100 protein-coding genes and 2 tRNA genes are annotated in these 106294 nt (G+C 56.1%); 63 read left to right on the top strand and 39 right to left on the bottom strand.

Annotated features, from left to right (window positions below; genetic code table 11):
• Window positions 1-171: 171 nt before the first annotated feature.
• The 7 genes from RBH33_RS16485 to RBH33_RS16455 all read left to right on the top strand — a co-directional run bounded on the left by RBH33_RS16485 (window position 172) and on the right by RBH33_RS16455 (window position 4889).
• Window positions 172-247: transfer RNA gene (locus tag RBH33_RS16485), tRNA-Lys, on the top strand.
• Between the two features lie 44 nt (window positions 248-291).
• Window positions 292-367: transfer RNA gene (locus tag RBH33_RS16480), tRNA-Lys, on the top strand.
• Window positions 368-493: 126 nt separating this feature from the next.
• Window positions 494-1552 (top strand): quinolinate synthase NadA, encoded by a 1059-nt coding sequence (nadA, locus tag RBH33_RS16475; protein WP_306733313.1) that lies wholly within the window; start codon window positions 494-496, stop codon window positions 1550-1552.
• A gap of 121 nt (window positions 1553-1673) precedes the next feature.
• A complete protein-coding gene (gene dapA / locus RBH33_RS16470) occupies window positions 1674-2549 on the top strand; it encodes a 4-hydroxy-tetrahydrodipicolinate synthase (RefSeq protein ID WP_306733312.1) in 876 nt (291 codons plus the stop codon).
• Between the two features lie 9 nt (window positions 2550-2558).
• On the top strand, window positions 2559-3743 hold the full coding sequence (bamC, locus tag RBH33_RS16465) for an outer membrane protein assembly factor BamC (protein ID WP_306733311.1): 1185 nt from the start codon (window positions 2559-2561) through the stop codon (window positions 3741-3743).
• A 42-nt stretch (window positions 3744-3785) separates the two neighbouring features.
• Window positions 3786-4544 (top strand): MBL fold metallo-hydrolase, encoded by a 759-nt coding sequence (locus tag RBH33_RS16460; protein ID WP_306733310.1) that lies wholly within the window; start codon window positions 3786-3788, stop codon window positions 4542-4544.
• Window positions 4545-4625: 81 nt separating this feature from the next.
• Window positions 4626-4889, top strand: coding sequence for a PilZ domain-containing protein (locus tag RBH33_RS16455; RefSeq protein ID WP_306733309.1), 264 nt, complete (start codon window positions 4626-4628; stop codon window positions 4887-4889).
• Window positions 4890-4896: 7 nt separating this feature from the next.
• Here the strand turns inward: RBH33_RS16455 and RBH33_RS16450 are convergent, their stop codons facing one another.
• Complete coding sequence (locus RBH33_RS16450) at window positions 4897-5409, bottom strand: leucine-rich repeat domain-containing protein (RefSeq protein WP_306733308.1); 513 nt, start codon at window positions 5407-5409, stop codon at window positions 4897-4899.
• A gap of 136 nt (window positions 5410-5545) precedes the next feature.
• Here RBH33_RS16450 and RBH33_RS16445 point away from each other — a divergent pair, with 136 nt between their 5' ends.
• Together RBH33_RS16445 and RBH33_RS16440 are read left to right on the top strand one after the other, a co-directional pair.
• Window positions 5546-6196 (top strand): YiaD family glycine zipper/OmpA-like lipoprotein, encoded by a 651-nt coding sequence (locus RBH33_RS16445; protein ID WP_306733307.1) that lies wholly within the window; start codon window positions 5546-5548, stop codon window positions 6194-6196.
• A gap of 78 nt (window positions 6197-6274) precedes the next feature.
• Window positions 6275-7111, top strand: a complete 837-nt coding sequence (locus tag RBH33_RS16440; RefSeq protein ID WP_306733306.1) for a class I SAM-dependent methyltransferase — start codon at window positions 6275-6277, stop codon at window positions 7109-7111.
• Between the two features lie 12 nt (window positions 7112-7123).
• Here RBH33_RS16440 and nadC read toward each other — a convergent pair whose 3' ends face one another.
• Both nadC and RBH33_RS16430 read right to left on the bottom strand, forming a co-directional pair.
• Window positions 7124-7975: a carboxylating nicotinate-nucleotide diphosphorylase gene (nadC, locus tag RBH33_RS16435; protein WP_306733305.1), complete on the bottom strand. Its 852-nt coding sequence runs from the start codon at window positions 7973-7975 to the stop codon at window positions 7124-7126.
• 22 nt (window positions 7976-7997) lie between these two features.
• Entirely contained in the window at window positions 7998-8525 is a 528-nt protein-coding gene (locus RBH33_RS16430) for a retropepsin-like aspartic protease family protein (RefSeq protein WP_306733304.1), read from the bottom strand.
• 199 nt (window positions 8526-8724) lie between these two features.
• Here RBH33_RS16430 and RBH33_RS16425 point away from each other — a divergent pair, with 199 nt between their 5' ends.
• The 11 genes from RBH33_RS16425 to RBH33_RS16375 all read left to right on the top strand — a co-directional run bounded on the left by RBH33_RS16425 (window position 8725) and on the right by RBH33_RS16375 (window position 20530).
• On the top strand, window positions 8725-11121 hold the full coding sequence (locus RBH33_RS16425; RefSeq protein ID WP_306733303.1) for a DUF1631 domain-containing protein: 2397 nt from the start codon (window positions 8725-8727) through the stop codon (window positions 11119-11121).
• A gap of 100 nt (window positions 11122-11221) precedes the next feature.
• Window positions 11222-11806 carry a 1,6-anhydro-N-acetylmuramyl-L-alanine amidase AmpD gene (gene ampD / locus RBH33_RS16420; RefSeq protein WP_306733302.1) on the top strand — a complete coding sequence of 195 codons (585 nt, stop codon included), beginning with the start codon at window positions 11222-11224 and terminating at the stop codon, window positions 11804-11806.
• Window positions 11803-12714 carry a regulatory signaling modulator protein AmpE gene (gene ampE / locus RBH33_RS16415; protein ID WP_306733301.1) on the top strand — a complete coding sequence of 304 codons (912 nt, stop codon included), beginning with the start codon at window positions 11803-11805 and terminating at the stop codon, window positions 12712-12714. The genes ampD and ampE overlap by 4 nt, the downstream gene beginning before the upstream one ends.
• Before the next feature lie 31 nt (window positions 12715-12745).
• Window positions 12746-13231, top strand: coding sequence for a YajQ family cyclic di-GMP-binding protein (locus tag RBH33_RS16410; protein WP_306733300.1), 486 nt, complete (start codon window positions 12746-12748; stop codon window positions 13229-13231).
• A gap of 72 nt (window positions 13232-13303) precedes the next feature.
• Entirely contained in the window at window positions 13304-14701 is a 1398-nt protein-coding gene (locus RBH33_RS16405) for an AmpG family muropeptide MFS transporter (protein ID WP_306733299.1), read from the top strand.
• Between the two features lie 291 nt (window positions 14702-14992).
• A complete protein-coding gene (locus RBH33_RS16400) occupies window positions 14993-16021 on the top strand; it encodes a DUF481 domain-containing protein (RefSeq protein ID WP_306733298.1) in 1029 nt (342 codons plus the stop codon).
• A 34-nt stretch (window positions 16022-16055) separates the two neighbouring features.
• Window positions 16056-16517 carry an FxsA family protein gene (locus RBH33_RS16395; protein ID WP_306733297.1) on the top strand — a complete coding sequence of 154 codons (462 nt, stop codon included), beginning with the start codon at window positions 16056-16058 and terminating at the stop codon, window positions 16515-16517.
• 208 nt (window positions 16518-16725) lie between these two features.
• Complete coding sequence (gene groES, locus RBH33_RS16390) at window positions 16726-17016, top strand: co-chaperone GroES (protein ID WP_306733296.1); 291 nt, start codon at window positions 16726-16728, stop codon at window positions 17014-17016.
• A gap of 60 nt (window positions 17017-17076) precedes the next feature.
• A complete protein-coding gene (gene groL, locus RBH33_RS16385; RefSeq protein WP_306733295.1) occupies window positions 17077-18723 on the top strand; it encodes a chaperonin GroEL in 1647 nt (548 codons plus the stop codon).
• A 219-nt stretch (window positions 18724-18942) separates the two neighbouring features.
• A complete protein-coding gene (sodB, locus tag RBH33_RS16380) occupies window positions 18943-19527 on the top strand; it encodes a superoxide dismutase [Fe] (protein ID WP_306733294.1) in 585 nt (194 codons plus the stop codon).
• A gap of 241 nt (window positions 19528-19768) precedes the next feature.
• Window positions 19769-20530, top strand: a complete 762-nt coding sequence (locus RBH33_RS16375; RefSeq protein WP_306733293.1) for a hypothetical protein — start codon at window positions 19769-19771, stop codon at window positions 20528-20530.
• Window positions 20531-20945: 415 nt separating this feature from the next.
• Here RBH33_RS16375 and RBH33_RS17780 read toward each other — a convergent pair whose 3' ends face one another.
• Window positions 20946-21188 carry a Lar family restriction alleviation protein gene (locus RBH33_RS17780; RefSeq protein WP_373568283.1) on the bottom strand — a complete coding sequence of 81 codons (243 nt, stop codon included), beginning with the start codon at window positions 21186-21188 and terminating at the stop codon, window positions 20946-20948.
• A gap of 308 nt (window positions 21189-21496) precedes the next feature.
• Between RBH33_RS17780 and RBH33_RS16370 the strand changes: the two genes are divergently transcribed.
• The gene (locus RBH33_RS16370; RefSeq protein WP_306733292.1) at window positions 21497-23017 is read left to right on the top strand and encodes a fumarate hydratase; all 1521 of its coding nucleotides are present in this window, start codon (window positions 21497-21499) and stop codon (window positions 23015-23017) included.
• A gap of 107 nt (window positions 23018-23124) precedes the next feature.
• Here the strand turns inward: RBH33_RS16370 and RBH33_RS16365 are convergent, their stop codons facing one another.
• Genes RBH33_RS16365 through RBH33_RS16355 form a run of 3 tightly spaced genes read right to left on the bottom strand, consistent with a single transcriptional unit; the run spans window position 23125 to window position 26362 of the window.
• Window positions 23125-24219, bottom strand: a complete 1095-nt coding sequence (locus RBH33_RS16365) for an ABC transporter ATP-binding protein (RefSeq protein ID WP_306733291.1) — start codon at window positions 24217-24219, stop codon at window positions 23125-23127.
• A gap of 1 nt (window position 24220) precedes the next feature.
• Window positions 24221-25144, bottom strand: a complete 924-nt coding sequence (argF, locus tag RBH33_RS16360; RefSeq protein ID WP_306733290.1) for an ornithine carbamoyltransferase — start codon at window positions 25142-25144, stop codon at window positions 24221-24223.
• A 48-nt stretch (window positions 25145-25192) separates the two neighbouring features.
• Window positions 25193-26362: an aspartate aminotransferase family protein gene (locus RBH33_RS16355; protein ID WP_306733289.1), complete on the bottom strand. Its 1170-nt coding sequence runs from the start codon at window positions 26360-26362 to the stop codon at window positions 25193-25195.
• Window positions 26363-26647: 285 nt separating this feature from the next.
• Here RBH33_RS16355 and RBH33_RS16350 point away from each other — a divergent pair, with 285 nt between their 5' ends.
• The 3 genes from RBH33_RS16350 (at window position 26648) to grxD (ending at window position 31541) form a co-directional block, all read left to right on the top strand.
• On the top strand, window positions 26648-28684 hold the full coding sequence (locus tag RBH33_RS16350) for a TonB-dependent receptor family protein (protein ID WP_306733288.1): 2037 nt from the start codon (window positions 26648-26650) through the stop codon (window positions 28682-28684).
• Window positions 28685-28690: 6 nt separating this feature from the next.
• On the top strand, window positions 28691-31084 hold the full coding sequence (gene hrpB / locus RBH33_RS16345; RefSeq protein ID WP_306733287.1) for an ATP-dependent helicase HrpB: 2394 nt from the start codon (window positions 28691-28693) through the stop codon (window positions 31082-31084).
• 136 nt (window positions 31085-31220) lie between these two features.
• Complete coding sequence (gene grxD, locus RBH33_RS16340) at window positions 31221-31541, top strand: Grx4 family monothiol glutaredoxin (RefSeq protein ID WP_306733286.1); 321 nt, start codon at window positions 31221-31223, stop codon at window positions 31539-31541.
• 22 nt (window positions 31542-31563) lie between these two features.
• On the opposite strand, the gene RBH33_RS16335 is transcribed toward grxD, so the two are convergent.
• Window positions 31564-31884: a hypothetical protein gene (locus RBH33_RS16335; protein WP_306733285.1), complete on the bottom strand. Its 321-nt coding sequence runs from the start codon at window positions 31882-31884 to the stop codon at window positions 31564-31566.
• Between the two features lie 73 nt (window positions 31885-31957).
• On the opposite strand from RBH33_RS16335, the gene RBH33_RS16330 reads away from it, so the two are divergent.
• Complete coding sequence (locus tag RBH33_RS16330; RefSeq protein WP_306733284.1) at window positions 31958-32605, top strand: HAD family hydrolase; 648 nt, start codon at window positions 31958-31960, stop codon at window positions 32603-32605.
• A gap of 1 nt (window position 32606) precedes the next feature.
• On the opposite strand, the gene yjgA is transcribed toward RBH33_RS16330, so the two are convergent.
• From yjgA to RBH33_RS16265, 13 genes are all read right to left on the bottom strand, one after another.
• Complete coding sequence (gene yjgA, locus RBH33_RS16325) at window positions 32607-33116, bottom strand: ribosome biogenesis factor YjgA (protein WP_306733283.1); 510 nt, start codon at window positions 33114-33116, stop codon at window positions 32607-32609.
• Between the two features lie 22 nt (window positions 33117-33138).
• Window positions 33139-34461: a hypothetical protein gene (locus RBH33_RS16320; protein ID WP_306733282.1), complete on the bottom strand. Its 1323-nt coding sequence runs from the start codon at window positions 34459-34461 to the stop codon at window positions 33139-33141.
• Between the two features lie 46 nt (window positions 34462-34507).
• A complete protein-coding gene (locus RBH33_RS16315) occupies window positions 34508-34783 on the bottom strand; it encodes an HPr family phosphocarrier protein (protein ID WP_306733281.1) in 276 nt (91 codons plus the stop codon).
• Window positions 34784-34787: 4 nt separating this feature from the next.
• Window positions 34788-35660 (bottom strand): RNase adapter RapZ, encoded by an 873-nt coding sequence (rapZ, locus tag RBH33_RS16310; protein ID WP_306733280.1) that lies wholly within the window; start codon window positions 35658-35660, stop codon window positions 34788-34790.
• Window positions 35661-35699: 39 nt separating this feature from the next.
• The gene (ptsN, locus tag RBH33_RS16305; RefSeq protein ID WP_306733279.1) at window positions 35700-36167 is read right to left on the bottom strand and encodes a PTS IIA-like nitrogen regulatory protein PtsN; all 468 of its coding nucleotides are present in this window, start codon (window positions 36165-36167) and stop codon (window positions 35700-35702) included.
• A gap of 3 nt (window positions 36168-36170) precedes the next feature.
• On the bottom strand, window positions 36171-36461 hold the full coding sequence (gene hpf, locus RBH33_RS16300) for a ribosome hibernation-promoting factor, HPF/YfiA family (RefSeq protein WP_306733278.1): 291 nt from the start codon (window positions 36459-36461) through the stop codon (window positions 36171-36173).
• A 142-nt stretch (window positions 36462-36603) separates the two neighbouring features.
• Window positions 36604-38079, bottom strand: a complete 1476-nt coding sequence (locus tag RBH33_RS16295; protein WP_306733277.1) for an RNA polymerase factor sigma-54 — start codon at window positions 38077-38079, stop codon at window positions 36604-36606.
• Window positions 38080-38224: 145 nt separating this feature from the next.
• A complete protein-coding gene (gene lptB / locus RBH33_RS16290; protein WP_306733276.1) occupies window positions 38225-38950 on the bottom strand; it encodes an LPS export ABC transporter ATP-binding protein in 726 nt (241 codons plus the stop codon).
• Window positions 38951-38959: 9 nt separating this feature from the next.
• A complete protein-coding gene (gene lptA / locus RBH33_RS16285; protein WP_306733275.1) occupies window positions 38960-39502 on the bottom strand; it encodes a lipopolysaccharide transport periplasmic protein LptA in 543 nt (180 codons plus the stop codon).
• Entirely contained in the window at window positions 39495-40085 is a 591-nt protein-coding gene (gene lptC / locus RBH33_RS16280; RefSeq protein WP_306733274.1) for an LPS export ABC transporter periplasmic protein LptC, read from the bottom strand. Before lptC ends, lptA begins: the two co-directional genes overlap by 8 nt.
• A gap of 50 nt (window positions 40086-40135) precedes the next feature.
• Window positions 40136-40666 carry a KdsC family phosphatase gene (locus RBH33_RS16275; RefSeq protein ID WP_306733273.1) on the bottom strand — a complete coding sequence of 177 codons (531 nt, stop codon included), beginning with the start codon at window positions 40664-40666 and terminating at the stop codon, window positions 40136-40138.
• Window positions 40667-40743: 77 nt separating this feature from the next.
• Window positions 40744-41715, bottom strand: coding sequence for a KpsF/GutQ family sugar-phosphate isomerase (locus RBH33_RS16270; RefSeq protein WP_306733272.1), 972 nt, complete (start codon window positions 41713-41715; stop codon window positions 40744-40746).
• A 72-nt stretch (window positions 41716-41787) separates the two neighbouring features.
• The gene (locus tag RBH33_RS16265; protein WP_306733271.1) at window positions 41788-42765 is read right to left on the bottom strand and encodes a calcium/sodium antiporter; all 978 of its coding nucleotides are present in this window, start codon (window positions 42763-42765) and stop codon (window positions 41788-41790) included.
• Window positions 42766-42990: 225 nt separating this feature from the next.
• Here RBH33_RS16265 and RBH33_RS16260 point away from each other — a divergent pair, with 225 nt between their 5' ends.
• From RBH33_RS16260 to hisD, 5 genes are all read left to right on the top strand, one after another.
• On the top strand, window positions 42991-43638 hold the full coding sequence (locus RBH33_RS16260) for an MlaC/ttg2D family ABC transporter substrate-binding protein (RefSeq protein WP_306733270.1): 648 nt from the start codon (window positions 42991-42993) through the stop codon (window positions 43636-43638).
• 111 nt (window positions 43639-43749) lie between these two features.
• Window positions 43750-43989: a BolA family protein gene (locus RBH33_RS16255; protein WP_306733269.1), complete on the top strand. Its 240-nt coding sequence runs from the start codon at window positions 43750-43752 to the stop codon at window positions 43987-43989.
• Window positions 43990-44035: 46 nt separating this feature from the next.
• A complete protein-coding gene (murA, locus tag RBH33_RS16250) occupies window positions 44036-45298 on the top strand; it encodes a UDP-N-acetylglucosamine 1-carboxyvinyltransferase (RefSeq protein ID WP_306733268.1) in 1263 nt (420 codons plus the stop codon).
• A gap of 11 nt (window positions 45299-45309) precedes the next feature.
• Window positions 45310-45963, top strand: coding sequence for an ATP phosphoribosyltransferase (gene hisG / locus RBH33_RS16245; RefSeq protein ID WP_473752983.1), 654 nt, complete (start codon window positions 45310-45312; stop codon window positions 45961-45963).
• 51 nt (window positions 45964-46014) lie between these two features.
• On the top strand, window positions 46015-47343 hold the full coding sequence (gene hisD, locus RBH33_RS16240) for a histidinol dehydrogenase (protein WP_306733267.1): 1329 nt from the start codon (window positions 46015-46017) through the stop codon (window positions 47341-47343).
• Here the strand turns inward: hisD and RBH33_RS16235 are convergent.
• Window positions 47340-48506: a S1C family serine protease gene (locus RBH33_RS16235; protein ID WP_306733266.1), complete on the bottom strand. Its 1167-nt coding sequence runs from the start codon at window positions 48504-48506 to the stop codon at window positions 47340-47342. The genes hisD and RBH33_RS16235 overlap by 4 nt on opposite strands.
• Before the next feature lie 52 nt (window positions 48507-48558).
• Entirely contained in the window at window positions 48559-49062 is a 504-nt protein-coding gene (locus tag RBH33_RS16230) for a Z-ring associated ZapG family protein (RefSeq protein ID WP_306733265.1), read from the bottom strand.
• A 167-nt stretch (window positions 49063-49229) separates the two neighbouring features.
• Here RBH33_RS16230 and RBH33_RS16225 point away from each other — a divergent pair, with 167 nt between their 5' ends.
• From RBH33_RS16225 to phoU, 15 genes are all read left to right on the top strand, one after another.
• Complete coding sequence (locus RBH33_RS16225) at window positions 49230-49904, top strand: alpha/beta hydrolase (protein ID WP_306733264.1); 675 nt, start codon at window positions 49230-49232, stop codon at window positions 49902-49904.
• Between the two features lie 40 nt (window positions 49905-49944).
• On the top strand, window positions 49945-51060 hold the full coding sequence (gene zapE, locus RBH33_RS16220) for a cell division protein ZapE (protein WP_306733263.1): 1116 nt from the start codon (window positions 49945-49947) through the stop codon (window positions 51058-51060).
• Window positions 51061-51174: 114 nt separating this feature from the next.
• On the top strand, window positions 51175-51603 hold the full coding sequence (gene rplM / locus RBH33_RS16215; protein WP_306733262.1) for a 50S ribosomal protein L13: 429 nt from the start codon (window positions 51175-51177) through the stop codon (window positions 51601-51603).
• A 14-nt stretch (window positions 51604-51617) separates the two neighbouring features.
• Window positions 51618-52010 (top strand): 30S ribosomal protein S9, encoded by a 393-nt coding sequence (gene rpsI / locus RBH33_RS16210; RefSeq protein WP_306733261.1) that lies wholly within the window; start codon window positions 51618-51620, stop codon window positions 52008-52010.
• A 276-nt stretch (window positions 52011-52286) separates the two neighbouring features.
• On the top strand, window positions 52287-52886 hold the full coding sequence (petA, locus tag RBH33_RS16205; RefSeq protein ID WP_306733260.1) for a ubiquinol-cytochrome c reductase iron-sulfur subunit: 600 nt from the start codon (window positions 52287-52289) through the stop codon (window positions 52884-52886).
• On the top strand, window positions 52883-55099 hold the full coding sequence (locus RBH33_RS16200; RefSeq protein WP_306733259.1) for a ubiquinol-cytochrome c reductase: 2217 nt from the start codon (window positions 52883-52885) through the stop codon (window positions 55097-55099). Before petA ends, RBH33_RS16200 begins: the two co-directional genes overlap by 4 nt.
• Before the next feature lie 68 nt (window positions 55100-55167).
• Window positions 55168-55803: a glutathione S-transferase N-terminal domain-containing protein gene (locus RBH33_RS16195; RefSeq protein WP_306733258.1), complete on the top strand. Its 636-nt coding sequence runs from the start codon at window positions 55168-55170 to the stop codon at window positions 55801-55803.
• Between the two features lie 96 nt (window positions 55804-55899).
• Entirely contained in the window at window positions 55900-56289 is a 390-nt protein-coding gene (locus RBH33_RS16190) for a ClpXP protease specificity-enhancing factor (RefSeq protein ID WP_306733257.1), read from the top strand.
• 200 nt (window positions 56290-56489) lie between these two features.
• Window positions 56490-57107 (top strand): Yip1 family protein, encoded by a 618-nt coding sequence (locus RBH33_RS16185; RefSeq protein ID WP_306733256.1) that lies wholly within the window; start codon window positions 56490-56492, stop codon window positions 57105-57107.
• 201 nt (window positions 57108-57308) lie between these two features.
• Window positions 57309-58316: a porin gene (locus tag RBH33_RS16180; RefSeq protein WP_306733255.1), complete on the top strand. Its 1008-nt coding sequence runs from the start codon at window positions 57309-57311 to the stop codon at window positions 58314-58316.
• Window positions 58317-58784: 468 nt separating this feature from the next.
• On the top strand, window positions 58785-59759 hold the full coding sequence (locus tag RBH33_RS16175) for a PstS family phosphate ABC transporter substrate-binding protein (protein ID WP_306733254.1): 975 nt from the start codon (window positions 58785-58787) through the stop codon (window positions 59757-59759).
• A gap of 260 nt (window positions 59760-60019) precedes the next feature.
• Window positions 60020-62335, top strand: coding sequence for an ABC transporter permease subunit (locus tag RBH33_RS16170; protein WP_306733253.1), 2316 nt, complete (start codon window positions 60020-60022; stop codon window positions 62333-62335).
• A 27-nt stretch (window positions 62336-62362) separates the two neighbouring features.
• On the top strand, window positions 62363-64030 hold the full coding sequence (pstA, locus tag RBH33_RS16165) for a phosphate ABC transporter permease PstA (RefSeq protein WP_306733252.1): 1668 nt from the start codon (window positions 62363-62365) through the stop codon (window positions 64028-64030).
• Between the two features lie 136 nt (window positions 64031-64166).
• Window positions 64167-64931, top strand: coding sequence for a phosphate ABC transporter ATP-binding protein PstB (gene pstB / locus RBH33_RS16160; RefSeq protein ID WP_306733316.1), 765 nt, complete (start codon window positions 64167-64169; stop codon window positions 64929-64931).
• Window positions 64932-64942: 11 nt separating this feature from the next.
• Window positions 64943-65671, top strand: coding sequence for a phosphate signaling complex protein PhoU (phoU, locus tag RBH33_RS16155; RefSeq protein WP_306733251.1), 729 nt, complete (start codon window positions 64943-64945; stop codon window positions 65669-65671).
• Window positions 65672-65709: 38 nt separating this feature from the next.
• Here the strand turns inward: phoU and uxaC are convergent, their stop codons facing one another.
• On the bottom strand, window positions 65710-67125 hold the full coding sequence (gene uxaC / locus RBH33_RS16150; protein WP_306733315.1) for a glucuronate isomerase: 1416 nt from the start codon (window positions 67123-67125) through the stop codon (window positions 65710-65712).
• Window positions 67126-67336: 211 nt separating this feature from the next.
• Between uxaC and RBH33_RS16145 the strand changes: the two genes are divergently transcribed.
• From RBH33_RS16145 to RBH33_RS16135, 3 genes are all read left to right on the top strand, one after another.
• Window positions 67337-68533, top strand: coding sequence for a YcjF family protein (locus RBH33_RS16145; RefSeq protein ID WP_306733250.1), 1197 nt, complete (start codon window positions 67337-67339; stop codon window positions 68531-68533).
• A complete protein-coding gene (locus RBH33_RS16140) occupies window positions 68530-70029 on the top strand; it encodes a GTPase (RefSeq protein ID WP_306733249.1) in 1500 nt (499 codons plus the stop codon). The genes RBH33_RS16145 and RBH33_RS16140 overlap by 4 nt, the downstream gene beginning before the upstream one ends.
• Window positions 70030-70151: 122 nt before the next feature.
• Window positions 70152-70724 carry a thioredoxin family protein gene (locus RBH33_RS16135; RefSeq protein ID WP_306733248.1) on the top strand — a complete coding sequence of 191 codons (573 nt, stop codon included), beginning with the start codon at window positions 70152-70154 and terminating at the stop codon, window positions 70722-70724.
• Window positions 70725-70801: 77 nt separating this feature from the next.
• Here RBH33_RS16135 and purD read toward each other — a convergent pair whose 3' ends face one another.
• Window positions 70802-72100, bottom strand: a complete 1299-nt coding sequence (purD, locus tag RBH33_RS16130) for a phosphoribosylamine--glycine ligase (protein ID WP_306733247.1) — start codon at window positions 72098-72100, stop codon at window positions 70802-70804.
• Window positions 72101-72555: 455 nt separating this feature from the next.
• Between purD and RBH33_RS16125 the strand changes: the two genes are divergently transcribed.
• Entirely contained in the window at window positions 72556-72831 is a 276-nt protein-coding gene (locus RBH33_RS16125; RefSeq protein WP_306733246.1) for a hypothetical protein, read from the top strand.
• Here RBH33_RS16125 and purH read toward each other — a convergent pair whose 3' ends face one another.
• From purH to RBH33_RS16080, 9 genes are all read right to left on the bottom strand, one after another.
• On the bottom strand, window positions 72832-74412 hold the full coding sequence (gene purH, locus RBH33_RS16120; RefSeq protein WP_306733245.1) for a bifunctional phosphoribosylaminoimidazolecarboxamide formyltransferase/IMP cyclohydrolase: 1581 nt from the start codon (window positions 74410-74412) through the stop codon (window positions 72832-72834).
• A 99-nt stretch (window positions 74413-74511) separates the two neighbouring features.
• Window positions 74512-74814 carry a DNA-binding transcriptional regulator Fis gene (gene fis, locus RBH33_RS16115; RefSeq protein WP_306733244.1) on the bottom strand — a complete coding sequence of 101 codons (303 nt, stop codon included), beginning with the start codon at window positions 74812-74814 and terminating at the stop codon, window positions 74512-74514.
• Entirely contained in the window at window positions 74811-75800 is a 990-nt protein-coding gene (gene dusB / locus RBH33_RS16110; RefSeq protein WP_306733243.1) for a tRNA dihydrouridine synthase DusB, read from the bottom strand. Before dusB ends, fis begins: the two co-directional genes overlap by 4 nt.
• 158 nt (window positions 75801-75958) lie before the next feature.
• Window positions 75959-77227 carry a DUF3426 domain-containing protein gene (locus RBH33_RS16105; RefSeq protein WP_306733242.1) on the bottom strand — a complete coding sequence of 423 codons (1269 nt, stop codon included), beginning with the start codon at window positions 77225-77227 and terminating at the stop codon, window positions 75959-75961.
• A gap of 32 nt (window positions 77228-77259) precedes the next feature.
• Window positions 77260-78138: a 50S ribosomal protein L11 methyltransferase gene (gene prmA, locus RBH33_RS16100; RefSeq protein ID WP_306733241.1), complete on the bottom strand. Its 879-nt coding sequence runs from the start codon at window positions 78136-78138 to the stop codon at window positions 77260-77262.
• A gap of 66 nt (window positions 78139-78204) precedes the next feature.
• Window positions 78205-79548: an acetyl-CoA carboxylase biotin carboxylase subunit gene (gene accC / locus RBH33_RS16095; RefSeq protein ID WP_306733240.1), complete on the bottom strand. Its 1344-nt coding sequence runs from the start codon at window positions 79546-79548 to the stop codon at window positions 78205-78207.
• A gap of 16 nt (window positions 79549-79564) precedes the next feature.
• Entirely contained in the window at window positions 79565-80035 is a 471-nt protein-coding gene (accB, locus tag RBH33_RS16090; protein ID WP_306733239.1) for an acetyl-CoA carboxylase biotin carboxyl carrier protein, read from the bottom strand.
• 25 nt (window positions 80036-80060) lie between these two features.
• On the bottom strand, window positions 80061-80516 hold the full coding sequence (gene aroQ / locus RBH33_RS16085) for a type II 3-dehydroquinate dehydratase (protein ID WP_306733238.1): 456 nt from the start codon (window positions 80514-80516) through the stop codon (window positions 80061-80063).
• Window positions 80517-80767: 251 nt separating this feature from the next.
• Window positions 80768-82549 carry a protein-disulfide reductase DsbD family protein gene (locus RBH33_RS16080; RefSeq protein ID WP_306733237.1) on the bottom strand — a complete coding sequence of 594 codons (1782 nt, stop codon included), beginning with the start codon at window positions 82547-82549 and terminating at the stop codon, window positions 80768-80770.
• 214 nt (window positions 82550-82763) lie between these two features.
• On the opposite strand from RBH33_RS16080, the gene RBH33_RS16075 reads away from it, so the two are divergent.
• The 3 genes from RBH33_RS16075 to RBH33_RS16065 all read left to right on the top strand — a co-directional run bounded on the left by RBH33_RS16075 (window position 82764) and on the right by RBH33_RS16065 (window position 85142).
• A complete protein-coding gene (locus RBH33_RS16075) occupies window positions 82764-83486 on the top strand; it encodes a hypothetical protein (protein WP_306733236.1) in 723 nt (240 codons plus the stop codon).
• Window positions 83487-83514: 28 nt separating this feature from the next.
• Window positions 83515-83988, top strand: a complete 474-nt coding sequence (locus RBH33_RS16070) for a copper chaperone PCu(A)C (protein ID WP_306733235.1) — start codon at window positions 83515-83517, stop codon at window positions 83986-83988.
• Window positions 83989-84776: 788 nt separating this feature from the next.
• Window positions 84777-85142 (top strand): SpoIIAA family protein, encoded by a 366-nt coding sequence (locus tag RBH33_RS16065; protein ID WP_306733234.1) that lies wholly within the window; start codon window positions 84777-84779, stop codon window positions 85140-85142.
• Window positions 85143-85157: 15 nt separating this feature from the next.
• On the opposite strand, the gene RBH33_RS16060 is transcribed toward RBH33_RS16065, so the two are convergent.
• A complete protein-coding gene (locus RBH33_RS16060) occupies window positions 85158-87185 on the bottom strand; it encodes a protein-L-isoaspartate(D-aspartate) O-methyltransferase (RefSeq protein WP_306733233.1) in 2028 nt (675 codons plus the stop codon).
• A gap of 198 nt (window positions 87186-87383) precedes the next feature.
• On the opposite strand from RBH33_RS16060, the gene egtB reads away from it, so the two are divergent.
• From egtB to RBH33_RS16040, 4 genes are all read left to right on the top strand, one after another.
• Complete coding sequence (gene egtB / locus RBH33_RS16055) at window positions 87384-88649, top strand: ergothioneine biosynthesis protein EgtB (protein ID WP_306733232.1); 1266 nt, start codon at window positions 87384-87386, stop codon at window positions 88647-88649.
• Window positions 88650-88746: 97 nt separating this feature from the next.
• On the top strand, window positions 88747-89727 hold the full coding sequence (egtD, locus tag RBH33_RS16050; RefSeq protein WP_306733231.1) for an L-histidine N(alpha)-methyltransferase: 981 nt from the start codon (window positions 88747-88749) through the stop codon (window positions 89725-89727).
• Window positions 89720-90499, top strand: a complete 780-nt coding sequence (locus RBH33_RS16045) for a PhzF family phenazine biosynthesis protein (protein ID WP_306733314.1) — start codon at window positions 89720-89722, stop codon at window positions 90497-90499. The genes egtD and RBH33_RS16045 overlap by 8 nt, the downstream gene beginning before the upstream one ends.
• Before the next feature lie 282 nt (window positions 90500-90781).
• Complete coding sequence (locus tag RBH33_RS16040; RefSeq protein WP_306733230.1) at window positions 90782-94267, top strand: HEAT repeat domain-containing protein; 3486 nt, start codon at window positions 90782-90784, stop codon at window positions 94265-94267.
• A 171-nt stretch (window positions 94268-94438) separates the two neighbouring features.
• Here RBH33_RS16040 and RBH33_RS16035 read toward each other — a convergent pair whose 3' ends face one another.
• The gene (locus RBH33_RS16035) at window positions 94439-95263 is read right to left on the bottom strand and encodes a 3-keto-disaccharide hydrolase (protein ID WP_306733229.1); all 825 of its coding nucleotides are present in this window, start codon (window positions 95261-95263) and stop codon (window positions 94439-94441) included.
• Window positions 95264-95420: 157 nt separating this feature from the next.
• Between RBH33_RS16035 and RBH33_RS16030 the strand changes: the two genes are divergently transcribed.
• Entirely contained in the window at window positions 95421-95822 is a 402-nt protein-coding gene (locus tag RBH33_RS16030) for an SMI1/KNR4 family protein (protein ID WP_306733228.1), read from the top strand.
• Between the two features lie 6 nt (window positions 95823-95828).
• Here the strand turns inward: RBH33_RS16030 and RBH33_RS16025 are convergent, their stop codons facing one another.
• Window positions 95829-96737: a hypothetical protein gene (locus RBH33_RS16025; protein WP_306733227.1), complete on the bottom strand. Its 909-nt coding sequence runs from the start codon at window positions 96735-96737 to the stop codon at window positions 95829-95831.
• A 125-nt stretch (window positions 96738-96862) separates the two neighbouring features.
• Window positions 96863-97936 carry a DUF21 domain-containing protein gene (locus RBH33_RS16020; protein ID WP_306733226.1) on the bottom strand — a complete coding sequence of 358 codons (1074 nt, stop codon included), beginning with the start codon at window positions 97934-97936 and terminating at the stop codon, window positions 96863-96865.
• 253 nt (window positions 97937-98189) lie between these two features.
• Here RBH33_RS16020 and RBH33_RS16015 point away from each other — a divergent pair, with 253 nt between their 5' ends.
• The 5 genes from RBH33_RS16015 to RBH33_RS15995 all read left to right on the top strand — a co-directional run bounded on the left by RBH33_RS16015 (window position 98190) and on the right by RBH33_RS15995 (window position 102199).
• Window positions 98190-99017, top strand: a complete 828-nt coding sequence (locus tag RBH33_RS16015) for an SAM-dependent methyltransferase (protein WP_306733225.1) — start codon at window positions 98190-98192, stop codon at window positions 99015-99017.
• Complete coding sequence (locus RBH33_RS16010; RefSeq protein ID WP_306733224.1) at window positions 99001-100380, top strand: APC family permease; 1380 nt, start codon at window positions 99001-99003, stop codon at window positions 100378-100380. Before RBH33_RS16015 ends, RBH33_RS16010 begins: the two co-directional genes overlap by 17 nt.
• Window positions 100381-100552: 172 nt before the next feature.
• On the top strand, window positions 100553-100957 hold the full coding sequence (locus tag RBH33_RS16005; RefSeq protein ID WP_306733223.1) for a DUF3859 domain-containing protein: 405 nt from the start codon (window positions 100553-100555) through the stop codon (window positions 100955-100957).
• A gap of 177 nt (window positions 100958-101134) precedes the next feature.
• Window positions 101135-101518, top strand: a complete 384-nt coding sequence (locus RBH33_RS16000; protein WP_306733222.1) for a RidA family protein — start codon at window positions 101135-101137, stop codon at window positions 101516-101518.
• Between the two features lie 75 nt (window positions 101519-101593).
• On the top strand, window positions 101594-102199 hold the full coding sequence (locus RBH33_RS15995) for a flavin reductase family protein (protein WP_306733221.1): 606 nt from the start codon (window positions 101594-101596) through the stop codon (window positions 102197-102199).
• Between the two features lie 107 nt (window positions 102200-102306).
• On the opposite strand, the gene RBH33_RS15990 is transcribed toward RBH33_RS15995, so the two are convergent.
• Complete coding sequence (locus tag RBH33_RS15990; protein ID WP_306733220.1) at window positions 102307-103947, bottom strand: hypothetical protein; 1641 nt, start codon at window positions 103945-103947, stop codon at window positions 102307-102309.
• Window positions 103948-104365: 418 nt separating this feature from the next.
• Between RBH33_RS15990 and RBH33_RS15985 the strand changes: the two genes are divergently transcribed.
• Window positions 104366-105673 carry a DUF2254 domain-containing protein gene (locus tag RBH33_RS15985; protein WP_306733219.1) on the top strand — a complete coding sequence of 436 codons (1308 nt, stop codon included), beginning with the start codon at window positions 104366-104368 and terminating at the stop codon, window positions 105671-105673.
• Window positions 105674-106294: the final 621 nt, after the last annotated feature.

Raw genomic sequence — 106294 nt, 5'->3', positions numbered from 1 at the left:
GAGGCTTGCTGAACACTCACCCTGCGCGGCCTTGGACTTGCTTACGAAGCTATCCAGCTATGTATCCTTTCCTGGATTCCGGAGTAATCACACAAAGCCGCTTTTTTCTGTCCTCAAAACCAGAAAGCGCTTGTTTTTTTTGACTAAATCTTTATCATACGCGCCTCTTTTGGGTCGTTAGCTCAGTTGGTAGAGCAGTTGGCTTTTAACCAATTGGTCGCTGGTTCGAATCCAGCACGACCCACCACCTTTGTTCTGCTGTGCTCCGGCGCGGCGCTCGCAAGCCAGTTTGGGTCGTTAGCTCAGTTGGTAGAGCAGTTGGCTTTTAACCAATTGGTCGCTGGTTCGAATCCAGCACGACCCACCATTTCCCTGCAGTCCCCCAATTTACTAACGCACGCCCCAGGATGGGATTTTGAGGCCAGAGCCGCGGTCTATGGTAAAATTGCCAGCTACGTTCTTGCCAGTTACGTTCTTGAGAGGTGCCCCGTCCATGACTGCCGACAAACTGATTTCCGAGCCGGCGTCTTCAGCTGCTAACGCGCTGGTGCGCGAGCATTTGGATCGGGCCTGGAGCGCGCCCCAATATACCCCGGAACAAGAGCGGCATTACCGCCAGCGCATCACTGAACAATTACAGCGTAATAACGCTGTATTGGTGGCTCACTACTACACTGACCCACTGATACAGGCTCTCGCGGAAGAAACGGGTGGCTGTGTGGCCGATTCTCTGGAAATGGCCCGCTTCGGCAAAGAGCACAGCGCCGATACGTTAGTGGTGGCGGGGGTGAAGTTCATGGGCGAAACCGCCAAGATCCTCACGCCTCACAAGCGCGTGCTTATGCCCACTCTGGAGGCCACCTGCTCTCTGGACCTCGGTTGTCCCGCCGACGAATTCTCTGACTTTTGTGACCAACACTCTGATCGCACCGTGGTCGTGTACGCCAATACCTCGGCCGCCGTGAAAGCCCGGGCTGACTGGGTGGTTACTTCCAGTATTGCCCTGGATGTGGTGGATTATCTGGACCGCCGCGGTGAGAAAATCCTCTGGGCTCCAGATAAACACCTGGGCCACTACGTTCAAAAACAAACCGGAGCCGACATACTGCTGTGGGACGGGGCGTGCATTGTGCATGAGGAGTTTAAGGCTCGCGGCCTGGAGGATCTAAAGGCACTGCACCCCGAGGCTGCGGTGTTGGTTCACCCCGAATCGCCCGACGCAGTGGTGGCCCTGGCGGATGTGGCCGGTTCTACCTCACAGCTGATTCGGGCGGCGCAAACGCTGCCCAACAAAGAATTTATTGTGGCCACGGACCAGGGCATTTTGTACAAGATGCAACAGCTGTGTCCGGACAAAACGTTTTACGTCGCGCCCACCGCTGGCAGTGGTGCCACTTGCCGCAGCTGTGCCAGTTGCCCCTGGATGGCTATGAATGCGCTGGAAAATCTCGCCAACGTGTTTGACCGCACTGACAATGAGATCCATGTGGACCCTGACCTCGGGCGCCGGGCAATGATTCCTCTGCAGCGAATGCTGGATTTCAAAAAATAACACACATGCATTTGGCTGTGGGTGGCGCCGAACTTGTACCGGGTCGCGCCTCTCAGTACCATTGCGCCTTTGTTTACGTTAGGGCTTGCGAGTCCAACGATTTGGTCGGAGCACTCTTTTAATGATTCAAGGCAGTATGGTCGCGCTGGTGACCCCAATGGCTCCTGATAACTCTCTGGACTGGGCCAGCCTGCGTAATTTGGTGGACTGGCATCTGGAACAGGGCACCCACGGCATTGTTGCTGTGGGGACCACGGGGGAGTCGGCCACGCTAAGCGTGGAAGAACACCTGGCGGTCATCAATGCCGTTGTGGAGCAGGTCGGGGGCCGCATCCCCGTCGTGGCTGGCACTGGGGCTAACTCGGTAGCCGAGGCCATGGAGCTGACCGAAGGCGCTCGTCAAGCGGGTGCCGACGCCTGTCTGTTGGTAACTCCTTACTACAACCGGCCTACCCAGGAAGGTTTGTACCAGTTTCACAAGTACATTGCGGAACAGGTGCCGATTCCTCAGCTGCTTTATAACGTACCCGCTCGTACCGGCGTCGATATGCTCCCCGAAACCGTACTTCGCCTAGCTGAGGTGGACAATATCATCGGTATCAAAGAGGCCACCGGAGACATGGTCCGGGCCAAAACGCTTATCGAGCAATCGGCCGAAGACTTCATTGTGATCTCTGGTGACGATGCCACGGCGGTGGAATTGATGCTTTTGGGTGGGCAAGGGGATATTTCCGTCACCGCGAATGTCGTACCCAGCACGATGGCTCGTATGTGTGAGTTAGCCATCGCCAAGAACGCCGAGGCGGCACGGGCCCTGAATGAGGAGTTAATGCCTCTGCATCGGGCCATGTTTCTGGAGGCCAACCCCATTCCCGTGAAATGGGCTCTGGCACAAATGGGACTGATTCCGGCAGGTATTCGCCTGCCCATGACGCCTTTGGCGGAACAGTATCACGCTCAGGTTGACACCGCTCTGCGAAACGCCGGGCTGCTATAGAGATTTTTCATGACAATAATGACAGTTAAACAAACGCGATTTTTTTATGGGGTCTTGGCGGCGTTCAGTCTGACCCTCACCGGCTGTGGTGTATTTTTTGGCGATGATGGCTATTTCCGTAATCGCGAAGATGACTATCTCAAGGCCGATAGTTTAGCGCCTCTGAAAGTCCCTCCGCACTTGAACAGCGAGGCGCCTGGTGAGTTGTATGTGGTACCGCCACTGACGGACGACGATCTCAGCTTTGTCGAAGATACCGATCGGTTTAGGGCCCCACGCCCTCGAGCCTTGGCGTTTAATGCCATGGAAGAGCGGGTAAGAATACAGCGCCTGGGCGATGATCAATGGATTTTGGTCAATGTGCAGCCAGGTCAAGTTTGGCCGCAGGTGAGCAATTTCCTGTCTTCGAATCAATTGCGGGTCGCCCGCACGGATATCAATCAAGGCATACTGGAAACCGGCTGGATCTCTTTCAATGAAGATCCCGATGAGGTTCACCGCTTCCAACTCCGTATTGACCGGGGTGTACAGCCGGACTCGAGCGAAATTCACGTGGTGCATATGGGTATGTCTCGCGAAGAGGCTGCAGAAGCAACCGGCTGGCCGAGCCGCTCTATCAGTCGAGAGCGGGAACACTGGCTGGTCGAAGAGCTGGCCCAGAATTTGGCTTCCGAGCAAATTGCCGCCGTGGGTGGCACCTCGCTGGTGGCGCAGGCCATTGGTGGCAGTGCCAAATCTGATCTGAGTATGAGAGATGGTGAGCCAGTTCTGACGTTGCTGTTGAATCGCGAACGGGCGCTCGCCAATTTATCTCATGCCACCCAGCAACAGGGCTTTACCACCCTCGACAGTAAAGTTAGCGCCGGCGTGATTTACGTGGCGTATCAAAAACCAGAAACTCGTGAGCGAGGCCGGTTTGCCCGTTTGTTTGGGCTCAATAAACCCAAGCCTACGCCCACCTCGCCTTACCGGTTGGAGCAACTTCTGGAGCGTCTACCTGAACCCTACGATTCCGTGCCCGAAGCCCGGGCCAGTGAAGCGGAGCGCGCCCGTCCAGACGCCCCTGGTTACTTGTTGGTGCTCAGCTTTACCGATAATGGTGTGGAAGCTCGTATGCGCGACCCTTACGGGCGCAAAATAGCGCCACGTCGCGCCCGGGAATTGTTGACTATCGTGCGGCAAAATTTGATCTAAGGCTGATACTCAATAATCTGACAATCTAGGGATCGACCAGCTATGCGTTTTGCTTCCCTCGGCAGTGGCAGTCGCGGTAACGCCACCCTGGTGGCTTGGGACTCCGGCGCCCTGCTGGTGGATTGCGGATTCAGCATCCGTGAAACGGTGGCGCGCCTGGCGCGCCTAGCCATGACCCCCGACCAGTTGACAGCCATTCTCGTCACTCATGAGCACAGCGACCATATAAAAGGCGTAGCACCCTTGGCGCGCCGCTATCAGCTGCCCGTGTATATGACACCGGGAACCTATCATGCGCGAGACCTGGGTGAGCTGCCGGATTTGCGCCTGATTCACGGTTACACATCGTTCGCCCTTGAAGGTTTACGCGTGACCCCGGTGGCCGTGCCACACGACGCCCGGGAGCCCGCACAGTTTGTGTTTGACTACCAAGAGCGGCGTTTGGGCCTTCTGACGGATTTGGGTAGTATCACCCCACACGTTGAGGCCTGCTATCAAGATTGCGATGCCATGATTTTGGAATCTAACCACGACCCGGTCATGCTGGCCTCCGGTGAATATCCGCCAGCGCTTAAGCGCCGTGTCGGCGGTCCCTGGGGGCATTTGAGCAACCAGCAGGCGGCGGGGTTTTTGGAGCGAATGGATTGTGCTCGATTGCGTCACCTTGTGATGGCGCACATCAGTGAGAAAAACAACAGTGTGGAATTGGCCAGGTCCGTCCTCGGCCCAGTCACTGCCCAAGTGCAAAAGGTGACTTACGCATGCCAAGAGCGTGGCTTTGGTTGGCTTAGTGTACTCTGAGTGCTGGCCGTTTCTATCGATGGTATTTGGAGTAGGGCTTGGCTATCCTGCGCAGTGCGGGCACCGAAAAAGGAGATCTCTGTGATCGAACGCCGTCAGTTTGAACGTACATCCACATCAATTCGGGTTGAGATTGCCAACCCCAGCTTTGGCACCATCATCGGTTTCGCCAAAGATATTTCCGATGGTGGAGCCTTGGTGCAGATTGAACGTCAACCTAACCCACCTGTGGGCACAGAAGTTATGGTCCGGTTCAGAAAAGCCGTAGGACCCATAAATGTTGAGCCTGTGCCGATGAAGGTCGTGCACCAGTTTCGCAACACCATCGGCTTGATGTTCGTCTAATCCAATCTTATCGGCACTGTTCGGGAAGCACGACAGTACCTTCCGCTTGGTTGGCCAACTGGCGTGCATCCCCGCAGGGCAAATCCGGATTGTCACTTAAATCAGCCCGCGCAAGGTGAACCAGGCTCAACAGCGGCGCCGCCGATTGCAACTGGTTTTCTCTGAGTATAAGCACTTCCAACCGGGACAAACGGCGCAGCTGCTCCACGTCGGTCAATTGATTGTTGGCTAGGTTGAGCTCACTGATGTGCCTGAAGCGCTCCAGCCCTTCCAGCGATTCAATTCCGGCGCTGCTGCAGTTGAGGCGGTTAAGCTGCTCGGCAGCGGTAATACTATTGTCCTTAATGGTTTGTTCAACACACCTGTGCAGGGCGCGATCGGCGAGCTTGTAGTCCTTGAATAAGGGTGGGGGGGTATAAACAGTCCGTTCGTTTATATGGAACGAATAGTCGGCACATGCGGTCAGCATAAGGCTGCATAATAGCGCCCCCATGCTGGCAAAAAAGTAGTTCTTCTGCATAAAGCGGCCTATCTTTTGGAGTCACATTTGTACTATTCTGGTGTCCATCTTGGCAGGCTCAAAATTAAATTGCCAGCGGTAGCAAACACCAAGTTTTAACAAAAAAGAGATCTTAAGTTCATATAGAGGATTGACAATGAAATACCTAGTTGTGCTTTGTGCGATTGTATTTTTAACGGCCTGTGCGACCACCGATCCTTACACGGGTGAAGACAAGGCCAGCCGTACCGCCACGGGGGCCGGTATAGGCGCAGTGGCCGGTGCAGTGATCGGCGCGGCCAGCGCCAGCCGATCTGACCGGGCTCGTGGAGCTTTGACGGGCGCGGTGGCTGGTGGTGCTATCGGTGGTGGCGTGGGTTACTACATGGACCGTCAGGAGGCCAAACTGCGCGAAGAGCTTCAGGGCACAGGGGTGCAGGTGCGTCGTGAAGGCGACAAGCTTTACTTGGTAATGCCCGGAAACATTACCTTCGCCACCGGTCGCCACGAGATCCGCTCCGAGTTTTACCCGGTCTTGAACTCAGTCGCCAAAGTGGTAAATGAGTTTAACCAAACCATCGTAGTGGTCAGTGGCCATACGGACTCCACGGGTAGCGCTCAGCTCAATCAGACTCTGAGTGAAAATCGGGCCCAAAGCGTTGCCGATTATCTGGCTGCGCGCGATGTGAGCCGTATGCGCATGGAAACTTATGGCTTCGGTCCGCGCTACCCCGTGGCCACCAACGCAACCGCAGAAGGACGGCAAGAGAACCGCCGGGTAGAGTTGGAGCTGGTCCCCGTCGAGTAACATTGTGGTGACCCCGAAACCGCCCGAGGTAACTCGGGCGGTTTTTTTATACCCATTACGATTAGGATATCGAGCCCCATGACGTCTTCATTTCCTGGTGTAGCGGTGGTTTGCAACGATACCGGAAGCCGCGATCAAGCGGCGCAAGTGGCGCGACGTCTAGAGTGCCCGCTGTTAATGGGGGTGGAACCCAAAGATGTACACGATCTGGACTTCACTCTCGTGTGTGACGCTCAGGGTTTATCGGTACAGCAGACCGGCGCCAAAGCGCCGGGCCCGGTACGTGCCGAATTTGCCAGTGGCAGTGTTGATCATCGGCGCAAATTCGGGGGCGGCAAAGGGCAAATGATCGCCAAGGCCGTGGGCATCAAAGCCGGTATTTATCCGCACATCGTGGATCTAACGGCCGGCCTGGGGCGCGATGCCTTTGTACTGGCAAGCCTGGGCTCTCGATTAACAATGGTTGAACGTTCGCCGCTGGTCCATCTGTTGCTGGAGGACGGTTTACGGCGTGGATGTATGGCGGCGCACGACCCGGAACTGCGAGCGATTCTGAGCCGGATGGAGCTTGTGCATATGGATGGTGCTGACTATGTGCAGCAACTTACCGAAGCGCCTGATGTTATTTACCTGGATCCTATGTTTCCCGAGCGCCAGAAGAGTGCTGAGGTGAAAAAGGAAATGCGCGCTTTCCATCAGTTGGTGGGTAAAGACGAGGACGCCGATACGTTGTTGGTGGCAGCGCTGGACAAGGCCCGCTACCGGGTGGTGGTAAAGCGTTCCCGCAAAGCGCCATTTCTGGCCGGGCGGGAGCCCTCCTATCAACTTGCCGGAAAAACCAGCCGGTTTGATGTTTATGCCCTGTGCAAATTTCCCGAATCCCTCGGCAGCACAGAGCCTTCGGCGGATAGCTAATGGCGGCTATTCTTAACTCAGCACTTCAAGACGCATGGATAGATCTATAGCGCGGCAGTGTTTGGTCAGTGCACCGATGGAAATGTAATCCACACCCGTTGCCGCCAGCTCAGGCAGCGTCTCCTCAGTCACATTGCCCGATGCTTCAAGCTTGGCTCGACCCTCGTTCAGTGCCACAGCCGCGCGCAGATCAGTCAAGGTAAAATTGTCCAACATCACGATGTCTGCCTTGGCACTCAGCGCAAGCTGTAATTCCTCCAGGGATTCCACCTCCACTTCCACCGGCTTGCCGGGGGCGAGCTCCCGCGCGGCCGCCACGGCCAGATCAATACCGCCACAAGCGGCGATGTGATTTTCCTTGATCAAAAATGCATCAAACAGGCCCACACGATGGTTGTGGCAGCCACCGCAAGTGACAGCGTATTTTTGCGCTAAGCGCAGCCCCGGTAGAGTTTTGCGCGTGTCCAACAATTGCACCTCGGTGCTGGCGATTAAACCAGCGTAATGGGCGCTGATGGTGGCCGTGCCAGACAGCGTTTGCACAAAATTCAGTGCCGTTCGCTCGCCGGTGAGCAGGCTTCGGGCTGGGCCCTGTAAGGTGAATAGCACCGTGTTGGCGGCCACCTTATCACCGTCAGCCACCTGCCAGTGAATTTGCACCGCTTCGTCCAACTGACGGAACACCTCCTCTACCCAAAGCCGGCCACAGAAGCAGCACGCTTCGCGTGTAATGACGGTGGCTTTGGCACTGTGTGAGGCTGGGATCAGCTGTGCGGTAATATCACCGCTGCCAATGTCCTCGTCCAGGGCCTGGGAGACGCCATGGCGTATGGCGTCCATCAAGTCTGCAGAGACTAGGGGCATGGGGTTGGCTCCAAAGGCAAAATCAATCGGTGTGGTAGTAGCGCAGGGTCAGTTGATTGCCCCGCTGGGTGAATTCTACCTGCTGCAGTGCGCTCATACCTAAAAGTACTTGGTTTCCACTCATGGCGGGGTTAATACTGGCACTAACGTCGCGCAGGGTGATTTTGCCCAATTCAAGGCTATCGAGACGCGTAGACCGCACTTGAATGCGTCCGTTGGCAGTTTGTGCGTAATGGCGGGCCCCAGCTCTGAGGCCTATGCGCTCAGCCAAATCCTGGCTAACCACCACGTCTGTGGCCCCAGTGTCCAACAGAAAAACAGTCGCTTCGCCGTTGATTGTTCCACTGGCTACGTAGTGGCCAGCGCGGTTGCGCTCCAGTACCACTTCAGTCACGTCAAGGTCCGAAAAACCCCCAGGCTGACGGTTGGGGTTGAGTTGTTTCTGCTCCCGCGCGTTGAAGTAGAGGGTGAGTAAACCCAGCGCAGCCAACCAGGCCAGTACCAGCATTATTCGACCGATCTTGTGGCCGGGAGGGGAGGGCAGAGTCATATATTTGCGTCGATGTCTTATACCGTTAATGGCCGGTTATTTTATTTTTCGAGAAAAAAAACTCTAAGAAAAATAACAAGTTAATCGAAATTGTGATGGGCATCTCGATATTACCATTTGCTTCTGGGATGTGTCTTGGCCTTGGCTATAATTCCTGGCAGACAGCCATTTCGCCGGTCATAGACCACGGTACATCGCCATGAGTGAAAGCAATCCGTCCGGACAAGAAAACGTCGTACCCCTCAAACCCAAGCCCGATCGCATGGCCGCCGTGGCGCTTACCCGCCTGCCTGCCGCCATGCACTCTCTGCGCGATAAAGCTCGGCAACAGCTACAGATGCGTTTACGTGAGCTTTTCGACAAAGCCGACGACGCACTCTTTGAACTCGCCGATCAATCCACAAACAATCAGGAACAAAACCTCTACTTCGACTCCATGCGCGAAGTGCGGTTGCGTCGCCGGACCATGGAGGCGACCTTTTTTCGCCGTATCGATATAGCCTTCGCCCAGCTCCTGGATCCCCAGGCGCACAAAGAGGAGTATTCCACGGGCGATGATATATCGGTGGACGAGCTGTCTCTGGTGCAGAACGACGAGCTGGAGGAGTTGGTAGCGACCGAAGGGATGGTCAATAAGGCCAACGATGAGTTTGCTGAGCCAATTCAGCACTTGATCATGCGCATTGACCACCTGGTACCGGTTAAGGTTTATCAAAAAAATAACCCTCTAGGCGCCAATGTTATTTGCCACGCGTTTACCGAGGCTGCCAAGACCTCGCGCATAGACGTCAAGGCCAAGCTGGTTCTGTTCAAATTGTTCGACAAGCAGGTAATGACGCAACTGGGGAGCCTGTACCAGGGGCTGAATCAACTTCTGATCGAAGCCAATATATTGCCTTCATTGACCCGCGCCCCGCGTATCAAGAAAGGCCCCTCTGGTACTGCCTATGGTGCCGGTGCCAGCGTTAATAACGCTCAGTCTGGTGGAGAGGTTCGGCAGGACGCCCACACTAACGAAGTGTTGCTTACCTTACGCGATCTGCTTGGTGGAGCTGAGCAGGGTCAGGCTCACGGCGTTGGCGGCAGCGGCGGCGGAGAGGTGCTGCAAACAGACGATTTGGTCAGGCTCTTGTCTCAAGCTCAACAACAAGCACCTGCACCGGTAGCCAGCGGCGCGCAAACCGTGAATGTACGTGCCTTACTAAACGGTCTGCTGGGTGGGCAAAGAGATCAACACATCAATCAGGTTGACGAGGACGTCATCAACCTGGTCAGTATGATGTTTGAATTTATTCTCGATGACCGGAACCTGGCTGCCCCCATGAAAGCGCTTTTGGGGCGGTTACAGATACCCATGGTAAAGGTGGCTATCGCGGACAAGTCCTTTTTCAGTAAAGGTGGGCATCCCGCCCGGCGTCTACTGAACGAAATGGCCAATGCGGCTCTAGGTTGGCAGGAGCGGCCCGAGGACTCTGGCCAAAGAACCGACAACCTCTATAAGAAAATGGAGTCGGTAGTCCAAACCGTGTTGTCGGACTTTGAAACCGACATGGGGATTTTTGAACGGCTGCTGCAAGATTTCCGGGCATTTTTGGAGAAAGACAAGCGGCGTGCGCAAATCCTGGAGCAGCGTACTTTGGACGCGGAGGACGGCAAGGCCCGTTCAGAGCGTGCGCGTGCTGAAGTCAATGTGGCACTGGCCAGAATCACCGAAGGTGTTCAGGTCCCTGTCGAGGCCGAGCAGCTGCTGCGCGAAGCCTGGGCCAACGTCATGTTTATTACCTGCCTCAAACAGGGCGCGGATGGCGAAGCTTGGCAGCAAGTCTGCGAAATCGCTGAACAGTTGGTGTGGAGCGTCAGTGCGCCCATGGATAAAAACAATCGGAAGGAGTTGCTCCGGGTGGTTCCTCGCCTGCTGCCCAAACTGCGTGCCGGGTTGGAAGGCATCTCCTTTAACCCTTACAGCATGACTCAATTGTTCAAACAGCTGGAAACGCTGCACCTGTCGCGCTTGCGCGCCCAGGTAGCACCGGCACAGACGGAACCGGCGAACGTAGAGCCGGCGGCTGCCACAGTTGTTGCACCAGCCCCAGTAGCGACAGAAGTGACTGTGCCCGTGACGGAGGCTGACGCGCCCGCTCCCGAGGCCGTTTCTAAAGCTCCTGTGGTGGCGGCTGTCGAAGCCGAAGCAACGCCAGTTGAATCAACTCCCGAGCCTGCCGCGGTCGCCCCTGAAGAGGCAGCGCCATCCGTTGCCGCTCAATCGAGCCAAGAACCGGTTGAGTCCGCTCAAGAGATCACTTTGGTTGAAGGCGATCAACACTTGGCTTTGGTTGGTAATATTACCCAGGGAAGCTGGTTTGAAATGCTGGATGAGAGCGGGCAGGGGTATCGCTGTCGACTCGCCGCCATCATCAAAGCCACGGGCAAATACATTTTCGTGAACCGTTCAGGCATGAAAGTGGCCGAAGAGACCCGCGAGGGGCTGGCCCTGGCCCTGAAGAAGGGGCGCCTGCGGATACTGGATGACAGCATGTTGTTCGATCGGGCCCTGGAGGCTGTGATCGGCAACTTACGTCAGGCCAGAGTCAAATAATTTGGTGAGTGTTGGCAGAGAAGCGGCAACAGTCCGCCAGGGCAGTTGGCGCTTCTTTAATCTGCCTGTATTATCCCCCTTATCATCATAAGGGGTTTTCGTGAACGAGCAGATTCGCAACGGCTGGCTGGCGTCGGCTCAAGCTTGTCCTTCTCCCAACTTCAATCCGCGTCCTGCGGGTTCGGTGGTTAGCCTGTTGGTGATTCATAATATCAGCTTGCCTCCTGGGCAATTTGGCACCGGCTGTGTACAACAGTTTTTTTGCAATCAGCTCGACAGTCAGCAAGACCCCTATTTCGCGACCATCGCCGATTTGCGTGTGTCCTCACATTTGTTTATTGAGCGCGATGGGGGGCTGACCCAGTTTGTTTCCCTGAGCGATCGCGCCTGGCATGCGGGAGCATCAAGCTTTGAGTCCGTGACTAACTGCAACGACTACAGTATTGGTATTGAGCTGGAGGGTTGCGATGATATTGCTTACACTGAGGCGCAGTATCAGCGTTTAGCGGGGGTAACCGCTTTGCTGTTATCCCGTTTTCCAGCGCTTTCGGAGCAGCGAGTGGTCGGCCACCAGGACATAGCCCCAGGGCGGAAAACCGACCCGGGAGAAGCTTTTGACTGGCTGTATTTCCGGTCACTGCTAAAGCAGCATTTATCAACAAACCATAAAATAGAGCCCATATGACTTTTCTCAGTTTGATTGTTGCGTTGGCACTGGTTCAGTGGTGGGGGTCGGGTGCGCCCTTGCAGCGCGACGGCTGGTTTTTTGCCTGGATGGATCGTCTGCAGGGTGTGGAGGCGCTCAACAAAGTGCCCGGTGCCTACAGTCTTACAGCCATACTCGTGCCTTGCTTGACTCTTTGGCTGCTGACATGGGGTCTGGTTGCGTGGCTGTCCCCCATATGGGTGTTTTTTATTGCCGTTCCCGTGTTGCTCTATAGCTTCGGGCGAGGCGATTTCTCGGCTGCGGTCAAAGCCTATTTAGTGGCTTGCAAGCGGGAGGACTCGGTGGCGGCGAGCCAGTTGCTGGAAGAGCTGCGCGGTGGCGTGACCCATGGAACCGATGCCGATGCGGAAGACTGGCAAACGCTTAACCAGCAGGCGCTGGCGGTGATCAGCTACCGTGGGTTCGAACGCATGTTTGCGGTATTGTTTTGGTTCGTAATTTTAGGGCCGATGGGTGCCCTGCTGTACCGGTTGAGCCTCCTGTATCGGGAGCGTTCCCCGGACCGTTTTGTTGAGCGCTGGGTGTGGCTTCTGGAGTGGCCGGTTGTTCGCCTAATGGGGTTAACCTGGGCTATGGCGGGGAATTTTGATACGTGTGTTTCGCACTGGAAGCAAACGGCGCTGAATTTCACGCTCCCCTCTATACAGGTCCTCAGAGGCCAATTGCTGGGAGCCCTGGGAGAGCCGGCGGTTTTGGGCGAAGTCGATGCCGCAGGAACCAACGTGGGATTGGAAGAGCCATTACTGGAAATACCCCTGGAAGATCCCGACCACAGCCGTCGGTTGATTCACGCCAGTTTGCCCCTGTTGTCTCGTTCTCTGCTACTCTGGGTATGTGCGCTGGCACTGGTCACCCTGTTAGTGTGACAACGAAAAAGTTTCAATAGCGAGGTTTCCAATGCCGTCCTTTGATGTGGTTTCTGAAGTCGACAAGCACGCGTTGACCAACGCTGTGGATCAGGCCAGCCGCCTGATAGGTAACCGGTACGATTTTAAAGGGGTTGATGCCAGTATTGAGCGCAACGACTACCAGGTGATTCTCACGGCTGAGGCTGACTTCCAGGTGCAGCAGCTGCTAGATGTGCTTCAAGGTGCACTGTTAAAAAACGGCATTGATATCGTTTGTCTGGATATTCGCGAGCCCAAAGCATCCGGCAAACAGGTCAAACAAGAAGTGTTCGTACGTACGGGCCTGGAGTCCGACCTGTGCAAGAAAATTGTCAAAATGATCAAGGACAGCAAGCTAAAAGTTCAGGCCCAGATTCAGGGTGAACAGGTGCGTGTTACTGGCAAAAAGCGTGATGACCTGCAGGCGGTTATGGCAACTTTGCGTGAAGCAGAGGGAATCGATATGCCTTTGCAGTTTTCCAATTTTCGCGATTAATCGTACCGAACAACGCATGGCACCATCCATGCTGGCGCCCACTGGGTGAACTGATAAGTAACTGAGATTTGCATGTCCGAGATTCCTTCCGTGCCCCGTCGCTCATGGGGGCAGGCCCTACGTATTTATTTTCACCCGCGCGTGGCCTCCATGCTGTTTTTGGGGTTTTCCGCGGGTTTGCCTTATATGCTGGTTTTTACCACGCTCACCGCGTGGTTGACGGAGGCCGGCGTAGCCCGCGCCAGCATCGGCTTTTTCAGTTGGATCGGGATTACCTATTCCATCAAGGTGCTCTGGGCGCCGGTGGTGGATCGGGTGCAGCTGCCGCTGCTGGGCCGCTTGCTGGGCAAGCGCCGCAGCTGGATGCTTCTCGCCCAATTGTTGATTGCGGGTGGATTGGTGGGCATGGCCATGACCGACCCGGTGCAGGACCTAGCTTGGATCGCGATCTTTGCGCTGCTGGTGGCCTTCGGGTCAGCCACTCAGGACGTGGCGATTGATGCCTGGCGCATCGAGGCGACCTCGACGGAGCGTCAGGCCGCCATGTCCGCCGTTTACGTATTCAGTTACCGGATGGCTCTCCTGGTGGCCGGGGCTGGGGCCCTGCATATGGTGGGCTGGGTGAATTGGCCGGGGGTTTATCTGGTCATGGCAGCACTCATGGGTGTGGGTATGTTGACCGTCCTCTTGTCGGCCGAGCCCAAGGTCGCTCGCCAGTCCGATGCGGTTTTCCTGGAAGAGCGAGTTCAGAATTATTTGGCGCGCAGCGAGCATGTGCCTCCCACCGTCAGGTCCACAGTCGCCTGGCTGATTGGCGCGGTAGTGTGTCCGTTTGTGGATTTCTTTACGCGCTATGGCCGTCAAGCCGTGGTGCTACTGTTGGTGGTGGGTACCTACCGGATCTCTGATATCAGCATGGGTGCCATGGCCATGCCCTTTTATCTGGATACCGGCTTTTCGAGAGCCGCCATTGCCAATATCACCGGTATTTACGGTGTTGCCATGACGGTTTTGGGGGGCGTAATTGGAGGCCTGCTAGTACCTCGTTATGGACTCATGCCGGTCTTACTGGCGGGAGCGATGCTGTCGGCGGCCACCAACTTGCTGTTTTCACTGATGGCAATAGTCGGGCCAGAGACTTGGATGTTGATCATTACCATCAGTGGCGACAACTTTTGCGGTGGTTTGGCCATGGCGGTGCTGATTGCCTGGATGTCCAGCTTGGTCAACAGCGCCTATACGGCCACGCAATACGCACTTTTTAGTTCGCTGATGACTTTACCTGGAAAATTTATTGGTGGATTCAGTGGTGTTGTCGTGGAAAGCCACGATTACTTTCTGTTTTTCATTTACGTAGCACTCATTGGTGTCCCCGCGATTCTATTGGTGGCGTATCTGATGTGGAAACCCTCCCTGCCGCTATCCTCAACGCCTAAAGAAGTTGACGTGTTGTCACGAAAAGTCTCGTAAAAGGTTGATTTTACAGACCTACTTGATTTGGCCATCTATCGCGGCTATGTTAAAATGCGTCAGCGATCGGGCCAGCTGAACAATTTCGTCCGTCAGGCAAGAACCGATAACACGGCCAGAGATCCCGGCTGAGGGCAAGGAATACCGCTTCTCTACCCAGTTGAACGCGCTAGCTGAGCGGGCGCAGACATTATTCCTGATTAACCAGTGGACTAGAATCCGGTCTTGGCCGAATGCCGGAGCGGATGAGCCTCTACGGCACATCGTTAATACGCCCTCAAAGGTACGTGTGTGACGCGACAGAGCTTGTATTTATTATTGCTCTTGCTGATGGTCGGCCCCAGTTGGGCGAGCACTCTGGAGTTGCGCAACGGTGATCGCCTCTCCGGTGAGTTTATGCGAGCCGACGAGACGCACATCTACTGGGCGTCGTCAAAGTTCGGCACTCTCAGGGTGGACAAGGCCGATGTGGCCGACATCGCCACCACTAAGCCTCTAAAAATTCATGGCGTCAGAACCCCGTGCCTAATCGAGGGTATGGACGATGAGCACCTGCTCTACATCTGCGGTGGTGATGCAGAACCGCGGCGGGTACCATTGGTTTCAATAGCCGTTATCGCCCCCTACAAGAATTTTATTCAAGGTGTATACAGCTACAAAGGTCGAATCAACTTGTCCGGTATTTACGCCCGGGGCAATGACGTTCGGGATGACTGGGTGTTGACCTCCAATGTGGAGTACCGCCGTCATGATTGGCGGCACACGGCGCGCGTGGAATACGCCAGCTATTCGAGGCAGCGCCGATCCTCCGACGTTAAATGGGGCGGTCGTTACGGTTTGGACTGGTTCTTTCGAGAGCGCTGGTTCTTGAACAATGAAATTCGTTACGGTGCTGACGAATTGCGTGCCTTGGATCGTTACTACAACTTTTCCAGCGGTGCCGGTTTCCAGTTCTGGGAGAATCCCACAACGGCATTGTCACTCACGGGTGGTTTGGCCTACGTGGGGGAAGTTTATCGAGAGCCGGATCAGCCCCCAGAGGATTTCAATCGCCGCGAAGAACGTACCGCCTGGCGCGTAGGGTCGGACTTTCGCTACAGACTACCCATGAACGTGTCTCTTTTTCACAAAAGTGAAATGGTGTTGGCCACCGAGTCTGGCGGAGACTGGCAACTCACCTCGTCCACTGGGGTCAGTACCATGATTGCGGCACGCCTGTACTCGGAAGTTAAAATCGACTACAACGTCGACAATCGTCCCCAGCAAAACACCAGGCGGGAAGATACACGCCTGCAGATCGGGCTCAATTACGAGTGGTAGTCTGCACAATGAGCTGTAACGGAGAAGGGATCCTATGCGCTTGCTAGTACTGTTTCTGGTCATTCCTTTGCTGGAGATTTGGCTGCTCATTCATGTGGGCGGGTATGTCGGTGCCGCGCCCACCGTGGCGCTGGTGGTACTCACCGCTGTGGTGGGTGTTACCGTGATTCGCCTGCAGGGATTGAGCGCCCTCACGCGCGCCAATGCACGCATGAGGGCAGGAGAAGTCCCTGCTCAGGAAATGGGCGAAGGCCTGATTTTGGCGCTCGCCGGTGTATTACTGCTCACCCCCGGTTTTGCGACCGATGCCGTTGGTTTTGCCTGCCTGATTCCTCCTTTGCGTCGTCGCCTGTTGGCTCCCTGGTTGCGTAAACTAGGCCGGAGCCAGCAATGGCCACCGCATTCTGGCCCATCCGAGTCGGGTCGAACCCTGGAAGGCGAGTATCGCCGCGACGACGATGAGCGTTTAGACCGCGACCCCGACTCACGCAAATAGAGCACATATTTTTTCCATCAGCTGTTGAAATACCCTCCCGCTGTCCCCAATAACCTACCCACTGCTGGTTCTAGCCTGACGCCCAAAGGTATCTGGGCGGGGCGGAGCGGCGGGCCTTGAATCCTATGGGTTCGCCGCCATATAGGCATCATTCCGGGTCACCCCGGCTAATTCAGTGTTTAACACGCTAGTTTGGAGAAGAAAATCCATGAAAATTCGTCCTTTACACGATCGCGTTGTGGTTCGCCGCAAGGAAGAAGAGCAAAAAACCTCTGGTGGCATTGTGTTGCCGGGTTCCGCTAAAGAGAAGCCTAACCAAGGTGAAGTGCTGGCGGTGGGCAGTGGCCGAGTGTTGGATAACGGCGAAACCCGTCCCCTGGATGTAAAAGTGGGCGACGTGGTGGTTTTTGGTAAGTTCGCTGGTAGCGACACCATCGAAGTTGACGGCGAAGAGCTGGTTATTCTGAGCGAAAACGACATCAAGGCCGTGCTGCTCTGATCCGCCTCAACCATCGTCTAAACCAAACATCTCAAACAGTTTACTGGAAGGAAAAGTAATATGTCAGCGAAACAAGTGAAATTTGGCGATAGCGCCCGTCAGGGTATGCTCAAAGGAGTTAACCTCCTGGCCGACGCGGTAAAAGCGACACTCGGTCCCAAAGGCCGCAACGTAGTGATTGAGAAATCCTTTGGCGCTCCCACCATCACCAAAGATGGTGTTTCCGTAGCCAAGGAAATCACTCTGAAAGACAAATTTGAAAACATGGGTGCACAGATGGTGAAGGAGGTTGCTTCACGCGCCTCTGATGACGCTGGCGACGGCACCACCACCGCTACCGTTCTCGCGCAAGCCATTGTCACTGAAGGCCTGAAAGCCGTGGCCGCGGGCATGAACCCCATGGATATCAAGCGCGGCATCGACAAAGCCATCACGGCGGCCGTTGCGGAAGTAAAAAGCTTGGCCAAACCTTGTGCCGACAGCAAATCCATTTCTCAGGTCGGTACCATTTCCGCCAACTCGGATGCTGACGTGGGCGCCCTGATTGCCAGTGCCATGGAAAAAGTGGGCAAAGAAGGTGTGATCACTGTGGAAGAGGGCTCCAGCCTGGAGAACGAGCTGGACGTCGTGGAAGGTATGCAGTTTGATCGCGGTTACCTCTCTCCCTACTTCATCACCAACCAGGACAACATGTCCGTTGAGCAGGACGACCCTTACATCCTGCTGGTGGACAAGAAAATCTCCAATATTCGCGAGCTCCTGCCGACTCTGGAAGCGGTTGCCAAGGCCAACAAGCCACTGGTAATTGTGGCTGAAGACGTAGAAGGCGAAGCGCTGGCCACTCTGGTGGTTAACAACATGCGCGGTATCGTGAAAGTTGCGGCCTGTAAGGCACCTGGCTTCGGTGATCGTCGCAAAGCCATGTTGCAGGATATCGCCATCTTGACCGGCGCTACCGTGATTTCAGAAGAAGTTGGTCTGGACCTGGAAAACACCACTTTGGAGCACCTGGGTCGCGCCAAGCGTGTCACCATGTCCAAAGAGAACACCGTTATTGTTGATGGCGCTGGCAACAACGCCGACATCCAGGCGCGTGTTCAGCAGATTCGCACCCAGATGGAAGACACCAGCTCCGACTACGATCGCGAGAAGCTACAAGAGCGTGTTGCCAAACTGGCGGGCGGTGTGGCTGTGATCAAAGTAGGTGCAGCCACCGAAATGGAAATGAAAGAGAAAAAAGCCCGTGTTGAAGATGCTCTGCATGCAACACGCGCCGCGGTGGAAGAGGGTGTTGTACCTGGTGGTGGTACCGCGCTGCTGCGTGCCGTTGCAGCCCTTGCCGGCCTGACGGGTGACAACGAAGAGCAAACCGCTGGTATCTCTATCGCACGTCGCGCTATGGAAGCACCACTGCGCCAGATCGTGGCCAACGCCGGTGCCGAGCCGTCTGTAGTGGCTGATCAAGTGAAGAAAGGCGAAGGCGCCTACGGCTACAACGCGGCCACTGGCGAATTCGGCGACATGCTGGAGATGGGTATTCTCGACCCGGCCAAAGTAACTCGTACTGCTCTGCAGGCGGCGGGTTCTATTGCCGGCTTGATGATCACTACCGAAGCGATGATTGCCGACGAGCCGGACGATGACAAAGGTGGCGCTCCAGATATGGGCGGCATGGGTGGTATGGGCGGCATGGGCGGCATGATGTAATTTGCCGTTCGCCTTCTGCCAAAGCACTGGACAAGCTCCAGTGCTTTGGTGCTTTAAGTGAGCTATACTGCCTCATCCCAAATTTGCAATTCCTACAGTCACCAGGCTCCCTGAACGCTTGGAGCTGATAGCCTCCAACGCAGCTGTGCGAACGTTGGACGCAAAATCTCTGCGGCTTGGCCGCTTCACACTCATAACCGTATCCAGGAGAGAATCGTTATGGCCTTCGAACTACCCGCATTGCCTTACGCAAAAGACGCTCTGGCACCTCACATCTCTGAGGAAACCCTTGAGTATCACTACGGCAAACATCACCAAACCTACGTCGACAAGCTTAACGCGGCCGTTCCCGGCACCGAGTTTGAAGGCAAAAGCCTTGAAGAAGTGGTTAAGACCTCCAGTGGCGGCGTATTCAATAATGCCGCTCAGGTGTGGAACCACACCTTTTACTGGAACTGCCTGAACCCCAACGGCGGCGGTGAGGCCAAAGGCGCCGTCGCGGAAGCGATCAACAGCGCATTCGGTTCTTTTGCTAAATTCAAAGAAGAGTTCACCAACTCGGCGGTCGGCAACTTCGGTTCCGGTTGGACCTGGCTGGTGAAAAAGTCTGACGGTAGTGTGGCCATCGTCAACACCAGCAACGCGGAAACACCGTTGACGGACGACAGCGTCACCACTTTGCTGACCGCTGATGTCTGGGAACACGCCTATTACATTGACTACCGCAATGCCCGTCCTAAGTACATGGAGGCCTTCTGGGCTCTGGTAAACTGGGACTTCGTCAACGAGAACTTCGCTAAGTAAGATGCCGCTCGGCTGACAGAAACCAGGCTCCGGCGTCGTCGGTGCCTGGTTTTTTTTGTCTCTGAACTAAAGGGCACTTACGCCGGTCTTACAGGTCAACCTGGGCCAATGGACCTGTCGCTTATGGAGTAAAGCCGTCTGGTTCCTTAAGACGGCTTGTGGTGTGAACCTTCAATTTTGCTCCTATAGCTGCTATAAATCGCACCGTTGGGCTTTTCCCGCTTTTAGAGTCAGCACAATTATGGAACGTAAAGAACCTACCCTCTCCGGAATCGCGCCGGATAAAGATGAAATCGAAGCGCGCCAGGAACCGAAGCCCAGTGGCCCCGAGCGGCCCAAGAGCGCTCGGCCTACCGGAACCCGCCCCCCATCACCTCCGCCACCAGCGTCTTCTGGCTCAAGCGCCCTGGTATTTGTAGCCTTGTTTTTGGCTCTGGCTGGCGTGGCCGGCAGCGGCTATCTCGGTTGGCAGTTTTATGAGGCTGAGCAGGAGTTGGCGCAGTCAGAAGCACGTATTGCTGATCTGGAGCGCCGGCTGGATGTGACTTACGATGAGTCGGTGGATTCCATCGAGGCGGTGCAGGCTAAACTTCAGTGGGCGGACTCCGAAATTCGCAAGCTATGGGGCGTGTCTCACGATACCAATCGCCGCAACATCAACAACAACCGTGAGCAAATTGAGGCTTTAAAGACCGAGCTGGGCACAGTGCGTGGAAATGCTAATTCTGCTCGCAGTGCAATCACCGGGCTCAATGAGTCACTGACTGAAGTGAAAGCGGCGGTAACCAGTCTGGAAGGTGGGCTTGGTTCTATTGATGAGCAGCGCCGGCGACTGCAAAACTTGGAGGAGCAGCTGGATCAGTTTGGCGATCGGATCGCCCAGTTGAGTGCTTTGGCCAGCCGCGTTGAAACCAATGAGGAAGCCATTGCGGCTATCGACTCCTACCGCCGTAGCATCAACCGCGACCTTATGGCGCTCAAAGATCAATTGGCGCAGCAGTAAAGCTTTCGAATCTATATTCCTCAGTGCTAAACCGGAAAAGCTTCGTAAGCAAGCCTTCGGGCCGCGCAGGGTGAGTGTTCAGCAAACGTCGTGAACCCAGTCCCCACGCGCTCTCAGTGTTTCGGGACACTTCCCACTTCACTGTGGTCGTCCATGGGGACTCGAAAGCTTAGGCAAGTGATGTACTCTGTAAGGTTATTTGCGGGCAATTCGCAGGAGGCTTTTCGAAAACGCCGTGGACCCAGCCCCTGCGTGCTCCCGGCGCTTCGGGGCACTCCTCGCATCCCTGCGCGAACCAAGAGCTTGCTTACGAAGCAGCTAGTTCGATTGCGCGGAAGGCTGCGCTAATCGCTGTCGTGACGGTTAGCGCAGCGAGTCTCAAAACGCCCTATAACCTTTCCGGGCTTTATATTATTCAGTGATGTCCAGTTCGCAATGAGGGTGACCTCAGGTCGGGCTGGTTATTTATGGCTCCAGCCGAAAGACTTATTACTTTTCGCGAGGTCAGGTTCCACTGATCAATGGCATTTTCCAACTCGTTGCGATGCGGCCCCTTGGACTTGCAGCTCTGACAAACAATGCAGAAGCTGGGTCCGTTTTGCGTAATGTGCAAGTGCCCGCTCAAGCAGAACGGGCAGGGTTCAATTGCGCTCGCCATAGGCTAACACTCCAAACGGTAGGTGCGGAAAGTGTGTTTTCGAGGGGGGAAGCTTGCCTGCACTGAAAGAGGACTTCAGCGGATAGATTGGAAATGTACAGTACCCGAGAACCACCGGGGGTTTAGTCACGGTTGCAGTTACTCCTTGCGACTGTGGCCCCAATTTTAGTGGCTTTGACGGCGAATGCAAGTTTCCTGCAAAGCTATGCGCCGCTCTTAGCACGAATGGCTGAAAAGCAGGACAAGAAAAGCGTCAGTAAGGTAAAATTCCGCCTCCATTCACGCTGCCAGTTGCCGGGAAACCACTTATGACTACTGTGATTCGTCAAGCCGATTTAATCGATAGTGTCGCTGACGCACTTCAGTTTATCTCCTACTACCATCCAGTGGATTTTATCCAGGCTCTGCACCAAGCGTATGAGCGTGAGGCTAACCCTGCCGCCAAAGACGCCATGGCGCAAATACTGATCAACTCCCGTATGTGCGCCACTGGCCACCGACCCATTTGCCAAGATACTGGCATTGTGACGGTGTTTGTGACCGTGGGTATGGAGGTTCAGTGGGAAGCCGATATGAGTTTAACGGACATGGTGAACGAAGGCGTCCGTCGTGCTTACAACCATCCGGACAACGTGCTGCGCGCGTCCATACTGGAAGATCCCGACGGTGCCCGTAAAAACACCGGCGACAACACCCCCGCCGTAATTCATTACAACATCGTGCCCGGCAACACGGTGGACGTGCATGTGGCAGCGAAGGGCGGTGGTAGTGAAGCCAAGACTAAATTTGCCATGCTGAATCCGTCCGACTCAGTGGTTGACTGGGTGTTGGAGATGGTGCCCAAAATGGGCGCTGGTTGGTGTCCGCCGGGCATGTTGGGTATCGGTATTGGTGGAACCGCCGAAAAAGCCATGTTGCTCGCCAAAGAGGCGCTCCTGGAGCCGGTAGACATTCAGGAGCTGCAGGACAGAGGCGCCGCGAATCGCGCTGAAGCCTTGCGCCTGGAGCTGTTCGACAAGGTCAACCGATTGGGCATAGGTGCCCAGGGACTCGGTGGTTTGACCACGGTGTTGGATATCAAAGTCAAAGATTATCCCACCCATGCGGCCAACAAAGCGGTGGCGATCATTCCCAACTGCGCCGCGACTCGGCACGCACACTTTACCTTGACCGGCGAGGGCCCGGCTCTGCAAACACCGCCTTCGTTGGATGATTGGCCGGAGGTTGCCTGGGAAGCCGGCGACTCGGTGCGCCGTGTCAATTTGGACACCGTGACCCGTGAAGACGTCGCCAGCTGGCAGCCGGGAGACACCTTGTTGTTGTCTGGAAAGATGCTGACCGGTCGCGACGCTGCCCACAAAAAAATGGTGGATATGCTGGCCAGTGGAGAAACCTTGCCGGTGGATATGACCGGGCGGTTTATTTACTACGTGGGTCCGGTAGACCCGGTGCGCGATGAAGTGGTTGGCCCAGCTGGACCCACCACCGCGACGCGCATGGATAAATTTACTCGCACCATGTTGGAGCAAACCGGTTTACTCGGCATGATCGGTAAAGCGGAGCGGGGGCCCGCTGCCATTGAGGCGATCCGGGATAATGAGTCGGTGTATCTTATGGCCGTTGGGGGTGCCGCTTATCTGGTGGCGCAAGCCATCAAATCAGCCAAAGTATTGGGTTTTCCCGAGCTGGGTATGGAAGCGATTTACGAATTTGAGGTCAAGGACATGCCTGTGACCGTTGCCGTGGACAGTCGCGGCGAATCGGTGCATCAGACCGGGCCACAAATTTGGAAAGCCAAAATCGAAGAGGGTGTGCTCACGGTCAGCTAAATACACTTCAGCAGGGACGCTGAATAGAAACCTAGCCGACACCGAACTCGTTTGAAAAAGTTGGCAAGGAGAAAGCGGGAGCCCCGAGGTGGTTTTTCAACGCCCTGTTAGGAAGAGAGTGCCTCCAACCCGTAGCCACTGCCCGCGATCGCTTGCTCTTCGCGCCGAAATACGATCAGGTGGTCGGCCGCAATGCGGATGCCGACCTGGTCACCCACTTGGTAATCATGATGGCTGGGAAACGCGGACTGGATTACGCTGCCCGTCGGTAGTTGTAAGGTGTAGAGCGTAGCTGTTCCTGCAAATACCTTGGCCACGACTTCGGCTTTTTTATCGCTACTGTCATCGTGAATCACATCGTCGGGACGCAAGAGCAGCTCCACCGGCGTATTGTCCACCCAGTCGTAACAACGGTTGCCGGTAATTTCCCCCAGCTCGGTGAGTACGCTACTGCGCCCCTTTATGTATCCGGTGAGAAACACACCTTGACCAATAAAATTGGCCACGAAGCGGGTGGCCGGTTCATGGTAAAGATTAAACGGCGTGTCCCACTGTTGGATGTGTCCCTCGTTCACCACGCCAATTCGGTCAGCGACTGCAAAAGCCTCTTCCTGATCGTGAGTCACGAGTATCGCGGTCATGCCCCGTGCCTTGAGGATGCGGCGTACTTCTAGAGCCAGAGAGCGGCGCAACTCCACATCGAGGCTGGAAAAGGGCTCGTCCATTAACAGCAGCGATGGTTCTGGAGCCAGAGCGCGCGCCAGTGCGATACGCTGCTGCTGTCCACCGGACAGTTCGTGGGGAAAACGGTGCCCCAAACCCTGCAACTTGACCAGTGCTAAAAGTTCTTCGCACACCCGCTCCTTTTCCCGGGGACTCTTGCCCCTGAGGCCAAAGGTAAGGTTATCGCACACGTTCAAGTGCGGAAACAGAGCATAATCTTGAAATACCATGCCCACGCGGCGCTTTTCCGGTGGTAAGGAAAAACCAGCTGAGGCAATGGTTTGCGAGCGCAGGGCTATGGCGCCAGCGGTGGGTTGCACGAAACCGGCGATCGCTCTCAGTACGGTCGTTTTTCCACAACCACTGGGCCCCAACAAGCAGGCAATATCGCCTTCATTGAGCACAAAGGAGAAGTCTTCAACGACATTTTCTCCCTCGTAGCCGCAAGTAATGGCGTTCACGTCCAACAAGGTGTTCATATTAAGCCTGGTGATGCGTGAACAAAAATTCGATCAGCGCTTTTTGGGCGTGCAGTCGGTTTTCCGCTTCTTCCCAGATTACCGCGTTGGGTGCATCCATCAGCTCGGTACTGACTTCTTTGCCCCGATAAGCCGGCAGGCAATGCATAAACAGCGCATCGCTACGGGCGTGGCTCATCAATTCGGCGTTCACCTGATAACCTGCGAATGCCTGCTCACGCAGTTTTTTCTCATCTTCTTGCCCCATAGATGCCCAGGTATCGGTAACCACCAAGTCACTGTCCTGCACGGCTTCTTTGGGTGTTTTGCACAGCTTGATTCTGTCCCGATTGCGTTCGAGCAAATCGGCTCGTGGCTCAAAGCCGGGTGGACAGACAATGCGCAGCTCGAAATTCCACTGGCGCGCGGCGTTAATATAGGACTGACACATGTTGTTACCGTCACCCACCCACGCCACGGCTTTGCCGTCAATGCTGCCACGATGCTCGGTAAAGGTTTGTATATCCGCCAGAAGCTGGCATGGATGATACTCATCCGTCAGCGCGTTTATAACGGGCACTTTGGAATAGGCCGCAAAGCGCTCCACGGTTTCGTGGGCGAAGGTGCGGATCATGACCATATCCACCATGCGCGACAGTACCCGCGCAGAATCTTCGATGGGTTCCCCTCGACCCAGTTGGGTGTCGCGGGGGGACAAAAACAAGGCGTGTCCGCCCATTTGCGCCATGCCAGCTTCAAAGGAAACGCGTGTGCGGGTTGAGGACTTCTCAAAAATCATGCCCAGCACTTTGTTTTCGAACAACGCGGGGTTTTTTCCCTGGGCCTGAAGCGTCTTCAGCTCGGTCGCACGCGTGATCAGCGCCTGCAGCTCGGCAGGGGACAGGTCCAGCAAGGTTAAAAAGTGTCTCGGTTTGTTCTGTGCCATAGCGGCGTCTCTTTGGTTTGGGCCAGAGGTTTTCCAGTGGCCGGAGATTTACAGTTCCCGTATCAGTTCCACCACGCGGGTCACTAGCTCCCGCGCTTCATCATCAGTCAGAATAAATGTTGGCAGCAGGCGGATAGTATTGCCCGCTGTGACATTGATCAGTAAGCCCTTGGAGCGTGCGCGCTCCACCAGTTCCGGGCAGGGCCGATCCAGCTCGATGCCCAGCAGCAGGCCCTTGCCGCGCACGTCAATCACTTTTTCTTCGTCCGCCAGAGCGGATTTGAATTCGTTGAGCAGGCGCTCGCCCAGCACACCAGCGCGCTCGATCAGATTGTCAGCGTGCAGTGTTTCCATTACCGCAATGCCGGCGCTGCAGGCCAGGGGGTTACCGCCGAAGGTGGAACCGTGATTGCCCGGTTGCAAAACACCCGCAGCTAATCCGCGCGCCAGACAGGCGCCGATGGGTACACCATTGCCCAAGCCTTTGGCCGTGGTTACCACGTCGGGCAACACGTCTGCGTGTTGGTACGCAAAAAAGCGTCCGGTGCGGCCGTTGCCTGTTTGTATTTCGTCCAGCATCAGTAACCATTGGTGTTGATCACACAAACCGCGAAGCGTTTGAAGATAATCGGCGTCGGGTATCCGAATACCGCCTTCGCCCTGCACAGGTTCAACCAGCACGGCGACGATGTTGTCGTGCTTCTCTGCCGCGGCGACAATGGCGTCGGTATCGTTAAAGGGGACGCGTATAAAACCTTCTACCAGAGGCTCAAACCCCAGCTGGACTTTTTTATTACCGGTGGCGCTGAGCGTGGCCAGCGTACGGCCGTGAAAACTGTTTTCCATGACCAAGACGGTGGGCTTTTGAGTGCCTTTATCGTTGCCGTATTTGCGGGCAATTTTTAGCGCGGCCTCATTGGCCTCAGCGCCGGAATTGGAGAAAAACACCTGTTCCATGCCGGAGGCCTCGCACAGTAAATCGGCGAGCCGTTGCTGCTGCGGAATGTTGTACAGATTGGAAGTGTGTAGCAACTGCTGGGCTTGAGTGCAGAGCGCTTGGGTCACGGCGGGGTGGGCATGCCCCAAGCCGCATACGGCAATACCACTAATGGCGTCCAAGTAGCTGTTGCCCTGGTCGTCCCACACTCGGCTGGCCTCGCCCCTGGTCAGGGTCAAGGTCCGGTTACCGTAAGTGTTCATCAGTCGGGTCATGCTCATGCTCCATTGGAAAAACCGCCTATGGCCCGTTGTGGCAACAGGCTGGTAATCAGTAAACAACGCGGGGATAAAACCAGGGAATCCGAAACAAAAACAGGCGGCCTTGGCCGCCCGTAAAATCGTAAAGACCAATAGTATAAGCAAACGCGATGCAAGGCAAATGGCGCCGGTTAGCTGCCGTTACTTATGACAAGCGACGCCGGGGTCAGTAGACTGTTGCGTTTTGAAACACGCAGCGGCACATCGCTGCTCATTTTAGGTAACGATTTAAGGGGTTGGGTTTTTATGCGAACGGCCACATTGTTTTTATGCGCCGCAATTACGGCCCTTGGCGCCCGCGCAGAGGTGTTGGAGACCTTGATTGTCACAGGCGACAGAAACGACGCAGCGCCGCCGGTGGGGCATACGCGAGTCAGTATGGATGATCAGCAGCCCGGGATGCGTATTGATAGTGCGGAGCTTTTGCAGGGCCTACCCGGCGTGCAAGCCGACAGTCGTTCCAACTACGCCCAGGATACCCGGCTGACGCTGCGCGGCTTTGGCGCTCGCTCGGCTTTCGGGGTCCGGGGCATCGACCTGCTGGTGGATGGCATCCCCCTGGGTACACCCGATGGGCAAGGGCAGCTGTCCAGTGTGATGCTGGATGAAGTGCATTCGGTACGCGTGCTGCGCGGCCCGTTAGCGGCTTTGTATGGCAATGGCGCCGGGGGCGTGATTAATCTGGAGACTCTTGCCCCCCAGGAAACACGGGTGATGGCGCGGGCGCTGGTGGGCGAGGGCGATCGCCAGCGTCAGGCCCTGACGGGGGAATGGCGTCAAGACAGTCTGGCCGCCCGAGTACAGGGTTCGCGTTTTACCAGTGAGGGCGAGCGCCCTCACGCCGAAGCGGAGCGGCGCCATCTGGGCGGCCAGCTTTACTACACCAGCCCCACCGGCGTGGAAACGACCGTGCGCGTAGACACCAGCCAGGATCCTCTTCTCCAAGACCCTTTAGGGCTCACGCCGGAGCAGTGGCGCGAAGATCCCAATGCGGGTAATCCGGGTGCCGAGACATTCAACACGCGCAAGCAACTGCGTCACCGCCAAGCCTCGGCCCGAGTGCGTCAGGCTGAAGGGACGCATCGCTGGGAGCTGGCGCTCTGGCGGGGTCAAAGGGAGGTGGATCAATGGCTGGCATTCCCCGGAAGTGCCATTACCAGCTCCGGCGCGGTGATTGACCTTACCCGCGATTTCACGGGCGCACGGGGCAATTACGGCAGTGACTTTCACCTGTGGGGTACGCCAGCTCAGTTCAGTGTGGGCGTAACTCTGTCGGAGATGGAAGACCGGCGTCGCGGCTTCGTCAATAATTTTGGCGAAACCGGCGAACTACGCCGGGATGAACTGGGCCGGGTACGCAGTCGCGATGTGCACAGTTTACTGGAGTGGCAACCGGCACCCGCCTGGGACATTACCAGCGGGGTGCGCTACAGTCGTCTGGATTTTAACGTGGACGACTTTTTTATCGTGCCTCCCACCGAGGACTCCCCTGGCAATCCGGATGACAGCGGCTCAACCGACTACGATTATTGGTCCGGCGCCATCGGCGTCAGCCGTCAGCTGGGTGACGATTGGGAGCTGTACGGCGGGACCGGCCGAGGCTTTGAAACGCCCACTCTGACCGAGATGGCCTACCGCAGCGAGGGCACCGGCCTAAATACCGACTTGAGGGCGGCGCGCAACGAGCAGCACGAAGTGGGGCTGCGCTACGGTGAGCCGGGCGTCCTCTCTGTGGATTTAAGTCTGTTCTGGATCGACAGCCGAGACGAACTGGTGGTGGATCAATCCGAAGGGGGCCGAACCACCTTCCGCAATGCCGCTGCCACCGAGCGCCGGGGCGTGGAGCTGAGTGGGGATTGGTTATTGGCTCCTGGGCTGTGGGCCCGTTACAGCGCCAGTTACCTGGACGCCGAGTACAGCCGCGGTGAGTGGGCCGGTAACCGCCTGCCGGGCATTGCCGATACCAACCTGTACACCCAATTACGCTGGGAGCCCTGGCTGGATCCGCGCCTTAGCCTCGCCTTAGTGGGCCGCTATCGCGGTGAAGTGGCCACGGGGGATGACAATGAGGTTTTCGCCCCTTCATCCACGGTGTGGGACTTTACCCTGCGTAGCCAACACTCTTGGAGCCATTGGGGCCTGGACGTTTGGACGAAAGTCGCTAATCTGACGGACGCGACTTATGTCGGCTCGGTCATCGTCAATCAGGGCCATGGCCGTTCGTTTGAGCCAGCGCCAGGGCGCAATCTCAGCGCTGGCCTGACACTGGACTACCGTTGGTAATTATCCGTGCAGCCTGAATTTCCCGATCTTCCTCTCAGCGAATACCGAGAAGACTTCATCGCCGCTCTAGGGAAGGGGCCGCTGTTGCTGGAGGCAGAGCCCGGCGCTGGCAAGTCCACGCTAGCGCCGCTCTGGGCCCTGGAGGAAGCACCCCAAGGGGAGGTTGTTTGGTTGATCCAGCCCCGAGTGCTGCCCACGCGCGCCCTGGCGCGGCGACTGGCGGAGTTGTTGGGCGAGGCCCCAGGCCGAACGGTGGGTTACCAGGTCCCCTACGAGCGCCGAGCCGGCGATTCTACTCGCCTGCTGGTGATGACTCCGGGGATTCTCCTCCAGCAGCTTCTGCACAATCCGACGCTGGATGGCGTCAGTACCGTAATTTTGGATGAGGTGCATGAGCGCAGCGTCAATCAGGACACCGCTTGGGCCTGGCTGCAAGAAGTATACTCCGTCCGTGAAGACCTGCGCCTAGTGTTAATGTCCGCAACCCCGGATCCCGCCTTGCGGCAGCAGGTGAGCCAGCGTTTATTGGCGCCTGGCCGCTGTTTTCCTGTCAGCGTAGAGTACTGGGCCCCCAAGGTTGTTCAGGGCCGCACACCCCCCCTGGAGCAGCAAGTGCTTGAGGCTGTGCGAACGGTGCCCGATTGGCAAGCGCGCACGGTGCTGGTTTTTTTGCCCGGTTGGCGGGCCATTGAGGATAGCGCTCGAGCGCTACGCCATGCCAATCCAGAGCATCCGCTTTACCGGCTGCACAGTCGAGTGGATGACCGGGAGCAAGCCCTGGCGTTGGATCCTGAAAGTGGCGCCCGAGTGATTTTGGCGACCAATATCGCCGAGACGTCCTTGACCATTGCCGATGTGACCCTGGTGGTGGATTCCGGGCTGGCGCGCCGACCGGACTATGAGCAGCGTACGGGCATCAGCCGATTGAGTGATCGGCGCATCAGCCGCGCCAGCGCGGATCAACGCGCCGGTCGGGCCGGCCGGGTTCAGCCCGGCCAGTGCTTACGCCTTTGGTCGCAAGATTTGCCCTTGGCCGCCGCTGATCTGCCGGAAATTCGAGCCACTGATTTTCTGCCGCTGGCGCTGCGTTTAGCCCACTGGGGCACCCCGGCCGGGCAATTATCCTGGTTGGAGGCGCCAAACCCCATCGCCTTGGCGGGCGCTCAGGAGCAGCTGGCCTATTGGAAGTTGCTGGATCAAGAAGGGCGGGTGACGAAGGCGGGCCGACAGGTGGCCGCATTGGGGACCCATCCCCGTTTGGCGGCATTGTTGCAATCGCAGGGAAGTCGTCTCGCCACGCCTTTGCTCAATCTGGCGCTCGCCCTGCACTTTGAATGGCTGCCGGATGATGTGGACAACTGGTTGTTGTCCTCGGCGGCCGAGGCACAGCGTAACCCACAGTGGCGCCAGCAGCGGCGCCGTTGGTTGCAAGTGCTGGCAGCCGAAGAGGTGGAGGCGGGGGCGCTGGACCCCCAGGCTTTGGCCTGGGCCTTTCGCGATCGCATTGGGCGTCGGGTGGAATCCGGCCGCTATCGGCTCAACACCGGCATCAGCGTGAGCCCAGCCGGTCCTCTGGACGAAGACTGGGCTGTGTTTCCGCACATCGCTGCCCAAGGCCGACACCACAGAGGGGCGGGTTTTCCCCTGAGTTTGGATCAGGCCGCGCAGCGCCGATTGAGCCAACCCACGCAGGAGTTGGTTCACACCCGCGGCCAGTGGTGTCGCCAGACCCAGTGGTGGATGGGCGGCGTTCGGATCGCAGAGCAAAGCGACGTGCTACCGCCGGCCGAGGTGCCCGAGGCGCTGTGCGCGCATATCGCCTCCCGTGACCTCCTCTCCTGGCCCTGGCAGCCGGAGGCTCGCCAGTTACTGCTGCGCGCCCGGCTGGCGGCGCAATACCAACTGGCGGAGTTTCCCGACGTATCCGAGGAGCAGCTTCGGGCGAGCCTATCGCAGTGGCTGGAGCCGTTTCTGGATGCCGCTACACGTTTGGAGGCGCTGCCCTGGCGCGCGGGTTTGGAATATTACCTGGGCCATGAACGGGTACAGCGCCTTGAGGACTGGCTGCCCACTCATCTCAGTCTACCCAGCGGCCGACGTGCGCCTATTGATTACCCTGATGAAGGATTGCCCGAGATTAGTGCAAAGCTGCAGGAATTTTTTGGTTGCGAATCACTGGCGCTGGCGCAGGGGCGAGTGCCGCTGCGTATCCACTTGGCCTCACCCAATGGCAGCCCGCTGGCGATTACGGCCGATCTGGCTTCGTTCTGGAAGCAGGCCTATCCAGAGGTGCGCAAGCAGATGCGCGGCCGCTACCCGAAGCATCCCTGGCCGGAAGATCCGCTCACGCACACCGCCACACATTTGACCAAGAAACGTCTTCAGGAAGGCGGTGTCTGACTCCGGTTTCCGGGGCCTGCTAACTGGCCTCAATGACCTCACTGGGGTAGAATAGTAATACTTGAGTGGGGCGCTTGGTTACTCTGGGCAACCCGCGTTATCCTTCGGTCGACTTCAATGAGGTAGCAGCAGTTCTATGGATATCATGGACACCATCAAGCAACAAATTTCCGAAAATCCCGTGATTCTTTACATGAAGGGCTCACCCAATGCGCCCCAGTGCGGTTTTTCCCAACGCACGGCTCAGGCGGTTATGTCCTGTGGCCAGCGTTTCGCCTACGTGGATGTACTTGCCAACCCGGATATCCGCGCCAACTTGCCCAAGTACGGTAACTGGCCCACCTTTCCCCAGCTTTGGGTCAACGGCGAGCTGATTGGCGGCTGCGACATTATTATGGAAATGCACGAAAAGGGTGAGCTGAAAACCCTGATGGACGAGTCCGCGGTTAAGGAATAAGTGCGTTAGCCTCGAAAGCGCCTTAAAGCAGCCAGAAGTAGGCCGCAATAAGGCCGGCCAGAGCAAAACCACTGAATACCATCAATGCCAATCCCAAGCTGCGATAGCGAGTGTCCCGACTGTTAGGGTCGGTTTGTTGTCGTAGTTGGTGCACCTTCCAGGCTAAAGAACGGGACTTCAAAAGCCGGGCCCGGGTATCCAGGAGAGTGGCAATATCATCGTCAATCACACTTTGTGCTGCGGCATCATCGACCTGCTGACGTGCTTCGCGCAGGTTGGCCAATTGTTGGTCAAGCCGCGACAGCTTGTCGTCGAGTTGCTCGGATAAGTTGTCGATCTGCATAGTGTCTCCTGGGGTCAATGGCCAGAGTATCTGTTCTGCGTCTTTTCCCGCAACCCGTTAATGAGGGCTGATTGTGTTTGCAGCGGTATTATTTGATTGTGATGGAGTCCTGGTGGACTCCGAAGTGCTCGCAACCCGGGCGTTGCACCGATCCGTCCAGCAGCTGGGCATGAGCTTGACGCTGCAGGAGGTAGATGAAGTCTTTACTGGCCACAGCTGGCCTGATTGTCTGGCCATGGTAGAAGCTCGACTGGGTCGGCCGATCCCGGATCTGGAAGGCTTTAAAGCGGATAACCGCCAGTACGCGCAACAGTTGATGCGCGCGGAGTTGGCGGCTATGCCGGGAATTAAAGCGGTACTGGAAAAGCTGACACTGCCCTATGCATTGGTCACCAACTCCCAGGTAGCCGAACTGGACGTTAAGCTGAGTGTGACCGGCCTGGATCAGTTCTTTCCGCCAGCACGACGCTTCGATGCTGAAACCCTGGCCGTAGCCAAACCCAACCCCGCTATTTACCAGCGCGCAGCCCAAAGTCTAGGGTTGGATATTCACAAGTGCCTGGTGGTGGAAGACAGTCTGCCGGGTATCACGGCGGCGACCAACGCTGGGGCGACCGTATGGGCTTACCGGCCGCACGTGAGCGCTGAGCAATTGCTGCAATTGGGGGTGCAGCACAGCTTTCACCACTGGGCTGATTTCTCCCCGAGCCACGGCAACTGACTTAGGTCAGTGTATCTCGTACAAAGCGAAACAACTTGCGCGCAGCGGCCGGCGGTTTTTCCTGGGCTTTTTCTTTGCGCGCTTGTCGTATCAGCTGGTTGAGTTGCTGAATATCGTCCGGCTGGTAGGCATCGACGAACTCCGCCAGCGCCTCTTTCTCTTCCGACAGTAAACGGTCGCGCCACTGTTCTACCAGATGTTGCTGCTGTACCTGTTGCAGGCCTTCCTTTTGGAGCCCATCCAGGGCTTGCTGAATCGCGTCGTGATCTGCACTGCGCATCAGTTTGCCGATGAATTGTAGATGCCGCCGACGCCCCTCCCTGTGATGAATGCGCTCCAGTTCGGTGATGGCCTCACGCAGGTCATCCGCCAGTGGAATTTTGGTCAGCTGTTGCGGTTTTAATTCCGTGAGTGTCTTACCCAGCTTCTGCAATGCCAGCGATTCACGCTTGCGCTGGGATTTACTGACGGGCTCTTCTCCTTCAAATTCGTCTGGCTGTTCGTGAATCATGGGCACGCGGTCTCGCTGATCATTAGTGATGGGGGTGGCCGGGAGTGTGACGATGCTCCTGCTCCTGCTCCTGCTCGGGCAGGGGCGGGTTTACCGGTTGCGCTTTCAATAGCGCGGGGCTGAATGCGGGTTGGCTCAGGGTTTCGCACCAGCCACGACCTTCGGCCAGGTGAGTGGGTGCGTCCAGCGCATCCAGGTATTCGCTCACGTCGTTGCGATCCAAAAACAGCGGCAGTATCAGTGCTACTCTTTCCCGGACGTCCGGGTCACCTACCCGTCCGCGGCTTCCCCAGCGCACCACGTAATCATTGCACAGAGCCTGGCGGCTGTCAGGCGCATCGGTAAAGGCAAGATCGCGCTCGATGCCAAAGTGGTAGCGCATCATGGCTTCTTCGAACAGCATGGCGGTGTCTTCGGCGCTGGTGCTGTAGGAGTAAGTGTCGCTGGCAATGTCGTCGGCGAACTCCAATCCCACCTGTTCGGCGGATAGAGCGCGTTGGGCGGCCGTAGCCGAGTCTCCCAAATACATGACATCCGCTAAGCCGAACAACATTTCTGACCGCAAAGGCATGGCGTTGCGCAATTGCGCGGAAATGTTGTTGCTCTCCAGGGCGATAGCCGCCTGCAGAACCGTACGCCGCCGGTCTATGTGGGGTATTTCCGTAGGAGGAATATAGTCGTTGGCGTGGGCCAGCTCATGGAACAGCAAAGAAGCCATGGGATAAACAATATGGCTGAGTGGGCGTTGAGTTTCCGGCCCGCTCAAAGAATAGTGACGCCAGGCGTTGGTGTCGTCTTTGACATAGCGCCACAAAACCGTGAAGTCGAGTTCCTGCCCAAATTCGGAGCGGAAATCCGGCGCTCGGGAAATGGTGTTCTTTTCCGCTTCTGTTAACCACAAGCGGGATGGATCCAAATAGATGGCGCCCGTGGCGGTCCAGTAGTAGGAGGGCCGAATGTCCGCGCCGATGACCACCGCGGTGACCGCTTGAAACAATTGCAGCAGGTCGTCCGGTAGCTCTTCCAGCAACTGCTCAAAGCGAACGCCCATCCAGTCGTGACTGATTACCGTGCGTGACATGATGTGCTCGACCTCAATGGTCTCATGGTCCTGACCCAGTAACGGCAAACGATTCATGGTGCAGGCACGGTTAGCGTTGTTGTTGCCACCGCGCACAAACACGAACGCGCACTCCGGCAAGACATTCGCATAAGGGCTATCAGGCTGCGCGGCGTAGAGCCCAGTGCTGCCCTGAGGCGTGCGCGGGTGGGAGGGGCGCTCGCTCCCACTCCCGCAGCCCCACAGCATTAAAGCGGACAGTACAATTGGTAACAGTTTGTGCATAGCTAGCAATTCTCAGGGTGGGGCAGGGAGACCATTTGCAGAGGGGTTATTCACCTTCTTCAAAATAGTCATCAATCAAGTCGCATAGGGCTTTTATGGCGGCATCGCCATCCTGTCCTTCGGCGCAGATCTCCAGCTGTGTACCTTGAGCGGCCGCCAGTAACATTAGTGACATAACACTCTTGCCGTCCACCCATTGGGCAGAACCGGCTGTTCGCGCCTGAATGTCACACTCGAACTCGGAGGCCAGTGTGGCAAACTTGGCCGCTGCCCGGGCGTGCAATCCGCGCTTGTTAATAATTGTTGCAGTGAGGGATGGCATGACGTCACGCGGAACGGTGGTTGTTAATGTCGCGGTGGCGCACCTGCACATTGTCAAACTGTGTGACAAAGTGCGCGTACAGACGTTCACTCAAGTAAACCGAACGGTGCTGGCCGCCCGTGCAGCCAATGGCGATGGTAATGTAACTTCGGTTGTTGGCTTTGTAGCGTGGTAGCCATCTGGACAGATAGTTCTCGATGTCCTGGTACATTTCTTCCACGCTAGGTTCGCGCTGTAAAAAGTCCACCACGCCCTGGTCTTTGCCGGTCAATGGGCGAAGCTTCGCCTGCCAGTGAGGGTTAGGCAGGCAGCGGCTGTCAAACACCAGGTCGGCATTGATTGGCACTCCGTGCTTGAAACCAAAGGATTCAAATAAAATGGCCATGGTAGTTTCGTGGGGGCCAACCACGCGCTCTTTAACGAGGTCGCGGAGTTCATGCAGGTTCAGATTGCTGGTATCCAGCACCTGATCGGCAGCGTCACGGATAGGTTCCAGCAGCGCGCGCTCGGCGCATATGGCTTCTTCCAAATTTGTGTCTCGATCGCTTAACGGGTGCTTACGGCGGGTTTCACTGTAACGCTGCATCAGCACCGGTAGGCGGGTGTCCAGGAACAAAACATGGAACGGTACGTTGGCGTCTTTCAGGGTGCCAATCATATCCGGGAAAATCGTCAGATCTTGCCAGGCGTTGCGCACATCGATGCCGATGGCGAATTTCTGATCTTCACTGTCGTGGTGAATCTGAATTTGCGCCACCAACGCGGGCAGCAGGCTAACCGGTAAGTTATCAATACAGTTGAAACCCACATCTTCCAACACATGCAGTGCGGTACTTTTACCGGAACCGGAGAGTCCGCTGACAATGATCAAACGCATGCCTGAGTATTCCTGTGTTTATAGGTATAGGTTGGAAAACTAGCTGGGGCTGGCCATCTGATGAGCGATGGCGGCCTGGTAGAGCTCCGCATCGCTGGTCGCTGTGCGAAGGCTCTCCCGGTATTCGCTATCGTTCAGTGAGCTGGCCAGGGCTGCTAGGGTCTGCAGGTGTTCATCGCCGGCATATTCGGGTACTAACATGGCAAAAAGCACGTCCACCGGCTCTGAATCGATGGCGTCAAAATCGATCGGCGCTTTTAGTGTGATAAGTGCGCCGACCGTTCCATCACAATTGTCCACTCGACAGTGGGGAATGGCGATGCCCTTTCCTATGCCGGTGGAGCCCAAACGCTCACGTGCGATCAGGCGCCGAAACAAGTCGTCCGCATCGATGCTGGGCACATCGGCGGAGATCGTATTGGCCAGAATCTCCAGGGCGCGCTTTTTGCTGATACCCTCAATGCCGCACAAGGTGCGGCTGGGGGAGATAATTGATTGAATATCCATAGGTTATCGGTGGCTGCGTAATTTTTCTTTGTGTTTGATCAGCTGTCGGTCGAGCTTGTCGACCAGTTGATCAATGGCGGCGTACATATCTAAGTCTTTGGCGTCCGCGAAGACGTCTTTACCGTTGACGTGGATGACGGCTTCGGCGGTTTGATCCAATTTAACAACGGTCAAGGTGACTTGAACGGTGGTAATAAAATCGCTGTGATTTGCTAGGCGTTCGAGTTTGGAGTGGACGTAGTCTTTGAGGGGTTCGGTCAGGTCCAGGTGGTGGCCGCTGATATTGATTTGCATAAAACCTTCCTCTCAGTCGCGTTGATGGCTAGCATGCCGTGTTGGCGTTTTTGATTCGGTGGAGAAAGACCCGTCAACAGCGCCTATAGCATAACAGTCGTCTTCCACATTTTCAGCCCTTACTTGGGCGGCGTGGAATACCCTATATTCCCAATGTCTTGCGCTCATTGGATGGGGGTATTCCCAAAGACTCTCGATATTTGGCGATGGTGCGCCGAGCCACCTTAATGCCCTGTTCTGCCAGCAAGGCGGTAATCTTGCTGTCACTGAGTGGCTTTTGAGGGGTTTCGGCGGCCACCAGTTTTTTGATGATCGCACGAATGGCGGTGGAAGAGCACTCGCCTCCAGAGTCTGTGCTCACATGACTGGAGAAGAAGTACTTCAGCTCGAAGATTCCCTGGGGGGTGTGCATGTACTTTTGGGTGGTGACCCTGGAAATGGTGGATTCGTGCATTTCCACCAGCTCGGCAATGTCGTGCAGCACCAAGGGCTTCATCGCTTCGGCGCCGTAATCCAAAAAGCCACGCTGCTTTTCCACGATGCACGTGGCGACCTTCAACAGTGTCTCGTTGCGACTTTGCAGGCTTTTCAGAAACCAGCGGGCTTCTTGAAGGTTATCTTTAAGGAAGGTGTTGTCGGTGCTGGAGTCGGCACGCTTAACCATGGAGGCGTAGTCGGCATTGATTCTCAGGCGCGGTGCTATGTCAGGGTTGAGCTCCACCGTCCAGCGGCCTTCGCGCTTTTCCACAAATACGTCGGGTACGACGTACTCGACTTCGCCACTGGCGATTTGATCGCCCGGGCGGGGATTTAGCGTCTGGATCAAGGCGATGGCTTCGCGCAGCTCCGGTTCTTTGAGTTTGGCTCGGCGCATCAGCTGACGGTAATCGCGGCTGCCGAGCAGTGCCAGATACTGCTTAACGATGAGTTTGGCTGCCTCTAGGAAAGGCGTAGCGGGATCGAATTGTTGCAGTTGTACCAGAAGGCATTCGGACAGATCCTGGCTGGCAACCCCACAGGGATCGAATTGTTGTAGGCGATGCTGTACCGCCTGCAGCTCATCCAGTTCCAGATCTTCTACTTGGCTTTGCAAGTCGTTGTACAGCTCATCTAGGCGCACCGACAGCATCCCGCTCGGTTCTACTGCATCAATCAGGGCCATGGCCAGGATTCGGTCCCGGTCAGACATGGGGGTGAGATTGAGTTGCCAGGTGAGGTGATCGTACAGGGATTCGGTGGTGCCGCGGCGACTGTCATAGTCGCTGTCTTCGCCGTCGTACGTAGAACTGCCGCTACTGGGAGCAGACTGGTAGACATCATCCCAACTGGTGTCCACGGGAAGGTCGTTGGGAATTGATTCGTTCCACTCGGCGCTGTCTTCGCCGTCACTGGCTTTGGCTGTGGTTTCCTGTTCCTGTTGGGTGTATTTGTCGCCGTCGCTGTTGGCGGGGGTGTTTTCCTGAGGCTCTTCCATCTCCAACATGGGGTTGGAGTCCAAAGCCTCCTGGATTTCCTGTTGCAGGTCCAGCGTCGAGAGTTGCAGCAGGCGAATGGCCTGTTGCAACTGAGGGGTCATGGTGAGGTGCTGACCCATTTTTAACTGCAGAGACTGCTTCATGCTCAGACAAATAAACCTATGAATGAAACGGAGATAGGTAGAGTTTAGTCAGCCTGAGGCTCACAGGCAACACGCGTAAGCAAGCTTTGTGCCTGATTCGAAGAATAAGGAATTTGTCAAGGGGCGGCCGGGTCCTCCAGTCAAATTAGAGGCGGAAATTTTGCCCCAAGTAAACCTCGCGAACTTGCTCGTTGCTGAGTACCGTCGCCGAGTCGCCCTCGGCGATGATGTGCCCTTCGCTGACAATGTAGGCCTTTTCGCAAATATCCAAGGTCTCGCGCACGTTGTGGTCGGTGATGAGTACGCCGATGCCTCGGTCTTTAAGGTGCCGGACGATCTGTTTGATGTCGCTGACCGAAATGGGATCAACCCCAGCGAAGGGTTCATCCAGCAGAATAAATTGCGGTTCCGTCGCCAGGGCGCGAGCGATCTCGACGCGTCGCCGCTCGCCACCAGAGAGAGACATGCCGAGGCTATCGCGGATGTGGGTGATGTGAAATTCCCGTAGCAGAGCTTCAAGCTTTTCTTGGCGTTGCTCGGGCTTAAGGTTCTTACGGGTTTCCAGGATCGCCATGACGTTGTTTGCCACAGTGAGCTTCCTGAAGACGGACGCTTCCTGAGGGAGATAACCAATACCGGCGCGCGCGCGCCCGTGAATGGGAAGGTGGGTGATCTCCATTTCATCTATGAGCACCCGTCCGTGGTCGGCACCAATAAGCCCGGCGATCATGTAGAAGCAGGTGGTCTTGCCCGCGCCGTTGGGGCCCAGCAAGCCGACAATTTGGCCACTGGTGACGGACAGTGAAACGTCGATGACGACGCGCCGTTTCTTGTAACTTTTAGCCAGATTCAGAGCGTAGAGCGTGGGCATATAAAGAACTCAGTTCCGGTTTTCGCGGCTTTGGGGAGGAATCACCATTTCAATGCGCGGGCGGTCGGTGCCGGTTTCGCCCTCGGCTTTGACGATCTCTTGTTCCATGTCGTAGTCGATGCGGTTGCCGCTCATGGTGGCGCCGTCTTGTTCCAGCCAGGCGTTGCGCAGCAGGCGTACCTGACCGGGGCCCGCGGTGTAGCGCACCGATTCGGCGCGGGCGGTGACCAATTCTTCGTCGGCTCGGGGCCGCTGTTCAAAGTGCGCTGGGGAACCTACCGCTTCCACCCACTCCACCTGATTGTTGCCATCGGTTTGTACTGTGATTCTGTCCGCCACAATGCGCAGGCTGCCCTGGGTGAGCTGCACGGAGCCTTCGTAAATGGTCAGGCCCTTGCGTTGATCGTGCGTGGCGCGATCGGACTCAATATGAATGGGCTGATCCCGGTCCTCCGGTAACGCAAGGGCTGTGCCTGCGGTCAGTGCCAAACATAAAGCGGTAACGAATGAGGCCAGCCACTGGCGCGTGTCGCCCCGTTTGGAATTAATCACGGTTGCTCTCCTGGGGGCGGTAGAGGCTTTGCACTTCGGACAATAACTCAATGCGTTCTTCTCCCAGTAGGGCGCGCATGCCTACGGCGTCGGTGGTACCTTGTTCGGCGCGCATATTAACAGCTTTATCGGTATGGGCGTATTCCTGCGGAACCTCCACCCACAATTCACTGGTTACCAGTTCAGTCAGTCCGTGCTCCCCGTCCTGCCAGGCGCGGACGCCATCGTACAGGAATACCGTCTCGCCGCGCGCATCGCTGCGGCCCATGAGAGCCTGCAAGTGCCAAGGCGCGGCCGTCTCGGGGTACATGGTGAGGTCGGGTCGCTCCACCAGACTGAAATCGTCGTCTCCGGGGCCCGCAGGATCCACCTGAAAGTGGTCGGCCCTTAGCGCTGTGAGGCGATAGTGCAGACGGCCTTGTGGGTCAAATACGCGGGTTTCCATGCCTTCAATGTAAGCATTGGGAAACTGGATCTCGTCATCGGGAGTCGGCTGCAGGCGTTGGGTGGGAGACCGGTCCCAGAACACCAGCACGATGATGACCAGTGCCAGGCCGATCCAGGACATGGGGTGACGAAACATGCAGTTCTCCGTGGTAGCTGGCCGTTATAGCTCGATGCAAAGGGTGCCAATTAATCTGCCAGGTAAGACGTCAACAAATGATCAAAGTGCCCTTGCGCTTTTAGCAACATATCGCACGCTTCCCGCACGGCCCCTTCGCCGCCTTTGAAAGTGCTCTGCCAGTGCGCCCGCTCGGCAACGCTCGGGTGGGCATTGGCTACGGTTAAGGCCAGACCCACCCGGGTCATGATGGTTAAGTCGGGCCAGTCATCGCCCATAAAGGCGATGTTGTCCAATGCCACGGGATTGGTGTGGAGGATTTCTTCCAGGGCCTGCCATTTGTCTTCCCGCCCCTGAACCAGAAGCTCCACACCCAGTTCCCGGGCACGCCGGGCTACCAGTTGGCTTTGCCGGCCGGTAATGATGCCCACTTTGACGCCTGCCGACTGCAGCAGCTTGATACCGTGACCGTCCAGGGTCGAGAAAGCCTTAAATTCTTCACCGCTGTTGTTGTAGTACAGGCGTCCATCGGTCAGCACTCCGTCCACATCCAGCAGTAGGAGGTGGACCTGTTGGGCTCTGGCTTGAAGTTGTGCATCCATGAGTTGATTCGATCTCTTCGAGTGGGTGAGTCGTGTCGGGTGCAACGGCGTTGCTTCAGTTGGACAGCGGTACCGCCTTAAATGATGCCGGCTCGGAGTATGTCGTGCATATGAAGAATTCCCTGCGGCTGATTGTGATCATCGACCACCACCAGCGCGGTAATTTTCAGATCCTCCATGATTTTTAAGCCTTCGGCCGCCAGAGTATTGTCCCTTATTGTCTTGGGGTTGCGCGTCATCAAATCGCCGACAGCGGTGCCAGTCAAATGAATGCCCTGGCCCACACTTCGGCGCAAATCGCCGTCGGTATAAACGCCTTCCAGGGTGTTGTTCTCATCCACCACTGTGGTCATGCCGAAACCTTTTTCGGTCATTTCCAGGAGTGCTTGCGCCAGGGGGGCGTCTCGGCTTACGCGGGGAATTGCCGCGCCGGTGTGCATAATGTCCGTGACGCGCAAAAGCAATTTGCGCCCCAAGGTACCGCCGGGGTGTGAAAACGCGAAGTCTTCCGCCGTAAAGCCCCGGGCTTCGAGCAGCGCGATGGCCAGCGCATCCCCCATCACCAACGAGGCGGTAGTGCTGGCAGTGGGGGCCAGGGCCAGGGGGCAGGCTTCGTTGGCCACGCTGATGTCCAGATTGGCATCGGCCATTTCCGCCAAAGGGGAGCGGGCTTTGCCGGTCAGGCTAACGATGGGAATGCCCAGTCGCTTGAGCAGAGGGAGTAGGGTGACAATCTCATCTGAATTGCCGGAATAGGAAATGGCCAAAACCACATCCTCGCGAGTCACCATGCCCAAGTCGCCGTGACTCGCCTCGCCCGGATGCACAAAAAATGCTGGCGTTCCGGTGCTGGCCAAAGTGGCGGCTATTTTCTTACCGATGTGACCGGACTTGCCCATGCCGGTCACAATGATCCGACCGCGACAGTTGAGAAGGTAAGTGCAGCCGCGGGCAAAGGGCTCCCCGACTCGCTCGCGCAAAGCAGCTACAGCTTCAGCTTCTATCTCAATGGTGCGCAGGCCGGAGTTGATAAAGTCGAATTGGGTCATGCGGGGTCCGGATCGGTTTGTGGGCGCGAAGCCGTGGCGTCGGCATAAATCTGAGCGCGCATTATAGCGTGATTAGCCGAGCATCAGCCATGCGTAATAGCCAATGTAGCCGAGCAGTAACAGTACGCCAATGGACCGGCCCAAGCAGGCTTGGCGAACACGCCCTTGGCGCCTTCTTAGGGCGTAGTCTAGGACGAGAGCAGCGGCAAGAATCGCCGTCATAATTCCCATGGCGGCAAAGTCCCGCCAAAAAACGGCGCTTTCCATGGGAGCTTGAGGGATCAGGGCGGGAATTGCCATCACGGCCAACAGGTTGAAGACATTAGAGCCCACGATATTGCCGATAGCCATATCCTGGTGACCCTTGAGCGCGCTGGTCACGGACGCAGCCAGTTCCGGAAGGCTAGTGCCTACAGCGATCACGGTCAGCCCCACCACCAGTGGCGTCACGCCCAGAGACAGGGCTAATTCACTGGCTCCCCATACGAGTGCTTCGGAGGCGGCGATCAGAACGGCTAGCCCCACCAAGAACCAAACTCCGGCGGCTACATTCCCGAGTCCAGGGATGTCGGGTGTCTGTTCGGTGCGGTCTTGGCGCCGGTTCCAAGTCAAAAATCCCAGCGCCAGGGGCAGAGCCAGCAGTAGGATTAGGCCTTCCCAAAAAACCAAACGAGCGTCGTAAAGCAGTACCCCTGCCAGGGCTGTCACCAGCAGTAGTACGGGGATTTCATTGCGAAGCAGGTGGCGATGAATAGCCAGAGGCGCAATCAGCGCAGTCACGGCCAGCACAAGGCCCATGTTGGCCAAGTTGGAGCCCAATGCGTTGCCGACAGCCAATTCGCCCGCCTGAGCGAAAGAGGCGCTGAAGGAGACGACGATCTCGGGCGCTGAGGTTCCGAAAGAAACAATGGTCAGACCAATCACCAGCTTGGACACGCCCAGGTTGTAGGCCAGGGCTGCGCTGCCCGCCACAAATCGGTCGGCGCTCCACAGCAGGCCCACGAAGCCCCCGGCGATGGCGATCAGTGGTAACCAGAGATCAAGCAGCATAAAGTGTGGCCTTGCGTAAAGTGAACGCCTGTAGGGATCGGGCGGGACCAGTAACGGTCTGAGTGACGCGGCTAACCGGGCTGGTTCCTGAAAGCTGCCAAATGGTATAGTGTACCGAGACGATTGTCAGTAGAGCCATCGCATGTTTACCGGGCCCGAAATCGAGCCGGGCACGCGCCAAATCCGGCGCTACGATGACTGCCCCTTATTCAAAGGATGTTACTTATGTTAGTGACTCAGATACGCCGTTTCATCTCCGTTCGTACTTTATGGCTAATGGCAGCAGCATTGCTCGCCAGTTTGGCGTTTACGGTTCAGGCAGGAAACCCTCAGGACAAGGCGGACACGCCGCACGAAATTGTAAAATTGGTTACGGATGACTTGTTGCAGGTCGTGCGCAAATACGACGGTGGCGAAAAGGACCGGGAAGCTTATTTCGCCGAGTTCGAGGAAACGCTGGAGCCGGTGGTCGACTTTGCCTATATCGCCCGAGTGGTGATGGGGCCGCAGGGTGATGATGCCACTGATGAGCAGATTCGCGAGTTCGCCCAAGTGTTCCGCCGGGGTCTGGTACGCACTTATTCCAGAGGCATTGCCAGCTACGTGGACAGCGACATACGAGTGGTGCCTCCCGAGCAGGATATCTCTGACGAGCGTCGCGTCACCGTGCGCCAAGAGGTGCGCCACCGTGGTAGCAACCATCGCTTGTCTTACACCATGGCCAAAAACCGCGCCGGTGAGTGGAAGCTGATCAATCTGGTGTTGGATGGGGTTAACCTTGGCCGCTCGTTCCGCAGTCAATTTGCGGAATCCGCCAGAAAGTACGATGGCGATATTGATAAGGTGATAAAAAACTGGCTGGACGACGTTTGATAGCCACCCATTCCTCTGGGCGCACGTCTCTTTAGGGGTGCGCCCAAAGGCGTGTTCAGGTAAGATCCGGTCCCAAATTCGATCATCTGTACAAAAGCGAGAGCCGGATCTATGCAACCCGAGCAAATTAAAGCCCAGGTCGAAAGCCAGTTGCCCGATAGCCAAGTTCAAGTGGGCATCGACGGCAGTCATGTCAGCCTGGTCGTGGTCAGCCCCGCCTTCGAGGGTCTCTCGGCCGTTAAAAAGCAGCAAATGGTGTATGCCACCCTGTCGGACAGTATTGCCAGTGGCAGTATTCATGCGGTCCACATGAAGACCTTCACTCCCCAAGAATGGCAGCAGCAACAATAACCTTCAGTGGCGACCTCTGGGGTCGCGCCCCAATACCGAGTGTGTAATGGATAAATTAATGATAAAGGGCGGCGGGCCGCTCAACGGGGAGATCCGGATATCCGGTTCGAAAAACTCTGCTTTGCCCATATTGGCCGCCACTTTGTTGGCCGACGGCCCCGTACGTGTAGGCAATATGCCGCACCTGAACGACATCACCACCATGCTGGCACTGTTACGCTGCATGGGTGTGGGTGTCACCATCGACGAAAGAATGTGCGTCGAGATAGACCCTACCAGCATCAATGATTTCACCGCCCCGTATGAGCTGGTGAAAACCATGCGCGCGTCCATTTTGGTGCTGGGCCCCATGCTGGCCCGCTACGGCGTGGCGAATGTGTCCTTCCCCGGCGGTTGTGCCATCGGCAGCCGCCCGGTCGATATACACCTGCGCGGCCTGGAAGCCATGGGCGCATCCATTGATGTGGACGAAGGCTACATTCGAGCCCGTACCGACGGTCGGCTTAAAGGCGCCCACATTTTAATGGACACGGTGACTGTGGGTGGCACTGAGAACTTGCTGATGGCGGCGGTGCTGGCCGAGGGCACCACGATTCTGGAAAACGCCGCCCGTGAGCCTGAAGTGGTCGATTTGGCGCAGTGTTTGGTGGCCATGGGAGCGGACATTCAAGGCATAGGTACAGCCACCTTGACCATCAAGGGCGTCGAGCGCCTGAATTCCTGCTATTACAATGTCATGCCGGACCGGATCGAGACTGGAACCTACTTGGTCGCCGCCGCAGCGACTCGGGGCCGCGTTAAACTGAAAGACACCCGCGAAGATATTCTCGAAGGTGTTCTGCTCAAGTTGCAGGAGGCTGGGGGTCAGATCAGCACCGGGCCGGATTGGATTGAGCTGGACATGAAGGGCAATCGACCGCGCGCCGTCAATTTACGCACGGCTCCTTACCCGGCCTTTCCCACCGACATGCAGGCGCAGTTCACGGCTATGAACGCCGTCGCCGAAGGCAGCAGCTCGGTCACGGAAACCATCTTTGAAAACCGTCTGATCCAGGTTCATGAATTGAACCGTATGGGCGCCAAGATCACCCTGGAAGGCAACACCGCCATGATCACAGGCGTGGAAAGGCTTAAGGGTGCCCCGGTCATGGCGACGGATTTACGCGCCTCGGCAAGTTTGGTGATTGCGGGTATGGTCGCGGACGGCACGACCTTGGTGGATCGTATCTATCACATTGATCGCGGTTACGAGTGTATCGAGGAAAAACTGCAAATGCTGGGTGCGAACATCCGGCGGGTTCCGAATTAAGACTTCACATTATGAGCCAAATACTGACCATTGCTTTGACCAAGGGCCGAATTCTGGAAGAGACGCTGCCACTGTTAGCGGCGGCGGGTATTGTGCCTGCCGAGGACATCGATAAAAGCCGCAAGCTGGTGTTTGAAACCAATCGCCCCGATGTTCAATTGCTGGTGCTGCGCGGCGCCGACGTACCCACATATGTTCAGTTTGGGGCGGCGGATATGGGCGTGTCCGGCAAGGATACCCTGATGGAAAACGGTGCCGAAGGCCTTTACGAGCCTCTGGATCTGAATATCGCGCGCTGCAAACTGATGACGGCTGCCATTGCCGGGGCGCCAGTGCGGCAAGGGCGCATTAAAGTGGCAACCAAGTACGTGAATATTGCCAAGCAGTATTACGCCACGTGTGGCCGACAGATCGACGTGATCAAACTGTACGGTGCCATGGAACTGGCTCCGATTATGAACCTGGCGGACGAAATTGTGGACATTGTCGATACCGGCAATACACTGCGCGCCAATGGTCTTGAATCCCGGGAGTTCATCGCCGATATTAGCTCGCGGCTGATCGTCAACAAGGCCTCCATGAAAATGAAGCACGTGCAGATTGAGGCCATAATCGACGCCATCGCTCAAGCGATTGGTGCCGAGCATTCGGTCACCAGCGCTTAGTAATTCATCCCACTGCCTCGAATTTTTTGCTTTTCACAGGAAGGCTACGCCATGGCTGATGCCAACGATTTTTCCATTGCCCGTTTAAACGCCACGCAAGCGGATTTTGACGCTCGCCTGGATGCACTGCTGGCCTGGGACTCTGTGTCCGACGCGGGTGTGACTCAGGTGGTCGCAGAGATTCTACAGGCGGTAAAAAGCCGCGGTGACGACGCCGTCGTGGAATACACCAACCGCTTGGATCGCCGCCAGGCTAGCAGCATGGCGGAGCTGACTCTGGCGCCGGAGCTGCTTCAGCAAGCGCTTGAAGATATTTCCCCAGAGCAGCGCCAGGCCCTGGAAGTGGCGGCAGAACGTGTGCGTCGTTATCACGAGCGCCAGCATCAAGCTTCCTGGCGCTACACAGAGGCAGACGGCACCGTGCTCGGCCAACAGATCACCGCCATGGAGCGGGTCGGCCTGTACGTGCCTGGCGGCAAGGCTTCCTATCCCTCTTCTGTATTGATGAATGCCATTCCCGCAAAAGTAGCGGGTGTGGATGAGCTGATCATGGTGGTGCCGGCGCCGGACGGTGAACTGAGCTCCATGGTTTTGGCGGCGGCCGCTATCGCTGGCGTCGATCGCGTGGTTACGATCGGCGGCGCCCAAGCCGTGGCCGCCCTGGCCTTTGGCACAGAATCGATTCCCAAAGTCGATAAGATAGTCGGCCCCGGCAATATCTATGTGGCTACGGCTAAGCGCGCCGTATACGGGCAGGTGGATATCGACATGATCGCTGGCCCGTCCGAGATTCTGGTGATTTGCGACGGCCAGACGGACCCAGAATGGATCGCCATGGATTTGTTCAGCCAAGCCGAGCACGACGAGCAAGCTCAGTCGATCTTGGTGAGCCCTGACGCTGACTTTCTGGTTCAAGTGGAGCAAGCCATGGCGCGCTTGCTGCCGGATTTGCAGCGCAGCAAAATTGCCCGAGAGTCATTGGCTAAGAGGGGGGCTTTGATTAAAGTCGTGGATATGGATCAGGCTCTGGTGGTGAGTAATCGCATTGCGCCCGAGCACCTGGAGTTGTCGGTAGCGGATCCAGAATCCCTACTGCCGAAGGTGCGTCACGCCGGTGCGATCTTTATGGGTCGTTACACGCCCGAGGCGTTGGGTGATTACTGTGCGGGTCCGAACCATGTTCTACCCACGTCAGGTACGGCGCGCTTTTCCTCGCCACTGGGGGTGTACGACTTCCAGAAGCGCAGTTCTATTATTATGTGCTCGCCGCAAGGAGCTGATGTCCTGGCGCGCACCGCCTCGGTTTTGGCGCGCAGTGAAGACTTGGAAGCGCATGCACGGTCGGCAGAGTTACGTATGCTGGAGAGCAAGCAGGATTAACTGGATTCCGTCGGTCGTTCGCTGATGACGGCTTCAAGCCGTAGGCGTCGACCATCGCGAACCACCTGTAAAGTGACTTCGCTGCCGGGCTCGGTGGCCGCTATCTGGTTCATACCCCGGCGCCCGTCTTCGCCTACAGATTGATCGTCGATGTGGGTAAGTATGTCGCCGGGGTTGAGCCCGGCCACATGCGCCGGGCTGTCGGCGTAAATCGCCGTTACCAGCACACCTTCAATACCGGGTTCTACCGAAAACTCTCGTGCCAATTGAGGAGTGAGTGGTTGGGCTTCCAGGCCCAGCCAACCGCGTACCACGCGTCCGTGCTCAATGATTTCACGCAGTGAGTTCATCGCCGTATCGGCGGGAATGGCAAAGCTGACCCCCACCGAAAATTCACTTTGGCCCAAGAACTCGCTTTCTCGCAAAATGGCGGTGTTGATACCCAAAAGTCTGCCTTGGGTGTCCACCAGGGCGCCGCCGGAGTTGCCCACGTTAATGGCCGCGTCCGTTTGCAGAAAGTTTTCATACTCGCTGATATTCAGATTCCATCGTCCGGTAGCACTAATAATGCCCTGAGTCACCGTCTGGCCTACCCCGAAAGGGTTGCCGATGGCCAGGACAATATCGCCCACTCTGGCATGGGTGGGCTCTCCCACTTCGATGGCGGTGAGCTGGTTTAGCTCAATTTTCAGTACCGCCAAGTCGCTGTCTGGGTCCGTGCCCACCAACTGAGCGCGAGTTTCGCGGCCATCGTGCAGGAGTACCAAAATGTCTTCCGCGCCTCGGATTACGTGTTCATTGGTGAGCAGGTATCCGCGCGTATCCACAATCACGCCCGAGCCCAGAGCCAGCTGTCGGCGTTGTTGTTGAGGCTGGTCCGGATTGCGCTGTAGATGTCGGTAGAGGGGGTGGCCCTCTAGCGGGTGACGATTGAGCTCGAGGGTTTTGCGGGTGTAAATGTTGACCACCGCTGGTGCCGCCCGGTCGACGGCGTCAGCATAGGAGTGTAGTGTCTGGGGCTGACTGGCTGAAGAATTGCGGGGGCTGGCGTCCAGCAAGGGAGCCGGGCGCAGTTCTGGGAACACCAACAAAGTCAGCAGAGCGATAAGGAGCCCGGCCGCAACCGGCCACCCCAGGGATTGAAACAGGCGTAATGCCGCCATAGAAAGCTCCGCTCTTGCTGCCTTGCCGGTCGATAGCGCTCCTGCTGGACGTTTAGGAGCGCTCGGTGGTGGTTTGGTGGGTTTCGGGGTCTTCTAGCTGAAGCTCCGACGTATCCGTTTCCGGCTCGTCTTCCTCGTGTAGCCCGTAATCTTCGCTCAAGGTACCCGGGCCCCGCTTGGGTGCCCAGTCCCGGGGGGCTTCGTAGCTTTCCTCGCTGATGTACGTGGTTTCGTCGCCCAGCAACTGACTGTTGGCCGATTCCAAAATCTGGCGACTCATGGCCGGCGTGGTCAGTTTGAGAGCGCTATTGGCCAAGTGCTCGTACACTTCCCGATAGCTGTGGGTCAGGTTGTTGACCAGCTCGGACGTGCGGGAAAAATGCTGAGTTACATCTTGTTGGTATTTTTTTAACTCGTTTTCAGCTCGGTACAAGCGCTCTTCCAGCTCGCGAGTCCGGTTTGGCGGACCCCACAGGTTTAACAAGGAGGCGCCCAAGGCCGCTCCGCCCAGCAGACAAAGCAGGCCGGTAATAACGAGGGTGCTGATTGAAACCACAAAATTCTCCTAAGGTGTACTGATAATTACTGCGGGCGTTTGAGGGCATCCATGCAAAGAGCCCGGTGCTCAAGGTATTATACGACTTTTTTCGGTCCGGCAGTCGGGTCTTCGTACATTTTTTATACATTCCCGATGCGGGTTCGTTTTTTTAAAGAGGTAGCGCCATGAGCGAGTCATTTTCTCAGACCGAGACAGCAATTGCTATCGATGGCCCGGTGGGTCAGCTGGAGGCGCGCACGCAAGCCGGCCAGTCAGAGGGCCCCCTGGCTGGTCGCGGCCTGGTGGCAGTAGTCTGCCATCCGCATCCGCTGCACGGCGGTACTATGAACAATAAAGTGGTGACAACGCTGATGCGCGTCTACCGGGACTTGGGGGTCGATTCGGTGCGCTTTAATTTTCGTGGTGTGGGCGAGAGCGGCGGCGAATTCGATAACGCCCGGGGCGAAGTGGATGACTTGCTGGCTGTGGTGTCTTGGGTGAAATCCCAGGGTATTCACTCGAACCTTTTGCTGGCCGGGTTCTCATTCGGATCTTCGGTGGCGGCGCAAGCCACTTATCGCAGTGATTGGGCGGTTCAACATCTGACCCTTGTCGCTCCACCGGTAGCGCGCTACCCCTATGACCAAGAAGGGCGCTTTCCGTGCCCGGTGTGCTTAATTCAGGGAGATCAGGATGATGTGGTGGAGCCCGATTCCGTCTATCAGTGGCGTGAGCGAATTGAGTCGCCATTGCAATTGCTGCGCTACCCCGACGCGGGGCATTTTTTCCACGGTGGCCTGGTGACGCTAAAGAAAGACCTCCTGGACACCTTGCCGGCGCAACTGGAGGGAAGAGTTTGATGGGGCAGCGCACTGGATTCAATGTGGGGGGCGAGGGAGCGTGAGCGCCACACAGGATGATCCACGCGGGCGCTATGAGCGCGACCTGATGCGGCCGGGCTTCCGGGCTGACTCCGCCCAAGCGCGGGCGGTGGAGGCGCTGCAGAGGCTTTATGAGGCGCTCACGGCTGCTCCGGAGCCGCCAGCGGGTTTACGCGCACGCTTGCTTCGCCTTCTGGGGCGAATGCCCGAGCCGGTGCAGGGACTGTATATGTGGGGTGGCGTTGGCCGGGGCAAAACCTACTTAATGGACAATTTTTATGAGAGTTTGCCCTTTGAGCGCAAGCAGCGGGTGCATTTCCACCGGTTTATGCGGCGAGTCCACGAAGAGTTGAAACGCCTTGCGGGGCACAAGAACCCGTTGGAAGGTGTGGCCGACGCTTTGGCCAAAGAGGCGCGGGTCATCTGTTTCGATGAGTTTTTCGTCACCGATATTACCGATGCGATGATCCTGGCAACCCTGTTGGAAGCCCTGTTTGCACGTGGAGTCACGCTAGTAGCCACCTCCAATATTCCCCCTCAACAGCTCTATCGTGACGGTTTGCAGCGGGCCAGATTCTTGCCGGCCATTGACCTGATTCAGCGTCATACCCTGACCATTGAAATAAATGGCGACAGTGATCACCGTCTGCGTGCGTTACGCCAAGCGGAGCTGTACCATTCGCCATTGGACGACGCAGCCGACAAAAGTTTACTGGCCAGTTTCCATTCTTTGGTGCCGGCGCGCGGAGAAATTCGCCCCAATCAGGCACTGGAGGTTGAGGGTCGGACCATTGAGGCTCGCTATGTGGGAGAGGATGTGGCCTGGTTCGATTTTGTAAACCTATGCGACGGCCCGAGGTCTCAGAACGACTACATTGAGTTGGCACGGGAATACCACGCCGTAGTGGTCAGCAACGTGCCCGCTCTGGGGTGGAGTAACGATGACCAGGCTCGGCGCTTTATCAATATGGTGGATGAATTCTACGATCGCCGGGTCAAATTGGTGATCTCGGCCGCTAAGCCTCTGACAACTCTCTACGAGGAAGGGCGACTGACATTTGAATTTCAGCGTACCGTCAGTCGGCTGCTGGAAATGCAGAGTGTCGACTACCTGGCTTTGGCCCACAAACCCTGAGCCCGTCGTCGTTGACCGACAGTGAAAAATCCGCGAAAAGCCCTTGAAAACCCACGGGGGCTTATGTAGTATTCGCGCTCTTTTATGGGAAGCACCTCCTGAGGCAGGAATAACATGAAGACATATAGTGCTAAAGCGGAATCAGTCTCCCATGACTGGTTCGTCATCGATGCAGCGGGCAAGACTCTGGGCCGTATGGCCACCGAGATCGCAACTCGTCTGCGCGGAAAGCACAAGCCTGAGTACACTCCCCATGTGGACACCGGTGATTACATCGTGGTGATAAACGCCGAGCAAGTACGCGTTACCGGCAAAAAGGCAAAGGACAAGATCTACTATCACCATACCGGCCATATCGGCGGCATTAAATCTATCAGCTTCGAGAAATTGATAGAAAAAGCCCCCGAGCGCACCATCCAGAAAGCGGTTAAAGGCATGATGCCCAAAGGCCCACTGGGGCGCGCCATGTTGTCCAAACTGAAAGTGTACGCAGGTAGTGAGCATCCGCACACTGCTCAGCAACCTCAAGAATTGAAAATCTAACCGGGACGCTGATTATGGCAGTTACTCAATATTACGGCACCGGCCGCCGCAAGACCTCCACAGCGAGAGTTTTTATTGCTTCCGGCACCGGTAACATCGTGGTTAACGACCGTCCGTTGGACCAGTATTTCGGTCGTGAGGTGTCGCGAATGATTGTTCGCCAGCCTCTGGAAAACGTTGACATGGTGGACAAGTTTGACATCAACGTGACCGTTCGCGGCGGAGGCAGCTTTGGCCAAGCCGGCGCTATTCGTCACGGCTTGACTCGCGCTCTGATGGAATACGATGAAAGCTTGCGTGGAACCTTGCGTGAAGCGGGCTACGTAACACGCGACTCGCGTGCAGTGGAGCGTAAGAAAGTGGGCTTGCGCAAAGCGCGTAAGAGACCACAGTACTCCAAGCGTTAAGAGCCCCCCCGATCCGGAGGCCCGGCCGCTGGTTGGGCAAATGGGTACGGAGAACGCCCAGGTCGGTACTGGCCCGGGCGTTTTTTTATGCGTGTACTGTATTCGTTTCTTCTAGAGACCTGGCGCCGGAACCTTAGTCCGCGCGGGGTTATTCTTGTAAGCGGCACATAATTTCTTTAAGATTGGCCAATTTTTTGGGTTCCTTGACCCCATCCTAAATCGTTGAATCTTAGTGATTTACTGGCCGTCAGAAGCTGTTAGGGGAGAAGTTCGTCAATGACAAATGACGTTGTGAATAAAACGCGTCGCCGGGTGCTCACGGCTGCCACTTCCGTGGTAGGTGCCGTGGGTGCAGTCGGTGTCGCTGTACCGTTTGTGGGTTCCTGGAACCCCAGTGCCAAGGCTCGAGCCGCTGGCGCGCCAGTCAGGCAAAACATCGGCAAGATCGAGCCCGGACAAATGATCACAGTGGAGTGGCGGGGCCGACCGGTATACATCGTACGCCGCACTCCTGAAGCGATTGCCGGTCTGGCCAAAGTGGAAGGTCAACTGCGCGATCCCAACTCCGAAGAACCCCAACAGCCGCCTTACGCTCAAAACCCCACCCGCTCTATCCGAGAAGAGTACCTTGTGTTGCTGGGTCTGTGCACTCACCTGGGCTGCGCTCCCGCGTTCCGTCCGGACGTAGGCGCACAGGATCTGGGTGGTGAAAGCTGGCAAGGCGGTTTCTTTTGCGCGTGTCATGGCTCTCGATTTGATATGGCTGGACGTGTTTACCGGGGCGTTCCCGCTCCGACCAATCTGGAAGTACCGCCGCACCGTTATGAGGGCGATAACGTTTTGGTCATTGGCGAGGATCCGGAGGAAGTGGTATGAGTCAGTCGACAGGGCTGTGGCAATGGATTAACGACCGATTGCCAGTACAACGGGCGTGGGATACCCATGCGGGTAAATACTACGCGCCCAAGAACTTTAATTTTTGGTACATCTTCGGGGTTCTATCCCTGTTGGTTTTGGTCAACCAGCTGGTCACCGGCATTTGGTTGACCATGAACTACGTTCCCTCCGCCGAAGGCGCTTTTGCGTCCGTGGAATACATTATGCGGGACGTGGAATACGGTTGGTTGCTGCGCTACATGCACTCCACCGGTGCTTCTGCCTTCTTTGTGGTTGTCTACCTGCACATGTTCCGTGGTCTGATGTACGGCTCGTACAAAGCGCCGCGCGAGCTGGTGTGGATCTTCGGCATGACCATCTACCTGGTACTTATGGCCGAGGCTTTCCTGGGTTACGTGCTGCCTTGGGGGCAAATGTCCTATTGGGGCGCGCAGGTGATTGTGTCGCTGTTCGGTGCCATTCCAGTGATCGGTGACGACCTGGTGCAGTGGATCCGTGGTGACTATCTGATTTCCGGCATTACTCTGAATCGCTTCTTTGCTCTGCACGTGGTGGCTTTGCCTATCGTTCTGCTGGGTTTGGTAGTGCTGCATATTCTGGCTCTGCACGAAGTCGGCTCCAACAACCCCGACGGCGTAGACATTAAAAAGCATAAAGATGAAAACGGCATTCCCAAAGACGGTGTGCGTTTCCACCCCTACTACACCGTGCATGACTTGGTCGGTGTTGCTGTATTCCTGTTTGTATTCTGTATCGTACTGTTCTTTATGCCAGAGATGGGCGGCTTCTTCCTGGAATACGCCAACTTCGAAGAGGCCAATAGGCTCAAGACTCCTGAGCACATTGCGCCTGTGTGGTACTTCACACCCTTCTACGCCATCCTGCGTGCAGTGACCATTGATATTGGTCCTCTGGACTCCAAGTTTTTGGGCTTGGTGGCAATGGGTGCGGCTATTGCCATCCTGTTCGTGCTACCCTGGCTGGATCGTGCGCGTGTAAATTCCATGCGCTACAAAGGCAACATCGCTCGTGTGGGGCTGATGGTCTTTGCTGCCATGTTCGTTGTGCTGGGTTATCTGGGTGTTCAGGCACCCACTGAAGGCCGTACGCTTCTGGCCCAGGTGGCGACCGTGTTCTATTTCGCCTACTTCATCACCATGCCGATCTGGACCAGTACGCACATTAAGCGCACGTCCATTATCAGCTGGATTATCTGCGGCGTGTTTGGGTTGTTCTTCCTGATCATGACCTTCCAGAACTTGGGTGGTGATGTTCCGTTTTTGATTCGCCTGTTGAGCTTTGTACTGGCTGTGGCCTTCTTTGCTCTGCCCTGGTTGACCAGCCGAGATGAAACTCGCCCCGAGCCGGATCGTGTTCAGATGAAAGGCTTGCCCTTGAAGCTGGTTTTGGGTGGTCTTGCTCTGTTCGCCGCGTTGGTGGTGATTCCCATCTCCGCTGTGGCAGCCGGTGGTGGTGGCTGTGGGGATATACCCTGCGATCAGATGAAACCAGACTTGAGAGATAATGCCTCCCTCCAGCGTGGTGCCAAGTTCTTTGCTAACTATTGCATGGGCTGTCACTCTGCGAAGTTCTCCCGCTATGAACGAGTCGCTACTGACTTGGGCATTCCGGAAGAAATCATGATGGAGCAGTTGGTATTTAGCGATCAGTCGATTGGCGATCTTATGGAAATTTCCATGCGCCCGCAGGACGCCACCCGGTTCTTCGGCGTTATGCCCCCGGATCTAACCCTGGTGGCACGCGCTCGGAACCCAGATTGGTTGTATACTTTCCTGCGTAACTTTTACCGGGATGACACGCGCCCTTATGGTGTGAACAACCGAGTATTTGAAAATGTCGGCATGCCTCATGTGATGCTCGATCTACAGGGGCTGCCGGAATGTGCTCCTGCACCAATGCTCAACGCTGATGGCTCAACTCAGCGTGATGAGATTGGCAACCCGGTGATGAATGAGGAGTGCGGCCAATTGGTGGAGGGGAGTCTGCAAGGGTCACTGACACCGGAAGAGTTTGATGGCGTCATATACGACCTGGTGAACTTCCTGACCTATGTCGCAGAACCCATTGCACTGACTCGTCAGCGTATTGGGGTGTATGTACTGCTGTTTTTGTCCGTGTTCTTTATATTTGCCTACCTGCTGAGTCGGGAATATTGGAAAGACGTCCATTGACGTAAGCAAGCTCATGCGGGTGGCATTGCCGCCCGTGTTCGTAGGACTGAGTAATCGAGGTGAAGCTAATGGGTGTTGTGACTAAACGCTCATCCATGACATTGTTTTCCGACGGCCGTGATCATTACAGCCATCGTGTACGCATTGTGCTGGCCGAGAAGGGCGTTTCCGTGGATGTGGTTGATGTCGACCCCAAAAACAAGCCTGAAGAACTGGCCGACTTAAATCCCTACAACAACTTGCCAACGCTGGTTGACAGGGATTTGGCTCTGTACGAGTCGAAGGTCATTATGGAGTACCTGGACGAGCGCTTCCCGCATCCGCCCCTGTTGCCTGTGTACCCTGTGGCGCGTGCGCAAAGTCGTTTATGGATGTATCGCCTGGAGCGCGACTGGGCGCCCATGGTTGACACCATATTGTACGGCCGGAACAAGGAGCAAATCGTCAAGGCGCGCAAAGACCTCAAAGACAGCCTGTTGACGATCGCCCCTATTTTTTCCGAAATGCCGTTCTTCATGAGCGAGGAGTTCACCATTGTGGACTGCTGTTTGGCCCCGATTCTTTGGCGGTTAAAGCTTATGGAAGTCGACTTGGGTAAAACCAAGCAGGCTCAGCCTCTGCACAGCTATATGGAGCGGTTATTCGCCCGGGAGCCCTTCCGGGAGAGTTTGACGGAATTTGAAAAAGAGATGAATGTCGGCTGATTAATGCCGGCGTCACCCGAGCCCGGCTTGTTACCGGGCCTGGGTGGAGCGGAGCCTTTGGCTCGCTCACCGCGTCTATTCGGAGACCACGCGTTTATGCCCATGACCTCCAGCAGACCCTACATGCTTCGCGCACTCTACGAGTGGATTGTCGACAATGAATGTACACCCTATATTCTTGTGGACGCCCGGGGGCCGGGAGTGGAAGTTCCCCTGGAGCATGTGAATAAAGATGGCCAGATAGTCCTTAACTTGAAGCCTTCGGCCGTGAAAGACCTGACGATCCAAGACTACGTCAGTTTCAGTGCCCGCTTCAGCGGCATTCCCACCCAACTTTTTATCCCCTGTGGTTCTGTACTGGGCATATACGCCCGGGAAAATGGCCAGGGCATGGTATTTGAGCCCGAGCACAACCCGGAACCACCCAAGCCCGACCCAGAACCCTCTGACAGTGGCAAGCGTCCTAGTTTGCGCGTGGTTAAATAGCGACCGATTTCAATGCCTGGGGCACTCTTTGGTGTCTAACCCTCTTGTTCAGCGATGTTTAGGACAGGAGGGCGAAGTGGGGCGTCTTTAAATAGCGCGCTAAGCACCCTATTTTTTCTGCCAGCCATCTGGCTCCCCGCGTATATTGGATGCATAATGGCATTATCTACCATAATAAAAGCAGTCGGGAGCTTCCATCCATGGCCATGTTTCAGCACACCATAGGTATCTTTTTAAACCCTGATCGCGAATGGGAACGCATTCGCGGTGAAAAGCAATCCTTTCTCAGGGTGTATGCCCTACATGTCCCCCTCCTGGCACTGATCCCGGTGATCTGTGGATATATTGGCGTGACACAGGTGGGCTGGAGTATTGCCGGTGGATCCGTGATTCGCCTGACGGCCGAGAGTGCGTTGATCTTGGTTGCCGCTACCTATTTAGCGCAGCTGGTGGCGGTCTACGCCTTGGGTGAATACATCAACTGGATGTCGCACAATTTCGGCGTTACCGGTGACGCCAGTGAAAGACACTATGAAGGTACAGCCCTGGCAGTCTATTCGGCCGTGCCGATGATGCTGGCTGGCGTGGTGCTCCTGTACCCCCAGCTGTGGCTGGTGGCAACGGTGTTTTTGATTGCTGGCTGCTATTCGGTTTACCTTATCTATGAAGGTATCCCGATTTTGATGAACATCCCCAAAGAGCAAGGCTTTATCTACGCCAGTTCCGTCATCACTGTGGGACTCGTCCTGGCGGTCGTAGTCATGGTGGCCACCGTGATCGTTTGGAGCGCGGGTATGGGACCGGTATTCATACGCTGATAGCCAAGCCGTAGTCCCGAAGGCAGCCAATAGGCTGCCTTTTTTATGGCTATTGATCTACGGGAAAGTGCACAAAACCGGTTTTGTGGTTTCTTGTCATCAGTTTGCAATATTCAAACCGCATGATACGCGCCATAACACAGCCTCTTTGGCTGGGTTTGAGTACCACAAATCAACGATCTTTATTTTAGGGGAAATTTCATGAAGAAAGCACTGCTGCCGATGGCGCTTGCCGCTGCGCTGCCTTTGACTGCCATGGCCGATGTTAGCGTATACGGCCGCGCTGATGTGTCACTAGACCTGTTGGATGATGGCGCTGACTACTCCGAACTTAACTTGTCCAGTAACTCATCCCGCCTGGGTTTTAAGGCTAAGAAAGAGTTTGATGGTCTGACTGCATTGATACAGATTGAGCAACAGGTTGATTATGACTCAGGTGGCGCATTCACCAGTGCTCGGGATACTTTCGTAGGCCTAAGTGGCCCCTTTGGTCTGGTGCGCGCCGGCCAATTTGACTCGCCCTTTAAGCGTGCCCGCGGGCCGGCTAATCTTTTCGGCGATCAGGTGGGTGACATGCGTAACCTGACTCGCGTTGGAGACGCCCGCTTTGACGAGCGAAACCCCAATACCATTCATTACCAAACCCCTAAAATGGGCAGTGTCCAGCTTAACGTTGCTTACTCAGTAAATCAGGGGCAAACCGCAGCCGATGGCGCCAGTGATGATGCTCTAAGCCTTTCGGTCACCTTTGCCACAGGTCCGATCGACTTTGCCGCCGCCTACGAAACCTATGGTGAAGACCACAGCCGTGGCGAGCGGGACGGCGTGCGTCTGGCGCTGGGGTATGATGTTACGTCCAATATCAAACTGGTGGGCTTCTTCCAATCGGTGGATCATGAGCTTAGCGACGCATTGACCAGTGATGTTTTCGGCTTGGGTGGTGAGTTTAAATTGGGCTCTAAAACCCGTCTGCGCGGCCACTATATGCACCGCAGCGCGGATATCGATGATGGGGACTCGGCGATGGTCGCTGTGGGTATCGAGCACCGACTGGATAGCGCAGTACGTGTCTACGCCAACTATGCCGCCGTTAACAACGATGACAGCGTAGCTCTGAACCCCTATACCCAAGCGCGTACTACCAGCGTTCCGGGCGTTGCTGGAGAAACCGCCAGCGGTCTCTCTCTCGGTTTCCGTTACGACTTCTAAGTCGGAATATTGTTCGGAAAGCCCCCAAAGGTCACTTTGGGGGCTTTTTTGTGGGTAGTACGAAAAAAAGCAGTTTCCGAAGTGAAAAAATCTGCGGTTTTTGGCATTCGGCAGCAGCCCGCGTGGTGGCAAACTGGAAGGTAGTCTCGCCTGAAACGGAGACAAATACTTTACGCACGGAAGGAAAGGATACCCTGCGGCTTGAGACCCTCGGAGGCAGGAAGCCGACGCGGAGCGTACAGGGACGTATTTAAAGCGTGTCTCAAGTCGCAGGGTATCCTTTCCAGAAGGCCATAAAGCGTGCCTGACTCAGATCGAAATAAATCCACAATGGCGAGAAAGTACAAACACTACCAACCCTTCATACAACTGTCACATTCCATCATTAAAGTACTCGCCAAGGATGAGAAGGGCTCATCTTTATCATCGCGGTACAATGATCTTAGTCAAAGCTAACGGAGCGCTCTAATGAACGCACAGAAACTTCTTAAAGGTCTGGCCCTGGCCGGCTCCATGATTTGCAGCACGGTTGTCCTGGCGCAGCAAGTTGATCCCAACCTTCCGGAGTACAAGGCCGTATCGGGCATTTCGGGCAACCTGACCAGTATTGGCTCAGATACTTTGAACAACCTGATGACCCTGTGGGCAGAAGACTTCAACGGCTTCTACCCTAACGTCAACATACAGATTCAAGGTGCCGGTACGTCCACTGCTCCTCCAGCACTGGCAGAGGGTACGGCCAACTTTGGCCCCATGAGTCGCATCATGCGTGATAGCGAAGTGGCCCAGTTTGAACAAGCCCACGGCTACCCACCCACACTGGTGCGTGTCGGTATCGATACCATCGCCGTGTTCGTCAACCGCGATAACCCCATCGAAGGTTTGACGTTGGAAGAGGTCGATGCCATTTTCTCCAGCACCCGCCGCTGTGGTGGCGCGTCCGATATCACCCGCTGGGGCCAAGTAGGTTTGACCGGTGCCTGGGCCAATCGCGATATCACTCTTTACAGCCGCAATGCCGTATCCGGTACTTACGGTTACTTCCGGCAACACGCCCTGTGTGACGGTGACTTCAAAAACAATATGAACGAGCAGCCGGGTTCTGCTTCAGTGGTGCAGGGCATTACTGAGTCGATCAATGGCATAGGTTACTCCGGCATCGGCTATAACACCGCTGGCGTTCGGGCCATAAAACTGGGCCGCGAAAAAGGCAAACTGTTCGAGCCCAACTCTGAGAACGCGGCCTCTGGAGACTATCCCCTGGCCCGCTTCCTGTACGTTTATGTGAACAAGCACCCAGTGGACGGTCTTGAGCCGCACACTCGGGAATTCTTGAAAATGGTGCTTTCCCGTCAAGGTCAGGAAGTGAACGTGCGTGATGGCTTTATCCCTCTGCCAGCCTCGGTGGCCAAGCGGGAAATGGAGCGCCTGGGGATCAAATAACCACCTCGGAAAGAACGTCTTGTGCTTAGGGGCCCGCGGAGGCAGGGAGTTGGCGATGAGCATACAGGGACGTATCGACAGAGTGTCTCATTACGCAAGTGTTGTTATTAGGCTCCAGGGAATGGAGCCTTTTTTTTGCATCCCCAAAAACAGGCGGCGTTTTATGCCGCCTGTCATATAACTGTCACAAACCTTCCCTAAGATGTCGCTCGTGATAACCCGATACCGGTTCTTTCCGGGAAGGCTAGCCGAGGACAGCTATGAACCAATCTACGCCGCCACTTTTATCCCCCAGGCCGGGTCTGGAAAAGGTCCTACCTGACGGGGGCGCCCGTAAGCGTCTGCGGCGCTGGCGCGCAGCGAAAGATTATCTTGCCAAGTACTGTGTCGGCACGTTTGGGGTGGGCGTGATCATCGCCCTGGCTCTGATTTTTGTTTACTTGTTCAGCGAAGTTTTGCCCATGCTGCGCCCAGCCGCCATGAGCGTTCAAGCCAGCTACGAGGCCCCCGGGGGTCGCAATGCAGACACATTGCACATTGCGATGGATCGCCACGGGAAAGTGGGTGTGCGTTACACCAGCAACAGGCAGGCGGTTTTCTTCAATGTCTTGGATGGCAGCGAAAGCCACAGGGTTGAATTACCCTTGCCGGTAGGCGCCACGGTGAGCGCGTTTGGTTTGGCGGAGCCACGCACCCGTCTGGCCATTTTTGGCATGGACAACGGCCAAGCGTTGTTGGTCCGGCATGAATTCAATGAGCGCTTTTCCCGAGAGGGCCGCTTGTACGATCCTTCTCTAGAGTTTCCGCTTGGTGAAGGGGATGAAGCACTTCTCGATGTGGTAGAGGATGGCACGGCCATTAGAGCCATTTCCGTTCAACGCGGTGCTGGCGGGATCAGTGTAGCGGCGTCACTCGAAGATGGGCGGATACGCTTGGTTCAGTTCGAAGAGACTACGAACTTTATGACCGGAGAGGTTAGTGTCCGGCGCAACGTCTACGATTTGCCCTCGCTTCCCGAAGGCGCCGAGCCGCGCAGAATTCTGTTGGATATCACCATGCGCAATATGCTGGTGGGGGATGACCTTGGACGCTTGCACTACTACGATGTCAGCCGTCCTGCGCAGGCTCGTCTGCTGGATTCAAAGCGAGTCATTCGTAGGCACGACGCTCAAGTTGAGTCCCTGGAATACTTGCTTGGAACTGTGTCAGTCATTGTCGGGGGATCCGATGGCAGCGTCAGCCAGTTCATGTTGGTTCGGGATGAAGAGAACGTTAATCGCATTACCCGCATTAGAGAGTTTGACGGTCACGAGGCCGCAGTGGTCGGAATTGCGCCGGAGTATATCCGTAAGGGCTTCGCTACATTCGATGATCGGGGAAGTATAAAGCTTCACTATTCGACATCCTCGCGAACTCTGGCAGCTCTAGATGTTGGCGACAGGCCCTTGTCGCGGGTTCAGCTGGGGCCGAGAGCGAACGCGCTGTTTGCTGTCGATAACGCTGAACAGGTGCACCTGGTCAACGTGCGTAATCCACACCCAGAAGTCTCGGTGCGCGCCCTTTGGGATAGAGTTTGGTACGAAGGCCGTTCTCAGCCGGAATACGTGTGGCAATCCTCGTCAGCCACTGACGAGTTTGAGCCAAAATTTTCACTGGTGCCGCTGACCTTGGGTACGCTTAAAGCCGCCTTTTATGCCATGTTGTTCGCAACGCCTCTAGCCATTCTTGGGGCTGTTTACAGCGCCTATTTTATGTCGCCCAAGTTGCGCCAAGCGGTGAAGCCGTCCATCGAAATCATGGAAGCCTTGCCCACGGTGATTCTCGGGTTTTTGGCAGGCCTTTGGTTCGCACCTTTCGTAGAGAGCCACTTACCAGCCGTGTTTTCCATTTTGTTTTTAATGCCGGTCGCATTGATTCTGGCGGGCTTTGTGTGGATGAGACTGCTCCCGAAAGCAATCAGTAATCGAGTGTGCAACGGTTGGGAGGCGGCCATTCTGATCCCGGTCGTCATTCTGGTGGGATGGGTATCGGTGGGTATGAGCCCACATTTGGAGAACTGGTTCTTCGCCGGTGATATGCGTCAATGGCTAACGGATGTGGGTTACACCTATGACCAGCGCAACGCCCTGGTGGTAGGGGTTGCCATGGGGTTCGCCGTGATTCCGACCATTTACTCCATTTCCGAAGATGCCGTATTCAATGTCCCTAAACACCTGACCCAAGGGTCGCTGGCCCTCGGCGCCACTCCGTGGCAAACCGTGACTCGAGTGGTGTTGTTAACGGCCAGCCCAGGCATCTTTTCCGCGGTGATGATCGGCTTTGGCCGCGCGGTAGGGGAAACCATGATTGTGCTTATGGCTACCGGTAACAGCCCGATCATGAATTTCAATATCTTTGAGGGCATGCGTACGCTCTCAGCCAACATCGCCGTGGAAATGCCGGAGGCCGCCGTTGGCGGTACTCACTACCGGATCCTGTTCCTGGCGGCGTTGGTGCTCTTTGTCTTGACCTTCTTTCTCAACACATTGGGTGAGTTGGTCCGTCAGCGGTTGCGCAAGCGCTACGGCTCTCTGTAATCCAGAAGAGATACTTGAGGATAGGTTATGAAAGATTGGTTTAAGAAAGGTTCTCCTTGGATTTGGCTCAGCGGCGGCGCGGTCACCATCAGTATGGTCATGGTATTGGGCTTGGTATTAATGATTGCCTACAACGGCCTTTCTCACTTTTGGCCCAAGCCGGTACTTGAGTTTGAGTATCAGTTGGAGGGGCAGGCTAGCGCTGAACGTGTCATCGGAGAAATAAGTCGCTCCGAAACCATGACCGCAGCGGCCATGCGCGAAGCGGGCTTCCATGTGCCGGAAGATCAGGCTGTAGTCGTACGCCATCTGATCAAGCGAGGCAACCGCGACGTGACAGGCCAGGATTTTGTCTGGTACCTGGAAGACTTCATGAGCAACAAGCGTTTTCCTGAAGACATATTGGTACTGGAACGGCTTCAGTGGGGCGACTTCTATGGCTTTCTAAGAGAGTTTGTCATTGATGGCGAGGTCGTTACCATTGGCGACGACGCGCGTAGAGCGTTCGAGAACACTTTGCAGGAAACTTCACAGCTTGTGCGTGAAATTAACGTTATCGAGCGGGTAAATATTGGTGATGTAAATTTCCGAATGGAGCAATTGCGCCGACAGCTGCGCGGTCTTCAGCTCAATGAAACCATTTCCGACGAGCAGCGCGCAGTCTTAGAGGCGGAAGTGGCTGAAAGCCGGGCCGACCTCGATGCGCAGTATGCTGAACTGGAGCAAAGGCGCAACGAGCTGCGTCGAGAAGTCTCGCGCTATGCGATTACCATGGAAACCATGGGCGGACAAATGCGCAGGATTCCGCTGAACAATATTGTGCACGCATGGCGCCCTAATGAAATGAGCTTCTTTCAAAAAGTAGGCCATTACGGTCGCTCTTTCTGGGACTTTGTAAGCGGTTACCCCCGCGAAGCGAATACCGAGGGAGGCATATTGCCGGCGATATACGGCACGGTCCTGATGGTGTTGATCATGTCAGTTGTGGTAACGCCCTTTGGTGTTCTGGCGGCGATCTATCTGCGGGAGTACGCCAAGCAAGGACCACTCACTCAACTGATTCGAATTTCGGTGAACAACTTGGCCGGTGTCCCTTCTATTGTCTTTGGCGTGTTCGGCCTTGGATTCTTTGTCTATTTTCTCGGGGGCAACATTGATCAGATGTTCTATAGCGAAACGCTGCCATCGCCGACGTTTGGCAGTCCGGCACTGATCTGGGCCTCTTTGACGCTGGCTCTGCTGACCTTGCCGGTGGTGATTGTCTCAACAGAAGAGGGATTGTCACGAATTCCGCGCAGTATCCGCGACGGCAGTCTGGCACTGGGTGCTACCAAAGCCGAGACGCTGTGGCGAACGGTCGTGCCCTTGGCGGCACCGGCCATGATGACCGGTTTGATTCTTGCGGTTGCTCGCGCGGCTGGCGAAGTAGCACCACTGATGTTAGTGGGTGTGGTCAAGATGGCTCCCAGTTTACCGCTGGATGGAAATTACCCATTTTTGCACTTGGACCGCGCCTTCATGCACTTGGGTTTTCACATTTTCGATGTGGGTTTTCAAAGCCCCAACGTTGAAGCCGGCCGACCCCTGGTATACGCAACCGCCATGGTGCTTGTGTTCTTGATTGTGATTTTGAATCTGACCGCCATGGTGATCCGCAACCGGTTGAGAGAAAAGTACAGAAGTGAAAGTGACTAAAGAGGGGCATGACCGGTCACGTTGATACACCCAATTTGTTTAAGGTAGGTAAAAAATGAGCGAGCAGAGAGAAACACCGAGAACTCACGCGCTGGACACCAAGCGCTTACGTGATACTTATCGCCAGGGGCAGTCCATGGGTGGCGAGAAAACCAGTTTGAGCCTGCGTGACTTACAGTTGTTTTACGGCAATGACCGGGCCTTGAACGGCATTGATTTGGACATCCCGGAGAAACGAGTGACGGCCTTTATCGGCCCGAGTGGTTGCGGGAAATCCACCTTGTTGCGATGCATTAACCGGATGAACGACTTGATTGACAATTGCCGAGTGCAAGGCCAGATCCTGCTTGATGGGGAAGATATCTATCATCACTCCGTGGATGTGGCCGAGCTGCGTCGGCGGGTGGGAATGGTATTTCAGAAGCCCAACCCGTTCCCCAAAAGCATTTATGAAAATGTGGCCTTTGGTCTGCGTCTGCAAGGCGTAAACTCCCGGCGTATCTTGGATGAGGTGGTGGAGTCGTCTTTGCAGCGGGCGGCCTTGTGGGATGAGGTTAAAGATCGCTTGCAGGAGAACGCGTTCAGTTTGTCAGGTGGTCAGCAACAACGCTTGGTTATCGCCCGAGCCATCGCCATCGAGCCGGAAGTAATCTTGCTGGACGAACCGGCTTCGGCCCTGGACCCGATTTCGACGTTAAAGATCGAAGAGTTGATCAATGAACTGAAAGACAAGTACACCATTGTTATCGTGACCCACAACATGCAGCAGGCGGCACGGGTTTCCGACTACACGGCCTTTATGTATATGGGCGATCTGGTGGAATATGGCGATACCGATACCATCTTCACCAATCCCAGTAAGAAACAAACTGAAGATTACATTACTGGCCGTTACGGCTAAGGGGAATCGCAATGGACATTACCAGTCATAAACACCACATTTCCCAGCAGTACAACGTCGAGCTGGATGAAATCAGAACCCATCTGGCAGAGATGGGAGGCATGGCACAGCGTCAAGTCAACGATGCCATTCAGGCGTTGATCGAGGCCGATGTGGAGCGCGCTCAACGGGTTGTGGATGGCGACGATAAAGTGAACCGCATGGAAGTTTCCATCGATGAAGAGTGCGTTCGTATTTTAGCCCGCCGCCAGCCCGCCGCTAGCGATTTACGATTGGTTGTGGCGGTCACCAAGGCGATTACCGATTTAGAGCGGGTCGGCGATGAAGCCAGCAAAATTGCTCGGCAAGCCATAGCGTTGAATACCGAAGGTGAAGTGCCACGCGGTTTTGTGGAGGTGCGTCACATCGGTGACAAGGTTTCCGAAATGTTGCGTGATGCGTTGGACGCTTTTGCCCGCCTGGATGTGAATCTAGCCTTAAAGGTGGTGGAAACCGACAAAATCGTGGATCTGGAATACAACAGCGCCGTGCGGGAAATGATTACCTATATGATGGAAGACCCGAGGCGAATTTCCCGCGCCCTGAATATACTCTGGTCCTTGCGGGCGCTCGAGCGCATTGGCGACCACGCTCGTAACTTAGCTCAGTACGTGGTTTATCTGGTGCGAGGTGAGGACGTGCGCCACGACAGCTATGACGAGATTCAAGAGCAAATCGACGCTGATCAGTCTGACCAATAATTGTTAGGCCGCCACCTCAGTGTGGCGGCCTTTAACAATTATTCTGGCACCTTAAAGGGAAAGTAATCACGAGCGTTGTAGTAACTGACATCGCTCACCAGTTTGCCCACCATTTGTAAATCATCGGGTACAAAACCGTTGACCATATCCCGGCCCAATAATCGGCACAGCAAACGCCGAAAATACTCATGGCGCGAGTAGCTCAAAAAGCTGCGGCTGTCGGTGAGCATGCCCACGAAGCGGCTCAACAAACCCAATTGGCTTAAGGCATCGATTTGACGTGTCATGCCGTCCATCTGATCGTTGAACCACCAACCACTGCCGAACTGCACTTTGCCCGGTACCGAGCCATCCTGGAAGTTGCCGATCATGGTGCCGATCATTTCATTGTCGCGCGGGTTGATGTTGTAGAGAATGGTTTTGGCCAGTTGATTCTGGTCGTCCAGTCGGCCTAAAAATTTCGCCAGCGGTTTGGCGTAGTTCTGATCGCCGATAGAATCGAAGCCCGTGTCTGGGCCGGCTTCTCTAAACAGGCGCGGGTTGTTGTTGCGAATGGGGCCTATGTGGTATTGCTGAACCCAGCCCTTGGCGTGATCCTGCACGGCGAATTCTATTAACATAGCGGACTGAAATTTTTCGAGCTCCTCGGAGCCGAGTGATTTTCCCGAGCGTACTTTGGAAAAAATGTCCTTCACTTCCTGATCGGTAAATTCCGCCGCAACCACGGTTTCCAGCCCGTGATCGGACAACCGACAGCCTTGCTCGTGGAAGTAGTCGTGACGTTTTTGCAGAGCCGAGCGCAAATCGTCGAAGCTGCTGATCTGTATATCGCTCACGGCCGCCAGGCGATCCAGATACTCGTTGTAGCTCTTTGGGTCTTCCGCCGCCATAGCTCTGTCTGGACGCCAAGTGGGCAGCATGGAGGATTTAAAGCTGCTGTCTGATGCGACCTTGCGGTGATGGGCCAGGTCGTGAATCGGATCATCGGTGGTGCACACTACTTTTACCTTGGCCTGCTCAATCAGACCGCGCGCGCTGAATTCCGGCGAGGCCAGCATTTCGTTACACTCGTCCCACGTGCGTTTGGCGTTGTCGCCGTTCAACAAGCGGTCGGTAATTCCGAAAGGCTTGCGCAGTTCCAGGTGAGTCCAATGGTAAAGAGGATTGCGTAAAGTGTAGGGAACGGTTTCCGCCCACTTCTTAAATTTTTCCCAGTCACTGGCACCGCCGGTACAATAGTGTTCGGATACTCCATTGGTACGCATGGCACGCCACTTGTAGTGATCGCCCGCCAACCAGACCTGGTAGAGATTTTCAAACTGCGTATTATCGCCCACTTGCTCGGGCGGCAGATGGCAGTGATAGTCGATGATGGGCAGGTCCTTGGCGTAATCGTGGTACAGCGCCTTGGCCTGTTCTGTGTCGAGCATAAAATCGTCGTGGATAAAATTCATCATGGTCCTCGATGCCTTTGGTCGTGCGCCGGGCACTGCTGCTGCGTCTGTTAAGATATGGTCAATGTTACCTTTTGGCCCCAAAAATAGAAACCGCTGGCCCGGATGAAGAGAACTGTAGCGCCGCGCCACCCGCTTTACATTACTTTCACGGCCCGCCATGCTGGAGGGCGCTACACTCTAATGAGCAATGATTATTACGGAGATCCGCATGTGGCGCAAAGTGCGCAAAAAGTGGTTCGAGTCACCGGTGGATGATGCGGCACTGGCTGAAGCCGTGGCTGAAGCGCAGCGTCGCCAGCCGCCACCGGTGTTGTGGTTATTGGGTAAAACCCAAGCTGGAAAAACCGCCACCATTAACGCTTTAACGGGTAGCAGCAAAGCTGAGATTGGCAATGGGTTTGCGCCCTGTACACGCCGGTCGCAGTTCTACGATTTTCCTCCAGAGGCGCCCTTAGTGCGCTTTCTCGATACGCGCGGTTTGGGGGAGTTGAGTTACGACCCCTCGGAGGATATTCAATACTGTGAATCCCAGGCGCATTTGGTGATGGCCGTCATTAAGGCCGCCGATCCCAACCAGGACGCCGTGTTCGACGTTCTGCGAGAAGTGCGTCGGCGTCATCCCGATTGGCCCTTGGTGGTGGTTCAGACGGGACTGCACGAGTTGTATGCGGCGGGTTCCGAACATCCTCAGCCATATCCCTTTGGTACGGAGGCCGAACAGATACTGCCCCGGGCGCTTATGGGCCCGCTCACTCAGCAGCGACAACGCCTGGGAGAATTGCGTGGCCGAGGCCGGGTGCTCTGGGTGCCGGTGGATTTCACCCTCGCGGAAGACGGTTTTGAGCCCCAGTTTTACGGCCTGGATGAACTGTGGGAAGCCATCGATACCGCATCCGGTTGGGCTCTGGAAGCTTGTTTGCGCGCCGACCCGCACATTCGGGATCAGTACGCGCGCGCCGCACACCCTTATATTCTCGGCTACTCAGCCACGGCCGCCGGCTTAGGGGCCATACCTCTGGCGGACATGGCATTGGTGCCGGCACTGCAACTAAAGTTGCTGCACCGTTTGGCCCGTCTCTACCGGCTGGAGTGGACACGGCGCAACAGTTCGGAATTTTTTGGACTGTTGGGCGTGGGCGTGCTGGCTGGGTACGGCATCCACTGGGCGGGCCGTGGGCTGGTAAAGCTGATTCCGGTATGGGGGCAGAGCGTCGGGGCAGTGTGGAGCGCCTCGGGCAGTGCCGCAATAACCTATGCTTTGGGTAAAACCGCGTGCGAGTACTTGGCGAGGAAGGGGCAGGGGCTTACGTTGGATCGGGCCTCGTTGCGCTCCGTCTATAAACGGGAGTTGTCCTCCGCCGGCGCCTTGCCTATGGCAAAACCGTCCGAGAAGGAATCGCAATGAATTTACTGCTCAGCCGATTTGGTTATTTGCGTATTGCCGCCCTAATACTGACGGTCTCGCCCTTGTTGGTGCTGCCGGTGTTGGGCCTGGCGTGGCTGTGGCAAAACCAGTGGACCTTATTCTGGTTGGCGGCACTGCTGGGGTTTGGCTTGCTGGGTTATTTTCTGCATTGGCTGGATACGCGCCGGACATTAAAATCTCTGGCGGGGGCAACTAACGCCAGCCCGGATTGGCCCGCCGGCAGCGCCGGGGCCTGGGAGCGCGTGGAAGCCCTGGCTCAGCGAATAGACCCAGATGACTGGGCACTGGACGACGCGAGTCGGCTTTTGGAGTTGGGGCGCCTGGCCTTGGACGAAGTGGCGCGCCATTACCATCCGGGACGGGAGCGGCCTCTACTGGAGCTAACGGTTCCTCACGCGCTTTTGATCACTGAGCGCGCCAGTCGGGATTTGCGCCTGACCATTAGCGAACAGGTGCCTTTCAGTCACCAGCTTACCCTCGGCAGCTTGGCACGCATGCGTGGTTGGTCCAAACACGCGACTCGAGTGGAAGGGGTTTATCGAGCCGGGCGGGCCCTGGTAGATCCCTTCGGCAGTATTTTTCGCGAGCTGAGCCGAGGTGTGGGAAACCGCATTGTTGGCTACGGCTCGGAGCGTTTGCGGCGCTGGTTGTTGCAGGAATACGTGCGCAAAATTGGTTACTACGGCGTTGAGCTTTACAGCGGCCACTTGTTGCTCAGCGAGCCTGAGCCAAGTCCCCAAGGTACTGAAAACGATGAGGCGTCAGAACGCCTGCGCATCCTCGTGCTCGGACGCAGCAACTCCGGGAAATCCAGTTTGATCAACGGCTTGTTCGGCGAAATGACCGCCATTGCCGACCCCCTGGCGGACAGTACCCGCGCGCTTAATGCCTATCGCCTGGAACGGGAGGGCCAGACCCGCGCCTTGGTATTCGATACCCCAGGGATCGATAGTGAATATCTGCCCGACAGCGTTCTGAAAGAAGCGGTAACCAGTGCCGATTTGATTCTGTGGGTAACCGCCGCACCGCGACCCGACCGCGGTGTGGAACGCATGTATCTAGAGCGGATCAGCGATTGGCTCACTGCGGGTGCCGCCCGGCGTCGCCCGGCGCCTCTGATTGTGGCGGTCAGCCACATCGACCAATTGTCGCCAGTCCGGGAGTGGGCTCCACCCTATGACCTCAATCAGCCCAACAGCCCTAAAGCGCGCACCATTAAGTCCGCCATGGAGGTGATAGCCAGCGACTTTGGACTGGCCACCCGGGAGCTGGTGCCGGTGTGCTTGGCGGAAGGCCGCCATTACAATGTGGACGATGGGCTTTGGGCGGCCATTATAGGCTGCGAGGACGAAGCGCGGCGCGCGCGGTTCCTGCGCCTGCTACCCGCCCGCCAGCGGGCGGAGAACTGGGGATTGGTCTGGCGGCAATTGGTCAATACCGGCCGACTCATCAGTGGGCGCCGCAAAACTGATTGAGGTGCCAGAATCGGGCGCTTGCACAGAACCAGTTGGCAATCCTCAAGTCCTATCAGGAAGTAAAATCACCCGAGTGTTACACTGGGAACTCGATCCGAAAAGGTTGTTAAGGAGAAAACTCTATGGCCCGCACTCCATCCAACATGCTTCCTCTCGGCACGCCTATGCCCGACGTGACCTTGCCCGATGCCTCGGGTGAGCCGCACCGGTTGCATCAGTATGCGGGCGAACAGGGGGTGCTGGTCATGTTTATCTGTAATCACTGTCCTTTCGTCTTGCACGTAGCGCCGTTTTTGGAAGAGTTGTGCCAAGAGCTGAACCTGATGGGCATTCAATGCATTGCCATTAGCTCCAACGATGTGGAAGCCTACCCGGATGACTCGCCCGACAAAATGGCGCTGTTTGCGCAGAAGCATCAATTGGCATTTCCCTATCTGTACGATGAAACCCAGGAGGTGGCGAAAGCGTTCGACGCGGCATGCACTCCGGATTTCTTTCTCTTTGATAAGGATTTGAAGTTGGCCTATCGCGGCCAGATGGATGACAGCCGGCCCGGTAACGGCATTCCTGTGAGTGGCTTGGATTTGATTACCGCGGCGGAACAAATGAGCCGGGGCGAGCAACCGCCACCCGAGAAACAAAAGCCGAGCTTGGGTTGTAATATTAAATGGAAAAAGCAGGGCGCGCCTGCGTAATCCTGCCGCGGTAGGAGGCAAAGGAAAGGCGGCGGCGAATAGACTGAGGGTGATGGATACACCCTCAGTCCTACTGGCTACTCGTGCTTGCCGGATTGTTCGCGGGCGATGGCGCGGTAGGCGATATCGGTGCGGTAGTTAACACCTTTCCAGTCGATTTTCTTCACCAACTCATAAGCGCGCTGTTGAGCTTCGCTCACGGTTGTGCCCACAGCGGTAGCGCACAGCACACGTCCGCCATTGGTAACTACTTTGCCATCCGACATTTTCGTACCGGCATGGAACACGCGCTCTCCCGGCGTTTCTTCCGTAGGCAAGCCACTAATCACATCGCCCTTGTTGTAGCTGCCGGGGTAACCACCTGCCGCAAGTACAACACCCACTGCCGCACGCTCATCCCAATCGGCGCTGGCGGTATCAAGCTTGCCATCCAGCGCGGCTTGGCACAGACCCACCAAATCGGACTGCAGGCGCAGCATAATGGGTTGCGTCTCTGGGTCGCCAAAACGACAGTTGTATTCAATCACCTTGGGCGTGCCGCTGGCGTCGATCATCAGGCCGGCGTACAAAAAGCCGGTATAGGTATTGCCTTCCGCTGCCATGCCTTCCACGGTGGGGAGAATCACTTCATTCATGATGCGCTGATGCACTTCCGCGGTAACCACGGGCGCAGGTGAGTAAGCACCCATACCGCCGGTGTTGGGGCCGGTGTCGCCGTTGCCGGCGCGCTTGTGATCCTGACTGGTGGCCATGGGCAATACGTTTTTGCCATCCACCATGACAATAAAGCTGGCTTCTTCGCCGGTGAGGAATTCTTCAATGACGACGCGGCAACCGGCATCGCCGAAGGCGTTGCCGGAGAGCATGTCGCGCACGGCGTCTTCGGCTTGTTGCAGAGTTTCCGCTACGATCACACCTTTACCTGCCGCAAGGCCATCGGCCTTAACGACAATGGGCGCGCCTTTTTCACGCAGGTAGGCGAGGGCAGGTTCCACTTCGGTAAAATTCTGGTAGTCCGCACTGGGAATGTTGTGGCGGGCGAGAAAATCTTTGGTAAAGGCTTTGGAGCCTTCCAGTTGCGCGGCGCCTTTGGTGGGGCCGAAGCAGGGCAGTTGGCGTTCCTGGAAGTAATCCACTACACCTTCTACCAGCGGTGCTTCCGGTCCGACGATGGTCAGGCCGACGTTGTTGTTTTTGGCAAACTCCGCCAGAGCAGCAAAGTCCATGCTGTCGATGTCGACGTTTTCAAGTTTTGGCTCCAGCGCCGTACCGGCATTACCGGGCGCTACAAAAACTGTTTCCACCTGTGCGCTTTGAGCCGCTTTCCAGGCCAGCGCATGTTCGCGCCCGCCGCCACCGATTATCAGTATGTTCATTGTTTGAGTTACCTAAGTTACTTAGAAATTTGGTTATTCTCTGGCAAAAGGTAGATCCCCTTTTGCGGGATCACGAGCTGGGGGACTCCTGCTCAAATGATTCTTCCCGCGAGTGCTTCGTAAGCAAGTCATCGGGCCGTGCAGGGTGAGTGTTCAGCAAACGTCGTGAACCCATCCGTGGGGACTGCCTCAAAACCGCGAGCGGCCCTGCCCCCAATCACAGATTGGGGTCGTTCGGCTGCGCGCAAAGCAAAGCTTTGCATACCACGCTTGCCTCACCCCTCTTTTGAGGCTTGCTGAACACTCACCCTGCACGTCCCACGTAGCCCTAAGCTACAGTGCTCTTTTCCCTGTCGTCCTCAGCAACTCTCGCTACCCCAAAAAGCACGAAGCTCGAGGGATGAAAATCTCACATTAGGGGCCTTGCAGCCGGCGCTTCGACGAGAGAACACTCCATGGAGGAATTCGAGGGCGAGGAGTTAAACCGCCCGTTTGGGTACCGCCTAACACAGCAAGTGGCACCGCTGGACGATGGGGGGAACACTTCTGGAACCCTCACTTCAGGGATGAAGTGGGGGAGCTACAGGGATGTATTCACCGCGTTTCCAGAAGTGTTCCCCCCATTGGCCAGCTCCCTCAGTTGGCACCAAAGCTCTCCACTGTCCAAGCTCATTGCCACTGTGCAATCCGAGATTCAGGCCGAAACTGCCGAAGTCTCAACCGTGTATTAATTAATGCCTAAAATGCCGCATGCCGGTAAAGACCATCGCGATGTTGTGCTCATCCGCCGCGGCAATCACCTCTTCGTCGCGCATGGAACCGCCCGGCTGAATCACTGCGGCAATGCCGGCCTTGCCCGCATTGTCCAAACCATCGCGGAACGGGAAAAACGCATCCGAAGCCATTACCGAACCTTTTACCTCCAGGCCCGCGTGTTCGGCTTTAATTCCGGCAATGCGCGCGGAGTTGACCCGGCTCATCTGCCCGGCGCCGACACCGATGGTCTGATTGTTTTTCGCGTACACAATGGCATTGGATTTTACGAATTTTGCCACCTTCCAGGCGAACAACAGATCGCGAATTTCTTGCTCTGTGGGTGCTCGTTTGGTAACCACTTTTAAGTCATCCTCGGTCACCATACCGTTATCTCTGTCCTGAACCAGCAAGCCGCCATTGACGCGCTTGTAATCCAAACCGGGGGCGCGGTCCGCCGTCCATTCGCCGCAGGCCAACAGGCGTACATTCTTTTTGGCGCTGACCACTTGCACGGCATCCGCACTCACGCTGGGGGCAATGATCACTTCTACAAATTGCTGATCGACGATCGCTTTGGCTGTGGCGCCGTCCAGCTCGCGGTTAAAGGCGATGATGCCGCCGAAAGCCGACTCGGGGTCTGTGGCAAAAGCCAACTCATAGGCCGTTTTCAAATCTGCGCCTACCGCCACACCGCAGGGGTTGGCGTGCTTGACGATCACACAGGCGGGCTCGCTAAAACACTTCACGCACTCCAGCGCGGCATCGGTATCGGCCACGTTGTTGTAGGAAAGCTCTTTGCCCTGTAATTGTTTAGCCGTGGCGATACTGGCTTCTTGGGGATTGGCTTCGGTGTAGAAGGCCGCTTTTTGATGCGGGTTTTCGCCGTAGCGCATTTCCTGGGTTTTTTGGAACTGGGTGTTAAAGGTGCGGGGGAAATCTTCGCTGCCGCCTTCGACCATACGACCGAAATAGTTGGCGATGGCGCCGTCGTAAGCGGAAGTGTGTTCGTAAGCTTTGATGGCCAAATCGAAGCGGGTTTGATAATGCGTGTGGCCATCATTCTCGTCCATTTCGGCGAGGATGCGCGGGTAGTCGTTGGCGTCCACCACAATGTTGACGAATACATGATTCTTGGCGGCTGCCCGCACCATGGTGGGCCCACCGATATCGATATTTTCAACTGCATCTTCCAGAGTGCAGCCGGGTTTGGCCACTGTCTGTTCGAAGGGGTAGAGGTTCACCACCACCATATCGATGGTATCGATACCGTGCTCACCCATAATGGTTTCATCTTGGCCGCGTCGGCCCAGGATGCCGCCGTGTACTTTGGGGTGCAGGGTTTTGACCCGTCCTTCCATCATCTCGGGGAAGCCCGTGTACTCAGAGACTTCCACGGCGGGGATACCGTTTTCGGTCAACAGCCGGAAGGTGCCGCCCGTGGAAAGTATTTCCACGCCGCGCTGATGCAGAGCTTGGGCGAATTCAACAATACCGGTTTTGTCGGACACGCTGATCAGGGCGCGATGGACAGGAGCGAGACGAAGAGTACTGGACATGGCTGGTGGTATCTTCCCGTGGTTGGTTAAGAAAAAAGCGCTGGACTGAAATGCAAAAGGGGTGACGCATCACCCCTTTCTACGAAGCCATTCCGGCTGTTACAGCAAGCCGTATTGCTTGAGTTTTTTACGCAAGGTGCCGCGGTTCAGGCCGAGGACCTGGGCCGCTTTGGTCTGGTTGTGGCGGGTGTACTTCAAAACGATTTCCAGCAGTGGGGCTTCTACTTCCGCCATTACCATATCGTAAACATCGCTGACCGGTTGGCCATCCAGGTTCTGGAAGTAGTTCTCCATGGCCTGCTCCACACAGCCGCGCAGCGACTGGGACGACTGGGACAAGGTCCGGGAATTGCCATCCGTTGCTGGGGCCTCCTCGGGTATCAAGGTTTGCGCTGTGTTCATGCCACTTTATCCTCTGTTTCTTGCAGCTGTTCGAAAAACCTCGAAACGCTGTTGTGTTGCTCTTGTGCGCTCTCTATACGATTGAGTTGACGGCGGAAAGACTCGCTCGCGGGGACGGTTTGTAAATACCAACCCAGATGCTTGCGGGCAATTCGAGGCCCCATAACCTCGCCGTAAAAGTCGTACAGTTCACGCAAATGATGACTGAGTATCCCCGCGATTTCCTCCAAAGAGGGACTCGCAAGATGTGTACCCAGACGCAGGTAGTGATCAATCTCCCGGAAGATCCAAGGCCGACCCTGCGCGGCTCGGCCAATCATGACCGCCTGTGCGCCGGTCTGCTCCAGTACTTGCTTGGCTTTGGCTGGGGAGTCGATATCGCCATTGGCGAATACCGGTATATTCACAGCCTCCACTACGGCAGCAATGGTGTCGTACTCAGCCTGACCCTTGAAGCGGCAGGCACGAGTTCGACCGTGCACGGCCAGAGCCGCTATGCCCAGATCCTGGGCCATGCGAGCTACCCGTACGGCATTGCGTTGCTCGGGCTCCCAGCCGGTGCGTATTTTCAACGTTACAGGCACCTGGACCGCGGCCACCACGGTGGCCAAAATCTCGGCTACCAGCTTTTCGTCCCGCAGCAGGGCGGACCCCGCCGCTTTATTACAGACTTTTTTAACCGGGCAGCCCATATTGATATCAATAATTTGGGCGCCATTTTCGGCGTTCAGGCGTGCTGCTTCAGCGAGCTGGTCTGGATCGCCGCCGGCAATTTGAACCGTGATCGGTTCGGCTTCGCCGGTGTGGTCCAAACGCAGCCGACTCTTGCAGCTATGCCATAAGCTGGTGTCCGATGTAACCATTTCTGACACCACGAGACCCGCCCCTAGGCGACGACACAACTGCCGGAACGGTCGGTCGGTGATACCGGCCATAGGCGCGAGAATCACCTGGCTGTCTATGGGGTAGGAGCCTATTTGAAACACGGTCTCTTATTACCTTTATCGAGGGTCGAGTATTCCCCGACCACCAAACAGCCTGAAAATGTGGTTTTCGAAAAGGGTGGCTATGATACTCGGTTGGCACTCGATTGGGAATCTAGCCGACGGTGTTTTTTTAACCAGTGTCCGCGCCGGCTCTGCACTTACTCGGGGATGTAGGCGCGGTAGTTTACTGCCTCCAAGCCCGGATCCACGAGTTCTAGCGTCAGGTGCACGGGTTGGTTGCGGGGGATCAGCGTTCGGCCTGAGAGCTCTCCGGAGAGGTATTCCTCCGGGGTAAAGCGCCGCTCGGCCACTATTTCGCCCTCTAAGTTGCTGAACTCCAGAACCAGGTCGGGAAATGGCTGCTCGAAAGGCGCGTTGTTGAGCAGTATGGCATCCACACTCAAAGCGCCGTCGACGTCTGGGTGGCTGCGTACCACTAGGTTTGCCGCCCGGATCTGGCTGGGGTCCCGCAGAACCGGCAGTTCGCAACCCAAAAAGGGGCAAACCACGGCGTAAAAGCCCCGGTAGGGTTCCAGTCGACTAAGCCGCTCGAACTGCAACCAGGCGATCTGCGCAACGAGTACCAACCCGCCCAGCAGCGCCAGGCCCGCCCACAGTAACTTGCGGCGCTTGTTGCTGCTCGGGGTCCACGCCATCTCCACCGGTTCGGGGTCGATTCCCATCAGCAGGGCAGAGCGCCCGCTGTCATACGCCTGCATTCGCTCGCCGGAATAATGCTGTTCCGTGTCCCGGCTGGGCTCTTCCAATTGGAAGTGTATCCGGGACTCGGGCGCGGGTTGTTTGGGTGGTGCTGTGGTGCCCTGGTCCTCTGTGGGCGTGTAAGCGCTTTCCAGATCCTGCTCGAAGGTGTCCTCGGTGGTTTTTTTACCGGCGGCGGGCGTAACGGCCACCTCATCCTTCTCGTCTTCTTCGGCCAATAGGCTCATGGCCCAGGACTCGTCGGTGGAGTCTTGCGGCTCTTCGTCCGGTATTCTGATTTCGCGCTCAAATAAGGAGCTGGTGCGCGGAGTGGAAACGTCCAGCAAATCGTCTTCTTCGTCCTCCGCTTTATCCATATCGTCGCTGATCAGGAAGTCATCGTCATCCAGTGCGCCGGACTCGGCGTCGATCAGAGACTGGTCAAAGTTCAGTGTTTGATGGCTGCTTGCCGCAGGCGCGGTCGTCTTGGCTGGCGAGGCGTCTCGCTCTGCAGGTTTGGTGGTAGTGGTGGTTTTTGGAGCCGGTTTGCGTACCAGGGCTGAAGAGGCTTGGGTGGCTGGCTTGGTGTCCCCCACCAGGTGCTCCTGGCCGCGAAAAATATGCAGGCAGGCGCCGCAGCGAACGGCCCCGCGAGCGGTTTGCAGCTGTGCGGCGGTAATCCGGAATGATGTGCCACATTGGGGGCAGCGAGTGACCATCTTCGTCATAGCGGAATGCATTTCCTGTGTGGGAGGCTCAATTATCGTTTAATGCCGGTGATTCTTACCCACTCTTCTTTCTGTGCTATTGGCTCAAAATCGAACCAGGGTCGATAGGCGGCCATGACCGCCTCGGCTTGATTGGCAAGAATACCCGAAAGGCAAATCTTTCCGCCAGCGTTGGTTAAGGCGCTCAAAAGCGGGGCGAGTTCCGCAAGTGGCCCCGCCAGAATGTTGGCCAGAGTAATATCCACTCCGGTGGGGGGGCACTGGGCTGGCAGGTAGACCGGCATGGCGGTTTCCGGCAGGCCGTTGCGACGGGCGTTTTCCCGTGTGGCCAGCAGCGCTTGGGGGTCGATATCAACGCCGACTACATGGCTGGCGCCCAGCAGCAGCGCCGCTATACCCAAAATGCCCGAGCCGCAGCCGTAGTCCACCAAGCGGGCGGCCTCCAGCTCTTGTCGGTCCAGCCATTCCAGGCACAAAAATGTGGTTGGGTGGGTACCGGTACCAAACGCCAGCCCTGGGTCAAGCATTAGGTTCACCTTCTCAGGTTCGGGAGGCTCTTGCCAACTTGGGCAGATCCACAGCCGTTCACCGCACTGGATGGGATGGTAATTTTTCATCCACTCCCGTTCCCAGTCCTTATCTTCCAGTTGTTCCCAGCGGTACTCCGGCAAAACACTGGGCAACTGTTCTCTTAATAGGGCGGTGACGGCTGCTGTGTCTATATCGGCGTCAAACAAACCGGTAATGCGCACCTGATCCCACAGCGGCGTCTCCCCCAGGGCGGGCTCCAAAATGGGTTGGTCCGCGTTGTCTTCCAGGGTGACGGACACCGCGCCAACGGCAAGCAAGGCGTCTTCCAGGGGTTCGGCCTGGTGGCGTGTGGTGGTCAGTTTGAGTTGTAGCCAGGGCATGGGTTCAATCTGTGATGGGGAGGGCGAGAGCGGATGAGAGGCGAACCTCTCATCCGTCGAAGGGGGTTAGCTGGACAGTTTCTTCTCCAGATAATGAATGTTAACCCCGCCTTTAATGAACTCGGTATCGCGTACCAGGGACTGGTGCAGAGCAATATTGGTGCGGATGCCGTCGATCACTGTCTCATCCAGCGCATGGCGCATGCGATTGAGTGCTTCTTCCCGAGTTTCTCCATAGGTGATGATTTTGCCCACCATGGAGTCGTAGTTGGGCGGTACGGTGTAACCACTGTACAGGTGTGAGTCTACCCGTACGCCGAAACCGCCTGGCGGGTGGAAGTTTTTGATGGTGCCAGGGCAGGGCATAAAGGTTTTTGGGTCTTCGGCGTTGATCCGGCACTCGAAGGAGTGGCCACGAATCACGATGTCCTCCTGTTTGTAGGACAGCTTTTGCCCGGCACAGACGCGAATCTGCTCACGGATCAAATCCACGCCGGTGACCATTTCCGATACCGGATGCTCCACCTGAATACGGGTGTTCATCTCGATAAAGTAGAAGTTACCGTCTTCGTACAAAAACTCAAACGTGCCGGCGCCGCGGTAGCCAATTTTGATACAGGCGTTGATACAAGCCTGCGCGGTAGACTGACGTACGTCGTCGGGAATGCCGGGCGCGGGTGCCTCTTCAATGACTTTTTGGTGGCGACGCTGCAGGGAGCAGTCCCGATCCCCCAGGTGGATGGCGTTGCCCTGACCGTCGGACATAACCTGAATTTCCACGTGGCGTGGGTTCTGGAGGAATTTCTCCATGTACACGGTATCGTCACCGAAGGCCGCTTTTGCTTCGCCCTGAGTGGTCAGAATGGAGTTCATCAGGGACGCTTCAGTGTGTACCACGCGCATACCGCGACCACCACCACCGGCGGCCGCTTTAATAATCACCGGATAGCCTACGCGACGGCCGATCTCCAGGCATTTTTCCCGGTCCTGAGCGGGCAGGGGGCCATCGGAACCGGGCACGGTTGGTACGCCGGCGCGTTTCATGGCCGCGATTGCGGATACCTTGTCGCCCATCAGGCGGATAACGTCCGCGTCGGGGCCAATGAATACAAATCCACTTTTCTGTACTTGTTCGGCGAAGTCGGCGTTTTCCGCCAGAAAACCGTAACCGGGGTGTACGGCCACGGCGTCAGTGACTTCCATGGCACTGATAATGGCCGGAATGTTCAGGTAACTCTGATTGGACGGGTTAGGGCCAATGCACACGGACTCATCGGCCAGGCGCACATGCTTCAGATCCCGGTCCACTTTGGAGTGTACCGCCACGGTCTTGATGCCCATTTCCTTACAGGCGCGCAGGATGCGCAGAGCAATTTCGCCGCGGTTGGCGATCAGTACTTTCTCAAACATAACCAACTCCTCGGGGTTAAACGATGGTTACCAGGGGTTGGTCGAACTCTACGGGTTCGCCGTCTTCCACAAGAATGGCTTCAACCACACCGGCTTTGTCGGCTTCGATTTGGTTCATCATTTTCATGGCTTCGATGATGCAGATAGCGTCACCCTTTTTAACGTGTTGACCTACTTCCACAAACGCCGGGGAGCCGGGGCTGGGAGAGCGGTAAAAGGTGCCCACCATGGGAGAGCTGACCACGTGACCGCTGGGGCCAGCGGCTGGAGCTTCTTCTTTTGCGGCGGCTGCCGGCGCGGCTTCAGCGGGGGCTGCTGCAGGCGCGGGAGCTGGCGCGTGCGCATAATTAGGGGCGGAGCTTACGTACTGGACGTTGTGATTGTTGCGGCTGATTCGAACAGACTCTTCGCCCTCTTTGATTTCCAGCTCGCCGATGTCAGATTCTTCCAGCAGCTCGATCAATTTTTTAATTTTGCGAATATCCATTGGGTCCTCTCTAGCAGGGTAATGATCAGATTGAATGTTTTTCTTTACCCAGCTGCGTCAGTGCTGCTTGCAGGGCCAACTGGTAACTGTTGGCTCCGAAGCCGCAAATAACGCCTCTGGCGATATCGGAAAAATAGGAGTGCCGGCGAAACTCTTCGCGGGCGTGAACGTTGGACAGGTGAACTTCGATAAAGGGAATTTCCACCGCCAGGAGCGCATCGCGCAGGGCGACGCTGGTATGGGTAAAGGCGGCTGGGTTAAAAAGAATGAAGTCAACTTCTTCGCGCCGAGCGTCGTGGATGCGCTCCACCAACTCGTACTCGGCATTGCTTTGCAGGGAGAGCAGGTGGTGGCCCGCTTTCAAACACTCATCGGTCAACTGCTGGTTGATGGTTTCCAGGGTTTCGGCGCCATAAATGCCTGGCTCGCGTTGGCCGAGCAGATTCAGGTTGGGGCCGTGTAAAACCAGAATTGTTGCCATGATCAACCCTGCAGTAACCGGAGATGGGTAATGAGGGCGAGTTTGCCGCAAAACCCGGGCGGTGTCCAACGCTCTGGCAAAAATATTGCCGATTGCCATCCAATGCCGGCAAGTTTGAGGAAGTTCGACCAGTTTTTACGCTAGTTTGCCCTCCGCAAAGGCGTTTCACTTCAGTTAAACACCATTGCGGGCATGTTGAATACAAGATAGCAGGAGTTGCCGGAACATCCACTAAAGTTGCGGTAACGTCCTTAAATAGAGCGGTTTTTGTCTGTATTTTCGGACTTGATCACATTCAGAAGGGTTTCTCGGCGCAGAATCTGGGGCAAAACTTGCCCGGGGCCCGGTTCACCAGCAGGAAACCACAAGTAAAGAGGCACACCGCTGCGTCCGTATTCGTCCAACAGGGCGCTGATTTGCGGATCTTGATTGGTCCAGTCGCCTTTGAGGGTGGCCACCTGATGCTCGTCAAAAGCCTCTTCGACCGCTCGAGTATTGAGTGTCATACGCTCGTTGGCCAAACACGTCAGGCACCAGTCGGCGGTCAGATTGATAAAAACCGGCCGGCCCTCAGCGCGTAATTGTGCCAGTCGTTCAGGAGAGTAGGCTTGCCAGCGTACCGCTTCAGGCTCCTGGTTAATCAATTGCCAGGGAACGATCACGGCTCCCGCCAAGGCTGCCAGGGCCAATGAGTGCCGCACGCCTTTACGCAAACGGCCCGCCGGGGGGCGATTGAGTAGCCAAGTGGCGAAAATAATTGCCAGAGCACCAGTAACGACAGCGATGATCGCGTCGGTGCCCGCTTGGCGACCGAGCACCCACAATAACCAGATAGCCGTCAGGTAGAGAGGGAAGGCAAGGAATTGCTTGAGGGTGTCCATCCAAGGGCCGGGCTGGGGTAGGTAGCGGACCAAGGCGGGGCTATAGCACAGAAGCAGCAGGGGCAAAGCCATACCCAGGCCCAGGGCCGCGAAAACGCTCAGACTGACGACAGTCGGTTGCGTCAGAGCGAAGCCTAAAGCCGCTCCCATAAAGGGCGCTGTACAGGGGCTCGCCACCACTGCCGCCAGGACACCGGTAAAGAAAGAGCCGCTGAGTCCGGACTTTTGAGTCAGGTTTTGCCCGGCGCCCATCCAGCGGGTGCCGATCTGAAGCGTCCCTGACAGGCTGAGGCCAAGTACAAAAAACAGGTAAGCCAGGGCGGCTATCAATAGCGGCGATTGCAGCTGGAAGCCCCAGCCGATGGCCTGGCCCCCGGCCCGGGCCAACAACAGGACCCCGGCAAAAATCAGAAAACACAGAACGATGCCAGCGGTGTAAGCCCAGCCGTGCAGCGGCAGGCGCTCCCGATCCGCTTTGGCCAAGCTCATTACCTTAATGGACAGGACCGGAAAAACGCAGGGCATTAAGTTCAAGATGATGCCGCCCAGCAGGGCGAGAATAAGTACGTGTGGCAACCAGGGGGGCGAGGTGGCGTCCGGTCCGCGGCCAGAACTGGGGGGCACAGCCGCAACTTGCGCCTCCTCGGGGTTAATCATGGAGACACTGTTCAGCTCGGGCTCAATGTACAGATAGTCTGCGTGGGGCGGATAGCAGAGTCCGGCGTCGGCACAACCCTGGGATTCCACGCGCAAAGTAAACGGCTCGCCGTCAACGGGCAAAGTCAGAGTCGCACCTTGGTAATAAACGTCCATGTCGCGGTCAAAGAATTCGTCGTACCTTTCTATGTGGCCGTCGCTAAAACGCACCTCAATGGCGGCCTCTCGGTCCTGAGCGGCCAGCTTGAAGCGTTCCTTATACAAGTAATATTCCGGCGCTATGTCCCAATGCAGTATCAGTTGGCCTTCGTAGATCCGGGCGTCAAGCTGAAACGCCTCAGTAACGGGCAAAAACTCGCCGGTACCGCCCAGCAGGCTGGTGCCACTGCTTTGCTGCGCACCTCCAAGTGCCATGGCTGAGGGCGCCAAAAACAGGGCAATCAGTAATAGGCTGAGACGTTGACGGAGGTGGGACAAGAAAAAGTGAATGCGCATAGCTTCCATCATTATTTCAATGGGCCACCGATGATCGATGGCAGGGGTGCCTTCGGTTGCGGCAGCGGGTAAGATACCCGGGTTCGACTGTCAAAGGCTGGCATGGTTCTTATTGTAACGGATTCCTGTCCTCGGGGCTGCTTCTGCTGCCCCGAAACTGTTGGCGTATGCCACGATACCCTTTTAGTAGTACCCGGAAGGAGATGAACGAGTGATGGACAAGCGGTTTCCCGCGCTGTGCCTGGGGTGGATGCTTGGCTTCGCGCTTTTGAGCGGCTGCCAATTGTTTGCGCCGGAGCCCGAGCCAGAAGTAGTGCCGCCGGAGGAGCATCCGCCTGAAGAGCCGCCCTATTCTTTAAGTGAGGTGGTGGAGCAGTGGCTGGATGAAGCGGACCGAGCGCTTTCTCAGGACCGATTATTGGAGCCCTCGGGCGACAATGCTCACGACCGCTATCGCGCAGCGCTCTACCTGGACCCCGGTAATACTCGGGCTCAATCCGGTTTGCACGCCATAGTCTTGCGCTACCTGGATATGGCTCGCTCCGCTGCTCGGCGCGGCGCCTTTGCCCAAAGCCGGGAATTACTGAATCGAGCCAACATTGTCGACCCAGGCAACCCCCTGGTGCAGGCGCTGATAGAAGAAGTGTTGGAAGAGCAGGAGCGTCAGCAGCAAAGAGATGCAGAACTGGCGGGCGAAGACACCTTCCCCCTGGAGCCTGGCCCGTTAAGCCGGCGCGATTCGCGTCTTGCAGAACAACTGGGTGAGCTGGCAGAACGCGTACGGGAAACAGGCGAGTTTGTACTGATTATCAGCCGCACCGACGATGAAGGGCGCTGGATTTACCAGCAAATGCAAGAAGCCGTACCGGGCTTTCTGGTCCGGGGTGATATTCAGATTGGCACCCCACCGCGGGTGACACTTCTGCCCCCTTTGTGACAATTTCAAAACCGTTAGGAGAGACAACGTGAAGTATTTTGTGTGTGTGATGATGGTGGTTATGGCCTCCGTAGTGCAAGCGGGCGAGGCGCCCAAGGTGACGCAGGGCGTGGCCATCAGTGAAGCCAAAGTGCGGGTCCCTATGCCGGGGCGCGATCTGACCGCTGCCTATTTTCATGTGCATAACCAGCGTGACCAGGAACGCTTTTTGGTTTCTGTGAGCAGCCCCATCGCCGAGCGTGCGGAGTTGCACAGCCATAGCGAAGTGGATGGCATGATGCGCATGCGCCGTGAGGATAAAGTGCAGATTCCGGCGCAAGGCCACCAGCATTTTCAGCCGGGCGGTTATCACGTCATGCTGCTCGATTTGCGTCGTCGTCCTCAAACCGGTGAGTCAGTGGAGTTGGTGTTGACCTTTGACGACGGTTCGCAACTAAGCGTGGATGCCGTGGCGGAAAGTGTGTTTGATCGGCGTCACGATAATCATCACAATCATCATTAGTCGCCAACTCGTCGGACCTAAACTGGACCCCGCTTTCGCGCACAACTATCCGGAACAAATCAGCTCCGTAAGCAAGTCCTCGGGCCGCGCAGGGTGAGTGTTCAGCAAACGTCGTAAACCCCTCCCTGGGGACTGCCTCAAAAGGTCCCTCTTTTGAGGCTTGCTGAACACTCACCCTGCACGTCCCTGTCAGCCCCAAACTACGGGGTTCTTTTCAGTATGCCTCCGTCATGGCAGGAATTTCTGGGGCGTAAGAATACCTTAGCTGGGGCTGCAAAGGCGATTCGCAGGAGGCTTTTCGAAACTCTCAAAAGAGGGATCTTTTGGGAGAGCCCCCATGGAGGACTCGCAGGGAAGCGAGGAGTGTCCCGAAGCGCCGGGAGCGCGTAGGGACTGGGTTTACGGCTTTTTCGAAAAGCCTCCTGGGAAGCGCCTTCCTAGCGGAAACTAACTCATTCTTAACTTGGACTCCCCGCTGTCACTGGCAATAGGGTGAGGGTTGGAAATGAGCACGATGGCCTGACGCAAGGGGGCGTGCAGGTTGAGTGTTCAGCAAGCCTCAAAAGAGGGACCTTTTGAGGCAGTCCCCATGGACGACTCGCAGGGAAACGAGGAGTGTCCCGAAGCGCCGGGAGCGCGTAGGGACTGGGTTTACGACGTTTGCTGAACACTCAACCTGCGCGGCCCGAGGGCTTGCTTACGAAGTCCCCGCGCAATTGCATTCGTGCTAACCTATGAATCCTGCGTTCGCGTAAATTGTGTTGCGTCGTCAAAAGGAGGTATTGAAGGTGTTGCATGTGGATCTGGATAAGACCTTGGCGGTGGCGACTTTGCGTCCGGATGGACCTCTGTCGGACGCGGATTTCGAATACGCCGCCAATATTATTGATCAGCATATTGAAGCCCGCGGCCCCCTGCGTGGCGTGGTGATCAATACCCGCCATTTTCCCGGTTGGGATTCCTGGCGTGCCCTGAAAACGCATTTTCGGTTTGTGCGCGACCACCACAAAATTGTGGCGCGAGTGGCCCTGGTCACGGACTCGCCCCTGGGTAAGTTGGGGGAAACCTTTGCCGATCATTTCACCGCAGCGAAGATCAGACACTTTCCCTTTGACGATCTTAAAACCGCCCGGGAGTGGGTGAATCAAGATTGACCCAGTGGTCGGTTTTTAGAGCCCGAACGGATAAGTGTCGGGTGTCCCCTCCAACGTTTTACTGGTTAACGGCGTTATCGCCGTGGTGTGGTCAAACCAAATATATTCATCAAACTGTTGCGCCAGTCGGGCTTTGAAATAATGACTGCTAAGCTCGGTGGCTGGCCGGTAGATAACACCGATAGCGCGTTCCAACTGTGGTTCCAACAGGCGTTTGTTCAAAACTTGCGAGCGAGAATGTCGCAAGGGCAATTGAAAAGCGGAAATTCTTGCCTCATGACACAGCCGCTCCCAACTGCCTTCCAGGGATGGTTGCACGTCCATGACTTCCATAGGCTCGCCCCAGTCAGCCGCAGCGGCTACCGTGCCCGTGTCGGTTCCAAAGCCGATCAGGTAGGCATCGTTTCCGTAGGCTTCCCGACACAGTTGCCCCAGGTTTAGCTGGCCGCGTCCTCGCATGTCGGTGGCGCGGGCATCTCCGATGTGGGAATTGTGTTCCCACACCACGGCTTTGGTGTTTTCGCCCCGGTAAGTGAGCAACACCTTTAGTGTGTCGAACATGTGTTGATCGCGCAGGTTCCAGGATTCGGCATTGCCCCCGTAAAGGCTGTAATAGTAACGCTCGGCGTTGGCTACCAAGCGGGCATTTTGCATGGCATCCAAATAGCGGGTACCACCCATTGAGCTGTATTCCATCCGTTTTTTAAGCAGTTCCACTAGCGCCGTCACTACGTCCGCCCGGCACTCACGGTAGGAGCCGGAAATCGCCGCTCGCCCGTAGGCTGAGGGATCGGTGCGCCAGGGTGCTAAACAGCTGTAACGTTCTCTGGCATCACGGGCCGCGTCGGCGTCTACGTCTTCAAGATAATCGAGCACGGAATCGATGGAGGTAAACAAGCTGTATAAGTCCAGCCCATGAAAGCCGACACGTTGAGTGCGATCGGTGATACGGCTGTTGTGATCGTGCAACCAATCGACAAACTCACGGACTTCTTCATTGCGCCACATCCAGGTGGGAAAGCGCGAGAACGCGGTCCACTGGGAAGCTTCGGTCTGCAAATCACGCACATAGTGATCAATTTGGCTGGCGTCGGGCCAGTCAGCTTCCACGGCCAACAGGTCAAACCCCTTTTGTTCGATCAACGCCTGAGTAATGCGCGCACGGTAGCGATAAAACTCCGACGTGCCGTGACTCGATTCACCAATAAGCACCACGCGGGAATCCCCGATTCGCTCCAGCAGCGCATCCAGTGCGCCTTCGTCATCCAGAGGCTCGGCACACTCGGCGATTAACTCGCTGGTGGAGCCGGAGCGCGCTTTGCGAGCGGGTATTTTTTTGGCGGTTACGGGCTTTGAGCTGGCGGACGTGTCCTCGCGATCCGCCCAGCCGGCTTCACCGACTAGGGGTACAAAGCGTACGCTGGTTAAATGCTCTTCCCGGTAGTCGTGCTCACTGGTTCGAGTCAGGCAGCGCAGCGATTGCCCATCGTGGGCGCCTACGGGAATTACCAGGCGCCCGCCTATGGCTAATTGCTCCTTCAAGCGCTGGGGAATTTCCGGTGCTGCGGCGGCCACCACAATAGCATCGTACGGCGCTTTCTCGGGCCAACCGAGCGTACCGTCACTGTGGATGACGTCGACATTTCGATAACCCAGTCTTTGCAAAATGTCGCGCGCCTCGTCGGCCAAAGACTTGTATCGCTCAAGCGTGACCACCTCGTCTGCCATCTCGCCGAGTAGCGCTGCCGCGTAACCGGAACCGGTACCGATTTCCAGAACGCGACCCCCCTCGCGCAACTGCAGTGCATCCAACATGTAGGCGACGATGTACGGCTGGGAGATCGTTTGACGTTCCGCGATGGGTAGCGGTGTGTCGTCGTAGGCGAACTCGCGCAAGGCGTCAGAGATAAACGCTTCACGCGGAACTTTACGTAGGGCTTCTATGACAGGCGGCGAATGAATACCGCGCTGAACCACTTGCTGGTTCACCATCGCTTCGCGTTGTCGGTTATAGGCGTCGTTCATCGCGCTTGGGTCGGTCATGCAGGACTCCTTTTCCAGGGCAGACTCAAATATTGGGACACGCACCTGCGGGTTAGTTCCAGTTTGAACCGACATTTTTGCGCCACGCTGAAATTGAATAAGCCAACCAGGCACTTCAATCTCCGATCGCGACTTGCGATAACAGCTTCTGCCGCGCGATACTGTGTGCTTCCGTAGAATCGACAAAGGAAAGCAGCGATGTTACTTGATGCCGGAGTTGAAATACGCGGTAGTCGAAGCAAAGATTCTCTTCAGGAAGAATATCGACGCGTCAGGGAGCGCACACTTGAGCTCACCGATGGGCTCAGCGATGAAGACATGATGTTGCAGTCCATGCCCGATGCCAGCCCCACCAAGTGGCACCTGGCTCACACCACCTGGTTTTTCGAAGCTTTTCTTCTTCAAGGTCACATCCCTGACTACCGGTTGTTCGATTCTTCTTACGCTTATCTGTTTAATTCCTATTACGAAACGCTGGGGCAACGGCACCCCAGGCCTCAGCGCGGTTTGCTGTCACGTCCGCCGCTGAGCGAAGTGCTGGCCTATCGGGACCATGTGGATCAGGCCATGAACGATTTGCTGGAGGAGCCCAGTGAGTCAGTAAGCAGTGCTGTGGAGATCGGACTGCACCATGAAATGCAGCATCAGGAGTTAATTCTCACCGATATTAAACACGCCTTGTCCCTTAACCCCTATGCGTTTCTTGACAGTGAGCGTACGTCCTTGAGCGCCACCGGAGCGAATCAAAGCTTTAGCGAATTTGAAGGTGGTATTGTCTGGGTGGGCGCCGACCCTGAGGCAGGGTTTTCCTATGATTGCGAACAGCCTAGGCATCAAGTGCTGATTCATCCCTTTCGTTTGCGTAACAGTCCAGTGACGAATGGCGAATGGTTGGACTTTATCAACGATGGCGGTTACGAACGTCCGGAGCTGTGGCTCTCCGACGGTTGGGCCCGGTGTCAGCATGAAGCCTGGCAGATGCCGCTCTACTGGCAGCGCCAAGGTGAAACTTGGCGAGTGTTAACGCTGAACGGGCCGGCACCGCTCAACCCCGCAGCACCTGTGTGTCATATCAGTTTTTACGAAGCGGATGCCTTTGCCCGCTGGGCAGGGTGTCGACTGCCTACAGAGTTTGAGTGGGAATACGCCGCGCAGGAATACACGCTGGAGGGAAATTTTTCCGAGGCCAACCACTGGCATCCGCGTCCTGCGTCAACTCACGACGGGTTAACGCAACTGTACGGTGATGTGTGGGAATGGACACAGAGCAGCTTTTCGCCGTATCCAGGCTTTAGTGCGCCCGGCGGCGCATTGGCGGAGTACAACGGAAAATTCATGGCCAACCAGTATGTGCTTCGAGGCGGTTCTTGTGTGACGCCTGCACAACAGATGCGGAGCAGCTACCGGAACTTTTTTTATCCGCATCAACGCTGGCAGTTCAGTGGCTTGCGGTTAGCGGAATAACCTGGAAATAATAGCTGGCTCCTCGAGCCACGCGGTGACTAATCGTCACACCAGCTATCCTTTCCTCCCGCTCAATCGACCGACCGAGGGAGTTGTTATGCTGACAGGTGCACACAGCGCGATCGCTGCGACTGAACCACCCAAAGTGGTGGACGAGTTTCTTCGAGATGTGCTTGAAGGGTTAAGTCGCGCGCAGAAGACGCTAGCCCCAAAATATTTTTACGATACTCAGGGCTCGCGCTTCTTTGATGAGATTTGTAACCTCGAAGAGTACTACCCATACCGTACCGAACTTCGTTTGTTGCCCCGTGTTGCGCAAGAATTGGATCACGTCTTTCGCGAGCAGGCGTCGCCCGGACTGAATGTGGTGGAGTTTGGCGCGGGCTCTCTGCACAAGATCAAACCTTTACTGACATCTATGAATGCGATCCGTCACTTTACCGCCATCGATATTTCGGGGGATCACCTGCAAGCGGCCTGCGACTCCCTCGCCCACCACTTTCCAGAGCTCTCGATCCAAGCCGTTGAAGGTGATTTCACCAAACCGTTAGATCTCGATACTCAGGCTTGTACCCCCATGGGTTTCTTTCCCGGTTCCACCATTGGTAATTTTATTCCCGATGAGGCGGTGGATTTTCTGGCCAGTGCTCGTGAAACACTCGGGCCCGGTAGTTACATGTTGGTGGGGGTGGATACCAAAAAAAGCGAGTCGGTCCTGCACCGAGCGTACAACGACATTAAAGGTGTTACGGCCCGCTTCAACAAGAATATTCTCGCGCGCATCAATCGTGAATTGGGTGCGAATTTTTGCCTGGATGACTTCGATCACTGTGCCTGGTACAACCGAGACGAAGGCCGTGTCGAAATGCATTTGCACAGCAACCGGTCGCAAAGCGTCTCTCTCAGGGGCGTTGAAATTTCATTTGAACGTGGAGAAACCATTCATACTGAAAACTCCTACAAATACAATCCGACGGAGTTTGAGGCTTTGGCTCAGCGCGCTGGCTGGCGAACGCGTAATTGGTGGCTGGCCGACGACGCGATGTTTTCTATGACGTTGCTTTATTGTGATGCCTGAACGGTTGTTCGATGTGCAAAGCCTGTATGGCCCTGGTGCTCAGGGGAATAGGCATACTCTCGTTTATACAAAGAACGCGGCGGCGCTCGAGGACTTGTCGCCAGAGCTTCGGGACGCGCCTAACCTGATTCGGCTTAGCGGCTCCCCCGAGCACTTGCGGGGACACTTTTCCCATCGGGGGCAGCCGGTGTTGCGTTGCGGATCGGGCAATATGGCCATCGCCGAGGCAGCGCGGCAGATGTTTGGTGTGCCGGAGCAAGGCGGTTGGAATCTGCAAACCGACGCCGGAACCGTTTGGCTTGGCTACGATGTTCAGGGTCCTTACTATCGGGACAAGCCCCTTCGCCAGCACACAGTGCCTAAGCCACAACTGTGGCGGCATTTGTTGGACGGCACCTTCGATACCGGAAGTTATGCGGGAGGCCACGGCGATTACGCGCTACTTGCGCTGTCCCAACCGTTGAAGAAAGTGCAGCCAGCCTTACGGCGGCTGTGCCAGTACAGCCGCCGGGCGCTGATTTTGGTGTATCGCCAGGGCCCCGGTTTGGCCCAACTGCGCTATTTCGCCCCCCAGTACGGAACAGCGGAAGATGCGGCCACGGGTTCGGCCAGTGTTCAGGCTGCGCATTTTCTGTGGAATCTGTACCGGGAGAGTCGATTTACCTTTCTGCAGGCGTCTCCCCAAGGAGGCTATATTCAAACGGAAACCCGAGGTGGGGATGTGGTGGTTCGAGGTCGCGCCAAGTTGAACCCGTGTTCTCGCGGTCAGTAGGCACAAAAGAAGTGCAAAGAAGTGTTAAGTGGCCGACTGGCGCATAAATGTTGTTATAGCATCCATCGCCACAGCAGGTTGAAGGCTACAGGAATGGACTCTGGTCAATTTTTGTCCATATAAATCATATTTAATATGGCATATACTTCTGCCCGTCCGCGGGTGACGAAGTTTACGCGCCAGGGCGGGTAATCCATTGATTTTTTCGGTCTTCCCAGCCCAAGTTGGGCTACCCTTGGTAGTTCAAGGGGAGATCAATACATAACGAGATGTGTGGTAGCTATGATAAAGAAAACTCTTACCGGTGTTGGGGCGTCTAAAGCTCTGTGCGTCCTGATGTTGGGCCTGGTAATCGGTGTCGTCGGCTGTTCCAGAGATGGTGAGACGGTAACCAAAAGCCCGGAAAGAGCCCCCGGCGGGGAAGCGGTTGCCGGGCCAGAAGCGCCGGAAGTAATCGAGATTAGCGACGCTGAAGCCGAAAAAGCGGCAACCGACATTTTCAATGAGGTCCGCCTGGACTTGGCGGACGGCCTGCGTGGTGAACTCTGGGCCGCCGATAAACTGTTGGGCGATCCCGTCGCGATCAACGTCGACAACCAGGGTCGCATCTGGGCTGCCGTTACCAAGCGCAGTAACAACTCGGAATTTGATATTCGCGGTTATTTTGACTGGGTCCCTGAGTCCATGAGCTGGGAGACGGTAGATGACCGCCGACACTTCTTGCGTACCGAGCTGGCGCCTGAGCGCAGCGACGAAAATGCCGAACGCATCCCTGATCGCAACAAAGACGGCTCTCACGATTGGCGGGACCTGGCCGTGGTGGCCGAGGAAGTTTGGATGCTTCAGGACACCACCGGTAGCGGTCGGGCCGATCGCTCTGAACTCTTTTTGCGCGATTTTAGCGACGAAGTCACCGACGTGCTGGGTGGTATTTATTACCACAATCAGCGCGACGAATTGTTCCTGGCGGTTGCCCCTCACGCTTGGCGTGTTCAGGACACCACGGGCGATGGTATCGCTGACCGTAAAGAAGCCCTCAGTGACGGCTTCGGTGTACACATCGGGTTTAGCGGCCATGGCATGTCCGGCATGACCCTGGGCCCCGACGGCCTCATTTATTACTCCATTGGTGACATTGGCTTCAATTACGTCGATGAAAGTGGCAAGCACCACTACTACCCCAACGAGGGCGTGGTTGTGCGCAGCGAGCCTGATGGCAGCAACTTTGAGGTGTTCGCCTCCGGTGTGCGCAACACCCACGAATTTGTGTTCGATAAATACGGCAATCTGATCACCGTAGATAACGATGGCGATCACCCCGGTGAGTCCGAGCGCCTTGCTTATTTGATCGACGGTTCGGACAGCGGCTGGCGCATCAACTGGCAGCTGGGCAAGTACTCAGACCCGAAGAACAACGACTACAAAGTGTGGATGGATGAGAATTACTACACGCCGCATTTTGAAGGCCAGGCCGCGCATATCCTGCCGCCTATAGCGCCGCACCACTCCGGGCCTACCGGTATGGTTTACAACCCGGGCACCGCTCTGAGCGCAGAGTGGGATGATCATTTCTTTGTGGTTACCTTTGTGGGTTCTGCGGCTCGCTCCGGTATCAACGCATTTACTCTGCAGCCTAGTGGAGCCTCGTTTGAGCTTGCGGAAGATAAACAGGTATTGCGCGGGGTACAGGTTACAGGGCTGGATGTTGGCCCCGATGGCGCTCTCTACGGTGCGGATTGGATTGAGGGCTGGGGCCGCAATGAGCGCGGGCGCATCTGGAAATTCACCGCCGAAGATGAGGACGAACGCCGCGCTGAGTTGCGTGAAGAAACCCGTCAACTGCTGGCAGCGGACTTTTCAGACACCGGCGCCGAGCGCCTGGCGGAACTGCTAGGCCACGCGGATATGCGTGTACGTAGCAAAGCCCAGTTTGAACTGGTGGCGCGCGGCGAGACCGAACGCCTGCAATCGGTAATCGATCAGAGCAATCAACAATTGGCCCGAATCCACGCCCTATGGGGTCTGGGTCAGATGGCCCGTCAAAACCCCGAAGTGGGGCGCCAGTTGGTGCCGCTGCTCGGCGATCTGGATGCCGAAGTGCGCGCGCAGGCAGCCAAAGTATTGGGCGATGCCCGCTACGAAGGTGCCCACTTTGAACTGACCTCTCTGTTGGCAGACCCAGATGCGCGGCCACAATTTTTTGCCGCTCAGGCCCTTGGGCGTATTGGTGCGAAGGAATCGGTCGAGCCTTTAATCGCTATGCTTGAAGCCAACAACGATGAGGATATTTATCTGCGTCAGGCTGGCGCCATCGCGCTGTCACGTATCGGCGACGCCAAAGCCATGGCGGCTTTGGCAGACCATGAATCCGAAGCCGTACGCACAGCTGCGGTGGTAGCGTTGCTGCGCATGCAAAGCCCGCTGCTGGTTAATTTCCTGCAGGATGAGAGCGAGTTTGTGGTGACCGACGCCGCCCGTGGCATCACGGACGACGTGTTTGTTAAGGAAGCCATTCCGGCGCTGGCCGCCTTGCTGAATGAAACACCTTTTACCGGCGAACCCCTGTTGCGCCGTGTAATCAATGCCAACCTGTATGAAGGTACCGCTGACGCCGCACAACGCTTAGGGACGTTTGCGGCCAATCAGGAGGCGCAGGCTGAGGTGCGGGCTGAAGCCCTGGATGCGCTGTCTGTTTGGGCCTCGTCGTCCACGTTCGATCGGGTCACTGGTCGTTATCGTGGCGCGGTCCAAAACGACTTGGCCGACGCACAAGCGGCATTGCAACCCGTGTATCAAGAGCTGTTGAGAGACCCGGACGAACAAGTGCGCGCATCCAGCGTTGCAGCGGTGGGCCGGTTGGGCTTTACCGAAGCGGCTTCCACCCTGGCTGAAGTGCTGGAGCGGGACGCCTCTGCCGAAGTGCGGGCCGCTGCGTTGGAAACCTTGCAGCAGTTGGGTTACGAGGAAATGGATCGTGTGGTCCACACGGCTCTGAATGATCAGTCTCAAAGTGTCCGTACCACGGCTTTGCGCATGCTGCCTGATCTGGACTTCCCGACCGACCAGATGGTGGCGATGCATGAAGTCTTGCTGGACACCGGTTCCGTCAGTGAGCAACAGGAAGCCATCATGTCACTGGCCAATATCAACGCGCCGGAAGCCCACGCCGTACTGGCTGAGCAATTGCGCTTGTTGAAAGCCGGCCAAGTGGCGCCGGCCGTACAGTTGGAAGTGGTCACTGCGGCTCAGGAAAGCGGTGCGCCCAAGTTGCTGGCTCTGGTGGAAGAGTACGAAGCCAGCAAAGACCGCAGCAATCCTATGGAAGTGTTCCAAGAGGCGCTCGAAGGTGGCGATGTGGAAAGCGGGCAACGTATATTCTTTACCAATAACAGCGCCCAATGCATTCGCTGTCACCTAGTTGGCGATCGCGGTAGCGAAGTAGGCCCGGACTTGACCGATATCGGTAACCTGCTCACGCGCGAAGTCTTGCTGGAAGCCTTGGTGGATCCGGCGGCGAGGATTGCTCCAGGCTATGGCCGGATTACCGTTACCCTTGACGGTGGTCGTCAGGTTGAAGGTTTCTTCGAGTCTGAAACGCCGACAACCAAAACGCTGATTCCCGGCGAAGGTGAACCGCAAACGGTGCGCAAGGCGGACATAGTTAAGGTAGAAGCTCGCGCTTCAGGCATGCCGCCCATGGGGCATTTGCTGACGCGCTCGCAACTGCGGGATCTGGTGGAGTATATGACCACCCTGACCGAAGACTGAAACCCGTAAAATCCGCTTGGCCGAGAACCAATAGCTGAGCAAAAAAAAGCCCCGGAGCTTAAACTCCAGGGCTTTTTTTTTGCTTTGCACTTTGTGCTTATAATTGTACGAGTGGTGCTTGCTTGGGTTGCTCGTGGCGGCCGTACTTTGGGCGTACTATGGCCGTGATTATCAGTAGCGGCAGGCAGCCGCGTCGTGCTTAACCAAATAACTTTTGTAGTTGCTGGCGTCTTCGTCCATGCAGCCTTTCAGATTGACTAGACGAACGCTGCGAAAGTCCGTGGGATGGCTTTCAGCTTGAAGCGCTATGTAACCGCCTTCCAGGGGGGTGCCGTCGGTCAGCTGCAAATCGGTGTATTCCATTACCACTTCGCCGTCGACAATGTGCCGGGCAATTTCGCTGCCGTGCACTTCAAGACGCAGCGTTACCCAACCGTCACCGCGGTGTGTGGGTCCACCGGATTCAATGCAGTGGTCTGTGCGCAGTTGCCCTTGTTTAACTATCTGGGTGCCCGGAGTGCAAAGGTTGGCGTCGGAACGTTCACCTTCAGCGCTGCCACCCAGAATCTGGTATTCAACACTGGTGGGAAAGTCCTGGTATAAGCCCATGGTTTCCGGCGCCTGGGCATGGTACATAATGCCGTTGTTGCGGTAAGCCCAGTCGGCTCCGCCTTTGACTTGCTCGTCTAAGAAGCGGTATTCCACTTCCAAAATGTAGTGCGAAAAAGGCTCATTGTAGAAAATGTGCCCGAAGCGGTCGTTGAACTCCTCGTACTCGTCGTAGCTAACTCGCAAAAGACCATCCTCTACGCGGAAGGTGTTCAGGGTGTTCTCGCCCAGCTCTGAGCCTCTGATCTTAATGCTCCAGTCGTCCAAGTCCTGACCGTTGAACAGGTCGATCCAGGCTTTCTCATCGGCGTTTTGGGAAGCGCCGGTGGTGCCGCAGGCTGCGACCAGGGCCAGGGAGCCCAGGAGGGCCGCTCTCGATATCAACATAGCATCTCTCTCTATTTATCATTGGAATTTTTACACTATAAAACAGTTTTATAGATGATTAAAGCGCAGTGTTCAATCGACCGAGATTGTCACGCGGAGCGGGAAAGGCTAGCATTGCGCCGTTTCGTATTTCTGCCCTTTTTTTGGAAACGCCGCCATGAAAGAAACCCTCAAAAAGCTGCGCGCTCACCATCAGCCAGTACCCGTGCCTCTGGAACTGCCGGATGAAGACCGGTTGGTAGAGGTAGAAGAGGAACTGTTGGTCTCCATTCCGCTGGATCTTCGCCAATTTTTATTGCACGGCAGTGATGTAGTTTACGGCAGCCTGGAGCCCGTCACCGCGGCCGATCCGTTCTCACACACCTATTTGCCTGAAGTGGCCGCCCAGGCTTGGGATGTGGGTATGCCTCGCGATCTGCTGCCAGTGTGCGAAATCGACGGGGGTTACTATTGTATCAACCCGGACGGCGAAGTCGCCCTCTGGCTGGACGGCGAGCTGACCGAGGGCACCTGGAGCGACTTCTGGCAGTGGGTCCGAGAGGTGTGGTTGTACAGCTAAGCCACACTAAGGCAGGGGTTGGGATAGTGACGTTGGCACCGTCCAATCCCTGTAGCTGGCCATCAGATGCAGCATATGATGAACACGATCCCGCATCAGGCCAGCCACCTGCACAAACTCTCGCCAATCGGCGTCTTCACAGTCTGCAACGCTCTGGGCATACGCCGGCCAAGCCAGGCCGCGTTGGCGATAGGCGCCTTCGGTGGGCCGGCAGGCACTGTCGGCATGGTCCGCACCATAGGCCAGCCACTGAGTTAACAGATCATCCAGCATATGGGCAAACACCAGCCCTTGCTGCATGGCCGAATGCCAATGCCGGCGCTCGGCTTCGTAGCTCCAGGACACTTCCCGAAACTGCTCAAGGCTCATAATTGGAAATCGATGGGTTTGGTCTGAGGGAATGCCTTCGCCGGCGGGCATGGGTTCGTTGCGCAAGTAATCCACGACATCGACGTCCCGGCCGCGCGATGCGTGATCGTAAACCACCGAGCGCACCATGGCGTGATGGACACGATCGTGCATAACCTCCGTTACCTCCACCAAATCGCTCCACAGGGATTCTTCCCCGGCCTTATGCAAGGCTTCGCGATAGGTACTCCACTTTCCTCCAGAGATACGGTGTTCAAACTCCGGCACTGTGTCGTCACCCCGCTCCAGGGCGCCGTGTCTAGCCATGGACGTCATGAGTTCATGCATGAAATTGTGAAAACTGCCAAACGTGCGCATGGATTGCGCCCAAGGGTCGTCTTCCTGAATGTGCTTGGAAATGTACGCTCGAAAATCACCGCCGGACATAGAGTCCATCGGTAACTCGTCGCGCTGTTTGTCGAGTGATTTGGTGTCAGACGTAGGCGGCATTGCACCACTCAATAGCGACAGGGCGGCGCCTATGAGAATACTGGTCCATGCAGTCATTGCTTCGCAGCTCCATGAAGAAAGGAAGGTCCGGCCCGCTGCTGGACGATTATTCCTCACCAGCTCGCGGACGCCCCTAAGGTGCTCTCAGGACGGAAAATTGTACGTGACCTGGTGGTAATGCGCTACGGAGTTTCTGGCGACGTACCCTCAACAGGTAAGGGCGCTTCCCCTTGTGTTGTTTTGCCAGACGGTGTGCGACTGATGCCACGCAACAACCGGCCGAGGATATCGGTGCCGGTAATAATTCGGGGGCTATCGTTCCACAGCAGGATGACATCGTTTTCAATAATGTCCTCTTCCACATTATTGGAGCGAACCACAAAACGGTGAAAGACATTGCCCAGTTTCGCATTGCTATCGCGAATAATGATCGGCCTGTGGCAGTACCGTTGCGGTTTAAATGACTTGGGTGAAAACAGGGCAGCGCGGATAAAAGCGTCGGATCGTAACAACAGGGCTGGTTCGTTGTTCTCATCGATGAGCACAATCCAACTCACATTGGGAAGTGCGATCTTCTGGATAAAGGTGTTGTGGGTGTCCGCCTCAACGGGAGGAAAAATGGGCCGACCCTGATCGAACTTCAGTCTTATCACACTGGCTTCAGAGACAGGCTCACCTTCCTCGGTAATCGGGATGTCGTCGATGTCCAAAAAATTCAGTGCGCCCTGGCCTTCAATGCGGGCAATGTCACTGCTTTCAGAGTGCATGTGTAAGCGCAAAATCTCACGGATATCTTTTTCTTTGAAAAACTTGATTCCCTCTCCGCCCAACCACCAATCGAGCACCATGGCGGTGGGTTTGGCCACTGGGTACAAAACAATCTGATAAAGCTTGAGCACCGGGACAAACACCGAGGCAACGCGCAAGGCGTGTCGGCTGCAGTAAGATTGGGGCAATATCTCCGCAAAAATTGTGATCACTACCGTGGAAAACAGAAACGCCATAACCCCCGTTAATACAGAGCCGGATAGCAACGCCAACAACACATTAACGGCGACATTGCCCCAAAGAATGGTTACCAGACACAAATTGGCATTCTTGCGGAGGGAGAGAATTTTAATGGCTCGTTCATCGCCACTTTGCGCGGCAACTTGTAGCTCTAACCGGGTCAAGGAAAAAATCCCCAAATTCAGTCCAGATAGCATAGCCGATTGAGAGAGGCATAGGAAAATGCCAATCCAGGTCAATAACGTCATCTCGGGTCCCCAAGTCGTGCCGGTGTATGAATTTTCATTAATTGCGCGCTTTGTGACCTTGCCATATTCTTGCCATTGAGTATATCCATAGGAAGCCGCGCACCCAGGGGGAACTTTACCCGAGCGGAAAAACTCCCAAATGAATAGCACCGCAATATCACTTTAGGGGCGACGCCCCAGGGCGCATCAAAGCGCGTACAGCGTTCCGCCAATGGACTTTCCGGTCAACGGAATTGAAAGGAGGACTCATCGAATGCGGCACTTACTCCCCTTACGTGACCGGACCCGGTTACGCGCGCTAACCCTGCCAGTGTGCCTGGCGGCCACTTTACTGATGTTTTCCTACGCCGCGGGAGCCCAGCGCCCCAACTTGGATGTTCCCTATGTGCCAACGCCGCCAGAAGTTGTGGACCGGATGCTGGAAATGGCGGAAGTCCAGCCCGACGACTTTTTGGTTGACCTGGGTTCAGGCGACGGCCGCATAGTGATTGCCGCTGCGAGGGATTATGGTGTACGCAATGCGCTAGGTATTGATCTGGACCCAGAGCGTGTTAGTGAAGCCCGCCAGAATGCTCGCGCGGCGGGAGTGGAGGATCAGGTTACCTTCGAAGAGGGGGACTTATTTGAAAAGGACTTTTCCGATGCCACGGTGCTAACCATGTATTTACTGCAAAGCGTCAACCGGCGCCTGAAGCCCGTGATTTTGGAAACCATGGCCCCCGGTACTCGAGTGGTGTCGCACGATTTTGACATGGGCGACTGGGAACCGGATCAGGAGGATAGGGTGAGCGGGCGCAGGATTCTTATGTGGACCGTGCCGGCGAAGGTCGCGGGGCGTTGGAAAATTACCACGGCGGAAGGCGAGGAAGGCACAGTCTTTCTGCATCAGCAATATCAAACCGTGAGTGGCGAAGTGGTCATCAACGGCCGACGCATGGAGCTTCAGGACGGCCGACTGCAAGGGGAGGAGCTGAGCTTCACAGTTGAAGGTGAGCGGTACGTGGGCATGGTGAACGAAGATTCCATTGAAGCCGCCGAGGGCCACCATCAGGCGCGAGAATGGCATGCCCAACGGCTCTAAGCCAATGCTCAACAAATCGCCCCAGCCGGGAAAAAACTTAACCACCAGTGATGGCGTTGCGGTCCTGGTGGGTGTCGTCATCGGCATTGGCATCTTTGGTTTTCCACCGCTGGTCGCCCAGCATGTGGAAACGCCATTCATGTATATTGCCCTGTGGGTGGCCGGCGGTTTGGTCGCCTTGGTGGGCGCACTCTGCTATGCGGAGCTGGGCTCCAGTTATCCGCACGCCGGTGGGGAATACCACTATCTACAACGCGCCTGGGGGTCGGGTGTAAGCGTGCTGTTCGCCTGGGCGCGCGGTACGGTCATTCAAACGGGCTCCATCGCCGCCGCCGCGTTTATCTATGGGGAATACGCGCAGCACTTGCTACCCCTTGGGCCATGGGGGCCGGGCTTGCACGCGGCTATCGCCGTGCTTGCGCTGACCATTTTGAATATGGTGGGCACGCATCCTTCAAAAAAACTGCAAGTTCTGTTTACCACCGTAACCGTATTGGCCTTGCTGAGCGTTATCGTCGGTGGGCTGCTGTTGGCAGACCCGAGTGCCGCACGGCCACTTGAGCAATCGTCAGCGGATGCGGGGCTGGGTAATCTGGCGGGTGCTTTGGGGATGGGCATGGTGTTTGTTCTGCTCACCTACGGCGGCTGGAATGAAGCAGCCTATCTGTCTGGCGAGCTGCGCAATCCAGCCCGCACAGTAAGCCGTGTACTCTTGATTGGGGTTGCCCTGGTCAGTGCGGTTTATGTTCTGGTGAATCTCGCGTACCTGCACATTTTTGGCTTGGCCGGGCTACGCGAAACTAGCGCCGTGGGCGCCGAATTGATGCGCATTGTCGCTGGCCCTATGGGCGCCGTGTTACTCAGCTTGATGGTATGCCTAGCCGCGCTCAGTACCATTAACGCTACGATACTAACCGGCGCCCGTGTCTATTACGCGCTGGGGCGAGACGTGCCTAAATTATCTCTGCTGGCTACCTGGCACGAGGGCGGTGGCACACCTAGAAGTGCCTTGATGCTTCAGGGCGCAATCACCCTGGCGCTGATCGTGTTCGGCGCCTGGACCGGCGACGGCATTAGCACCATGGTGGCCTACACCGCGCCGGTATTCTGGCTGTTTATGCTACTCACGGTCGGATCGGTATTCATACTGCGGCACCGCCACCCGGACCGTGCGCGACCTTTCCGAGTGCCTTTGTACCCCTTCACCCCTTTGGTGTTCGCCGTGACTTGCCTTGGCCTACTGTGGTCCAGCACCCTGTACGCCGGGCCGGGCGCGTTTATCGGGTTGCTGGTGTTAGCTGGAGGCATGCCCTTGCTGTTGATGCGCAATAGAAGTGGCGTGGCGAAGGGTGTTTCGCCGTAAGTTTATCCTACCGCTAGAACTCTGCACAAATGATCGCCAAGACCATGAATTCCGGATCCAGCGTTGTCATCATGGCGGACACCGGTTTTCGAGCGGCGGCGGCCGAGATTGCATCACCCCCTATCCATTGGAGATAATAGCCCTCAATTCAAGACAGGCAACGATGGCGTTTATGGCCAAGAAGAAACCAGAGGTGAAGCTTAACAGCTGGGGTATTTATACACCCTGGACCGATCAGTCCAAGGAGCTGCCCACCCTAATCAAGATGACTCACGATATTCCCTGTGAGCTGGACGTCGAGTTTGGCTATATCGTTAATATCAAAAAAGCCAAGAACAAAAAGCTGGCTTATTGCATCTACCACCCCGAAATTCCCGATGAAGAAGGTAAGCCCCTGCCACCGTTTGATGGCGAGGTGTATATTAAGCAGAACGATTGGAACTTCTTTATTGGTGATACAATTTGGCAGCCGGTAGAGAACAAACAGGGAGCCTGGCGTATCACTCTGGCGATCGAGGGCAAGATCGTAGCTGATGAAACGTTCAATTTGATCCTCCAGTCTTCGCCCGCCGACTAAACCTTTGCTCATCCTAATTGATGGTGCATGGAGTGAGAGCGGGTCACAGGGGCCAAACAACCAGTACGACCATGTTTAAATGCTAGGCCAAACCCAGCGTGACGTGATGGGTGTCCATTGAATTAATGGAACATCACAAGCGCTGACATCAAAGTTATTACATTAAAGGGGTACGTTGTGAGTCGAAAGCACATTTCAAGTGGGTCCGAGTTCGAAGAGAAAATAGGGTATTCGCGCGCTGTTGTCGATGGCGACTACGTATTTGTCTCCGGCACGACCGGGTACAATTATGAAACGATGTCTATTTCAGACAATCCCGTTGAGCAGGCAGACCAGTGTTTCAAAAACATTGAGAAAGCTCTAATCGAGGCGGGCAGCAGTCTCGATAACATAGTGAGGGTTAATTACATCTACCCCAACAAATTAGACTTTGAGCCGTGTTGGCCGGTATTCAGAAAGTACCTAGGCAAAGCCAAGCCAGCGGCGACTGTGTTTATAGCAGGCTTGCTCGACGAGGCAATGAAATTGGAAATCGAAGTCACTGCACGGATAGATGCATAACAACGTAGGTGCGCCGTAAGGGCCCTACGGCCACGACAAGGGCTAGGCTTAGGTGAAAGCGATTCGGGAGCGACAATGATTGTTGATATGATCAATTTACCCAAGGCGGATGTGTACAAACTGATGACGCATACGGTGATTCCTCGGCCGGTCGCCTGGGTGTTGAGTGAAAACGATAGCGGTAGCTTTAACCTTGCACCTTTTTCATACTTTAATGCCATCGCCAGTGATCCCGCACTGGTGATGTTTTCGGTGGGGCACAAGCGCGACGGCAGTAAGAAAGATACCTGGTCCAACATCGAAAAACGTGAGCGTTTTGTAATTCACTTGGGGGTCGTTCCACAAGCAAAGCAGCTAAACGAAACGGCTAGAGCTTTACCCGCAGGCGAGTCGGAGCTTGAGCGCATCGATAGTCAATTGGTAGAAGACGCTGAGTTCGGGCTGCCGCGTTTGGCTGATTGCCCAATAGCCTTTGCCTGCCAGCGTTACGACATTCATCTTTTAGGCGGTGGACCCCAAGCGGTGATTTACGCGGAAATTAAACACGCGTTCATAAACGATGAGTTGATTGATCCGAGCACCGGACTACCTGGGGCGGATAAAATCCAGCCCTTAGCGCGTCTGGGAGGGGAGCAGTATGCGTCGCTAGGTGAAATTTTTTCACTTCGAAGGCCGAGCTGAAGGCTGCCCAGCTTTAACGAGTTTGGTTGTTCCAGAGTGAGACCAAAAAGAGTGAGACCAAAAAAAGGCGGACTAAAAAGTCCGCCTTTTTTATTGCGCAAGTACTGTTACTGCCGGGTATAACCAAAACTCTGATCAAGCTCATCCGGCCGGTATTCCGGCCGGTCGGGCCCCGCCAGGGGCTCGCCAAAGTATAGCCGGTCGCCATTAATACCGTAAATCTCGTAAATAGTGGGCATGGAGTTACCGGATTGCACTTCCACTCGATCGGTAAGATCGATTTCGTAGGCATCCGCATTGCCGCTTTGGGGAACGTGGTCGCCTACTTCATAGTTCAGCTCGTAGTCCATGGACTGGTCTGCGGTGCCCGAGCAGGAGTCATTGTCGAACACGTTCACGGTTTGCTCGGCCGAACCGTCGGCGGAGAATTGGTACAGGACATTGCCCCATTGGTCTTCATCCAGCTGGTTGCAGTCGGATAACCAAGTGCCCGTTAGCTCGGGTGCTTCACTGGGCGCTTCCTGCTCGCCATCGGGCATGACAAAACCGCACGCCATGGCGTCCTCACTGGGTTCTACGGTAATGGGCGTGCCGTCGCGGCTAACGCTCACTTCGCCGTTATCGTGATACTCCACGTCATACACATTGCCGCTGTCATTGTCGGTAACCTGCAGCTGACCGCCCAACATGGTAGGCATATCGCTGTCGTAATCGGCAATCACCAGGTCAGAGTTGGTGGCGTAGGTCACATCGAAGCCACAGCCGGTGGAGTGGTCTGCAAAGCGCATTAGGCCGTCCATCGAGACTTCCGTGGTGCCATTGACGCCAGCGCGAGTGATCATGGCGAACAGAGACTCAGGGCTTTCACCCAGGTGGGTCTCGACCCTCGCGCCTGTGTGATCTATCTCCATAGAGAGGAAACTGACGCTGGTGGTGTCCCGTATCGGGTCACCGCTAAAGTCGTTCAGGTCTCCATTAACACAGCCTTCGCATGCGTGAATCAGAAACCGGCTGCTGAGAGTCATTTCCTGTTCGCCCACGGTGAAGTTGGCCACGCCCGCTTGCTCCAGGTCTGGGGCGTCCTCAAAGTTGGGGCCGGTAAAGCCGCCGGAGCGTGCGAACACGGCGCGGTGGCCGGGCTGCCCGTCGATGTCTTCTTCCTGGGCCACGTCAAAAGACATTTCGTAGTGGTACACGGTTTCGTCTTCGTAGTTCATAACACAGTCAGCGCGGCCCACATGATCATCGGCGGTGCCATGGTCCGGGAAGCTTCCGGAAAAATGGCTTTCGGGGAAGGCTATGGCCTGCCGATCCAGTTGTTCACCGCCTTCGGCAATGCGCACAGCGCCTTCGCCGTCTTCACTGGCGCAATCCATGACGGTGTCCACTTGACCGGTAGCCAAAGTTTTACCAGCTCCCGCAGGCGGTGGGCTGTCGTTGGGAGGATCGGCGGGCGTGGTGGCCGCACTCTGCGCCATGGAGCCAGCGACGCCGGCTTGGTGAAAACCTATCACCGCCGCGCCAATCACGCGCTCCTCTTCGGTCAGCTGCACGCTGGAATCATCGCCGTTATCGTCATCATCATCATCGTCATCGTCGTCGTCATCACCGGGTCCGCCATTAGAGGGCGGAGGCTGGGTGCCTGGGTCGCCGCCATCACCGCTGCTACCGCCGCAGCCGACTAAACCCAAGGTGAGAAGCGCGAGCAACAAATAGCGCGCGAGTGCAGAGAGGGATAGGTTCGCCATGGGATCTCCTTTTTATAACCATGCTGTGTCCTCAGCCGATGCCAAGGGAGTGGTGAGAGCTGCCTGCCTGAAGGCGGGGCAGATTTTTCCACGCCAAATTCGTAAGGCGCAACTGTTGAAAAACCTTAACATTTGTAGGGATTGCTGTTCAAATTTAGACCAGCAATATAGGGATACTTAATGGTGATGATGGGGCCAATAGCACCCTTTTAACTTCATAGTGAGAAGACCGGTGATCAAAACATTGTTTTAACGAAAAACTGCTTAAAGAGGCAGTTCAGTGAATTCTCGGATTCCGCGCGACTCAAAGAAGGCTGGGTAGGGAGATGATATACCCGGAAGCAATCGCTGCCGACGAATCCGTTTAGCGGCCACCAGGACAGTAATCTACACGTCAGAAACCAAAGGGAGTGGATTGATGAGCAGTGGCGTCTGGACGAAGATCAATAAAGTGGTTCAAATGGATGTGCTGCTGGATCGCTTACGCTCGAGCATGTGGGTGGTGCCCATCGGGATATTGATCGCTATGGTCGCTGCCGCCCACGGCTTACTGCACCTGGACAGTGAACTAGAGCTGGACTTGGGCATGGCCGGAGCCGATATTGAAGGCGCTCGCGGCATGCTCCAAGCGGTGGCCACCAGCATGGTGACTGTAGCAGGGGTGGTGTTCTCCCTAACTCTGTTGGTGCTTTCTCAGGCCAGCTCCCAGTATTCCCCCCGGGTGCTGCGTAACTTTTTGCGTGACCGAATAAACCAAGCGGTGTTGGGCGTGTTTTTAGGCGTCTATGCCTATTGCTTGGCCGTATTGCGAGGGATGGGTGGGGACAGCGACGAGCTGCCGGGGTTAACCATTATGGGAGGCTTTGTGGCGGCCCTGGTGAGCGTGGTGTACCTGGTCTACTTCTTTCACCATATCGCCGAGTCACTCCAACTGGAAAATATCCTAAAAGGTATTGAAGCAGAAACTCTGGCAGTGATCGCTGGCCTTTATCCCCAGGAAGCGGGCGTGCCGGATGATGAAGACGCCGAAGTTAAGGATGAGCCGGAATTCCCTACACTGAAAGTAGCGAACGAAAAAGCAGGGTACATACAGCACATTGAATTGGAGAGTTTACTCGACATTGCCGAAAGCTTGGACACCGTCATTTATGTACCCCACTGCGTGGGCGATTTCATTGCCCAGGGCAAGACCTTGGCCGAAGTGATAGCGGGACCAACCCCAGATGAAAAGTTAATAAAAAAAGTATCCAGCGCGTTCTCACTGGGCGTACAGCGCTCCATCCAGCAAGACCCGGCGTTCGGAATCCGCCAAATGGCCGACGTCGCCATGAAAGCACTCTCACCCGGCGTCAACGACACCACCAACGCCATCATGGCACTGGATCGCATCAGCGTAATCATGACAGAACTGAGCGGACGGTGTTTTCCCCATCGTAGAAGAATGGTAGACGATAAACTGCGCTTAGTCGTCTCCCGCCCCAGCTTTGAAAACCTGTTGGGCTTGAGCTTTGACCAACTACGCCAGTGGGGCAGCGCCAACCCGGCAATATTATTTCGCTTACTGGAAGTGTTGGGTGACCTCATGAACGTCAGCGCCACCCGCCGCCGACGAGCCGTGATCCAAGACTACGCCCGGCGCGTACTCGCCACCGCAGAGGCCCATATCAAAGAACCCGAAGACCTGAATTGGATACAGAACTGCTACAAGCAGCGTATTGAGCATTAGCCACGCATTACCTCAGCCAGATATCAGTAGTAAACAGCGAATCCCGTTATACCTCACAGTAGTGAGAAGCGGGAAAAACGGTCACCCCGACCATGATTTCTGAGCTACGCCCAAAATTCTTGGGTTTTTCCTTAAATATCTGTGAGTTACCGAGCAATGGGAAAACCGGGGATATGAGGCACTACGACCGTTTTTACTTTCCTGACAAAACCCCCATGTCGCCGGAAGCCTTGACCACACCTGGGTTTCCGGGTAGTTTCGATCAATTCGAATAAAGAAATATCGGTCAGGGGACAATCGGTCACTGTGACCACGATTCAAATGTTAAGTGCTCTATGAATCAGCTATTCAGAATCGCAAAACTGATGAAGAATTACCCCGGAGGCATGTTAAACCGGCCCTTAGGGTGGGTGATGCGGCTGTGGAGCGTAGCTTTAGCAGCGTTTTTTCTTGTGATCATAGGAGTGATTAGTGGAGCGGGTTCTACCTATGTGCTCATATTGCTTTTGGTTTCTTTCAGTACTTTTGGGTTTTCTATTCTATTTTTTAAAGAAGCTGAAAGGATTCACCGCATTAGACTCGCCAGCCGGAGTATTCCCAAGCCTTGATAGGAGTTCAGCA

This window comes from Marinimicrobium hydrolyticum (assembly GCF_030848505.1).
Lineage (GTDB): Bacteria > Pseudomonadota > Gammaproteobacteria > Pseudomonadales > Cellvibrionaceae > JAVDDU01.
The sequence above is the reverse complement of the archived record's forward strand: the minus strand, read 5'-3'. Positions and strand labels throughout refer to the sequence as shown.

Excerpts from the sequence above, each read along its gene's own strand:
- nadA (WP_306733313.1), top strand. The coding sequence starts at position 494 with ATGACTGCCGACAAACTGATTTCCGAGCCGGCGTCTTCAGCTGCTAAC.
- dapA (WP_306733312.1), top strand. The coding sequence starts at position 1,674 with ATGATTCAAGGCAGTATGGTCGCGCTGGTGACCCCAATGGCTCCTGAT.
- bamC (WP_306733311.1), top strand. The coding sequence starts at position 2,559 with ATGACAATAATGACAGTTAAACAAACGCGATTTTTTTATGGGGTCTTG.
- RBH33_RS16460 (WP_306733310.1), top strand. The coding sequence starts at position 3,786 with ATGCGTTTTGCTTCCCTCGGCAGTGGCAGTCGCGGTAACGCCACCCTG.
- RBH33_RS16450 (WP_306733308.1), bottom strand. The coding sequence starts at position 5,409 with ATGCAGAAGAACTACTTTTTTGCCAGCATGGGGGCGCTATTATGCAGC.
- RBH33_RS16445 (WP_306733307.1), top strand. The coding sequence starts at position 5,546 with ATGAAATACCTAGTTGTGCTTTGTGCGATTGTATTTTTAACGGCCTGT.
- RBH33_RS16440 (WP_306733306.1), top strand. The coding sequence starts at position 6,275 with ATGACGTCTTCATTTCCTGGTGTAGCGGTGGTTTGCAACGATACCGGA.
- nadC (WP_306733305.1), bottom strand. The coding sequence starts at position 7,975 with ATGCCCCTAGTCTCTGCAGACTTGATGGACGCCATACGCCATGGCGTC.
- RBH33_RS16430 (WP_306733304.1), bottom strand. The coding sequence starts at position 8,525 with ATGACTCTGCCCTCCCCTCCCGGCCACAAGATCGGTCGAATAATGCTG.
- RBH33_RS16425 (WP_306733303.1), top strand. The coding sequence starts at position 8,725 with ATGAGTGAAAGCAATCCGTCCGGACAAGAAAACGTCGTACCCCTCAAA.
- ampE (WP_306733301.1), top strand. The coding sequence starts at position 11,803 with ATGACTTTTCTCAGTTTGATTGTTGCGTTGGCACTGGTTCAGTGGTGG.
- RBH33_RS16410 (WP_306733300.1), top strand. The coding sequence starts at position 12,746 with ATGCCGTCCTTTGATGTGGTTTCTGAAGTCGACAAGCACGCGTTGACC.
- RBH33_RS16405 (WP_306733299.1), top strand. The coding sequence starts at position 13,304 with ATGTCCGAGATTCCTTCCGTGCCCCGTCGCTCATGGGGGCAGGCCCTA.
- RBH33_RS16395 (WP_306733297.1), top strand. The coding sequence starts at position 16,056 with ATGCGCTTGCTAGTACTGTTTCTGGTCATTCCTTTGCTGGAGATTTGG.
- groES (WP_306733296.1), top strand. The coding sequence starts at position 16,726 with ATGAAAATTCGTCCTTTACACGATCGCGTTGTGGTTCGCCGCAAGGAA.
- groL (WP_306733295.1), top strand. The coding sequence starts at position 17,077 with ATGTCAGCGAAACAAGTGAAATTTGGCGATAGCGCCCGTCAGGGTATG.
- sodB (WP_306733294.1), top strand. The coding sequence starts at position 18,943 with ATGGCCTTCGAACTACCCGCATTGCCTTACGCAAAAGACGCTCTGGCA.
- RBH33_RS16375 (WP_306733293.1), top strand. The coding sequence starts at position 19,769 with ATGGAACGTAAAGAACCTACCCTCTCCGGAATCGCGCCGGATAAAGAT.
- RBH33_RS17780 (WP_373568283.1), bottom strand. The coding sequence starts at position 21,188 with ATGGCGAGCGCAATTGAACCCTGCCCGTTCTGCTTGAGCGGGCACTTG.
- RBH33_RS16370 (WP_306733292.1), top strand. The coding sequence starts at position 21,497 with ATGACTACTGTGATTCGTCAAGCCGATTTAATCGATAGTGTCGCTGAC.
- RBH33_RS16365 (WP_306733291.1), bottom strand. The coding sequence starts at position 24,219 with ATGAACACCTTGTTGGACGTGAACGCCATTACTTGCGGCTACGAGGGA.
- argF (WP_306733290.1), bottom strand. The coding sequence starts at position 25,144 with ATGGCACAGAACAAACCGAGACACTTTTTAACCTTGCTGGACCTGTCC.
- RBH33_RS16355 (WP_306733289.1), bottom strand. The coding sequence starts at position 26,362 with ATGAGCATGACCCGACTGATGAACACTTACGGTAACCGGACCTTGACC.
- RBH33_RS16350 (WP_306733288.1), top strand. The coding sequence starts at position 26,648 with ATGCGAACGGCCACATTGTTTTTATGCGCCGCAATTACGGCCCTTGGC.
- grxD (WP_306733286.1), top strand. The coding sequence starts at position 31,221 with ATGGATATCATGGACACCATCAAGCAACAAATTTCCGAAAATCCCGTG.
- RBH33_RS16335 (WP_306733285.1), bottom strand. The coding sequence starts at position 31,884 with ATGCAGATCGACAACTTATCCGAGCAACTCGACGACAAGCTGTCGCGG.
- yjgA (WP_306733283.1), bottom strand. The coding sequence starts at position 33,116 with ATGATTCACGAACAGCCAGACGAATTTGAAGGAGAAGAGCCCGTCAGT.
- RBH33_RS16320 (WP_306733282.1), bottom strand. The coding sequence starts at position 34,461 with ATGCACAAACTGTTACCAATTGTACTGTCCGCTTTAATGCTGTGGGGC.
- RBH33_RS16315 (WP_306733281.1), bottom strand. The coding sequence starts at position 34,783 with ATGCCATCCCTCACTGCAACAATTATTAACAAGCGCGGATTGCACGCC.
- rapZ (WP_306733280.1), bottom strand. The coding sequence starts at position 35,660 with ATGCGTTTGATCATTGTCAGCGGACTCTCCGGTTCCGGTAAAAGTACC.
- ptsN (WP_306733279.1), bottom strand. The coding sequence starts at position 36,167 with ATGGATATTCAATCAATTATCTCCCCCAGCCGCACCTTGTGCGGCATT.
- hpf (WP_306733278.1), bottom strand. The coding sequence starts at position 36,461 with ATGCAAATCAATATCAGCGGCCACCACCTGGACCTGACCGAACCCCTC.
- RBH33_RS16295 (WP_306733277.1), bottom strand. The coding sequence starts at position 38,079 with ATGAAGCAGTCTCTGCAGTTAAAAATGGGTCAGCACCTCACCATGACC.
- lptB (WP_306733276.1), bottom strand. The coding sequence starts at position 38,950 with ATGCCCACGCTCTACGCTCTGAATCTGGCTAAAAGTTACAAGAAACGG.
- lptC (WP_306733274.1), bottom strand. The coding sequence starts at position 40,085 with ATGTTTCGTCACCCCATGTCCTGGATCGGCCTGGCACTGGTCATCATC.
- RBH33_RS16275 (WP_306733273.1), bottom strand. The coding sequence starts at position 40,666 with ATGGATGCACAACTTCAAGCCAGAGCCCAACAGGTCCACCTCCTACTG.
- RBH33_RS16270 (WP_306733272.1), bottom strand. The coding sequence starts at position 41,715 with ATGACCCAATTCGACTTTATCAACTCCGGCCTGCGCACCATTGAGATA.
- RBH33_RS16265 (WP_306733271.1), bottom strand. The coding sequence starts at position 42,765 with ATGCTGCTTGATCTCTGGTTACCACTGATCGCCATCGCCGGGGGCTTC.
- RBH33_RS16260 (WP_306733270.1), top strand. The coding sequence starts at position 42,991 with ATGTTAGTGACTCAGATACGCCGTTTCATCTCCGTTCGTACTTTATGG.
- RBH33_RS16255 (WP_306733269.1), top strand. The coding sequence starts at position 43,750 with ATGCAACCCGAGCAAATTAAAGCCCAGGTCGAAAGCCAGTTGCCCGAT.
- murA (WP_306733268.1), top strand. The coding sequence starts at position 44,036 with ATGGATAAATTAATGATAAAGGGCGGCGGGCCGCTCAACGGGGAGATC.
- hisG (WP_473752983.1), top strand. The coding sequence starts at position 45,310 with ATGAGCCAAATACTGACCATTGCTTTGACCAAGGGCCGAATTCTGGAA.
- hisD (WP_306733267.1), top strand. The coding sequence starts at position 46,015 with ATGGCTGATGCCAACGATTTTTCCATTGCCCGTTTAAACGCCACGCAA.
- RBH33_RS16235 (WP_306733266.1), bottom strand. The coding sequence starts at position 48,506 with ATGGCGGCATTACGCCTGTTTCAATCCCTGGGGTGGCCGGTTGCGGCC.
- RBH33_RS16225 (WP_306733264.1), top strand. The coding sequence starts at position 49,230 with ATGAGCGAGTCATTTTCTCAGACCGAGACAGCAATTGCTATCGATGGC.
- rplM (WP_306733262.1), top strand. The coding sequence starts at position 51,175 with ATGAAGACATATAGTGCTAAAGCGGAATCAGTCTCCCATGACTGGTTC.
- rpsI (WP_306733261.1), top strand. The coding sequence starts at position 51,618 with ATGGCAGTTACTCAATATTACGGCACCGGCCGCCGCAAGACCTCCACA.
- petA (WP_306733260.1), top strand. The coding sequence starts at position 52,287 with ATGACAAATGACGTTGTGAATAAAACGCGTCGCCGGGTGCTCACGGCT.
- RBH33_RS16200 (WP_306733259.1), top strand. The coding sequence starts at position 52,883 with ATGAGTCAGTCGACAGGGCTGTGGCAATGGATTAACGACCGATTGCCA.
- RBH33_RS16195 (WP_306733258.1), top strand. The coding sequence starts at position 55,168 with ATGGGTGTTGTGACTAAACGCTCATCCATGACATTGTTTTCCGACGGC.
- RBH33_RS16190 (WP_306733257.1), top strand. The coding sequence starts at position 55,900 with ATGCCCATGACCTCCAGCAGACCCTACATGCTTCGCGCACTCTACGAG.
- RBH33_RS16185 (WP_306733256.1), top strand. The coding sequence starts at position 56,490 with ATGGCCATGTTTCAGCACACCATAGGTATCTTTTTAAACCCTGATCGC.
- RBH33_RS16180 (WP_306733255.1), top strand. The coding sequence starts at position 57,309 with ATGAAGAAAGCACTGCTGCCGATGGCGCTTGCCGCTGCGCTGCCTTTG.
- RBH33_RS16175 (WP_306733254.1), top strand. The coding sequence starts at position 58,785 with ATGAACGCACAGAAACTTCTTAAAGGTCTGGCCCTGGCCGGCTCCATG.
- RBH33_RS16170 (WP_306733253.1), top strand. The coding sequence starts at position 60,020 with ATGAACCAATCTACGCCGCCACTTTTATCCCCCAGGCCGGGTCTGGAA.
- pstA (WP_306733252.1), top strand. The coding sequence starts at position 62,363 with ATGAAAGATTGGTTTAAGAAAGGTTCTCCTTGGATTTGGCTCAGCGGC.
- pstB (WP_306733316.1), top strand. The coding sequence starts at position 64,167 with ATGGGTGGCGAGAAAACCAGTTTGAGCCTGCGTGACTTACAGTTGTTT.
- phoU (WP_306733251.1), top strand. The coding sequence starts at position 64,943 with ATGGACATTACCAGTCATAAACACCACATTTCCCAGCAGTACAACGTC.
- uxaC (WP_306733315.1), bottom strand. The coding sequence starts at position 67,125 with ATGAATTTTATCCACGACGATTTTATGCTCGACACAGAACAGGCCAAG.
- RBH33_RS16145 (WP_306733250.1), top strand. The coding sequence starts at position 67,337 with ATGTGGCGCAAAGTGCGCAAAAAGTGGTTCGAGTCACCGGTGGATGAT.
- RBH33_RS16140 (WP_306733249.1), top strand. The coding sequence starts at position 68,530 with ATGAATTTACTGCTCAGCCGATTTGGTTATTTGCGTATTGCCGCCCTA.
- RBH33_RS16135 (WP_306733248.1), top strand. The coding sequence starts at position 70,152 with ATGGCCCGCACTCCATCCAACATGCTTCCTCTCGGCACGCCTATGCCC.
- purD (WP_306733247.1), bottom strand. The coding sequence starts at position 72,100 with ATGAACATACTGATAATCGGTGGCGGCGGGCGCGAACATGCGCTGGCC.
- RBH33_RS16125 (WP_306733246.1), top strand. The coding sequence starts at position 72,556 with ATGGAGGAATTCGAGGGCGAGGAGTTAAACCGCCCGTTTGGGTACCGC.
- purH (WP_306733245.1), bottom strand. The coding sequence starts at position 74,412 with ATGTCCAGTACTCTTCGTCTCGCTCCTGTCCATCGCGCCCTGATCAGC.
- fis (WP_306733244.1), bottom strand. The coding sequence starts at position 74,814 with ATGAACACAGCGCAAACCTTGATACCCGAGGAGGCCCCAGCAACGGAT.
- RBH33_RS16105 (WP_306733242.1), bottom strand. The coding sequence starts at position 77,227 with ATGACGAAGATGGTCACTCGCTGCCCCCAATGTGGCACATCATTCCGG.
- prmA (WP_306733241.1), bottom strand. The coding sequence starts at position 78,138 with ATGCCCTGGCTACAACTCAAACTGACCACCACACGCCACCAGGCCGAA.
- accC (WP_306733240.1), bottom strand. The coding sequence starts at position 79,548 with ATGTTTGAGAAAGTACTGATCGCCAACCGCGGCGAAATTGCTCTGCGC.
- accB (WP_306733239.1), bottom strand. The coding sequence starts at position 80,035 with ATGGATATTCGCAAAATTAAAAAATTGATCGAGCTGCTGGAAGAATCT.
- aroQ (WP_306733238.1), bottom strand. The coding sequence starts at position 80,516 with ATGGCAACAATTCTGGTTTTACACGGCCCCAACCTGAATCTGCTCGGC.
- RBH33_RS16080 (WP_306733237.1), bottom strand. The coding sequence starts at position 82,549 with ATGCGCATTCACTTTTTCTTGTCCCACCTCCGTCAACGTCTCAGCCTA.
- RBH33_RS16075 (WP_306733236.1), top strand. The coding sequence starts at position 82,764 with ATGGACAAGCGGTTTCCCGCGCTGTGCCTGGGGTGGATGCTTGGCTTC.
- RBH33_RS16060 (WP_306733233.1), bottom strand. The coding sequence starts at position 87,185 with ATGACCGACCCAAGCGCGATGAACGACGCCTATAACCGACAACGCGAA.
- egtB (WP_306733232.1), top strand. The coding sequence starts at position 87,384 with ATGTTACTTGATGCCGGAGTTGAAATACGCGGTAGTCGAAGCAAAGAT.
- egtD (WP_306733231.1), top strand. The coding sequence starts at position 88,747 with ATGCTGACAGGTGCACACAGCGCGATCGCTGCGACTGAACCACCCAAA.
- RBH33_RS16045 (WP_306733314.1), top strand. The coding sequence starts at position 89,720 with ATGCCTGAACGGTTGTTCGATGTGCAAAGCCTGTATGGCCCTGGTGCT.
- RBH33_RS16040 (WP_306733230.1), top strand. The coding sequence starts at position 90,782 with ATGATAAAGAAAACTCTTACCGGTGTTGGGGCGTCTAAAGCTCTGTGC.
- RBH33_RS16035 (WP_306733229.1), bottom strand. The coding sequence starts at position 95,263 with ATGTTGATATCGAGAGCGGCCCTCCTGGGCTCCCTGGCCCTGGTCGCA.
- RBH33_RS16030 (WP_306733228.1), top strand. The coding sequence starts at position 95,421 with ATGAAAGAAACCCTCAAAAAGCTGCGCGCTCACCATCAGCCAGTACCC.
- RBH33_RS16025 (WP_306733227.1), bottom strand. The coding sequence starts at position 96,737 with ATGACTGCATGGACCAGTATTCTCATAGGCGCCGCCCTGTCGCTATTG.
- RBH33_RS16020 (WP_306733226.1), bottom strand. The coding sequence starts at position 97,936 with ATGACGTTATTGACCTGGATTGGCATTTTCCTATGCCTCTCTCAATCG.
- RBH33_RS16015 (WP_306733225.1), top strand. The coding sequence starts at position 98,190 with ATGCGGCACTTACTCCCCTTACGTGACCGGACCCGGTTACGCGCGCTA.
- RBH33_RS16010 (WP_306733224.1), top strand. The coding sequence starts at position 99,001 with ATGCCCAACGGCTCTAAGCCAATGCTCAACAAATCGCCCCAGCCGGGA.
- RBH33_RS16005 (WP_306733223.1), top strand. The coding sequence starts at position 100,553 with ATGGCCAAGAAGAAACCAGAGGTGAAGCTTAACAGCTGGGGTATTTAT.
- RBH33_RS15995 (WP_306733221.1), top strand. The coding sequence starts at position 101,594 with ATGATTGTTGATATGATCAATTTACCCAAGGCGGATGTGTACAAACTG.
- RBH33_RS15990 (WP_306733220.1), bottom strand. The coding sequence starts at position 103,947 with ATGGCGAACCTATCCCTCTCTGCACTCGCGCGCTATTTGTTGCTCGCG.
- RBH33_RS15985 (WP_306733219.1), top strand. The coding sequence starts at position 104,366 with ATGAGCAGTGGCGTCTGGACGAAGATCAATAAAGTGGTTCAAATGGAT.